Source organism: Mesorhizobium sp. M0761, assembly GCF_040320205.1.
Lineage (GTDB): Bacteria > Pseudomonadota > Alphaproteobacteria > Rhizobiales > Rhizobiaceae > Mesorhizobium.
The window spans coordinates 1-112,629 of record NZ_JAMYPF010000011.1 but is presented as its reverse complement, the minus strand read 5'-3'; the positions used below and the strand labels follow the sequence as shown (position 1 = coordinate 112,629).

The 112,629-nt window shown below is 61.8% G+C and carries 105 protein-coding genes and 4 pseudogenes; 66 read left to right on the top strand and 43 right to left on the bottom strand.

The features are described 5' to 3' along the window. The first annotated feature begins 333 nt into the window (after positions 1 to 333). A complete protein-coding gene (locus tag NKI32_RS19130) occupies positions 334 to 1,734 on the top strand; it encodes a phospholipase D family protein (protein WP_353003167.1) in 1,401 nt (466 codons plus the stop codon). Positions 1,735 to 1,824: 90 nt separating this feature from the next. Here NKI32_RS19130 and NKI32_RS19125 read toward each other — a convergent pair whose 3' ends face one another. Then, entirely contained in the window at positions 1,825 to 2,121 is a 297-nt protein-coding gene (locus NKI32_RS19125; protein ID WP_023752158.1) for a hypothetical protein, read from the bottom strand. 73 nt (positions 2,122 to 2,194) lie between these two features. Beyond that, positions 2,195 to 3,187: a YihY/virulence factor BrkB family protein gene (locus NKI32_RS19120; RefSeq protein WP_023752157.1), complete on the bottom strand. Its 993-nt coding sequence runs from the start codon at positions 3,185 to 3,187 to the stop codon at positions 2,195 to 2,197. A 194-nt stretch (positions 3,188 to 3,381) separates the two neighbouring features. Between NKI32_RS19120 and NKI32_RS19115 the strand changes: the two genes are divergently transcribed. From NKI32_RS19115 to ligD, 3 genes are all read left to right on the top strand, one after another. Continuing rightward, positions 3,382 to 3,606 (top strand): hypothetical protein, encoded by a 225-nt coding sequence (locus NKI32_RS19115; RefSeq protein ID WP_156933724.1) that lies wholly within the window; start codon positions 3,382 to 3,384, stop codon positions 3,604 to 3,606. Next, positions 3,603 to 3,896 (top strand): hypothetical protein, encoded by a 294-nt coding sequence (locus NKI32_RS19110; protein WP_023817832.1) that lies wholly within the window; start codon positions 3,603 to 3,605, stop codon positions 3,894 to 3,896. Before NKI32_RS19115 ends, NKI32_RS19110 begins: the two co-directional genes overlap by 4 nt. Positions 3,897 to 4,058: 162 nt before the next feature. Further along, entirely contained in the window at positions 4,059 to 6,701 is a 2,643-nt protein-coding gene (ligD, locus tag NKI32_RS19105) for a DNA ligase D (protein ID WP_353003164.1), read from the top strand. Here ligD and NKI32_RS19100 read toward each other — a convergent pair. Continuing rightward, a complete protein-coding gene (locus tag NKI32_RS19100; protein ID WP_023733190.1) occupies positions 6,681 to 7,565 on the bottom strand; it encodes an alpha/beta fold hydrolase in 885 nt (294 codons plus the stop codon). The two genes, ligD and NKI32_RS19100, sit on opposite strands and share 21 nt — an antisense overlap. A 181-nt stretch (positions 7,566 to 7,746) precedes the next feature. After that, complete coding sequence (locus NKI32_RS19095; protein WP_023729497.1) at positions 7,747 to 8,217, bottom strand: GFA family protein; 471 nt, start codon at positions 8,215 to 8,217, stop codon at positions 7,747 to 7,749. 192 nt (positions 8,218 to 8,409) lie between these two features. Here NKI32_RS19095 and NKI32_RS19090 point away from each other — a divergent pair, with 192 nt between their 5' ends. The 4 genes from NKI32_RS19090 to NKI32_RS19075 all read left to right on the top strand — a co-directional run bounded on the left by NKI32_RS19090 (position 8,410) and on the right by NKI32_RS19075 (position 11,427). Continuing rightward, positions 8,410 to 8,634, top strand: a complete 225-nt coding sequence (locus NKI32_RS19090) for a hypothetical protein (protein WP_023668054.1) — start codon at positions 8,410 to 8,412, stop codon at positions 8,632 to 8,634. Positions 8,635 to 8,918: 284 nt separating this feature from the next. Next, a complete protein-coding gene (locus tag NKI32_RS19085) occupies positions 8,919 to 10,412 on the top strand; it encodes an alpha,alpha-trehalose-phosphate synthase (UDP-forming) (RefSeq protein ID WP_023729496.1) in 1,494 nt (497 codons plus the stop codon). 247 nt (positions 10,413 to 10,659) lie between these two features. Further along, positions 10,660 to 10,824, top strand: a complete 165-nt coding sequence (locus tag NKI32_RS19080; protein WP_023729495.1) for a hypothetical protein — start codon at positions 10,660 to 10,662, stop codon at positions 10,822 to 10,824. Between the two features lie 339 nt (positions 10,825 to 11,163). Further along, positions 11,164 to 11,427: a hypothetical protein gene (locus tag NKI32_RS19075; protein WP_023681159.1), complete on the top strand. Its 264-nt coding sequence runs from the start codon at positions 11,164 to 11,166 to the stop codon at positions 11,425 to 11,427. A 225-nt stretch (positions 11,428 to 11,652) separates the two neighbouring features. On the opposite strand, the gene NKI32_RS19070 is transcribed toward NKI32_RS19075, so the two are convergent. Next, a complete protein-coding gene (locus tag NKI32_RS19070; RefSeq protein ID WP_031262058.1) occupies positions 11,653 to 11,943 on the bottom strand; it encodes a hypothetical protein in 291 nt (96 codons plus the stop codon). Positions 11,944 to 11,945: 2 nt separating this feature from the next. Next, positions 11,946 to 12,500: a response regulator gene (locus NKI32_RS19065; protein ID WP_050588792.1), complete on the bottom strand. Its 555-nt coding sequence runs from the start codon at positions 12,498 to 12,500 to the stop codon at positions 11,946 to 11,948. Positions 12,501 to 12,658: 158 nt separating this feature from the next. On the opposite strand from NKI32_RS19065, the gene NKI32_RS19060 reads away from it, so the two are divergent. After that, positions 12,659 to 15,772 (top strand): CheR family methyltransferase, encoded by a 3,114-nt coding sequence (locus NKI32_RS19060; RefSeq protein WP_352768116.1) that lies wholly within the window; start codon positions 12,659 to 12,661, stop codon positions 15,770 to 15,772. Next, on the top strand, positions 15,769 to 16,185 hold the full coding sequence (locus NKI32_RS19055) for a response regulator (RefSeq protein ID WP_023700039.1): 417 nt from the start codon (positions 15,769 to 15,771) through the stop codon (positions 16,183 to 16,185). The genes NKI32_RS19060 and NKI32_RS19055 overlap by 4 nt, the downstream gene beginning before the upstream one ends. A 177-nt stretch (positions 16,186 to 16,362) precedes the next feature. Here the strand turns inward: NKI32_RS19055 and NKI32_RS19050 are convergent, their stop codons facing one another. From NKI32_RS19050 to NKI32_RS19035, 4 genes and pseudogenes are all read right to left on the bottom strand, one after another. Further along, on the bottom strand, positions 16,363 to 16,611 hold the full coding sequence (locus NKI32_RS19050; RefSeq protein WP_023681163.1) for a hypothetical protein: 249 nt from the start codon (positions 16,609 to 16,611) through the stop codon (positions 16,363 to 16,365). Between the two features lie 90 nt (positions 16,612 to 16,701). Beyond that, positions 16,702 to 17,104, bottom strand: a pseudogene (locus NKI32_RS19045) (SDR family NAD(P)-dependent oxidoreductase); the annotation flags it as partial. 265 nt (positions 17,105 to 17,369) lie between these two features. Then, positions 17,370 to 17,671 (bottom strand): annotated as a pseudogene (locus tag NKI32_RS19040) (glutathione-dependent formaldehyde dehydrogenase); the annotation flags it as partial. A 37-nt stretch (positions 17,672 to 17,708) separates the two neighbouring features. Further along, positions 17,709 to 18,506, bottom strand: coding sequence for an SDR family NAD(P)-dependent oxidoreductase (locus NKI32_RS19035; protein ID WP_023696321.1), 798 nt, complete (start codon positions 18,504 to 18,506; stop codon positions 17,709 to 17,711). Positions 18,507 to 19,031: 525 nt separating this feature from the next. Here NKI32_RS19035 and NKI32_RS19030 point away from each other — a divergent pair. From NKI32_RS19030 to NKI32_RS19015, 4 genes are read left to right on the top strand one after another with little or no spacing between them, the layout of a single operon-like run. Then, the gene (locus NKI32_RS19030; RefSeq protein ID WP_352739049.1) at positions 19,032 to 19,493 is read left to right on the top strand and encodes a hypothetical protein; all 462 of its coding nucleotides are present in this window, start codon (positions 19,032 to 19,034) and stop codon (positions 19,491 to 19,493) included. Further along, a complete protein-coding gene (locus tag NKI32_RS19025) occupies positions 19,490 to 20,710 on the top strand; it encodes an NRAMP family divalent metal transporter (RefSeq protein WP_352739050.1) in 1,221 nt (406 codons plus the stop codon). The genes NKI32_RS19030 and NKI32_RS19025 overlap by 4 nt, the downstream gene beginning before the upstream one ends. Beyond that, entirely contained in the window at positions 20,707 to 21,069 is a 363-nt protein-coding gene (locus tag NKI32_RS19020; protein ID WP_352739052.1) for a hypothetical protein, read from the top strand. The genes NKI32_RS19025 and NKI32_RS19020 overlap by 4 nt, the downstream gene beginning before the upstream one ends. Positions 21,070 to 21,071: 2 nt before the next feature. Then, positions 21,072 to 21,404, top strand: coding sequence for a hypothetical protein (locus NKI32_RS19015; protein WP_023681169.1), 333 nt, complete (start codon positions 21,072 to 21,074; stop codon positions 21,402 to 21,404). 79 nt (positions 21,405 to 21,483) lie between these two features. Here the strand turns inward: NKI32_RS19015 and NKI32_RS19010 are convergent, their stop codons facing one another. Further along, a complete protein-coding gene (locus tag NKI32_RS19010) occupies positions 21,484 to 22,095 on the bottom strand; it encodes a GNAT family N-acetyltransferase (protein WP_352838873.1) in 612 nt (203 codons plus the stop codon). A gap of 165 nt (positions 22,096 to 22,260) precedes the next feature. Between NKI32_RS19010 and NKI32_RS19005 the strand changes: the two genes are divergently transcribed. From NKI32_RS19005 to NKI32_RS18980, 6 genes are all read left to right on the top strand, one after another. Next, positions 22,261 to 22,581, top strand: a complete 321-nt coding sequence (locus NKI32_RS19005) for a hypothetical protein (RefSeq protein ID WP_031195797.1) — start codon at positions 22,261 to 22,263, stop codon at positions 22,579 to 22,581. A 103-nt stretch (positions 22,582 to 22,684) separates the two neighbouring features. Next, positions 22,685 to 22,960, top strand: coding sequence for a hypothetical protein (locus tag NKI32_RS19000; protein WP_353003163.1), 276 nt, complete (start codon positions 22,685 to 22,687; stop codon positions 22,958 to 22,960). A gap of 255 nt (positions 22,961 to 23,215) precedes the next feature. Then, the gene (locus NKI32_RS18995) at positions 23,216 to 23,626 is read left to right on the top strand and encodes a DUF427 domain-containing protein (protein WP_023704637.1); all 411 of its coding nucleotides are present in this window, start codon (positions 23,216 to 23,218) and stop codon (positions 23,624 to 23,626) included. 40 nt (positions 23,627 to 23,666) lie between these two features. Next, positions 23,667 to 24,086: an HD domain-containing protein gene (locus tag NKI32_RS18990; RefSeq protein WP_023741810.1), complete on the top strand. Its 420-nt coding sequence runs from the start codon at positions 23,667 to 23,669 to the stop codon at positions 24,084 to 24,086. A 332-nt stretch (positions 24,087 to 24,418) separates the two neighbouring features. Beyond that, positions 24,419 to 24,925: a YciE/YciF ferroxidase family protein gene (locus tag NKI32_RS18985; RefSeq protein ID WP_023668075.1), complete on the top strand. Its 507-nt coding sequence runs from the start codon at positions 24,419 to 24,421 to the stop codon at positions 24,923 to 24,925. Between the two features lie 128 nt (positions 24,926 to 25,053). Continuing rightward, on the top strand, positions 25,054 to 26,100 hold the full coding sequence (locus tag NKI32_RS18980) for an ATP-dependent DNA ligase (RefSeq protein WP_023826403.1): 1,047 nt from the start codon (positions 25,054 to 25,056) through the stop codon (positions 26,098 to 26,100). Between the two features lie 654 nt (positions 26,101 to 26,754). Here the strand turns inward: NKI32_RS18980 and ku are convergent. Beyond that, the gene (ku, locus tag NKI32_RS18975) at positions 26,755 to 27,744 is read right to left on the bottom strand and encodes a non-homologous end joining protein Ku (RefSeq protein ID WP_502897966.1); all 990 of its coding nucleotides are present in this window, start codon (positions 27,742 to 27,744) and stop codon (positions 26,755 to 26,757) included. Between ku and NKI32_RS18970 the strand changes: the two genes are divergently transcribed. The 6 genes from NKI32_RS18970 (at position 27,737) to NKI32_RS18945 (ending at position 37,877) form a co-directional block, all read left to right on the top strand. After that, complete coding sequence (locus tag NKI32_RS18970; RefSeq protein ID WP_023700055.1) at positions 27,737 to 28,279, top strand: DUF6894 family protein; 543 nt, start codon at positions 27,737 to 27,739, stop codon at positions 28,277 to 28,279. The genes ku and NKI32_RS18970 overlap by 8 nt on opposite strands. Positions 28,280 to 28,302: 23 nt before the next feature. After that, the gene (locus tag NKI32_RS18965) at positions 28,303 to 28,923 is read left to right on the top strand and encodes a cysteine hydrolase family protein (RefSeq protein ID WP_023687850.1); all 621 of its coding nucleotides are present in this window, start codon (positions 28,303 to 28,305) and stop codon (positions 28,921 to 28,923) included. Between the two features lie 295 nt (positions 28,924 to 29,218). Beyond that, positions 29,219 to 29,494, top strand: coding sequence for a hypothetical protein (locus NKI32_RS18960; RefSeq protein WP_023725485.1), 276 nt, complete (start codon positions 29,219 to 29,221; stop codon positions 29,492 to 29,494). Continuing rightward, positions 29,495 to 29,896 (top strand): response regulator, encoded by a 402-nt coding sequence (locus tag NKI32_RS18955; protein WP_353003162.1) that lies wholly within the window; start codon positions 29,495 to 29,497, stop codon positions 29,894 to 29,896. Between the two features lie 183 nt (positions 29,897 to 30,079). Further along, a complete protein-coding gene (locus tag NKI32_RS18950; protein WP_353003219.1) occupies positions 30,080 to 35,791 on the top strand; it encodes a HAMP domain-containing protein in 5,712 nt (1,903 codons plus the stop codon). 10 nt (positions 35,792 to 35,801) lie between these two features. Continuing rightward, entirely contained in the window at positions 35,802 to 37,877 is a 2,076-nt protein-coding gene (locus NKI32_RS18945; RefSeq protein WP_353003161.1) for a PAS domain-containing hybrid sensor histidine kinase/response regulator, read from the top strand. 118 nt (positions 37,878 to 37,995) lie between these two features. Here the strand turns inward: NKI32_RS18945 and NKI32_RS18940 are convergent, their stop codons facing one another. The 7 genes from NKI32_RS18940 to NKI32_RS18910 all read right to left on the bottom strand — a co-directional run bounded on the left by NKI32_RS18940 (position 37,996) and on the right by NKI32_RS18910 (position 43,573). After that, positions 37,996 to 38,424: a GFA family protein gene (locus tag NKI32_RS18940; RefSeq protein WP_081731301.1), complete on the bottom strand. Its 429-nt coding sequence runs from the start codon at positions 38,422 to 38,424 to the stop codon at positions 37,996 to 37,998. Positions 38,425 to 38,566: 142 nt separating this feature from the next. Next, positions 38,567 to 38,884, bottom strand: coding sequence for a hypothetical protein (locus NKI32_RS18935; protein ID WP_023687854.1), 318 nt, complete (start codon positions 38,882 to 38,884; stop codon positions 38,567 to 38,569). Between the two features lie 269 nt (positions 38,885 to 39,153). Further along, positions 39,154 to 40,125 carry an SDR family oxidoreductase gene (locus NKI32_RS18930; RefSeq protein ID WP_023668089.1) on the bottom strand — a complete coding sequence of 324 codons (972 nt, stop codon included), beginning with the start codon at positions 40,123 to 40,125 and terminating at the stop codon, positions 39,154 to 39,156. A gap of 183 nt (positions 40,126 to 40,308) precedes the next feature. Continuing rightward, positions 40,309 to 40,515, bottom strand: a complete 207-nt coding sequence (locus NKI32_RS18925; protein ID WP_353003160.1) for a hypothetical protein — start codon at positions 40,513 to 40,515, stop codon at positions 40,309 to 40,311. A 14-nt stretch (positions 40,516 to 40,529) separates the two neighbouring features. Further along, on the bottom strand, positions 40,530 to 40,949 hold the full coding sequence (locus tag NKI32_RS18920) for a hypothetical protein (protein WP_353003159.1): 420 nt from the start codon (positions 40,947 to 40,949) through the stop codon (positions 40,530 to 40,532). 455 nt (positions 40,950 to 41,404) lie between these two features. Continuing rightward, positions 41,405 to 42,385, bottom strand: coding sequence for a cell division protein FtsZ (gene ftsZ, locus NKI32_RS18915; RefSeq protein ID WP_031246157.1), 981 nt, complete (start codon positions 42,383 to 42,385; stop codon positions 41,405 to 41,407). Positions 42,386 to 42,703: 318 nt separating this feature from the next. After that, complete coding sequence (locus tag NKI32_RS18910) at positions 42,704 to 43,573, bottom strand: LysR family transcriptional regulator (protein ID WP_023668092.1); 870 nt, start codon at positions 43,571 to 43,573, stop codon at positions 42,704 to 42,706. A gap of 231 nt (positions 43,574 to 43,804) precedes the next feature. Here NKI32_RS18910 and NKI32_RS18905 point away from each other — a divergent pair, with 231 nt between their 5' ends. Both NKI32_RS18905 and NKI32_RS18900 read left to right on the top strand, forming a co-directional pair. Continuing rightward, positions 43,805 to 43,960: a YjiS-like domain-containing protein gene (locus NKI32_RS18905; protein ID WP_023744508.1), complete on the top strand. Its 156-nt coding sequence runs from the start codon at positions 43,805 to 43,807 to the stop codon at positions 43,958 to 43,960. 141 nt (positions 43,961 to 44,101) lie between these two features. Beyond that, positions 44,102 to 45,238, top strand: coding sequence for a DUF930 domain-containing protein (locus NKI32_RS18900; protein WP_352985516.1), 1,137 nt, complete (start codon positions 44,102 to 44,104; stop codon positions 45,236 to 45,238). A gap of 83 nt (positions 45,239 to 45,321) precedes the next feature. On the opposite strand, the gene NKI32_RS18895 is transcribed toward NKI32_RS18900, so the two are convergent. The 6 genes from NKI32_RS18895 to NKI32_RS18870 form a co-directional block, all read right to left on the bottom strand. Next, positions 45,322 to 46,065 carry a ribonuclease activity regulator RraA gene (locus tag NKI32_RS18895; protein WP_353003158.1) on the bottom strand — a complete coding sequence of 248 codons (744 nt, stop codon included), beginning with the start codon at positions 46,063 to 46,065 and terminating at the stop codon, positions 45,322 to 45,324. 23 nt (positions 46,066 to 46,088) lie between these two features. Beyond that, entirely contained in the window at positions 46,089 to 47,252 is a 1,164-nt protein-coding gene (locus NKI32_RS18890; protein ID WP_023729481.1) for a mandelate racemase/muconate lactonizing enzyme family protein, read from the bottom strand. A gap of 31 nt (positions 47,253 to 47,283) precedes the next feature. Continuing rightward, positions 47,284 to 48,381 (bottom strand): ABC transporter ATP-binding protein, encoded by a 1,098-nt coding sequence (locus tag NKI32_RS18885; RefSeq protein WP_023729480.1) that lies wholly within the window; start codon positions 48,379 to 48,381, stop codon positions 47,284 to 47,286. Positions 48,382 to 48,505: 124 nt separating this feature from the next. Further along, positions 48,506 to 49,396, bottom strand: coding sequence for a carbohydrate ABC transporter permease (locus NKI32_RS18880; protein WP_023714612.1), 891 nt, complete (start codon positions 49,394 to 49,396; stop codon positions 48,506 to 48,508). After that, positions 49,393 to 50,352, bottom strand: coding sequence for a carbohydrate ABC transporter permease (locus tag NKI32_RS18875; RefSeq protein ID WP_023681191.1), 960 nt, complete (start codon positions 50,350 to 50,352; stop codon positions 49,393 to 49,395). Before NKI32_RS18875 ends, NKI32_RS18880 begins: the two co-directional genes overlap by 4 nt. An 81-nt stretch (positions 50,353 to 50,433) precedes the next feature. Beyond that, on the bottom strand, positions 50,434 to 51,912 hold the full coding sequence (locus NKI32_RS18870) for an ABC transporter substrate-binding protein (RefSeq protein WP_023712166.1): 1,479 nt from the start codon (positions 51,910 to 51,912) through the stop codon (positions 50,434 to 50,436). A gap of 205 nt (positions 51,913 to 52,117) precedes the next feature. Here NKI32_RS18870 and NKI32_RS18865 point away from each other — a divergent pair, with 205 nt between their 5' ends. The 5 genes and pseudogenes from NKI32_RS18865 to NKI32_RS18845 all read left to right on the top strand — a co-directional run bounded on the left by NKI32_RS18865 (position 52,118) and on the right by NKI32_RS18845 (position 57,049). Beyond that, complete coding sequence (locus NKI32_RS18865; protein WP_023817855.1) at positions 52,118 to 52,828, top strand: GntR family transcriptional regulator; 711 nt, start codon at positions 52,118 to 52,120, stop codon at positions 52,826 to 52,828. 54 nt (positions 52,829 to 52,882) lie between these two features. Continuing rightward, a complete protein-coding gene (locus NKI32_RS18860; protein ID WP_023729476.1) occupies positions 52,883 to 54,049 on the top strand; it encodes a mandelate racemase/muconate lactonizing enzyme family protein in 1,167 nt (388 codons plus the stop codon). A 56-nt stretch (positions 54,050 to 54,105) separates the two neighbouring features. Continuing rightward, a pseudogene (locus NKI32_RS18855) lies at positions 54,106 to 55,465 on the top strand (mandelate racemase/muconate lactonizing enzyme family protein). A 46-nt stretch (positions 55,466 to 55,511) separates the two neighbouring features. After that, positions 55,512 to 55,838 carry an NIPSNAP family protein gene (locus NKI32_RS18850; protein ID WP_023817857.1) on the top strand — a complete coding sequence of 109 codons (327 nt, stop codon included), beginning with the start codon at positions 55,512 to 55,514 and terminating at the stop codon, positions 55,836 to 55,838. A gap of 8 nt (positions 55,839 to 55,846) precedes the next feature. Further along, a complete protein-coding gene (locus NKI32_RS18845; protein WP_023817858.1) occupies positions 55,847 to 57,049 on the top strand; it encodes a mandelate racemase/muconate lactonizing enzyme family protein in 1,203 nt (400 codons plus the stop codon). A 74-nt stretch (positions 57,050 to 57,123) separates the two neighbouring features. On the opposite strand, the gene NKI32_RS18840 is transcribed toward NKI32_RS18845, so the two are convergent. Beyond that, positions 57,124 to 57,762, bottom strand: a complete 639-nt coding sequence (locus tag NKI32_RS18840) for a MarR family winged helix-turn-helix transcriptional regulator (protein ID WP_023744514.1) — start codon at positions 57,760 to 57,762, stop codon at positions 57,124 to 57,126. Between the two features lie 116 nt (positions 57,763 to 57,878). On the opposite strand from NKI32_RS18840, the gene NKI32_RS18835 reads away from it, so the two are divergent. From NKI32_RS18835 to NKI32_RS18825, 3 genes are all read left to right on the top strand, one after another. Beyond that, a complete protein-coding gene (locus tag NKI32_RS18835; RefSeq protein WP_353003157.1) occupies positions 57,879 to 58,223 on the top strand; it encodes an MFS transporter in 345 nt (114 codons plus the stop codon). Next, on the top strand, positions 58,211 to 59,407 hold the full coding sequence (locus NKI32_RS18830; protein ID WP_353003156.1) for an MFS transporter: 1,197 nt from the start codon (positions 58,211 to 58,213) through the stop codon (positions 59,405 to 59,407). Before NKI32_RS18835 ends, NKI32_RS18830 begins: the two co-directional genes overlap by 13 nt. A 69-nt stretch (positions 59,408 to 59,476) precedes the next feature. Beyond that, positions 59,477 to 60,313 carry an amidohydrolase family protein gene (locus tag NKI32_RS18825; RefSeq protein ID WP_353003155.1) on the top strand — a complete coding sequence of 279 codons (837 nt, stop codon included), beginning with the start codon at positions 59,477 to 59,479 and terminating at the stop codon, positions 60,311 to 60,313. A 49-nt stretch (positions 60,314 to 60,362) separates the two neighbouring features. Here NKI32_RS18825 and NKI32_RS18820 read toward each other — a convergent pair whose 3' ends face one another. Continuing rightward, on the bottom strand, positions 60,363 to 61,148 hold the full coding sequence (locus tag NKI32_RS18820) for an SDR family NAD(P)-dependent oxidoreductase (RefSeq protein WP_353003154.1): 786 nt from the start codon (positions 61,146 to 61,148) through the stop codon (positions 60,363 to 60,365). 83 nt (positions 61,149 to 61,231) lie between these two features. On the opposite strand from NKI32_RS18820, the gene uxuA reads away from it, so the two are divergent. The 5 genes from uxuA to NKI32_RS18795 all read left to right on the top strand — a co-directional run bounded on the left by uxuA (position 61,232) and on the right by NKI32_RS18795 (position 68,570). After that, positions 61,232 to 62,416 (top strand): mannonate dehydratase, encoded by a 1,185-nt coding sequence (uxuA, locus tag NKI32_RS18815; RefSeq protein ID WP_353003153.1) that lies wholly within the window; start codon positions 61,232 to 61,234, stop codon positions 62,414 to 62,416. 201 nt (positions 62,417 to 62,617) lie between these two features. Continuing rightward, positions 62,618 to 63,907 (top strand): D-arabinono-1,4-lactone oxidase, encoded by a 1,290-nt coding sequence (locus NKI32_RS18810; RefSeq protein WP_353003152.1) that lies wholly within the window; start codon positions 62,618 to 62,620, stop codon positions 63,905 to 63,907. Next, positions 63,904 to 65,076: an alanine racemase gene (locus tag NKI32_RS18805; protein ID WP_353003151.1), complete on the top strand. Its 1,173-nt coding sequence runs from the start codon at positions 63,904 to 63,906 to the stop codon at positions 65,074 to 65,076. Before NKI32_RS18810 ends, NKI32_RS18805 begins: the two co-directional genes overlap by 4 nt. Before the next feature lie 79 nt (positions 65,077 to 65,155). Beyond that, positions 65,156 to 66,868 (top strand): aldehyde dehydrogenase family protein, encoded by a 1,713-nt coding sequence (locus tag NKI32_RS18800; RefSeq protein WP_353003150.1) that lies wholly within the window; start codon positions 65,156 to 65,158, stop codon positions 66,866 to 66,868. A 49-nt stretch (positions 66,869 to 66,917) separates the two neighbouring features. Next, positions 66,918 to 68,570: an FAD-binding dehydrogenase gene (locus NKI32_RS18795; protein WP_353003149.1), complete on the top strand. Its 1,653-nt coding sequence runs from the start codon at positions 66,918 to 66,920 to the stop codon at positions 68,568 to 68,570. A gap of 239 nt (positions 68,571 to 68,809) precedes the next feature. Here NKI32_RS18795 and dgoD read toward each other — a convergent pair whose 3' ends face one another. Together dgoD and NKI32_RS18785 are read right to left on the bottom strand one after the other, a co-directional pair. After that, positions 68,810 to 69,958 carry a galactonate dehydratase gene (gene dgoD / locus NKI32_RS18790; protein ID WP_353003148.1) on the bottom strand — a complete coding sequence of 383 codons (1,149 nt, stop codon included), beginning with the start codon at positions 69,956 to 69,958 and terminating at the stop codon, positions 68,810 to 68,812. Between the two features lie 7 nt (positions 69,959 to 69,965). After that, a complete protein-coding gene (locus tag NKI32_RS18785; protein ID WP_245259915.1) occupies positions 69,966 to 70,655 on the bottom strand; it encodes a FadR/GntR family transcriptional regulator in 690 nt (229 codons plus the stop codon). A gap of 245 nt (positions 70,656 to 70,900) precedes the next feature. Here NKI32_RS18785 and NKI32_RS18780 point away from each other — a divergent pair, with 245 nt between their 5' ends. The 4 genes from NKI32_RS18780 to NKI32_RS18765 all read left to right on the top strand — a co-directional run bounded on the left by NKI32_RS18780 (position 70,901) and on the right by NKI32_RS18765 (position 75,239). After that, positions 70,901 to 71,890, top strand: a complete 990-nt coding sequence (locus NKI32_RS18780; RefSeq protein ID WP_023668118.1) for an arabinose ABC transporter substrate-binding protein — start codon at positions 70,901 to 70,903, stop codon at positions 71,888 to 71,890. Between the two features lie 70 nt (positions 71,891 to 71,960). Further along, a complete protein-coding gene (gene araG / locus NKI32_RS18775) occupies positions 71,961 to 73,472 on the top strand; it encodes an L-arabinose ABC transporter ATP-binding protein AraG (RefSeq protein ID WP_353003147.1) in 1,512 nt (503 codons plus the stop codon). An 11-nt stretch (positions 73,473 to 73,483) separates the two neighbouring features. Then, the gene (gene araH / locus NKI32_RS18770; RefSeq protein ID WP_023687901.1) at positions 73,484 to 74,434 is read left to right on the top strand and encodes an L-arabinose ABC transporter permease AraH; all 951 of its coding nucleotides are present in this window, start codon (positions 73,484 to 73,486) and stop codon (positions 74,432 to 74,434) included. A gap of 25 nt (positions 74,435 to 74,459) precedes the next feature. Beyond that, the gene (locus NKI32_RS18765; RefSeq protein WP_023815855.1) at positions 74,460 to 75,239 is read left to right on the top strand and encodes an SDR family oxidoreductase; all 780 of its coding nucleotides are present in this window, start codon (positions 74,460 to 74,462) and stop codon (positions 75,237 to 75,239) included. Between the two features lie 62 nt (positions 75,240 to 75,301). On the opposite strand, the gene NKI32_RS18760 is transcribed toward NKI32_RS18765, so the two are convergent. Continuing rightward, the gene (locus NKI32_RS18760; protein ID WP_027050697.1) at positions 75,302 to 76,249 is read right to left on the bottom strand and encodes a GlxA family transcriptional regulator; all 948 of its coding nucleotides are present in this window, start codon (positions 76,247 to 76,249) and stop codon (positions 75,302 to 75,304) included. Between the two features lie 88 nt (positions 76,250 to 76,337). Between NKI32_RS18760 and NKI32_RS18755 the strand changes: the two genes are divergently transcribed. The 7 genes from NKI32_RS18755 (at position 76,338) to NKI32_RS18725 (ending at position 83,471) form a co-directional block, all read left to right on the top strand. After that, the gene (locus tag NKI32_RS18755) at positions 76,338 to 77,045 is read left to right on the top strand and encodes a DJ-1/PfpI family protein (protein ID WP_023668123.1); all 708 of its coding nucleotides are present in this window, start codon (positions 76,338 to 76,340) and stop codon (positions 77,043 to 77,045) included. A gap of 121 nt (positions 77,046 to 77,166) precedes the next feature. After that, positions 77,167 to 77,901, top strand: a complete 735-nt coding sequence (locus tag NKI32_RS18750) for a FadR/GntR family transcriptional regulator (RefSeq protein ID WP_023668124.1) — start codon at positions 77,167 to 77,169, stop codon at positions 77,899 to 77,901. Further along, positions 77,898 to 79,094 (top strand): PLP-dependent transferase, encoded by a 1,197-nt coding sequence (locus NKI32_RS18745; RefSeq protein WP_353003146.1) that lies wholly within the window; start codon positions 77,898 to 77,900, stop codon positions 79,092 to 79,094. The genes NKI32_RS18750 and NKI32_RS18745 overlap by 4 nt, the downstream gene beginning before the upstream one ends. A gap of 26 nt (positions 79,095 to 79,120) precedes the next feature. Next, positions 79,121 to 80,398: an ABC transporter substrate-binding protein gene (locus tag NKI32_RS18740; protein WP_023815853.1), complete on the top strand. Its 1,278-nt coding sequence runs from the start codon at positions 79,121 to 79,123 to the stop codon at positions 80,396 to 80,398. Between the two features lie 230 nt (positions 80,399 to 80,628). Then, positions 80,629 to 81,552, top strand: coding sequence for a carbohydrate ABC transporter permease (locus NKI32_RS18735; protein ID WP_353003145.1), 924 nt, complete (start codon positions 80,629 to 80,631; stop codon positions 81,550 to 81,552). Then, entirely contained in the window at positions 81,552 to 82,400 is an 849-nt protein-coding gene (locus NKI32_RS18730) for a carbohydrate ABC transporter permease (protein ID WP_023741782.1), read from the top strand. Before NKI32_RS18735 ends, NKI32_RS18730 begins: the two co-directional genes overlap by 1 nt. Positions 82,401 to 82,403: 3 nt before the next feature. After that, complete coding sequence (locus NKI32_RS18725) at positions 82,404 to 83,471, top strand: ABC transporter ATP-binding protein (RefSeq protein ID WP_023691353.1); 1,068 nt, start codon at positions 82,404 to 82,406, stop codon at positions 83,469 to 83,471. 2 nt (positions 83,472 to 83,473) lie between these two features. Here the strand turns inward: NKI32_RS18725 and NKI32_RS18720 are convergent, their stop codons facing one another. Continuing rightward, the gene (locus NKI32_RS18720; protein ID WP_502897969.1) at positions 83,474 to 84,316 is read right to left on the bottom strand and encodes an AraC family ligand binding domain-containing protein; all 843 of its coding nucleotides are present in this window, start codon (positions 84,314 to 84,316) and stop codon (positions 83,474 to 83,476) included. 247 nt (positions 84,317 to 84,563) lie between these two features. Here NKI32_RS18720 and NKI32_RS18715 point away from each other — a divergent pair, with 247 nt between their 5' ends. The 6 genes from NKI32_RS18715 to NKI32_RS18690 all read left to right on the top strand — a co-directional run bounded on the left by NKI32_RS18715 (position 84,564) and on the right by NKI32_RS18690 (position 93,554). Further along, positions 84,564 to 86,030 carry an alpha-glucosidase/alpha-galactosidase gene (locus tag NKI32_RS18715; RefSeq protein ID WP_031197811.1) on the top strand — a complete coding sequence of 489 codons (1,467 nt, stop codon included), beginning with the start codon at positions 84,564 to 84,566 and terminating at the stop codon, positions 86,028 to 86,030. A 98-nt stretch (positions 86,031 to 86,128) separates the two neighbouring features. Next, complete coding sequence (locus NKI32_RS18710; protein ID WP_353003143.1) at positions 86,129 to 88,240, top strand: ABC transporter substrate-binding protein; 2,112 nt, start codon at positions 86,129 to 86,131, stop codon at positions 88,238 to 88,240. 99 nt (positions 88,241 to 88,339) lie between these two features. Continuing rightward, positions 88,340 to 89,347 carry an ABC transporter permease gene (locus tag NKI32_RS18705; protein WP_023668135.1) on the top strand — a complete coding sequence of 336 codons (1,008 nt, stop codon included), beginning with the start codon at positions 88,340 to 88,342 and terminating at the stop codon, positions 89,345 to 89,347. Next, positions 89,348 to 90,484, top strand: a complete 1,137-nt coding sequence (locus NKI32_RS18700) for an ABC transporter permease (protein WP_023687914.1) — start codon at positions 89,348 to 89,350, stop codon at positions 90,482 to 90,484. It begins immediately after the preceding gene. A gap of 10 nt (positions 90,485 to 90,494) precedes the next feature. Next, entirely contained in the window at positions 90,495 to 92,162 is a 1,668-nt protein-coding gene (locus NKI32_RS18695; protein WP_353003142.1) for an ABC transporter ATP-binding protein, read from the top strand. A 21-nt stretch (positions 92,163 to 92,183) separates the two neighbouring features. Beyond that, the gene (locus NKI32_RS18690) at positions 92,184 to 93,554 is read left to right on the top strand and encodes an alpha-glucosidase/alpha-galactosidase (protein ID WP_353003141.1); all 1,371 of its coding nucleotides are present in this window, start codon (positions 92,184 to 92,186) and stop codon (positions 93,552 to 93,554) included. 29 nt (positions 93,555 to 93,583) lie between these two features. On the opposite strand, the gene NKI32_RS18685 is transcribed toward NKI32_RS18690, so the two are convergent. Together NKI32_RS18685 and NKI32_RS18680 are read right to left on the bottom strand one after the other, a co-directional pair. Continuing rightward, a complete protein-coding gene (locus NKI32_RS18685; RefSeq protein ID WP_023824827.1) occupies positions 93,584 to 95,230 on the bottom strand; it encodes an acetolactate synthase large subunit in 1,647 nt (548 codons plus the stop codon). Between the two features lie 107 nt (positions 95,231 to 95,337). After that, on the bottom strand, positions 95,338 to 96,225 hold the full coding sequence (locus NKI32_RS18680; protein WP_023691348.1) for an AraC family transcriptional regulator: 888 nt from the start codon (positions 96,223 to 96,225) through the stop codon (positions 95,338 to 95,340). A 99-nt stretch (positions 96,226 to 96,324) separates the two neighbouring features. Here NKI32_RS18680 and NKI32_RS18675 point away from each other — a divergent pair, with 99 nt between their 5' ends. Together NKI32_RS18675 and msuE are read left to right on the top strand one after the other, a co-directional pair. Beyond that, complete coding sequence (locus NKI32_RS18675; protein WP_352444552.1) at positions 96,325 to 97,029, top strand: glutathione S-transferase family protein; 705 nt, start codon at positions 96,325 to 96,327, stop codon at positions 97,027 to 97,029. Positions 97,030 to 97,154: 125 nt separating this feature from the next. Next, on the top strand, positions 97,155 to 97,715 hold the full coding sequence (gene msuE / locus NKI32_RS18670; RefSeq protein WP_352444550.1) for an FMN reductase: 561 nt from the start codon (positions 97,155 to 97,157) through the stop codon (positions 97,713 to 97,715). 160 nt (positions 97,716 to 97,875) lie between these two features. Here msuE and NKI32_RS18665 read toward each other — a convergent pair whose 3' ends face one another. The 9 genes from NKI32_RS18665 to pcaQ form a co-directional block, all read right to left on the bottom strand. Then, positions 97,876 to 98,907, bottom strand: a complete 1,032-nt coding sequence (locus tag NKI32_RS18665) for a hydroxyacid dehydrogenase (protein WP_023733166.1) — start codon at positions 98,905 to 98,907, stop codon at positions 97,876 to 97,878. A gap of 253 nt (positions 98,908 to 99,160) precedes the next feature. Further along, positions 99,161 to 100,606: an aldehyde dehydrogenase gene (locus NKI32_RS18660; protein ID WP_023739491.1), complete on the bottom strand. Its 1,446-nt coding sequence runs from the start codon at positions 100,604 to 100,606 to the stop codon at positions 99,161 to 99,163. Positions 100,607 to 100,700: 94 nt separating this feature from the next. Next, the gene (locus tag NKI32_RS18655) at positions 100,701 to 101,486 is read right to left on the bottom strand and encodes a coniferyl-alcohol dehydrogenase (protein WP_023714837.1); all 786 of its coding nucleotides are present in this window, start codon (positions 101,484 to 101,486) and stop codon (positions 100,701 to 100,703) included. Positions 101,487 to 101,488: 2 nt separating this feature from the next. Continuing rightward, the gene (locus NKI32_RS18650; RefSeq protein WP_353003140.1) at positions 101,489 to 102,553 is read right to left on the bottom strand and encodes a branched-chain amino acid ABC transporter permease; all 1,065 of its coding nucleotides are present in this window, start codon (positions 102,551 to 102,553) and stop codon (positions 101,489 to 101,491) included. Continuing rightward, positions 102,550 to 103,446 (bottom strand): branched-chain amino acid ABC transporter permease, encoded by an 897-nt coding sequence (locus NKI32_RS18645; RefSeq protein ID WP_023725449.1) that lies wholly within the window; start codon positions 103,444 to 103,446, stop codon positions 102,550 to 102,552. The genes NKI32_RS18650 and NKI32_RS18645 overlap by 4 nt, the downstream gene beginning before the upstream one ends. Beyond that, the gene (locus tag NKI32_RS18640) at positions 103,443 to 104,171 is read right to left on the bottom strand and encodes an ABC transporter ATP-binding protein (protein ID WP_353003139.1); all 729 of its coding nucleotides are present in this window, start codon (positions 104,169 to 104,171) and stop codon (positions 103,443 to 103,445) included. The genes NKI32_RS18645 and NKI32_RS18640 overlap by 4 nt, the downstream gene beginning before the upstream one ends. Beyond that, complete coding sequence (locus NKI32_RS18635; protein WP_023668149.1) at positions 104,168 to 104,908, bottom strand: ABC transporter ATP-binding protein; 741 nt, start codon at positions 104,906 to 104,908, stop codon at positions 104,168 to 104,170. Before NKI32_RS18635 ends, NKI32_RS18640 begins: the two co-directional genes overlap by 4 nt. Positions 104,909 to 104,931: 23 nt before the next feature. Then, on the bottom strand, positions 104,932 to 106,230 hold the full coding sequence (locus NKI32_RS18630; RefSeq protein ID WP_023744538.1) for an ABC transporter substrate-binding protein: 1,299 nt from the start codon (positions 106,228 to 106,230) through the stop codon (positions 104,932 to 104,934). Between the two features lie 276 nt (positions 106,231 to 106,506). Then, complete coding sequence (gene pcaQ, locus NKI32_RS18625; protein ID WP_023685275.1) at positions 106,507 to 107,424, bottom strand: pca operon transcription factor PcaQ; 918 nt, start codon at positions 107,422 to 107,424, stop codon at positions 106,507 to 106,509. Positions 107,425 to 107,516: 92 nt separating this feature from the next. Here pcaQ and pcaD point away from each other — a divergent pair, with 92 nt between their 5' ends. Genes pcaD through pobA form a run of 6 tightly spaced genes read left to right on the top strand, consistent with a single transcriptional unit; the run spans position 107,517 to position 112,335 of the window. Further along, on the top strand, positions 107,517 to 108,326 hold the full coding sequence (gene pcaD / locus NKI32_RS18620; protein WP_353003138.1) for a 3-oxoadipate enol-lactonase: 810 nt from the start codon (positions 107,517 to 107,519) through the stop codon (positions 108,324 to 108,326). After that, positions 108,319 to 108,732: a 4-carboxymuconolactone decarboxylase gene (pcaC, locus tag NKI32_RS18615; RefSeq protein ID WP_023685273.1), complete on the top strand. Its 414-nt coding sequence runs from the start codon at positions 108,319 to 108,321 to the stop codon at positions 108,730 to 108,732. Before pcaD ends, pcaC begins: the two co-directional genes overlap by 8 nt. Continuing rightward, positions 108,722 to 109,477 (top strand): protocatechuate 3,4-dioxygenase subunit beta, encoded by a 756-nt coding sequence (gene pcaH / locus NKI32_RS18610; RefSeq protein WP_023685272.1) that lies wholly within the window; start codon positions 108,722 to 108,724, stop codon positions 109,475 to 109,477. Before pcaC ends, pcaH begins: the two co-directional genes overlap by 11 nt. Then, complete coding sequence (pcaG, locus tag NKI32_RS18605) at positions 109,477 to 110,091, top strand: protocatechuate 3,4-dioxygenase subunit alpha (protein ID WP_023685271.1); 615 nt, start codon at positions 109,477 to 109,479, stop codon at positions 110,089 to 110,091. Before pcaH ends, pcaG begins: the two co-directional genes overlap by 1 nt. Positions 110,092 to 110,110: 19 nt before the next feature. Next, positions 110,111 to 111,163 carry a 3-carboxy-cis,cis-muconate cycloisomerase gene (locus NKI32_RS18600; protein WP_353003137.1) on the top strand — a complete coding sequence of 351 codons (1,053 nt, stop codon included), beginning with the start codon at positions 110,111 to 110,113 and terminating at the stop codon, positions 111,161 to 111,163. Further along, positions 111,163 to 112,335 carry a 4-hydroxybenzoate 3-monooxygenase gene (gene pobA / locus NKI32_RS18595; protein ID WP_023685269.1) on the top strand — a complete coding sequence of 391 codons (1,173 nt, stop codon included), beginning with the start codon at positions 111,163 to 111,165 and terminating at the stop codon, positions 112,333 to 112,335. Before NKI32_RS18600 ends, pobA begins: the two co-directional genes overlap by 1 nt. Positions 112,336 to 112,348: 13 nt before the next feature. On the opposite strand, the pseudogene NKI32_RS18590 reads toward pobA, so the two are convergent. Next, positions 112,349 to 112,555, bottom strand: a pseudogene (locus NKI32_RS18590) (3-oxoadipyl-CoA thiolase); the annotation flags it as partial. Positions 112,556 to 112,629 lie beyond the last annotated feature (74 nt).

Here is a 112,629-nt window from a genome sequence, read left to right as displayed (position 1 = left end):
AAATTTAAAGGGTCGTGCGCTTCAGTGAGAACAACGACCACGTCATTCTCGTCGAAGAGCCGCGGCGGGGCGCACGCCATCGGGCTCTCGCCAACAGTTCACGGTGTGAGGGGCTGGGACTACAGGAGAAGCAAGTTCCGCGGCGGCAGCAGAGCAGTCGGGGCAACGCCTCTCAAGCCTCCTGACCGCTCTGCAGCCGCTTGATTGCTGGGCCCCGCTTGCATCCAGGAATTGGGTGATTGGACGCTGCGTATGCAACCAGAATACCTCAGAATGGTTCTAGCTATGATTTGAGCGGGATGGCGCGAGCGCCGTCCAAAGGTGGCAATTTTCATGGACGTATCGGTTTCGCGAACCGCAGACCACAACATCAAGGCCGGCAAGAGCGGCTTGCTGCTTGTCTCGGACAATTATGACGCTTTCGCCGTGCGCGTGCTGGCGGCAAGGAGCGCTGAGCGCAGCCTCGACCTGATGTATTACCTTTGGCATGATGACCACACCGGCCGCTTGCTGCTTCGCGAGGTTTTTCGAGCTGCTGAGCGCGGTGTTCGGGTGCGCATGCTCCTTGACGACGTCAATCCGCGTAAAAATGATGCGGCATATCTGGCGCTGAACAACCATCCAAACATCGAATTGAAGTTGTTCAATCCGAGCGGTATCAGGCGCGGCCGGATCATGCGTGGTGTGGAAGTGCTGTTGCGGCTCTTTGCATTGACACGACGGATGCACAACAAGGCTTGGATCGTTGACGACAAATTTGCCATTGTCGGCGGTCGGAATGTTGGCGATGCCTATTTCGATGCGGCAGAAACCAATTTCCGGGACCTCGATCTGCTGCTCCTGGGGCCTGCGGTACGGCAAACCGCGGCGATATTCGATGCCTTCTGGGCTTGCAATGAAGCCAAGCCAATCAAAACCTTGGGATCAGTGGCTGAGCATGAGCATGCCAAATGGCTTGAAGGAAACGATACCGGCCCCGATCCCAAATTCTTGAACGGCATCGGCAACCGGGGCTCGATCACGGAGTTTATTGCGGCCAGCAACGACGTTCATTGGGTGGATGGCGTGCGGGTCATTTCCGATCCGCCGGAGAAGGTTCGTGGTTGGAGACGTCGCAGCTGGCTTATGAAAGAGCTGCGTCCGATCATCCAATCCACGCGCGGGTGTCTGGAAATTGTGTCGCCCTATTTCATCCCCGGCAAAAGGGGCACAGCGATCTTGCTGGACCTTGTCGGCGCCGGTGTTGACGTTTCGGTTCTGACCAATTCCCTGGCCGCCACGGACGTCGCCGCAGTCCATGGCGCTTACGCAAATTATCGCAAGCGGCTGCTGAGGAATGGCGTCAATATTTTCGAGCTTCAGCCGTTCAACCGGCGCTCGGCAATCTCGGTGTTTGGCTCGAAGGGCGCCAGTCTGCATACGAAAGCTTTCACCGTCGACGACAATATCGGCTTCGTCGGTTCCTTCAATTTCGATCCACGGTCAGTGTCCTTGAACTCGGAAATGGGCGTGCTGTTTGAGGATCCGAAATTGGTCGCCGAGTTGCGGCATCGATTCCAATCGGAAATATCTCCGGAAACAAGCTATCGGCTCGAACTGAAACACAATGTCCTGCATTGGCATGGATGCGGCGAAGGCAAGATTCAGGACTATACGCATGAACCAGAAGCCGGATTTTTTCGCCGTATCCTGGCGGTCTTCGTCCGTCACCTCCCGATCGAATCTCAGCTCTAGCATCCGACGATGGCCGAGGACCTCGCGATCTCAGCAAATTGCCTGCCGGGGATCGCGTGAGCGAAACGTGAAACCCTGATCTACCACGGGTCAGCCAGACCGCATCACACCCGGTTCTTCGACAACCGCGTCGCCAGTCCCATGCTGTCCGGCGTCCGGATCACTCGGCAACACGTCGGAAAAATTGACTGTGGCGACCAGATATCCGGCTTCATCGTAGACCTTGATAGTCGATCCCGATTGCTTGGTTCCTGACCCAGGTTCCGCCGCCACCGCTACGCGCGCCATCTCTATTGCTCTTGGACTGGCCATCTCCGCACTCGCTAGCTCTTCCTGGAAAGCAGTAGTCTGGCCGGATACTGTCGTCTCAAAGCGAAATTTTGGCATGGGCAACCTCCTGTTCCTATGCAATTCCGGTGTCCGGGTTGCGTTCCAAAGAAACAGAATTGGTGGGAAGCAGCTAAGATCGCCGCGATGGCCAGACCCGTGTCGCCACGAAGGTCAGCAAACCCGTGATCACAATCCAGGCTTGCACCTCGCGTTGGATAGTTGGCCCAGGGTTCGATGTCTGTCGCGACGGGCTCTCTGCCTCCACTATCGGTTGAAGGTCGGACCGACTGCCGAGACGGACGGAATAGGCCCGCGTGAACTCGGCGCCGAGCAGGAAGATCTCAGACGAATAGTAAACCCAAAGCAGCACGACCAGCAGTGCACCCGCCGCGCCATAGGAGGATGCGATCGCGCTGGTTCCGATATACCAGCCAATCAGCGACTTGCCGATGGTGAAGAGCAAAGCGGTCACTGCCGCGCCAATTGCGACATCGCGCCAAGCGAGCGACCGGTCCGGCAGGATCTTGAAGATCGCGGCAAACAGAGCGGAAATCAGCACGAAGGATACAACGCCGTTTATCGACGCGAGAATGATCGTGCCGAACGGCAGATGGGCGTTGATGACAGCGCCAAGCGCGGAAATGGCGGCGCTTGCCGCCAACGACACAAGCAGTAGAAATCCCAACGCTGCAACCAGACCCAGGCTGGCCGCCCGCGCCCGCACCAATCGCGACACAGACATGGGTGGTGGGTCAATCTTCCAGATTGTGTTGAGCGAAAGCTGCATTTCGCCAAACACCCCGGAGGCTGTCACGAAGAGGGTGACGATGCCCACCAAGGTGGCAAGAGTGCCGGCGGTTCTGTGAGAAGCGCTTTCGATGGTGCTGCGCAGAAGGTCGCCGGTTTGCGATCCCATCACGCCTGCGATTTCGGCCGACAGAGCGAGTTGAGCTGCTTCATGCCCAAAGACAAGTCCAGCAATCGCAACAACGATCAACAAGATCGGGGCCAGGGACGTAACGGCATAGAACGCCATCGCCGCACCGTGGCTGAGGGCATTGTCGTTGATGAATCCGAGGATGCTCTCCTTGCCAAGAACCCAGGCTTCGCGTGCCACCCGCATGGGGAATTCCTTTTACCTCAACGAGCAACCTAGTGCTGTCGGCAACGAAAGCGAGACCTGCCGCCAGTGCGCGAGGCGCGATTGCCGAGACACGCCCGCTTGTCTCTGCACCAACGGCCAGAAATGTTCCATGCGGCGCCGGAACTCGCCGGGCTCGTAATGGTTATCGGTCATCCGATTGGAGTGATCAAAAAATGCCTGATAATGAAAACCATCGCGAGACCGGCGCAACGAAGTACCCGGCTAGAACAGGTCCTGATCCTTCGGATGCGTTCTCTCAGGATGCGGCCGGCAACAAGAAACCCAAGAGTGGGGTCGGTCTGACGCGGCCAGTCAATGAGGTGGATGACAAGACGCACCAATCCGATGGCCAGAACGCCCCGGCGAGGCCGGGCGGCGGAAACACGGTCAAGCCATGAACGTTGCCAATCTTCAGCTTGAAGGGTTGATGATGGCGGTCGCGTCAATCAACAATCTGCTCGTTCACAAAGGTCTGCTGTCAATTGACGAGATCGATACCGCCCTGCGAAAGGCAGAGGCGTCCATGACAAGTGACGAGCGGACCTACGAAGATATGTCACCGGCCAACCGTGACGCGATCTGCTTCCCGATCCGGCTTCTGCAGATCGCAAACAACGCGCAAGGCGAACTGGACATCCCACCATTTTCAGAGCTTGCAAAAATGGTTGGGCAAACCAAGGAACCTTAACGTCAGCGGTGACGACACCTGTAGTCTCCGTGAAGGCCTCATTTGACGCCGATGCCACTCTGAAGCGGAAAAGCAGCATCGGCGTCGTCTCGGCTATGAACCGAACCAAATCTCACCCACTGCGTTGAGTCCCGGCGTTGCGTCATTAGTCGGGGCACTTCCATGAAAACGGGCGAGCTTTCAACCTACCGGGCCAAAAGGGATTTCGCGAAGACGAAAGAGCCCAGCGGCGAAAGCTCGATTGCGGGTTCGAACCGACTCCGGTTCGTCATCCAAAAACACGCGGCCACGCGGCTGCACTATGATCTTCGCCTCGAGCTTGGCGGGGTCTTCAAATCATGGGCTGTGACCAAAGGTCCATCACTGGATCCTCACGACAAACGACTTGCCGTGGAGGTTGAGGATCACCCGCTGGAGTACGGCGACTTCGAAGGCACGATTCCCAAAGGACAATATGGTGGCGGCACGGTGCAGTTGTGGGATCGCGGATATTGGGAACCGGAAGGCGCCATGTCTCCCGAAAAGGCGTTGGAAAAAGGCGACCTGAAATTCACGCTGCAGGGCAAGCGCCTGCATGGAAGTTTCGTCCTAGTGCGCATGAAGCATGACCGCAATGGCGGGAAGCGGACCAACTGGCTGCTGATCAAACACCGCGACAAATACGCGACAGAGGGCAATGGCGATGCCGTGCTGGCTCAGGATCGATCCGTCGCCTCGGGTCGGAGCATGGAGAGGATTGCAGCGGGGAAGGGGGCAGGTCCGAAGCCGTTCATGATGAAAGGTTCATCGTTGGCCGATGCGGATGCCGTTTGGGACAGCAAGCGCGGCCATGCCGACAAGCGCGCCGCCAGGTCGGCAAAGCCTGCTCCGCGGCCGAAGCGAGCCGCTGGTGCCTCAGCGGCGAAGATGCCCGACTTCATCCCACCACAGCTTTGCGCGACGCTCTCCCGGCCGCCGGCCGGGACGAACTGGGTTCACGAAATCAAGTTTGACGGTTATCGCGTCCAGTTGCGCGTGGAAGACAAGGACATCGCGCTTAGGACCCGCAAGGGTCTTGACTGGACGGAGAAATTTGGCGCCATCGCAAAGGAGGCCTCCAGTCTTCCCAACGTCATCATCGACGGCGAGATCGTAGCGCTTGGCGAGAACGGCGCGCCCGATTTTGCCGCACTGCAGGCAGCGCTGTCGGAGCGCCGGACGAAGGACCTGATCTACTTTGCCTTTGACCTGCTCTTCGCAAATGGCGTCGATCTGCGAAAGATGCCTCTCTCACAACGGAAGGAACGTCTGAGCGAGATGCTCGGCGAAGTCGATCGCGGCGAGCAAAATCTCATCCGCTATGTCGAGCACTTCAGCAATGGCGGCGACGCGGTGCTGCGTTCTGCCTGTCGCCTGTCGCTTGAGGGGATTGTCTCCAAAAAGGCCGATGCGACCTATGTTTCGGGGAGGACCGACACCTGGGCAAAATCGAAATGCCGCGCCGGGCATGAGGTGGTCATCGGCGGCTGGTCGACGACCAACGGCAAATTCCGGTCATTGCTCGTCGGCGTCAATCGCGGTGAACATTTCGCCTATATCGGCCGTGTGGGGACCGGATTCAGCGAGGCAAAGGTCAAGCAGCTGATGCCCAGGCTGCAGGAGATGAAAGCCGCGACGTCGCCGTTTACCGGCGATGGCGCACCGAAAAGGAATTCAACCGTCTTCTGGACGAAGCCGGAATTGGTCGCGGAAATCGAGTTCGCCGGCTGGACCGGGGGTGGCAATATCAGGCAGGCCGCCTTCAAAGGCCTGCGTGAAGACAAGCCCGCAAAAGACGTCGAGGCCGAGCGTCCAGCCGATCCTCAAGAGACGCCGATTGCCGACCCTGCCAAGGTGACTGGCAAGACAGGAAAAAGCCCGGTTGTCATGGGCGTCATCATTTCCAAGCCGGACAAGCCGCTTTGGCCGAATGCCGGCGACGGTCAGCCCGTCGACAAGCTCGATCTTGCAGAATATTTCGAGACCGTTGGCCCCTGGATGATCAGACATATCAAAGGTCGTCCCTGTTCACTCGTGCGCGCGCCGGATGGCTACGCCGGCGAGCAGTTTTTCCAGCGCCACGCAATGCCAGGCACATCCAATCTGCTGGAACTGGTAAAAGTCTTCGGCGACCACAAACCGTATCTGCAAATCGACCGCGTCGAGGGTCTGGCCGCGATCGCCCAGATAGGCGGCCTTGAGCTTCACCCCTGGAATTGCCAGCCGGGTCATCCCGAAATACCTGGCCGACTTGTCTTCGACCTTGACCCCGGTCCGGAAGTCCCTTTTGCGAAGGTGGTCGCGGCAGCCAAGGAAATGCGCGATCGTCTCGAAGATCTGGGCTTGGTGAGCTTCTGCAAAACCACGGGCGGCAAAGGCTTGCATGTCGTGACGCCATTGGCGGCCGAACGCAGCAAGAAGACATGGGCCGAGGCCAAGGCCTTCGCAAAGGCCGTCTGCATCCAGATGGCGGCAGATAGCCCGGATCTCTACCTCGTCAACATGGCCAAGAAGCTGCGGACATCCCGGATTTTTCTCGACTATCTCAGGAATGATCGCATGGCGACAGCCGTCGCCCCTCTCTCCCCTCGCGCCAGGGAAGGCGCGACTGTATCCATGCCGCTGACCTGGAGTCAGGTGAAGGCGGATCTCGATCCGAAAAAATACACCGTTCGCACGGTCCCGGGCCACCTGAAAAAGACCGTCGCCTGGGCTGACTACGACGATGGCGAACGGTCGATCAGCAGTGCCATCAAACGGATTGGTTCAGCAAAGCTCGCCGCATGACGACGTCGGTTCGCGCAAGAACGCCATGACAGCTGCGGCTACCGCGTCGGCTGCTTCTTCGGCCATATGATGTCCGCTTTCGATCGGTTGGCCCTTCAGTTCGGTGGTCCAGGGTCGCCAAACATCGAGCACGTTGCCGTAGAGTGCCTCAAGGTCATCGCGGGCGGACCAAAGCGCCAAGGTCGGGCACGCGACCCGGCGACCAGCTTTCCTGTCGTCGGCATCGTGCAATTGGTCGATGGCCAGACCTGCCCGATAGTCTTCAAGCATGCCGTGAACAACATTCGGATCGTGGATTGCGTCCTTGTAGTCGACATAGGCCTCAGCCCCCATGGACTCGGCTGAGCCGCCATACCATGCGTCAGGATCGGCCATGATTGCGCGTTCGGGCTTGTCCGGCTGTGCGAAAAAGAACCAATGCCACCAGAGCTTCGCAAAGCGGGCGTCGCAGCGTTCGAGGGCTTCCAGGATAGGGACGCTGTCCATGACGATCAGATGGCTGATCGCCGGCGGGTGATCCATGGCTGTTCGGAACGCTGTGTAGCTGCCGCGGTCATGGCCTGCGATGGCAAACCGGCGAAAGCCGAGATGTCCCATGAGAGCAATGCAGTCCCTGGCCTTGGCACGCTTGGAGGATCCAGCATGGTCCACGGCGTCCGCCGGTACCGAGGACTGGCCAAAGCCCCTCAGATCGGGGCAGACAACTGTGTGGTCGGCGGCGAGAAGTGGGGCTACCCGGTGCCAGGTAACGTGCGTCCGAGGATGGCCATGCAGCAAAAGAAGCGGCGGGCCTGAACCTCCATACCTGACTCGCAGTGAGGACTCGGGCAGATCCACAGTCTCTAGCTTGAATCCTTCAAACATCCGCTTCTTTGTCGTCAGACTGTGAAAACAAGTCCCCCATGTCCATCTTCAACCCACGCCGGTGAAATTGGTTTCGGGCATTTGTCCGTTTGGAGATCTCTCTCATTCCAATGGTTCGGCCGCGTTCCGCCAGCCCTGGCGCTGGCTTGCAGGTACGACGCCCGAGATCCAGCCTCCTGCCTCACCGGTCTCTGGGATTGCCCAGGGCGGGGTCGCGCGCTCGGGTGTAGCCCTCGACGCGAGGCAAACCGTCATCCATCCTGATGAACGGCAGTCGCATTTCCCAATAGGCCTGGGCTTGGGGATGGAACTTCTCGGGCGCGTCCATGAATCCGATCGAGATGTAGAACTCGTTTGGCAAGCCTTCATCGGTGTACCCAATCGAGGTGCCACATTCCGAACAGAAGGAGCGCACGACGCCCCTGGTTTTCGAGAATGTTTTTGGTTTTGGGCCGAGCCAATGGACCTGATCTGGACGATAGCCAATCCAGATCGTCAGTGGGCTGCCGATCGCTCGTCGGCAGTCATCGTCGTGGTCGAAACAAATCCAAAAGGGATCGCCACTGAATTCAGCTGTGATGGCTCCGCAAAAGCAATGCCCTCGATCAATCCGGGCCGGTTTTCTGATCGTCGTTCGGGGTTTGTCGTCCATGGTAATCTTCCGGCCAGCATGGTGGCGTAACGCCGCAGACGGCAAGCAGTTCCTTTGGACGTCACAGAGCCGCAGATGCGCGCAACCGGCGGGCTGCTCGTCAATATCATTTGAGGCAGATCAGGCCTTAATTTGTTGGGAACATTTTTTCAGGTCCGCACTTTGTTCGCCGTCTGATCAAAGGAGGCGACCTTGAAAACACGACGCATCGACAGGGAAAAGATCGAGAGGGCGGATCGAGAAGCCAAGTTGCTGTTGGAAGCGGAGCGGCATGCCAGGGAAGCCAAGACGGCGCGGCTTAGAGAACAGCGACAGTTGTTGGAGGCATCGATAGCGCAGACCCCGCCCGCGCCCGTAGCCGCAAAGCAGCCGCCCCGCCAACGAAAGCCGACGCGCAAGGTAATCGAGGTGGACTGACGGTTTGGTCAGTTGGGGCTTTTGCCAAGGTGGGGAGTTGATATGAGGGGATCCGGCAGCATGAATACCAAAGCGGTAAGTCCGGCCGTCGCCAAAGCGGCTGCTCGGCGTGCTGGATCGGGGTCTCATCACCGGTGCGTCCGACGACGATCCTGCGAGAGCCGCTGAAAAAGGCGCCGAGCGGGCCGAGAATGTGATCCAGCGAGTCCGGCTGGACACTTACGTCGGGAACAATCGCACGCGCGGACCGTTCCCCAAGCGATCTTCACGCTCAGGATTTGCTCTTGTTGCAGCGACCGGATGAAATTTTCAACGAGGCCTCGCAAACGGTTGGTGATCCCCTTGAGCGCGACGCCTTAGGTGGGGAGGCTGAGCTAACTGGCGATCGCGCCATCCCGCGTCGTCTGGTTGTCGTCTCGAACAGGCTGGGGAACATTCGCGATCTGTCGCAAGCCGGCGGACTTGCTGTAGGCATCGGGGATGCGTTGGCCGAGCGTGGAGGCCTGTGGCTAGGAGCAAGCGCCGAGTATCAGGACTACGCCGCGAGCGACGAACCGCTGATCCGCTTGGAACGCGTGGGAAAGATCGAGACGGCTGCGCTTACCCTGCCCTATGAGGAGTATTCGCTCTATTACAATGGCTATGCCAACAGCACGCTGTGGCCGCTTTTTCATTACCGACTCGACCTGGTGAACCACCGGGCAGAGTTTCTACACGCCTACCGGCAGATCAATGCGCGGTTCGCGAAGGCGCTCGCAGGACTGCTGTCGGGCAACGACGACCTGGTGTGGGTTCACGACTACCACCTTATCCCCTTGGCCGCCCAGTTGCGGCGGCTGGGAGTCCGGAATCGGATCGGTTTCTTTCTTCACATACCGTTCCCGCCGCCCGACCTGTTTGTAGCCACGCCCGACCATGAAGAACTCATCGATGACCTGCTTCAATATGACGTCGTGGGGTTCCAGACCGAAACGGACGTGGGGAATTTCCGGCGCTCAGTGCAGGCGGCCAACTCCATTACTTTTGATATCAATGGTTCGGCTGAGATGAACGGCCGCACGGTGTTATCGAGGTGTTTTCCGATAGGCATCGACGTCGATTCAATCGCACGCATGGCCAATGAGGCGGCGGAGGATGTGCAGATCGATTCCATGCGCCGCCAGATTCTGGGCCTCAAGCAAATCATCGGCGTCGATCGGCTGGACTACTCCAAGGGTCTCCCCGGCCGCATGCAGGCTTTCGCTCGTCTTTTGGAAAGGCATCCGGAACACGAGCGAGCGGCAACCTATTTGCAGATTGCGTCGCCGACGCGGGAGGAGGTCAGCGCCTATGCCGACATCCGGGCCCAGCTTGAGGCAACCGCCGGCGCGGTCAACGGAAGATACGCGGATTTGGCTTGGACCCCGATCCGCTACATCCACCGTGCCGTATCACGCTCTCGGCTTGCTGGCCTGTTGCGCGCTAGCCAGGTCGGATTGGTCACGCCCCTGCGTGACGGAATGAACCTCGTCGCCAAGGAATACATAGCCGCGCAGGACGAAGCCGATCCCGGAGTGCTGGTATTGTCGCGCTTTGCAGGTGCGGCCGAAGAACTTGCCGAATCCTTGATCGTGAACCCGTATGCGGTCGACGAGGTTGCCGATGCGATCGCAAAAGCGCTCGCGATGCCGCTTGACGAAAGAATTGCAAGGCATAGTGCACTGCTCAAGCGCATCACGCGCAATGACGCAGCAGAATGGCGGCGGTCATTTCTCGCCACGCTCGCGGGCGAGAACTAGCGCCTGGCATCGATGCCTGAATCCGTCCGTGTGTCACGCGTTCCCACACGGTCATAGCCCGGCCATAACCCGGCTGGCCGGAGCAGTTCGAAAGGCCTTGAAGCTGATCATGTACCTTGTCAGCCCGCATCAGAAACTTTTCGCTCATTGACGGAAGCGCGATAGCCCGCCTCAATCGGTGGACTATCGAAGGCTCCAGGGAACACACCGCCGGTCCGGTCGTTTGGGCTCTGATAGGAGATCTGCGATGACGAGGAACCCCACGCGAAAGGACAGTGATCTCTCTGAACAAGAGGCAATCAAGTTGGCCGAAGCCACCGACGTGTCACCCGGGCAGGCCAAAGAGCTTGCAGCCGAGCACGGCAAAGACGGCGCCAAGAAGGAAGCAAGAAATTACAAGGCGGAGGGCTGACTATGGCGGCCAGTGGATCCGCAAACGACAGAGACGCACGAGCCACTCTCTACGCACAAGGCGTACTGGAAGCCGAGCGTAAAGCGCGGGAAGAGAAAACGGCGCGATTGCGCAAAGCCCGTTTGGCGCGCGAGGAGATCAATCCGCCTGCACCCGAGCGGAAACCGGCAGTGCCGAATGCGCCAAAGCGGGCCGCCAAACCAGGCAGCCGAAAAGGTGGAGAAGATTAGCTTCAGCTTCTTCGGCTGTGCCGGCGGCACGCGTCGGGGAAGGGCAGACCGTGCGGTCGATCTGCACGATAAATTTGTACCTCATCGAACGACACAAAGGAGTCCAGTGATGACGGAGCATGTGTCCCGGAAGGAAGAACAGCGTGGCACCCGAAATGTACTCGGGTGGGGCGTCGTCATTGCGGCTGTGATCTTCGTCGCCCTGCTAGCCTTCTTTGTGTTCATACCCCTTTCAGGCGGATCGTGGCAGACATCGCCAGTAAAGCGCACCCCGGAACAGAACCAAGGCGGCAATGCCCCCGCCGAGACATCACCCGCGCCCGGCGTTAAAAAGAACCCGCAAGAAAATACCGAGATGCCAGGGCAGCAGTGATCGACCTTGGGCTGCGACCCAAGTTGGCCCTGATCTTCCTGATCGTCTCATCGGCGTCATGATGGGATCAGGGCCTTCTGGGCGCAGGAACCGCTGAGCTATTGAGACTGGGGTTTCGCCCACATCGAGCGCAGAAAGATTACCGCAGCAGCATCGGTCTGGCGAACGAGGCGATGACGCCATCGTGGAACTCGAGGCACATCAAGATGCCTAGCTGCAGGCCGTTCAGTTGGGATTTTTCAGCTGCTTTGACAACAGCAGTTGCTGCTGCAGCTCAAGGGCGAGCTTCAACAGCCGTTCAGGTGTTTCCTCTTCCGCGATTTCGTCGAGCAGCGCTGCGAGTGCGTCGCCCTCAACAGGATCGCGGAATGAGTCAGGTTTGGTTTGCGGAGGTTTGGCCACGAGGATTTCTAGCAGGAATGCGGCCGTATTTGCAAGACGAAGCGAAGCGCTCTTGGGGACGGGTACCGTAGCGGGGGCGGTCGACAGGGCGGCCTGCGGCAAACTATCGGACAATCTTAATTCATGATGCCAGACCTGTCGTTGCGGAGCACCTCCTCCATGAGCGTGTTGAGCCATTCGCTCAAGGGAAGGTCATGCCGCGTCGACAACCGCTCCTCCAGCGCCGCCTTCAATGTCCGTTCGACGAGGCGATCGGCCGCCTGTGGGTCGCCCAGCAGCAGCCGCGCGGACAGCCTCAGTTTTGGAAGAGCGCGGAAAACATTGTCTTCACCAAGCGCTGTTGATTGCGCGGCGAGGATCCCGGCAACCGTCCTGAACCCGGCCGGCTTGGAGAGGTTTTGGGTGTATCGGAACCGCTCCGGCAGGGTGATCTGATCGTTTCCGGAGAAGAATACGAACGGGATGCCTCTGTCCGTCAGCTCGTCGGCGAGGGGAAAAACAGTCTCACCGTTGAGGTCGATGTCCAGCACCGCCCCATCCGCTGAATCGATATATCGTCGAGCCCGGCTGACTGACGACACCGGCCCCAAAACGGTCGCCCCACAATCGCTGAAATAAGAGGCAAGTTCGCTTGCCAGCAAGAATTCGTCCTCGACGAGCAGAATTCGCATGCCTAATAACATAGCAGCCCTCCGGGCTTTAAACGGCGGTCGCGTCCATCGGTTCCGTGGCGATCGGCGGTGCGGGATGGGAATTCGACCAGGAACGGTTTACACATTGGATCGAAATCAGCGCTGCCGCGTTGCATTTCACTGAAGCAGGACAATTGATGCAAAAGCTGCCGAGGTTCCCCATAGTCGGTATTGGCGCCTCTGCGGGCGGCATTGCCGCCATGGAGGGATTTTTTCGCGGGATGCCGTCTTCGAGCGGGATGGCGTTCGTGATCGTCACGCATCTTAGCCCCGAACGGGAAAGTCTGCTGCACGAAGTGATTGCGCTTTACACCGGAATTCCGGTTCGTGTCGCTGAAGATGGAATGGGTATCCATCCTGACACCGTCTACGTGATGCCGCACAACGCGATCCTCACCATCGAAAATTCCAGCCTAAAGCTGCGCCAACCGAATTCCGTGTCCAGGGAGCGCAAGCCCATCGATATCTTTTTCAGCGCGCTGGCCGAGGATCAGGGCGAATACGCCGTCGGCGTCGTCCTGTCGGGCGGCGATTCCGACGGTACGTTGGGCATCAAGGCAATCAAGGAGAATGGCGGCCTGACGCTGGCGCAACTCTCCGACGAGTCGGGTCCGAGCAATCCCGACATGCCGCGCAGCGCGATCAGTTCCGGTCTGATCGATATCGCCATCCCAGCCGATGAGATGGGTGCGAAACTCATGGAATTTGCCCACAGCTTTGAACTGCTCGACGAGCTTGAAGCTGACGATGGCAAGGCCAGTGCTTTGAAACTCCGCAAGGGCCAGGAGGAAATCTACGCGATCCTGCGCAGCCATTCGGGACATGATTTCTCGGGCTACAAGGCCAAGACGTTCTTGCGTCGCGTCAGGCGACGCATGCAAATAACGCAGAACACCGCGATCGATGCCTATATAGAGTTGCTTCGTTCAAATGCGGAGGAAGTGCGGTCGCTGTTTCGCGACCTGCTGATCAACGTGACAAATTTCTTCCGCGACACGGACGCTTTCAAGACCCTGGAAGAAACCGTCATCCCCAAACTTTTCGAAGGCAAGGACGCCAACGATACGATCCGCGTCTGGGTGCCCGGCTGCGCAACCGGCGAGGAAGTCTTCTCGATCGGAATGCTGATGCGCGAGCATATGGATACACTTTCGGCTGTGCCGCGCATCCAGATTTTCGCCACGGACATCGATGACGCGGCGTTGGGCATCGCACGTTCGGCGCGCTATCCGGAGTCATTGCTTGCGGGCGTTTCGCCTGAACGTCGCGAACGCTTCTTCAGCAATGACGGCACAAGTTTCATCTTGAGCAAGAGCGTACGTGATCTCTGCATCTTCTCGGCGCACAGCGTCATCCGTGATCCACCCTTCTCGCGCATGGACATGGTGTCGTGCCGGAACCTGCTGATCTATTTCGGCCCCGATGTGCAAAAGCAGGTTATTCCGACCTTCCACTATTCGCTGAAGCCCGGCGGCTATCTGTTCCTTGGCACCTCCGAGAGCATAAGCCAGCATGCCGATCTGTTTGCACCGGTCGACAAGAAACAACGGATATTCAAGGCACGAGAACATACGGCGCCGCCGCGGCTGCCGATCTTGTTGAATGCTGCGCCTGCAAGCAACTTTTCCAGCGCCAATGACACACATGCCCGCCGCGGCTTGTCTTATTCCCTAAGGCAAACCGTTGAAGCGCAGGTTCTCGAACGCTTCGCTCCGGCTCACGTCGTCGTCAATGGTGATGGAGATGTCGTCTATTACTCGGTCCGAACCGGCAAATATCTCGAGCCGCCGCAAGGGGTGCCGAGCAGACAATTGCTCACAATGGCACGCAGCGGCCTGCGTCTGGAATTGCGCGGCGCTTTGCGGGAAGCCGCCGAGGGCCGGCGCACGGTTGTGCGCGAAGCGATAGCCATTGAAGAAGATGAAGATCGTGTCCAATTCGTCACATTGACGATCGAGCCCTTGACTGATCGCGGCAGCGGCGAGCCGCTGTTTCTCGTCCTGTTCGAGCCGGTGGGCCAGCCGCAGCCGCGGCTGGAGGCTCTAAAGGTTCGACAGCCGGTGGCATCTGGGATTGCTGATTTCGAACGCGAGCTCCGCGATACGCGCGAGCGCCTGCAATCGACGATCGAAGAATATGAGACCGCGTTGGAGGAGTTGAAATCTTCCAATGAGGAACTCGTCTCGGTCAACGAAGAAGCCCAGTCCTCCAATGAGGAGCTCGAGGCCTCCAAGGAAGAAATGCAGTCCCTCAATGAGGAATTGAACACCATCAATGCCGAACTGGTTTCCAAGATCGAGGATCTCGATCGTGCCAACAGCGATCTGAAGAACCTGTTCGAGAGCACACAGATCGCGACTGTTTTTCTCGATACCAAGCTGGTTATCCGCAGCTTCACGCCGGCGGCGTCTTCGTTCTTCAACTTGCTGCCGACCGACATCGGAAGACCGCTGACCGATCTTGCCAGCCGGCTCGATTATCCGCACCTGCGCGACCATATTGCCCAGGTTTTCAGGGCCGGCGAGATGATCGAGCACCAGCTGCCGCGCGATAGCAACGGCATCCACTATCTCGTGCGGCTGATCCCCTACCGCGACAGCGCGCGGAAAATCCAGGGCGTGGTGGTGACCTTTGTCGATGTGACGACCATGGCTGAAGCCGAAGCCCACCAGCGGGTATTGATCTCGGAACTCAACCATCGGGTCAAGAACATGCTGGCTGTTACGGTCAGCATTGCCAGTCAGACCCTGAAAAATGCTCCCTCTTCGGAGGCTTTCGCCGAAGCGCTCATCGGTCGCCTGCGCGCCATGGCGCGGGCCTACGGAGTGCTCTCGCGCGAAAGCTGGAAAGAGGTCTCGGTCGAGGAAATCGTGCGGCAGGAAGTCGAGCCGTTCGGGCTGGAACGCATCAACACCACAGGCGAGGACATTCGGCTCAAGCCTCAGCAGGGCCTGTCGCTTGGCATGGTGATCCATGAACTTGCCACGAATGCTGGAAAATATGGCGCCTTGTCCGTGCCAAACGGCGTGGTGTCCGTGACTTGGTCGGCGTCGGATCACGGTTTTCAGCTCGAATGGTTAGAAAGCGGCGGTCCCGCTGTCAGTCCGCCTGAGAAGACGGGATTTGGTCTTTCGCTGGTGAAGGGCGAAATTGAGTATCGGCTTGGCGGAAATTTTGAAACATCTTTCGGTTCCGATGGTTTGAGCTTGCGGATTGAGTTTCCGTTTGATCATCGGGAGAGCGAAACGTGACTGCATCTCGTATCCTTGTAGTCGAAGATGAATGGCTGGTCGCGGAGGAGCACCGCGCAATCCTGGAAGAGGCCGGCTTCGCCATCGCCGGGCCAGTGCCGTCCGTTGCTCGCGCGAAAAAGCTGATCGAGAGTGAAGTCATATCTGCTGCGGTCCTGGACATTGGTCTCGGCGGCGAGACCAGCGCTGCCCTTGTCCCTCTTCTAGCGCAACGCGGAATTCCGTTTGTTTTCGTCAGTGGGTACACGGCATCCGACATCCCGCAAGATTTGCGTCATCACAAGATGCTGTCAAAACCCGTGTGGGCTGCCGCGCTGGTCGAGGCCGTGCGAAATATGCTCGGTGTTCAACCGACAGCTTTGGCAAGACACCAGGACAGCGGAACGGTGCCAACCCAACGAGAAGCCCGGTAACTGCACAAAGACACTGGTTTTTCATCAGATATGCGACGACATTCGGGTCCAGGCCCGAGACGACGTCGCCGGCAAGTGCCTGCGATCCGGCCGGCACGATTGGCATGCTCCCGGTCTGGCGTATTCCAGAGCTGGGCGAAACTTCGCGACCGCGCGACGATTGGTCAGGCGATGAGCCTAGCAAACAACGGGCAGTTCGCCCTCGGTTTGCTTCGCGTCGAATAGGACGCCAAGGCCGTAAGTGACGGCGCCAGCGGCAATCATCTCTGCCAACGCTGCGTTTGACACCGGGCAATGCGGCATGACCGCCTTGATCGCGAGTTCGGCATTCGCGATCGACACGAAATCGTGCCGTCGCTTACGGGTCTCCAGATATTGTTCGATCAACATCTGCAGTCGCCTTCTTTCTATTTCATCGCCAGCCATTGGTTCCTCCTGTAGACAGTCTGAAAGCCCACCACGCCTAAGGAGCGGTGGCCTTGGCGGCCCTTTTTGAGGACCGTGGACTCTAGTGAGGCGGGCAGCGTTGCTGACCAGGATGTCGAGACCGCCGAGGGGCGTTGCTGCTTCATCGGCCAGCTTTCTGCAAAAGGCCTCATTGCGGATATCGCCGGCAAGCCTTTTGACCTGCCGCTTTTATTAGGTCCACCAGTTCGTCGGCGTCTTCCTGTTCTTCGGGGAGGTAGCCGAAAGCAACGTCCGCACGCTCGCGCGCGAATGCAATCGCCGCCGCACGACCAATACCGGAATCGCCGCCGGTTATCAGCGCTTTGCGGCCGGCAAGCCTGCCTGATCCTTTGTAGGTCGTTTCGCCGTGGTCCGGGCGCGGCACCATCTTGCTGGCCAAACCCGGCCACTTCTGTTCCTGTGGCTTGAAAGACGGCTGGTGATATTGCGTCACCGGATTCTGTTTGAGCATCGGGCTCGCAGGGCCTGCTTTAGCAGGCACTGTTCCCGTATCGGCTGACGCCGTGGAAGCATAAGCGGCGAGAATTCCTCCCGCCATGCTTCCGACGACAAGTCTACGCGCTGCGTCTGGTACATTGTCATGCTGGTCATGGTTCATCATGGGCTCGCTTTGACGGCAGGTGACCATTACGGAAGTGGCACCTAACCGGCCGTCGACGCGAATGTTCCCTTGTGATTGCAGTGAGGTGTGGGTCGCCTTGCCCGTCTCGGCCGTGAGGCCGCATCACCACTTTGACACAACCTCCTGATTGTCGCGAAACGTCTTGTAGAGATCCGGCCCTGCTTTCAGATCGGTCCGGTGGGTAATCACAAGGAGCGGTCGATTGCGCCGTTCTGGACCATGGCCAATAAAGGTTCCAGGTAGCGTTGCGTATGCGTCTGGCCCATCCGGAAAGCCGGTCCCTTATTCATCGCCGCCAAACGGGATGTGATCGACCAGACCAACATAGACGCCGGGAACCGAGATGGTGCCGCCCCTGCGGCAGCGATAGATTGCCTCGCGCAGCACATGCGGCCTTGGGAATGCCAGCCCTTTTGATGACGCGAATATTGGCTCAGTCGCTGGACGCCGACCCCGGCTCGGCCATCCTACGGTGCTGTTCGGCCAAGGTGCCTGCCGGCGTGACATGCGCGGCGGCGACCTGCAGCTTGTTTTTCCAACCGCTGACGACCTGTTCATCACCGGCCATCATCGCCTCGTAACCCGTCTTGGCGACATCGGCCGGATTGTCCTTTTCATCGGAGCCGACCTTGGTATCCATCATTTCAGCGCGCTCGAAGAATCGCGTCTGCGTGGGGCCAGGCATCAGCACGGTGACCGTCACGCCGCTATCTTTCAGCTCATGGCGGAGCGCGATCGAGAAGGAATCGATGAACGCCTTCGTGCCGTTGTAGACGGCCTGGAATGTGCCGGGCATGAAGCCGGCGATCGATCCGGTGAACAGGATGCGCCCGCGACCTCGCCGGGCCATCTTGGCTCCGAGCTCATGCGCCAGATAGACCGTTCCAGTGACATTGGTGTCGATGATCCGGCGGACTTTTCGCCAGTCCTGGTCGACGAAGCCGTTGCCGAGCCCGCGTCCCGCATTGAGAAACAACAGGTCGATATCGCGATCGCCGATCTGGGAGATCAACCGATCGGCGCCCTCGACGGTCGCCAGATCGGCCTCAATGGCTTCGACCGTTACATTGTGGGTCTCAAGTGCCTCTGCCGCCTGCCGGATAGCCGGCTCGTCGGCGGCGATGATCAGGTCGTAACCGTCTTTAGCGCACAGCTTTGCGAGTTCCCTTCCGATGCCACTCGAGGCGCCGGTCACCACAGCGAGTTTGGCGTCCGTCATCATATCCTCCATCTTCGTGCCATCGGAACCACGAGCGGGCACAATTGTTCCGCGGCGTTTGGGCTGGATTGATCGTGCGCTGTCATCACGGTCAGGCGACGGTCGTCATCGCGGTCGTTGCGCGCGTTCATGGATGGGCCGTTGCGACAAAAACCGTTCTACGCCATGAGAACTCGCCATGGCCTACCTTCAAAAGGCCCACCAACGCCTGGATTGAGTACTCAGAACGGCGATGAGCCTAATCAGTTGAAGTTGGAACAAGTGGCCCGGCTGGAAGTTCGAACCGTGCAGCGTTGTTGCCCTCCCATGTTGATGCTGCGCGATCGGGTCATCCCCTCAGCCCGATCTGCCCGCGCTTCTCCGCGCCAAAGAGAAGCGCGGGCCCGCCCTCTTTCACGGCTGTCCGGGATGGAGCGTTTTGTTACGTGGGACTAGCCGACCTCACAGGCTCGTCGTCGGTTTCGTTTGACGAGCTCTCCGAGCGCTCTAGATCATTGATGCCGGACGCAGTTGGTTCGGGCCGGGGAGGAAATCCGCGTGGCGCATCCAACGCGCGCTGTACCCCATAACGACCGTCATTTTCCGGTTGGCTGCCTGTGCTTGCTTCTGATTCTAGCCGGGTTGGCCGGATGCTCGTCTTCCAATCAGGTGGCGCAGCAATCACGAACAGCGGCCTCCGCGGCACAGACCGTATCGATGGTGCTGGATGCCTGGGTGGAGGGAGCGGCACCGTCCGCCTATGCCACGGCCGCACTGCACTCGGTCGGAAAAACGCTGGCCGATGTCGAGGCGCAAATTCGATCGGCCGAGACCGCTGAACCAGCCGGGCGAGCAGGACTGACGGCAGCAGTCAACAGTTTGTCGGTGGCGGTGGCGCATGCCGAGGCGGGATTGCGGGTGAACAATCGCACTGAGGTGGAAAGCGCACAACAGGATCTTCGGGCGGGCATGCGCTCGCTCGCCGCCGCTTACACCAGCGCTTTCGGACCAAAGCCGTGAAGAAACTTCTGGAAATATCGCTTGGCGTCGTCACCAGTGTCGGAGGTTTCCTCGAAGTCGGGTCGATGGCTACGGCGGCGCAGGCGGGTGCCGCCTTCGGATTCCAGCTGATCTGGGCCATAGTTCTCGGCACCATATGCATCATCTTTTTGGTTGAAATGGCCGGTCGGTTCGCCGCGATGAGCCATCACACGATCTCAGAGGGCATTCGTGAAAGATTTGGGTTCAACGTCTTCCTATGGACGTTGCTCGTCGTCCTTCTCGTCAATTTCATGGTGCTGTCCGCTGAGATCGGCGGTGTGGCCATCGCACTCGAACTTGCCACCGGCATAGGCTTCCAGTGGTGGGCACTGCCGGTGGCGTTGCTGGCATGGTTGCTGCTGTGGAAAGGCACGTTTGGCTTTATCGAGAAAGGCGTTTCGGTCCTCGGCCTCGTGACGCTGTGCTTCGTGGTTGGTGCGGTGATGTTAAAGCCCGACTGGACAGCGGTCGCTGGCAGCGCCGTGCCTTCGCTGCCGGCTCACGATGCCATCAATTACTGGTTCATGGCGGCCAGCATTCTCGGCGCGTCGATATCGCCTTATCTTTTCATGTTCTATTCCTCGGGAGCTATCGAGGACAAATGGGATGAAAGCCACCTTGGGGCCAATCGTGCCATCGCCGGGCTGGGCATGACCTTTGGTGGGACCATTTCGATCGGCGTGTTGATCGTCGCTGCTCTCGTTCTCGCGACGCGCGGCATCGACCAGGTGGACGACTATCACCAACTGCCGTTGATGCTGATCCCTATATTCGGCTTCTGGGGGTTCGTTCTATTCGTTGCCTCGCTCGCCATTGCCTGTTTCGGCGCCGCACTCGAAGTCGGGTTGCAACAGGCATATCTGGTGGGACAGGGCTTTGGCTGGACGTGGGGTGAGGATCGCAAGCCGCGCGATGATCCGGGCTTCAGTGCCGTCTATACGGCATCATTGTTTTTGGCCGCCATTCCGATCATGCTTGGCCTAGACCCACTGAGGCTGACCATCTTTTCCATGGCGGTAACGGCGGCGAGCCTTCCGCTGACGGTAGTTCCATTTCTCTTCCTGCTGAATGACGAACGCTATGTCGGCGAACGTCGCAACGGCATCATTTCGAACGCCGCCGTTGTCTTCATTATCGCGCTTGCCTTCGTGCTCGCCGTGGTGACGATTCCGCTGCAGATATTCGGAGGCACATGATGGAATTGATGCGTGATCTCCTGGACAAGCAGGTGTTCGACCGCCGGCGGGTCAAGATCGGCAAGGTCGACGGAGTGGTGGCCGAGTTGCGGCGGGGCAAACCACCAAGGATTGTCGCGATAGAACTCGGCTCCATCACTTTGGCGCGCCGCCTTGGCGCGCGGCCCGGGGAATGGATGGCGCAACTGGCGAAGAGGGTGGGTGGCAAACGCCACGCCGAGCCACACAGGATTGCGTGGAAAAAGGTGCAGGACAACGGGCTCGACATCGAATGTGACATCGAGGTGGGCGAGACGTCGATTTTCGCCTGGCAGGACTGGTTGCGCGATCATGTCATCGGGCGCATCCCAGGAGCGTGATGATGAGGACAGTCAACCTCGAACATCTTGCCGGGCGACGCGTGCTCTCGCAGCGTGGAAAGAGCATCGGTCACATCGAAGAGATTCTCGCCGAACAGCGTGGCGACGAGCTCGTCGTTACTGAATTCCACGTTGGCATCTACGCCGCGTTCGAGCGTCTGTCGGCTTCGACCATCGGCATCGCGATGCTCGACCTGTTTCGGCTGCGCCGTCGCGACGGCCTGTACCGCATTCCCTGGGATAAACTCGATATCTCCGATCCGGCGCGACCGCGGCTGCTATGCCCGATGACCGAGCTTCCCGGATGGAAAGGGCAAAAGGACCTTCGGGAGTAGATGGCTACGGCTGGGAGGGCTAAGGCGCCGGCGTTTTGCCGGCGAACAGCCGTTCGTGCAGATGGCGCCTCCGCAAAGATTACTGCAGGTTCTTGCGAAGGAAGATGCGGGCGTGTCCTGGAATAACGAATTCGACTTTGCCGAATTCCTCAAACCCATGAAGCCGGTAAAATTGAGGCGCCTGGAAACTGCTCGTCTCGACGACGGCTCTCTTACATCCACGCCTAACGGCTTCCTCCTCAATCGCCATAAGAAGCTGTGATCCATAGGATCGGCCACGCAATTTTTCAGGCAAGAAGAACATGTCGAGAAACAGGAGCCCCAGTTCCGTTCTGCCCCAAATTCCACCCCAGATCTTTCCCGAGGGGTCGGTAAGCTCCGCGCCGATCACTGCCCGGTCATCGATTCCGGTTTGTTCGATGTTGTGTCGATAGAGCGCAGCGGCCGCCTGCGTTCGTGCATCCCCGTTGTGAGCCAGAGCGATTGTAAATCCTTCGGATCGAGCCGGCATGCGTTCTGCTCCTGCGTCGGAATGGTCTTGAGATTCAACCGTCAGATTAACATCAAGGCGGCCGGTTCGCTCGCAGCTCTGATCGCCGCTTCTGTTGTAACCGTCTTGCCCACATTCCGCATCGCGATCCGCGTCGGATGCATGCAGCCGCGCCCAACATATCGCTTTGGTGTTGAACAAAGCCCATCCTGCCCTTGTCAGGTCTCATCACAATTCGTGCGCCGTCAAGAGTGTCCACCTCGACGAAGGCTGCTGCGGATCACAATCCATTACGCCGGGAACAATGAGAAAAACCTGTCGTTGGGAAAGCGATCGCAATTCGGCGATTCAAACACGGAGACTCCAATGTTGAAGAAAATTCTAGCCGCGTCGGTGCTAACTATTGCCTTGGCCGGTTCCGCCTTGGCGCAGACAAATGGAACGGGTGCTGGCGGCACGGCTGGCACGGGTAATGGAACTGGCACTGGAACTGTTGGCAGCGGCGGCGCCGCTGGCAATGGCACTGGCAGCGGGAATGCGGCCGTGCCAACCGATCCGAATTCCACAAACTCGACTACAAAATCGAACGGCATGACCGACCGTTGCAAGGACGCCGCAGGCAATGACATCGATAACAACACTGCAAGTGGCGCAACGACCTCGACCGTGCAAAATTGCAACAAGTAGCCGATGGACCTAGCGGCTTCGGCCGCCCGAAGGCCCGCCATCAAGACAATGGCGGGCCTTCGAACACGTGCCTCGCATGCTGCCTGGATACATAGGAGCACATGTGTCCAAAGAGAACCGGCGGGCCAAACTCGATCGCTTAGCAGCCTCCATTCCGAAGCACGAATTCGAATTCCTAATGAAGATTGCAAAGCTAAGCCGTCATGACTTACTTGGCCTGATCGCTAAACACGATGGCGGCAGGGACAAGGTCTATAGCGACCTTGCGGCCCACTTGGCCGCAACTGAGGCCGCCCCGGAGCCCGGACATGAGGCGGCAGCTGACGACGGCCAAACAGCTGGAGCATCTCCTGCCAGGAACTCGCCCGCCGGCAAGTAGCGGCGAAGATCATTTCGGTGCCAGCCCTGACGCTCCACGGAAGCGACCACCGTGTCGTCTTCCAAAGTCTTCGAATGGGTTGGACGAGCATTTCACCGCGCCTTACCGACGAGTACTGCTGGATACGGCAACCGATAGGCGCTTTAAGGCCGGCTGCCATTCAGCTTCATCGGACATGCCGGAACCTGAAGCGCCGCCGCGCATTTCGTCTCCAAGCATGACCGATCTTGCGGTAATCGCCAGGGAGAAATCCAAATGCAAACTTCAGGCGCAACTTCACAGCAAAACCTTGGCCGATTGGCCATAGAACCGTTTTCCGGCACGGTGACGGTGCGGTTTTCCGACGCCATCGTCGCAGCTACGGAGCGGGCGAAGGTCCTGCGTGAAGACGGGCACGAGCCCGTTTTCTATATCCCCTTCGAGGACATCTATTTCGATCTTTTCGAAAAGACCGACACCACCACCCGGTGCCCGCTCAAAGGCACCGCAAGCTACTGGCGTGTCCACGCCGTCGGCAGTTCTTCCGATGATTTCATGTGGGCCTACGAAACGCCCGATGCGGCTGCTCTGGCTATTGCAGGTCACGGCGCTTTCGATCCGGAAAAGGCCCGTATCGATGTCGACCCTGCCGAGGACAAGCGACACACGCCACATATCGTCGAATAGGTTTCATCAGGCAGAGTCAATCACGGTAACGACAGGCGCGATGAGCAGTTTCTACCAGGCGGCAAAGATTGCGGAGGAGGTTCACGCGTCGCAGCGCGATAAGACCGGGCGGCCCTACATCGAGCATTGCCGCCGTGTCGTCGACGCTGTCGAGACAATCGATCAGAAGACTGTTGCCTACCTTCATGACGTTCTGGAGAAAGGCGAGGGCTGGACCCGCGCCAAGCTCGAAGAAGCAGGCTTCGAACCGACAATTACCGCGGCGGTCGATGCCATGTCGCGCAGGCCGGATGAGGAGTATTTCGCCTTTGTCCGGCGGGCTGCGTCGAACCCAGTGGCGCTCCCCGTAAAACGCGCCGATCTGGAGGACAACATCTGGCAGTCGAGGCAGGTCGGAGCGTCGGCGGCCAAATATGAAGAGGGCCTTCGCATACTTGACCAGGAGTTCTCCCGACAATAGTGCGCGCCCGGCGCTGGCATTGCATCTGCCGAGGCAGCCATCGCCTGCGAGAGCTTGCGGCGCACAGCACGTTTCGGCTCTCCTGGCCGTCAGTTTTTCCGCGCCGGCGTGCGCCTGAGGGTCCTCGCCTGGACCATGGAACGTGTGTTCGGGTCAAAGCTCCTCCGGAGATGGACCGCAGCGTCTCGAAAAGGAGTAACGGCCCGGCTCGGAATCAGGAACTCCTCCGGCACCGGTGCGTTGACCAGCAAGCCGGGACGAGTTCCCGGCCTCCGCGGGTGGCGGGCGAGCCGCCGCCGGACCCGAACTTCTGCACAATGAAAGGTAAGGCCATGGGCTTCTTTTCGAAGGACATCAAGACACTCGACGATCTCTTCGTGCACACGCTGCGCGACATCTATTACGCCGAAAAGCAGATCGAGAAAGCGCTGCCGAAGATGATCGGCAAGGCAACCGATCCGCAATTGAAGGCCGGATTCGAAAAACACCTTGAGCAGACCAAAGGCCATATCGAGCGCGTCGAACAGGTGTTCGAATTGCATGGCGTCAAGGCCAAGGAGGTCAACTGCCCGGCGATAGACGGCATTCTCGAAGAAGCCGACGATGTGAGCGGCGACGTCGACGACAAGGAGGTCCTAGACGCGGCACTGATAGCGTCGGCGCAGGCGGTCGAACATTATGAGATGACCAGATATGGCACGCTCATCGCCTGGGCCAAGCAGCTTGGCCGCAGCGACTGCGCCAACGTGTTGGCCAAGAACCTGAAAGAAGAGCAGGCGACCGATCGCAAGCTCACCGAAATGGCGGAAAGCAAGATCAACATGCAGGCTGCCGAGTAGACCGTCCCAGGTCATGATGAGATCTGGTTGAAATCTCATCATGACCTAACCCTGTTGAAGCATGATTTTTCCAAAACCGGCACCAGTGCTGCGTTGAGTCGATCTCCATCGTTGTCCACGGAACTTTCATGACGGGCGAATCTGCCATCTCTCGCGATCTGCCGACGAGTGTAAAATCGTCTTTCGGCGTGGCGTTGAGCACGGCGCCGATGGAAGCAAAGGCTGCCGACACGTTGCCGGCCGATGCTGGCCGGTGGCAATACGAACCCAAATGGGACGGGTTCCGCTGCCTGGCCTTTAAAGCCGGCGCGGCCGTGGAGTTGCGTGCAAAATCCGGCAAGCCGTTAGGGCGGTATTTCCCGGAAGTCGTCGCGATGTTGCATGAACTGAAAACAAAAGAGTTCGTGGTCGATGGTGAGATCGTCATCGAAATTGCAGGCTCTCTTTCTTTCGACGCCTTGCAGATGCGGCTGCATCCGGCGGAAAGCAGGATCCGGAAACTGTCGGTCGCGACGCCGGCAAAGCTGATCCTCTTTGACATGTTGGCGACCTCCGAGGGCGCCTTGATGCAGCAGCCGCTCTCGGTTCGGCGCGCTGCACTCGAACTGTTCGTGAAGTCGGCCGGGCGAAAGGATCTCGAACTGTCTCGGGCAACGCGTGATTTGGCGGCGGCAGGCAGATGGCTTGGCCAATCCGGACAAGGTTCGACCGACGGGGTCGTTGCCAAGCTTCTCGATGATGAATATCGGCCCGGCGAGCGCGCCATGGTCAAAGTCAAGCGCCTGCGCACGGCCGATTGTGTCGTCGGAGGGTTCCGCTACCTGGCGAATTCGCGTGAAGTCGGCTCCCTGTTGCTTGGCCTGTACAATGACCAGGGGCAACTCGACCATGTCGGGTTCACTTCGACGATCGCCCGGGAGGACAGGGCCAAGCTTACGCGACAACTTGAAGCTTTGCGATCGGCTCCTGGCTTTACGGGAAAAGCGCCGGGCGGTCCCAGTCGGTGGAGCACGGAAAGAAGCGGACAATGGGAGCCATTGCGGCCCGAACTGGTGGCGGAGGTGCGGTTCGATCATGTCACCGGCGATCGTTTCCGTCATGGCACCAAATTTCTGCGATGGCGTCCTGACAAAAGCCCGAAGCAATGCACGTTCGAACAGATACTTGGAAAATGAGGCTTGGCGAGGCGTCGATAGGTCCACACCATCGAGACCAAATCCGTCAAGCATTCGGCGCAGCCAAATCCAGTCGCATTTCACTGGCGATCTTGAACCCGGCGGCGAGATAAACGCCTTTGCAGGAGGATGCCGGACCAAACCCGTTGTTCAGTCTGTCACCACGCCTCGCTTTGGCGGATCACGGTTCTCGTCCGGATTAGGAACTGGCACTTCGTCGGGAAGAAGATCCGGCTCAGGCTCGCGTATGTCCGGCGTCCACGTCGGCGCATCCACTGGCGGCTCTTCGGTTGGCTCTGGTTTGGGGGGCACATCTATTCTCCGGGTTTCGCTTGGGCGTGGGGTTCGGCCCGCCACCGGTCGCGCGTCGCCGCGTCTGGAGGCGAAAGGGTCTTTTCACACCCCATGTATTTTTACCGATGGCCAGCGGTCCTGGGGCTTGTCGGCGCCCGATCAGAGTCCTGCGTTCCGGCTCCTTTGAGCGCAATGTTGGCATCCGCTGCCTCTGGCTCTTTGAGGACTGCCCTGTCGACGTTCTTGATCTCGGCCATAAGGCATCGTCCTTGGTGGCCAACGGGCAACCGCGAGAATTGTTCCGAGCTATTAAGGGCGGCTGGAGCTGCTGTGCGGACCTTCTGGCTGGGCAGTTATCAACTATGCTGTCTTGCGTTTCGGTGAGGCTCTCTTTGTGGATCTCGCCAGCCCTTCCTGTTTGAGGCTCTTCTTCAGCACCTCAGCGAGGTTGATGACATTCTCCTGTGGCCTTGGTGCGGGCTTCGGCAGCTTCTTGCCTTTGCGCTTTGCATCGATCATGGCGATCAGCGCGTCTTCATAGGTGTCTTCAAATTTCGAGGGATCGAAGGTCGTCACTTTTTTGTCAATAAGCATGCCGGCGATTTCGAGCAGATCGGGGTCGTATTTCTGCTTGGCCAATCCATCGAACACAGTGCTTTCCGAAACCATTTCGTTGTGGTTGCGAAGCTCGGTCATCACCATCCCCTTGCCATAGGGCTGAATCAGCACTTCGCGGCCGCGCTGGTAGAGCACCACGCAGGATCGAGCGGCCACGCCCTTGTTCTTCATGGCATCGCGGATCACTCCGTATGCTTCGATTGCGGCGCCGTCGGCCGGGATCAGATAGTAGGGCTTCTCGAGATAGCGCGTATCGATATCGTCAATCGATACGAATTCGCCGACTTCGAGCGTGTGCTTCGACGTCAGCTTCAACGCCTTTATGTCGTCAGGTTCGATCTGGAGAAATTCGTCCTTTTCGATCTCGAAACCCTTCACCTGATCCGCTGCATCCACCAGCTTTCCGGTCTCCTCGTCGGCGTAGACGCTCCTGACCGGCAGACCGTCCTTGCGGTTCAAAATCTTGAAATGGATCTTGGATGCTTCGCTGGTTGCGCCGACAATCTTCACGCCGCAAGTAACCGAACCAACCTTCAAGAAGCCCTTCCAGGCAGCACGTGGCGCGGCCATTTTGCGCTTATCCCGTTTCCAGCTAGGGCAACGCGTTTCCGTTCGAATTGTTCCTGCGGCGGGGGCTCGGTGCACCGTGAATGTCCGGTGGGGAAGTCCTGTCAGTCTCGACAGCCGGGCCGACGCCCTGCATCCGCAGGAACCGAACCGCACCATGAACATTGTCAGACACAGGCAGGAGAGTGTCATGCAAGTCGTTCGGACCGAAGTGGTGAATGCCAGGGCGCCAGACGGGCAGTCGGTTCGCCGGGTGATATTTTGCGGCGAGGGCGGCGACTGCGTTACGGTGGACATGGCAAACGTCGGGATACAAGCTGAAGATGACGTGCTTGCCCGCGCAAAGGCAATCCTGGTCCAGACAGCGACCTTTGATCTCGCAGCCAATGAATATGACGCGAGCAGCAACGGCAATTTCGACCAGGTCGAGATAACCTCTGCAAGCGACGGCGCCGGCGACGTATATGTCTTTGAGTATCGCGATGGCGAAACCAGCCGACGCATACCGCCGTCGAGGATGGCGAGCCTTGAGGCGGCCCGGTCCGAAGCTATCCGCTGCGCAATCGATCTTCTCGCCGACCTGCAGCCTGGCACGGACGCTCTGTCCGGCTGGCTTGTGAGGGTATCCAACGAAAACGGTGAATTGCTTTACACTGTTGATGTGGCTGAGGCCGATGCAGCGCGGCAGGCAGGCCAGTAACCCAAACCCGACGGAATCCACCAGTGGCCGCCCAAGGATTGATTCACGGACCAATAGGCGACGATGGCCTGCATCTGTGCGTCGACATGCAGCGCCTGTTTGCGCCGGGTGGACCTTGGCCCGTGCCGTGGGCTGAAAAGGTGGTCCCGGCGATCGAAGAACTGGTCGCCAGACATGCCAGCCGTACCCTGTTCACGCGCTTCATTCCTGCCGCCCGCCCGGGCGAGGCGCCGGGAATGTGGGCAAACTACTATCGTCGGTGGGCGGAGGTAACCCTTTCCAACATCGATCCGCGCCTGATCGAGCTGATGCCTCAACTTGCACGATTTGTACCGCCGGCGACGGTGGTCGACAAACACGTCTATTCGCCCTGGACCGAGGGGCGGCTCGACGCGCTGCTGAGTGGCTCCGGCGTGCGTGCGCTCGTGATCACCGGTGGCGAAACCGACGTTTGCGTTCTCGCGACCGTGCTTGGCGCCATCGATCGTGGCTTTCGCGTCATTCTCGTCACCGATGCCATCTGCAGCTCTGCCGACCAGACCCATGACGCACTGATGGAAGTCTACCATTCCCGCTTCAGTGAGCAGATTGAGGCGGCCAGCATGGCGGAGGTGTTGGAGTGTTGGCCACAACTCACTCGCTGATCTGGGGGCTTCAAGTGAAAGGGCCGACAATCGTCATTCTGGTCGGGTGGACTGTTTCAGTTGGCGGACGGCACTACAGTGAACCGGAAAACGTATAAGAACGGCACGATTGCCTGATCTGGTCGCTCGCGTGAATCAGTGTCTGGAAGCGTACAAAGCCTTGCAGAGCTATCGACAGCGCGGCCAACCGTCATAGAATGAACAGGATACAGCGCCGAAGACTCGATGCCGGCATCTAGCAATCGTTGCGAGACATCCGGCGCCTCTGCCGTCGGCCTTCCGCAGGGAGGATGATGTGCTGAAAACCGAAGTCATTGACCTTGAAACCTATAGCGCAGTCTACGCGGTGATCTCTGGCTATCGCGCTGACGACATTATCTCGACGGCGTTTGCGGTCGATGAAATCCGCGCAAGGTTTCCTGAGTGTCGCTGCGACGACGAGGAATTGGTCGGGCTTATGGTCCACGCCATGTCCGGCAAGAAAATTGCCGTGAGCTTCGACCACCGGGTGGAACCGGTCAGGCGGCGTGCTGCGCTGCCGATCGCTTCGGAGAGCAAAGGACTGCGATAATTGGACCACCATAGGTCCGTTGCAATTTTGGAAGACGAGGCGTTTATCGCGCTCGAACTTGAAGACATGTTGCGCGACGCGGGGTTCGACATCGCTGGGGTCTTTTCGTCCTGCGCCGACGCGCTGGAATGGTTCAGGGGCAGTTCTCCCGACATTGTTGTCATGGATATCGGCCTGGCGGATGGGGATTGCGTACGAATAGCTACGTTGCTTGACGGCCGAAACATCCCCTTTGTCGTCCATTCGGCAAACTACGCCAATTCGGGTTTTCACGATCCGATTTTCCTTCAAGGGACATGGGTCGCAAAGCCTGCCTCGCCTTCCGAGTTGCGCAACGCAATTCATGCCTCTCTGGCAATGGCAAACGGCTATGACGTGTCGTGGTCGGCTGAAGCAGGATAAATCCACAACCGCATCATGAAAATCCGGCGTTCAAACCAAGGCGCAACCGTCGGCCTGGAATTCACGGCACGATGGAACAAAATTGAAGATGCCGCGTTTGGGGTCTTGCGGCGCGATCCATCATTGGCCGCGGGGGCAACTTTATCCGTATAAATCCATAGGGCTGGGAGTGGCGCTGTGACCGTGCAGGCATCCAAGAAGCAATTGGACCGTCGAAGCATCCTGAATTCTCTGAAAGCCTTCCGGCGCGGCGATTTCTCCGTCCGCATCGACAATGTTTATGAAGGCCTCGATTCCGAGATAGCTGAGACTTTCAATGAGATCGCTGACCTCAACGACCAAGTGACGCGCGAGTTCGAGCGCTTGAGCCGGGTCGTCGGCAAGGAAGGGCGGATAGGCGAGCGCGGCCGGGTTCGCAATGCCACCGGCAGTTGGGAATCCAGTGTCCGTTCAGTCAATGATCTCATAGAAGACATGGTTCAGCCAACGGCTGAGGTTGCGCGCGTTATCGGCGCCGTCGCCAAGGGCGACCTGTCGCAGACCATGATGGTCGAAATTGATGGCCGACCGCTGCGTGGCGAATTCCTGCGCATCGGCAAGATCGTCAACACCATGGTCGGCCAGTTGGCCTCCTTCGCCTCCGAGGTGACGCGCGTGGCGCGCGAGGTCGGTACGGAAGGCAAGCTCGGCGGCCAGGCCCGGGTCAAGGGCGTCGCCGGCACGTGGAAAGATCTGACCGACAACGTCAACGCGATGGCCACGAACCTGACCGGGCAAGTGCGCAACATCGCGGAGGTTACGACCGCGGTTGCGTCGGGCGACCTGTCGAAGAAGATCACAGTCGATGTCAAGGGCGAAATCCTAGAACTGAAGAACACCATCAACACGATGGTGGACCAGCTCAATTCCTTCGCTTCGGAAGTCACGCGCGTGGCGCGCGAGGTCGGCACTGAAGGCAAGCTTGGCGGCCAGGCGCGCGTTGAGGGTGTTGGTGGTACGTGGAAGGATCTGACCGACAATGTGAATTCCATGGCCGAGAACCTGACTGGCCAGGTGCGCAACATCGCCGAAGTGACGACCGCGGTGGCTTTGGGCGACCTGTCGAAGAAAATTACGGTGGACGTGAAGGGCGAGATTCTCGAGCTGAAATCCACGATAAACACGATGGTGGACCAGCTGAATTCATTCGCGGGCGAGGTCACGCGCGTGGCACGCGAGGTTGGCACCGAAGGCAAGCTTGGCGGCCAGGCGCAGGTGCGCGGCGTCGCCGGCACCTGGAAGGACCTCACCGACAACGTCAACTCGATGGCCGAGAACCTGACCGGTCAGGTGCGCAATATCGCCGAGGTGACCACGGCGGTCGCGTCGGGCGATCTGTCCAAGAAGATCACGGTCGCCGTGCAAGGCGAAATCCTGGAACTCAAGGACACCATCAACACGATGGTCGACCAACTGAACTCCTTTGCCTCGGAAGTGACGCGCGTGGCACGCGAGGTCGGCACCGAAGGCAAGCTGGGCGGCCAGGCAGAGGTGAGGGGCGTCGGCGGCACATGGAAGGATTTGACCGACAACGTCAATCTCATGGCCGCCAACCTGACTGGCCAGGTTCGAAACATCGCAGAAGTCACCACCGCCGTGGCGCGCGGCGACCTGTCGAAGAAGATCACCGTCGACGTCAAAGGCGAGATCCTGGAGCTCAAGGACACCGTCAACACGATGGTCGACCAACTGAACTCCTTCGCCTCTGAGGTCACGCGTGTGGCCCGCGAAGTGGGATCGGAAGGCAAGCTTGGTGGCCAGGCGCATGTCGAAGGCGTCGGTGGCACCTGGAAGGATCTGACCGACAACGTCAACGCCATGGCCGGCAATTTGACGGTGCAATTGCGCGACGTGTCGAAGGTGGCAACGGCCATTGCGACCGGCGACTTGACCCAGAAGATCACCGTCGACGCGCTGGGCGAGATCTTGCAGATCAAGGACGTCATCAACACGATGGTCGACCAGCTCAATTCCTTCGCTTCGGAAGTGACGCGTGTGGCGCGCGAGGTCGGCTCCGACGGCAAGCTTGGCGGCCAGGCGCAGGTGCGGGGCATAGGCGGCACGTGGAAGGATCTGACCGAAAACGTCAACGCCATGGCAGCCAACCTGACCGGCCAGGTGCGCAACATCGCCGAGGTGACCACCGCCGTGGCGCTCGGGGACCTTTCGAAGAAGATCACCGTCGATGTCCGCGGCGAGATCCTGGAGCTGAAGGACACCATCAACACAATGGTGGACCAGCTTAATTCCTTCGCTTCGGAAGTCACGCGCGTGGCACGCGAGGTCGGCACGGAAGGCAAGTTGGGAGGCCAGGCGCAGGTGCGCGGCGTTGCCGGCACGTGGAAGGATCTCACAGACAATGTGAACTCGATGGCAGAGAATCTGACCGGCCAGGTGCGCAACATCGCCGAAGTCACGACCGCCGTGGCGCGCGGCGACCTGTCGAAGAAGATCACCGTCGATGTGAAGGGCGAAATCCTGGAGCTCAAGTCGACCATCAACACCATGGTGGACCAGTTGAACTCCTTCGCCGGCGAGGTCACCCGAGTCGCGCGTGAGGTTGGCACCGAGGGCAAGCTTGGTGGCCAGGCGCGCGTCGAAGGTGTTGCCGGTACCTGGAAGGACCTGACCGACAACGTCAACCTGATGGCGACGAACTTGACCAATCAGGTGCGCGGCATCGCCGATGTCGTGACGGCGGTCGCGCAAGGCAATCTCAGGCGCAAACTGACGGTCGACGCGAAGGGAGAGATCGCCCTGCTGGCCGACACCATCAACGGCATGATCGAGACGCTTGCCACCTTTGCCGACCAGGTGACCAACGTCGCCCGTGAGGTGGGCATCGAGGGTAAGCTCGGTGGTCAGGCGCGTGTGCCAGGTGCCGCCGGCCTCTGGCGCGACCTGACCGACAATGTCAATCAACTCGCTGCCAATCTGACCACCCAGGTGCGTGCCATCGCCGAGGTTTCGACGGCGGTGACCAAGGGCGATCTTACCCGTTCGATCAGCGTCGAAGCGTCCGGCGAGGTCGCCGCGCTAAAAGACAACATCAACGAAATGATCCGCAATCTGAAGGATCAGACGCTGAAGAATGCCGAGCAGGACTGGTTGAAGACCAATCTCGCCCGGTTTTCGCGCATGCTGCAAGGCGAGCGCGATCTTGCCACCGTCTCGCGGCTCATCATGTCCGAACTCGCTCCTCTGGTGAACGCCCAGTATGGGGTGTTCTACGTCACCAATCGCGACGAGGAGGAATCCTATCTTGAGCTGGCGGCTTCCTATGGCGCCGAGAGCAAAGCTGCCATCAAGCAGCGGCTTGATCTGCGAGAGGGCCTGGTTGGGCAAAGTGCCGCCGACAAGCGCGCCATCATGCTGGACAATGTGCCGCCAGAATTCCTTCGGGTCACATCTGGTCTTGGCAGCGCCTCGCCAGCCAATGTCATCATCCTGCCTGCCCTGTTCGAGGATGAAGTCAAAGCCGTCATCGAGCTCGCCTCGTTCGGCGAGTTTCGTGACACACACCAGTCGTTCCTCAACCAGCTCATGGAATCCGTCGGCATCGTTCTCAACACCATCGCTGCGACGATGCGCACGGAGGGCCTGCTCAAGCAGTCGCAACTGCTGACGTCGGAATTGCAAGCGCGTCAAACCGAGCTGACAAAAAAGCAGGAAGAGCTGCATGCGACGAACGAGGAACTGCAGGAAAAGGCGCAGCTGCTCGAGAACGAAAAGAAGCAGGTCGAAAACAAGAATCTCGAAATCGAGATGGCGCGACGCGCGCTGGAGGAGAAAGCCGAGCAACTGGCACTCACGTCGAAATACAAGTCCGAGTTCCTGGCCAATATGAGCCACGAACTGCGCACGCCGCTCAATTCGCTGCTCATTTTGTCAAACCTGCTGGCGACCAACCAGCACGGCAACCTCAACGAAAAACAGGTAGAGTTCGCCCGCACCATCAATTCGGCAGGAACCGATCTTCTCAGCCTCATCAACGATATCCTCGATCTGTCGAAGATCGAGTCGGGCACTGTTTCCATCGACATCAACGATATGCCGGTGACGCATCTTCGCCAGCACATGGAACGAACTTTTCGTCAGCTGGCAGCCGACAAGGGACTTGGCTTCACCATCAAGGTCGATCCGGCGCTTCCCGACACGGTCCGCACAGATGAGAAACGCTTGCAGCAGATTGTCCTCAACCTGCTTTCCAACGCATTCAAATTCACCTCGGAAGGCGAGGTCAGCCTGAACTTCCGGGTTGAAAAGGCCGGCCGCCGCAATGGCGCGACGCAGCCGGTGAAGGCTCTCGCGATCGCCGTCACCGACACCGGCATTGGCATTCCAGAAGACAAACAGAAGCTGATTTTCGAGGCCTTCCAGCAGGCCGACGGCACCACCAGCCGCAAGTATGGCGGCACCGGCCTTGGGCTCTCGATCAGCCGCGAGATCGCTCGCTTGCTTGGCGGCGAATTGCGGGTCGAAAGCACGCCGGGCAAGGGGTCGACATTTACCCTCATCATCCCGTTCGACGGCCCCCGCGTGACGACAGTACAGTCGACCCTGGCTCCGGCGGCGGAGGCGGTTGCTGCGACAGCTCTGCTCAGCAGTCCGGCCTCGGCAGAGCTGATCGACGACCGCGATTCAATCCTACCCACCGATCGGATCGTGTTGATCGTCGAGGACGACCCGACCTTTGGCGGGTTGCTGCTCGGCCTCGCCCGGTCGGCCGGGCTGAAAGGCGTTCTGTCGAATGCAGGTTCCGGCACGCTGGCATTGGCCCGCAAGCTCGTTCCCGACGCAATCACGCTTGATCTCGGGCTTTCGGATATCGATGGCTGGGTGCTTTTCGATCTGCTGCGGCATGACCAGAAGACGAGGGGAATTCCCATCCATGTCATCTCGGGTGCCGAAGACATCGACAGTCTCGCACGCAAGGGGGCGTCCAGCATTTCCACCAAGCCCGTTTCCTCGGACGAGCTGATGAAGGTGTTTCAGGATATCCACTCGAAGAAGCTCCGCGTTCAGCGCCGCGTTCTGGTCGTGGACCCTGACCCGGAGCGGCGTCTGGCGCTGGTCGAGGCAATCCGCGACGGCGTAACGTCGGTCACCGCGATCGGTCGAGTTGCGGCAAATGCAGAAGACGTTGGCCTCGCCTCCTATGATGCCGTCGTGCTCGGCTTTGGACGCTCCGCCAAGGACAACGCAAAGGCGCTGGACGAGATCACCGGCCACTTCGGCGAAGCCTTGCCGCAGCTGCTGTTCTTTACGCCTCACCCGGACGCGCTTGAACAGGTACTGGCGTTGAACCCGGCCTTGGCGGAAGCACCGCGGGCGGAGAACTTCGCTCAATTGGCGCTGCATATTTCGGCAACGCTGCCGGGAGAAGGTCGCCAAGAGGCCTGGGCAGGAACTGAACACAACGGCAAGTCCGATCTCGCCGGGGCGAAAGTTCTCATCGTCGACGACGACATTCGCAATATCTATTCGCTCACCAGTGTTCTGGAGACCTATGACATACAGGTTCTGCATGCCGAGCGGGGCCGTGATGGCATGGCGCTTCTTGAACAGGCGCCCGATGTCGACGTGGCATTGATCGATATCATGATGCCGGAGATGGACGGCTACGAGACGATGCGGCGGATTCGCGGCACACCGGCGATTGCTCATATCCCGCTGATTTCCGTCACCGCAAAGGCGATGAAGGGGGATCGGCAAAAATGTCTGGATGCCGGGGCTTCCGACTACATCGCCAAACCCGTCGACCTGGATCTCCTGCTGGCGCTGCTTCGTGTCTGGATCGGGCGTGCCCGATCCCGTGTCGAGAGCCCGGAAAAACTTCTCCTGGCAGCGAACTGACGGCCGTTCGATGCAAAAGCTGGCAAGAAACAGGGTAAGGAAACTTGAGGTGGCAGCTCTTGCCGAAGGGCCGGCAAGAGCCCGCATCCTGGCGGTGGACGACGATGAGCGCAATCTGCTGGCGATCAGCGAAGTGCTCGCGACTATCGGAGAGGTCATCTGCGCCCAATCGGGCGAAGAGGCTCTGCGCTTTCTGCTGAAAGAGGAGTTCGCCGTCATTCTCCTGGATGTCCTCATGCCAGGGTTGGACGGGTATGAAACGGCCGCACTTATCCGCCAGCGCGAGCAATCCAAGCGCACCCCAATCATCTTCTTGACCGCCATCAACAAGGAGGATGCGCATATGCTGCGCGGCTATGATGCCGGCGCGGTCGACTATGTGTTCAAGCCATTTGATCCGATCATGCTGCGTTCGAAAGTCGCGGTTTTCGTCGAACTCCACGAGAAGACGCTCGAGATCCAGCGCAAGGCGGAGGTCGAGCAGGGACTATTGGCGCAGGCGTTGCAGGCGCACAAGGACAAGCTTCAGGCCGAACGCGCGCTGCGCAGCGCCGAGCAACGGCAGGATGCCATCCTGAATTCGTTGCCGGTCTGCTTTCATGCTCGGGCAGCCGAGCCGCCCTTCGCGGCGCGCTTTGTTACCGAGGGCGTCGAGCGCTTGACCGGCTTTGCGCCTGAATACCTGACATCGGATCCGGAGTTCGGTCTCAGCCGCGTTCATCCCGACGACCTGCCGCGATTGAAGCAAGCGCTGCTGGCGGCCAAAACCACTGGCTCCTATACGTGCGAGTTCCGCTGGCATTGCGCCAATGGCGAGTATCGCATCTTTCTCGACCAGGGCGTGATGTCGGACGGCTCAGATGGCCGTGAACCGGAAATCATCGGCACATTGCTTGACATCACCGAGCGGCGCGGTCTTGAGGATCAGCTGCTTCAATCCCAGCGCATCGACGCTATCGGCAAGCTAACCGGCGGCCTGGCGCATGATTTCAACAACCTGCTCGCCGCAATTCTCAGTGGGTTAGGGCTGCTTGAACGCCGGGCTACGTTGGATGATCAGGCGCAACAGGTACTCGACCTGACGCGGCGTTCTGCAAGACAAGGCGCTGACCTTGTCGCGCGAATGCTGGCATTCTCGCGGCGCCAGACCCTGAAGCCGGAAGCGGTGCGCCTTGCTGCGCTGGGCGACACGATGAACGGATTGGTGGCGCCCGTGCTGGGGGGGTTGATCCGTTTCGACTGGCAGATCGATGACACGATCTGGCCGGTGCATGTCGATGCAGGCCAACTTGAATTGGCCTTGATGAATCTGGTTTTCAACGCGCGTGACGCCATGCCCTCTGGCGGGACAATAACCGTGCATGCGCAGAATCGATCGATCGGGACGCCAACAGAGGATATTCCGCCGGGCGACTATGTCATGATCGCCGTCAAGGACACCGGATCCGGCATACCACCCGATCTTGTCGCCAAGGTCGTCGAACCGTTCTTCACCACCAAGCCGGTCGGTAAGGGAACGGGCCTCGGTCTCAGCACGGTCTACGGCTTCATGAAGCAGTCAGGTGGGACACTTCGCATAGAAAGCGTCGTCAACCGCGGAACTACCATGCAACTCTGGCTGCCACGTTCGACCGAACAGCCGGTGGATCCTGCGGTGGAACCCGACATTGAACGAGCGTTCGCCGATGCCGGAATGGAGCACCCATCAATCCTCCTGATCGACGACAGCCATGTTTTGCGGCAATTGACCGCCGAGTCCCTTCGCCAGCGCGGTTTCGAGGTGACCTGCGCGGGAGGAGGGGCGGAGGCGCTGGCCATGATGGAGCGCACTCCCGACAAGTTCGACGTCATTATCACCGACTTCGCCATGCCACTCGTATCCGGCGTCGACGTAATCCGCTTCGCGCGCAATTTGCGCTCGGACTGGCCAGCGGTCATGATCACGGGCTATGCCGATGCCCGGGAGATTGCCGATCGGCCAGCCGACGTGCCCTTGCTCGGCAAGCCCTTCCGCGACGAGGATCTGTTCGAAGCGATTTTCTTCGCGATAGAGAATACGGCCCCCCAAAGGATCAAAACCGGCTAGCGCTTAGGGATTGTCGACGGTCTGGCGACGTCGGCAGGCCGGGCAGATCGAGACCGCACTTTCGGGGCACGGCGACAAGGGCCGCATTCCTGATCGGCAATCTGGGTCGTTCGCGGCGCTACCAGCGCTCCTCGGTGTCGCGGTCCGGTAGGTCTATTCCGCAGCACACCCAACCAAGGCGCTGCGCTGAACCGTAGTTGTACCGAGGCACCAGGTGAGCCGGATCATCGAAGGTACCGACGTGCAGCGCGATCTCGGTTGGCGACGCGTCGTAGCAAAGGCTGAGCGGCGACCCGCATTCTGGGCAGAAGCCTCTTTGCGCGATCGGCGAAGACCTTCGATATGTTGGCGTTCCGGAATTCCAGCTCAGGCTTTGGCAGGGCATCCAGGCAAGAACTGCAAACGCGCTGCCGGTCGCTCGTCTGCACATATCGCAGTGGCAGTAGTGAACCCTCGGTTCGATCCCGGCGCTGAATCGGATCCTGCCACAGAGACATCCGCCCTTGATGGCCAAGGAGCCGGGTAGGCGCTTGCCAACCTCACGCATCAAGATCGATCAAGGCGGCGCCGAACGCTCCGATCGCAGTCAAAGAGGCACTGCCGATGTTCTTGTCGGCGATGCTCTTGTCGGTTGCGAAGGCGGTCAGCGAGCTTGGGTTTCATGGCGTTCCGAACCTGTTGCGGGGCAGTTAATGGGCATGGTGCTCGGCATTCCGCTTGCGTGTTGCCGCTGCCTTCTTTGCCGATTCCGATCGGCTTGCGGCTGACCGTGAAGCCGATGCCTTGCCGCCGCTTTTCCCACCCTTGTGGGCCGCGGGGTGTCCGGTGTGTTTACCACGACCCGAGCCGCCTTCTTTCTTGCCGCCGCCATCGTCCTTGTTGACGGTCGCCCATGCCCGGCGCTCAGATTCCTTCTCGGAAACACCGCGCTTCTCATAGCCTGCGGCAATGTGGTCGGCTTTGCGTTCCTGTTTGTCGCTGTATTTCGATTTGTCGCCTCGTGGCATGGTCGTTCTCCTGGCTCAATGATGTTTGAACGGTATGCCGGCGGGAGAGTTCCAAGCGGAAATTCAGAAAATTGAAAACGCGAGCGAGGATTTCGACCAACACGGAGCGTTATTGCTCCGGAGCCGTGGCGGGTGCCGTGTAGCGGCGGCGCACGGCACCGATCACGCGTTTCTTGAAGCGATCGAGCGCGGCAAGCGTCTCCCTGGAGACGACGTCTCCGCGTGCCGTCTACTCGGTAGCCCAATGCAACGAAATACGTTCCGCGACCTCAGTAGCCACCGACCACCGGCAGGATCTCTCCCGTGATGTAACTCGAGCAATGCGACGAGGCGAGGAACACGTAAGCCGGGGCAAGTTCTTCCGGTTGCGCTGGCCGTTTCATCGGCGTATCCGCGCCGAATTTCGAGACGTCGTCGGCTTCCTTGTCCGAAGGGTTGAGCGGCGTCCACACCGGACCTGGCGCGACCGCGTTTACCCGGATGCCCTTGCCGACCAGATTGCCCGAAAGCGCTCGCGTGAAGGCATGAATGCCGCCCTTGGTCATCGAATAGTCAACCAGTTGCTTGGAACCGTCGATGCCGGTCACCGAACCGGTATTGATGATCGCGGAGCCCGGCTCCATGTGCGGCACGCTCTCCTGCGCCATATGAAAATAGCCGTAAAGATTGGTCTTCAGCGTCGTGTCGAAATGTTCCTCGGTCAGGTCGTTGAAGTCACTGGAATGGATTTGGAAAGCGGCGTTGTTGACCAGCACGTCGATCCTGCCGAATTTTTCGACCGTCAGCGCCACGGCGTTGCGGCAATGCTCGCGTTCACTGACATCGGCTTTTATCAGTATGCAACGCCGGCCTTCCTTTTCGACGGCGTTTTTGGTCGCTTCGGCGTCCCTGTCTTCACTCAAGTATACGATCGCAATGTCGGCGCCCTCGCGGGCGAACAAGACTGCCACCGAACGGCCGATGCCGGAATCGCCACCCGTGATAAGCGCTACCTTGTCATCGAGTTTTTTCGATCCGAGGTAGTAAGGCGCATCGTAGAGCGGAGCGGGCTCGATCGCCCATTCATGCCCCGGTTTGGGTTGATGCTGCTCGGGAAAAGGTGGCTCGGGATATTTGCGGGCGCCGGCTTGCATCGCTTGTTGCATTTTGCCAATGCTCTTCGTCTCGTCTTTGGCGTCGATACCACGCTGGATATGGCGTTGCTTGGCGGCTTCGGCTGAAGTCTGCGACTTAGTCTGCATGGCTTTCTCCTGTGCTCGGAGAACGAACAACGCATGCCGGGCAAAAAAGTTTGCGCAAATATCTCGATCCCGAAAGGGCTCGCCATTGCGAACAGCCTGCGAGGGGCGTGGAGCATTGGTCGTCAATAAGATCGGAATTGCCATGCCGGTGCCGTTCACACAAACACCACATTCATTACCCGCTCAAAGCACGCTCTTTTCAGAGCCATAGGGTTTGGCAATGCGGACCATGCCTTTCGTCCGAAGGCGCTGGTATAAATAGAAAATCGTCATCAAGCCGATTGCTGCTCCAGCACCAAGACACAGCGCGAGCAATAGTTCTGCACCGACACCAAACGCAAGCAGAGTAACGCCCGCCGCAGCGACGATGGCATTTATGAATGCGATCATAGTAGCTGCAGTGGTCAGGTACGCCAGGAGAGGCCCAGTACGAAGAGAAGGTTCGGCGTCATTTTCGGCCAGCGACCGAATTCCTTGGAAAACTGGAAGGCAGCCTCGTCGCCCAAAGTTCGATAGTAGGCTCTGATCCGGGCAATGCCGATATGGGCCTGCATGTTCTCAGCGGCGATGTCGACCAACCTCAAGACGGTAAAGGCACCCAGTAAAAAGACCGATGGCAGCACAACCGCGACAAACGGCAGGAAGAACTCGGAGGACTGCGTAACAAAGCCCGTTGCCACCAGAGCGCTCGACAGAGCCATAATGTAGATGGTCGTCCGCGACGCCATTTCACTTATGGACGTGCTGATCGCTGTCTGCTGCACGAAATGCTCTGTCGTCAGGGCCGCGAGAAACGAAGCATCGGGTGTCGGCGTGTCAGCCATGGAGTATGCTCCTGTCGGGTCGACCTGAGTTTTTCTTCGATATAGCGCTTGCGAGGCTGGCCGCCACTGGACGCTCCCGACGTCTGACCCATGCCGGTTTTATTGTGCCATATCCAGCGAGCCCGCATCACCGATCAGAAAGGGCCGATCATGTGGTCAGCAGACGCTGGCCATATCGCAGGCGAAATGTCTGCCGCGGTCAATCTGTATGGCCTCCTGTTGGGGATCCGGGTCGAAGCGCATTCGCGGCGCGGTTGCAGTTGGGAGCGGTTCCGCGGCGGCGCTGATGCGAGTTCGCGCATTCGTGGCAGCGGCCTCGAAACAAATTCGGTCTCTAGGCCGGCAACGCGAATTCACCGGCAAGTTCAATGGTGCGGGCTTGCGGGCCGACTTTTCGGTGGCGAAGCCCATGACCACGGTCCACCAGACTCATAAATCAGCAGCCCGGATCCTGCCTACTGCGGTATCTCCAGGCCCTGCCGCAATCCTGTCGCGACGACTGAGACCCTGAATTTTCCGGCGAGTGCCCGGTCGAATATGGCGCCGACGATGATGTCGGCCTCGGCGTCGACCTCCTCGCGGATGCGGGTGGCGGCCTCATCGACTTCGAACAGCGTCATGTCCATGCCGCCCGAGATCGAGACCAGGACGCCCTTGGCGCCGATCATCGAGGCTTCGTCGAGAAGCGGGTTTGCTATCGCCGCTTCGGCGGCCTTCCTGGCGCGGTCCTCGCCCGTGGCTTCCCCGGTACCCATCATTGCGCGACCCATGTCGCGCATCACCGACTTCACGTCGGCGAAGTCGAGATTGATCAGCCCCTCCTTGACGATGAGATCGGTTATGCAGCCGACGCCGGAATAAAGGACGCGATCAGCCATGGCGAAGGCGTCCGCGAAAGTCGTCTTTGCGTCGGCGATCCTGAAGAGGTTCTGGTTCGGAATAACGATCACGGTATCGGCGCATTCGCGAAGCTGCTCGATGCCCTCTTCGGCGGCTTGCATGCGGCGCTTCCCTTCGAAGGTGAACGGCTTGGTGACGACGGCCACGGTCAGGATGCCGGCTGCCCGTGCAGCGTTCGCTATGACGGGCGCGGCACCGGTTCCAGTTCCGCCTCCCATGCCGGCGGTCACGAAGCACATATGGGTTCCCGCAAGGTGGTCCCTGATCTCGTCGATCGATTCCTCGGCTGCCGCGCGGCCGACCGCGGGCAGCGACCCGGCGCCCAGGCCTTCCGTGACATGGGCGCCCAGCTGGATCAGCCGCGATGCTTTCGACATGGTCAGTGCCTGGGCATCGGTGTTGGCGACGATGAACTCCGCACCCTGCAGATTTTCGGCAATCATGTTGTTGACCGCGTTGCCGCCGCCACCGCCCACACCGATAACGGTTATCTTCGGCCGCATTTCCGAGATGACGGGCCTTGCCGCGGTGCTCATCGTCTTGTCTCCTTGGAATTGATCGACAAAAAAGTTCCCGGAACGCGCCGCTTGAACACGCCAGGTGCAAGAATCAGGTTCTATCGCCTTGGCACAGGGAATCAGAGGGTGAACTTTGCGGCAAGACAAGATGTGGGACTTGTACCATATACGCCTGAACGAGCCGACCTTTTGGACGAGTCTCCAGCCAATTTCCGGGATTGGCCCGGCTTCTGGCCAGCCAAAATCCACAATCCGGGATCCAACCCCTTCAAGCTTCACGCGCCCGCCTCACGCGCCAGAACCTTGAGAATCTGGCGGCCGATCGACGCCTGACGCTTAGCGGATCGGCATCTTGCCGCGAAACAACGGCTGATGGGCCCGCATCAGAGCGGCAATCCGGTCGGCAATCTTTCGTACCGGCGGGGAGTGGCGTTCCTCATGGTGGGTGACGATCCACTGGTCGGTTTCGAGTTCTGGGATAGGATGAGCGACGCGAACCAGCCGCGGATCGCTGTCACCGACGAAGCACGGAAAGATCGAAAGGCCGGCGCCTGCGGCCACCAATTCGCGCACTGAATGGGTGTTGTTGCCGCGCACGGCGATGCGATCGCCGTGATGGGCTTGCAGCCAGCGCGCCGAGGCAATGTTTGCCCCTTCGCCGGTGACGCCGACGAACAACCCGGCGGCGATGCCGTTGATCAGGTGGCGTCCGGAATAGATGGCATACGCGACCTTGCCGCTCTGACGGCCGGCCAGCCACTGTTCGGTCGGGCGCTCGCTGCGGATGCCGATATCGGCGGCGCGGCGACCGATGTCGACCCGGTCGGTGGTGGTGACGAGTTCCACCCTGATGCCGTCATCGACGGTCCAGATTTCGCCGATATGGGTGGAAACGAAGGCCGAGGTCCATGGCCCGGCCGAGACGCGGACAATGCGGTCGGGCAGGTTTCCCTCGCGCCAGCGGGTTAGCGACTGCATTGCTGCTTCGACGTCTTCGGCGCGCCGCAGCAGTTCTTCACCGACCGGGGTTAGTCGGTAGCCGGTCTGCTGACGTACGAACAGCGCTTCGCCGATCTGCTTTTCGAGCGCGGTGACGCGTCGTCCGAGTGTGGCTGCGCTGAGGCGCGTGGTTGCCGTCGCCGCGCTCAGGCCACCCAGCCGCGCAACGTCGAGAAACAACCTCAGATCGTCCCAGCCAATATCCATTTTGCAGAAATGAAAAACTCCTTGCGACCGTGGCTGTAGCGCGAAGCGGACATCATGCGCAAGTATGCAGCCATTGGAGGCGTTGGATAATCCTGCCCTGGCAGGAAAATGACAGGCACGCCTCGGTGGCCAGGAAGTCAGCCCAATCCGTTCGATCGTGCATACGCTTTGCGCGATTGCTTTGCGTTTTCGACCAAGAGCGTGGGTATCCCGCTCGCCAAGGAGACGATCATGTTGCATGAACTTCGACACCGTTTCGCCCGCTGGCTTGCCTATCGCCAGACGCTTGCGAACTTGAGGCGGCTTCCAGACAGCATATTGGCGGATGCGGGCCTTTCTCGCGAAGAGCTCCGCGAGCGTGCCCGCGACGCCAGCCTGCGTCGCTGAGATTGGTGGCGGGCATGCAGAGAATGGAGCCGGCGGCGAGAAGCAATCAGGCGTCGTCTCCTCACTGCTGAGCTGCGGCTGAATGCGCCAATACGGTTGCCACGCTTGATGCCGCCGCAGTTTCGCTCCACATCGTGAGGGATGAAGACCGAGAAATCCGAGCGGCGTCGGACCTTGCTGTGGGCCTTGCCCGCATCGCTGGTCCTGCATGCGCTCATCACCGCGTTCCTGGTCTATGGCCTGCCCGTTCCTGCCCAGCAGCCGCAGGAGGAGGAACCGGTCAATGTCGCACTCGTCCCGCCACCCGAACCGCCGAAGCCTGAGCCCCCGCCGCCTCCAAAGCCTGAAGCGCAAAAGCAACCGGAACCGAAAGTAGAAAAGCCTGTAGCGGAAAAGCCGCCGGCGCTCGAGGTGCTGAAACCTGTATTCCAGTTCGGCGACAAGGATACCGGCCCCAGGAAATCCCTGGATGGAGCCAGCGCGCAGGATAATTCGCCGACACCGGTCAAGGACAAGGATACGAAGCCGCCAGGTGAGCCGAAGGACGTCGAGAGCAAACCCGCCACGTCGCCAGACTCCGGGGAGCCGGCGGGTACGACCAAGACCGAGGAGAAGCCGGCAACCGCAGCCTCCGAGCCGACCCAGGAGAAGCAGGCAACCGAGGACGCGAGCGAGCAGGGAGCAGACAAACAAGAGCCGCAAGATGCTGACAAGCAGGCAGCCGCGACGCCGTTGGCCACCCCCGGCGATGATGGTGAGATCGAGCTTCCTGCATCGGCCCAGGCGCCGAAGGCCAGGCCCGAAAACGCGCCGAAGCGCAGCCCTGCAAAGGTCTCGAAGCCTGGAGGCGGAGGCGCCAGGAAGCCTAGCTCCACGGAGGTGGCCTCAGCCGGGGCTTACTCGGGCCTTCCGGGCGTCCGCGAGCTCTTCTCGCACGGCGCTACCGGCAATGCATTCGGCACCACCGCGACCGACGGCATGTCTCGCGGTGAGCGCGTTGCCACACTTTGCGCCAACGTGTTGGCCGAGGAGCTGAAGGGCGCCGAGTTTTCTCCCGAGTGGCTACCAATGAGACCGCTGAAGTCGGGCAATATTGTTATAGATCCGGATGCGGCCTTTCGCGCAACGATCGGATGGTACCATGTGAGCTTCCGGTGTGAGGTCGACACCGACGCGACGCGAGTGTTGTCCTTCGACTCTCGTGTCGGGTCTGCCGCCTCGCCAGCCGAAAGCGCTCAGCTTGAACAGGAACTTCGCCGGCAGCATTCGGGGGGATAGCCTGCGCGTTATCATGCCCACGCGCTGGGCGACTGGTTTATGTAGCACCAAGGCGCTGTGATTGGGTGCCGCGTGGTTGCATCTCAATCCGCCGGGCGGTTGGCCTTGCGCCACTCCTCATATTCGCCGCGGGCATCGTCATGCAGCGGATAGTAGCGCTGCAGCGGTGCGCCCTGCATCAGCTTCTCTCGCGAGAACTCTTCCCAATCGTGATGCTTCCGGGATTCTTCGATCACCTTTGCGGCCATTGCGACGGGAAGCACTACCACCCCGTCGTCGTCTGCGATGATAATGTCGCCAGGGATCACTGTGACACCGCCGCAGGCGATCGGAACGTTGACGGCGTTCGGATAGATGCTGGTTTGCACATGGTAGTTGGGCGTCCAGCCGCGCAGCCATAGCGGCAGATCGAGCTTTTCGACATTCGGCCGGTCGCGCATGCATCCATCGATGACGATGCCCGCGCCGCCTCTGCCCTTGAAGTAGGTCGACATCATATCGCCGAAGACGCCCGAGCTCATGTCACCGCGCGCGTCGACGACGACCACATCGCCTTCCTGCGCGTGGTAGAGCACGTGCCGGTGCAGTTGCGTTTCCGGGTCGGCGTATTCTCCCTCGCTGAAGAGGTCCGGCCGCTGCGGCAGGAACTGCAGCGTCAGCGCCGGCCCGACGATCGACTTCCCATGGTTCTGCGCCACCGGACCGACCATGTGCGGATTGCGGAAACCCATGTGGCCTAGCGTGCCGGCAACCGTCGCGGCGCCGGTTTCCCTCAGGGCGTCAATGAGGTCTTTGGGCGGTCGCGTGATGTCAGGGGTATGCGTCATTGTGGACTCCGGATAAAAGGGGACTACCAGTTCGTAACAGACCCGTCGCGGCGCCTGAGGTGAGGCGCTTCCCAGAAACGAAAAGCCTCCGCCTGGACCGCCGCTTCGTTGACCTCGACGCCGAGGCCCGGCAGGTCGCTGACCGGATAGTCGGGACCGTCGAGCCGTGGCTGCACGGGGAAGAAGTCGGAATTGTCGAAGCCCAGCTTCGTCTCGGGTTCCCTGGTCTCGAGCCACGCGAAGTTGGGTACGGCGGCGGCGAGATGCAGGGTCGCGGCCGTGCACACCGGACCAAGCGGATTGTGCGGCATCAGGTCGACATAGTGCGCCTCGCTCCAGCCGGCGACTTTCATCGCCTCGGTGAGCCCGCCGACATTGCAGACATCGAGACGGTTGAACTGATGGATGCCGCGCTCGATGTAGGGCAGGAACTGCCACTTGCTGGCAAATTCCTCGCCGATGGCAAAGGGAATGTCGGTCATCCTGCGCAGGGATTCGTAGGCTTCAGGTGTCTCGTCTCGTATCGGCTCCTCGAGGAAATCCAGCACGCCGCGGCCGAGTTTGTTGCAGAAGCTCGCCGCCTCTGCCACCGACAGCCGATGATGATAGTCGATGCCGAGAACGACGTCGTCGCCAAGCGCCTCGCGCGCCTTGTTCAGCATGCTCGCGGTAGCGCCGATCGACTCGCGGGGTTCGAAGATGTCCCTGCTGCTTTGCCCTGCGGGGAAGAAGCGGATCGCCTGCCACCCCCGTGCGCGCAGCTCCCGGGCTCGTTCGATGGCGACGTCGCCCTCGGCCTCGTCTCCGGTCGAGGCGAAGGTGGGGATGCGGTCGCGCTGCTTGCCGCCCAGCAGTTCGTAGACAGGCACCCCCAGCGCCTTGCCCTTGATGTCGTGCAGGGCGACGTCGATGGCGGAAATCGCCGCCTGCAGAACGCGCCCGCCTTCGAAGTACTGGCTGCGATATGTCTCCTGCCAGATCCGCCCGATCTGCATCGGGTCGCGGCCGATGAGAAACTCGCGATAATGCTCGACCGCGCCGGCAACGGCCTTTTCGCGCCCGCTCAAGCCGCTCTCGCCCCAGCCGAAGACGCCTTGGTCGGTCTCGATCTTGACGAGCATCTGATTGCGCGTTCCAACCCACACAGGATAGGGTTTGATCGCGGTGATCTTGAGCTTTTCAGCCATCCCCAACGTTCCCAATGAACCCCGTCTTGTCTCAGCCGGCCTTGAGGGCCAGTTCAGTTTCGCCATCGAACAAATGCAGCCGCTCCTGGTCGAACTCGAGCCAGATCTGCTCGTCAGGTGCGACCGCGATGTTGGGGGACACGCTGATGTTGACGATGGCGCCTGACAGCAACGCCTGCACAAAGGTGACGTCTCCGGTCGGCTCCACTGTATAGGCCTTGGCCGGGACGCTGCCTGGCACCGCGCTCTTGTGCAGCCTGATGGTCGAGTGACGTGCGCCGAGCACGACTTTCCTCGACGTTGCCCCCGCAACCTTCCGGGCGTTGAGCGGCGAGAGCTCAAGGCTCCAGCCCTCCGCGCCGGTCAACGCAGTGTTGCCGTTTGCTGTCGATGCCTCCAGTGGAACAAGGCTCATCGCCGGGCTGCCGATGAAGCTGGCGACGAACATGTTCACCGGATGGGCAAAGACCTGCGCCGGAGAATCGTATTGCAACAGGTAGCCGCCGTTCATCACCGCCATCTTGTCGGCCATGGTCACGGCTTCGAGCTGGTCGTGCGTGACATAGATGATGGTCGCCTTGAGGTCCTGGTGGAAGCGCTTGATCTCCGAGCGCATCTGGACGCGCAGTTTGGCGTCGAGGTTGGAGAGCGGCTCGTCCATGAGGAAAACGGCAGGGTCGCGGACGAGGGCGCGCCCCAAGGCGACACGTTGCTGCTGCCCGCCTGAAAGTTCGCGCGGCTTGCGCTCGAGCAGGTGCGTCATGTCGAGCACGCGCGCCGCTTCCTTGACCTTCCTGTCGATCTCGTCCCTGGGCAGCTTGCGCATCTGCAGCGGGAACGCCAGGTTCTTGTAGACCGATTTCTGCGGGTAGAGCGCGTAGTTCTGGAACACCATCGCGATGTCCCGGTCCTTGGGGTCGAGGTCGTTGACCACGCGGTCGCCGATGACGATGTCGCCCGATGTGACCGGGATCAATCCCGCGACAAGATTGAGCGTGGTTGTCTTGCCGCAGCCCGAAGGGCCGACGAGCGCAACGAACTCGCCGTCATTGACCGTCAGCGAAACGTCGTTGACAGCTTTGAAGCCGCCATAGGTCTTGACGAGATCTCTCAGGACCACGTGGGCCATCGGCAACTCCCTACGGCATGATGCCGAAAAGTGTGAAGCGGTTTTCGGACGACATCATGCTCTATCTCTTTGATTTAGAGGCGGATTCAGATTTGAGGTCGAACAGACCTGAAATCATCCGGCTCTAGTGTTTGACCGCGCCTTCTGTAAGGGCGCGTACGAAGTATCGTTGCAGGAGGAGGAACAGCACCACGACGGGCACGCTCATCATGAAGCTGGCCGCCATCAGGCCCGGAAAGTCCGTCGTATTCTCCGAGAAGAAACGCTGTATGCCGACCGGCAGGGTCAACTGCTCGTTCTTGGAAAGGAAGGTGTAGGCATAGATGTACTCGTTCCAGGCGCCAATGAAGGAATAGATAGCTGTGGCGATGATTCCGGGCGTCGAGAGAGGCATCACGATCAGGATGAAGGCCTGGAACCGGGTCGCCCCATCGATCCGCGCCGCCTGCTCGAGCTGCACCGGAATGTTGTCGTAAAAGCCCTTGAGCAGCCAGATCGCCAGCGGCAGACCGAAGGTGAGATAGGTGAGAATGAGCGAGCCATGCGTGTTCACCAGCCCGATCGCGCGCATCAGGATGAAGAGCGGCACGAGAAAGATCACCGCCGGGAACATGTTGCGCAAAAGCACGGTGAAGAACAGGAAGTTTCGACCGGGGAAACGAAAGCGCGAAAACGCGTACGCCGCAGGAACGGCCACGATCACCGAAAGGATTGTGGTGACCGTGGACACGTAGAGGCTGTTCCAGAAAAAACGCAGGAAGTCCTGGCCGACGCTGTTTTGCGGATCCAGCAGCTTTTGGTAGCTGGCCAGGGTAGGCTCTTCCGGCCACCATTGCGGCGGGAACTGCATCGCCGCGAAGCCGGACTTGATCGAGGTGATCAGCATCCAGATCATCGGCAACGCGGTGTAAAGCAGCATGAACACGAGGAAGATGCGCCCGGCCCAACGCCATCCGTCGATGCGCATGCGGCGCCGGGCCGGACGTCGAGGGACTGTCTCGACGATCGTGCTCATGCGCTCCCCTCTTTGCGCTCGTTGCCGGCCAGCGCACGGACGTAGAAGTAGCCCAGCACCATCAGCATGAGGAACAGGAGTACCGAATAGGCCGATGCGACGCCCCATCGCTGCCGGCCGAAAGCGAGCTCATAAATGTGGGTGATCCAGATGTGCGAAGCGTTCGACGGCCCGCCACCGGTCATGATCCACGGGATGATGAAGGAATTGAAATTGGCCACTGCGAGCAGCAGGATCGTCACCGTGGAGACGTTGCGCAGATGCGGGAAGGTGACGTGCCAGAAACGCTGCCATGCATTGGCCCCGTCGACTTCCGCGGCGCGCAGCAACTGGTCGGGGACCGTCTGCAAACCGGCCATCATCATGATCATGGCAAACGGAAACTCGCGCCAGATGTTGACGACGATCAAGGAGGGCAGCACCGTGCTGACGTTGTCGATGAAGTTCGGCGGCCGGTCAGCCAATCCGAGGCCGACCAGCACCGCGCCGATGATGCCGAAGTCCGAATGGTAAATCCACTTCCAGATATAGGAGGCGGCAACCGCGCTGATGACCCAGGGAATGATCAGGATAGCGCGCAGGACACCCCGGCCGATAAACTCGCGGTGGAGGGCCAGCGCAGCGGCAAATCCCAAGGCAAAGGCAACGAAGGTGGATGCAATCGTCCAGATCAGGGTGTTCAAGGTGACTTTCCAGAACACCTGACTGGTGAGGATGGCCGTGTAGTTGTCCAATCCGATAAAGGTCTTGTCGCGGAGCTGCAGGCCAGGCGGCGTTTTAAAGAACGACAGCTCGACCGTGTAGTAGATCGGATAGGCGATGACGATGAGCATCACGGCGATCGCTGGAAGCACGTAAGCGTAGTCGGCGCGATGCTCCCAAATATTCCGCAGCACCCCGGAGCTACCGGGTTGCAATCTTCGGCGAGCCTCGGCCTTGCCGGTCACGATCGTCACGATGGCGTGCCCTTGTTGTTCGGAGCAAACCGGCTGCACGCACTATCGGCGCAGCCGGTCGGATCGCAGGTCAGGCCCGGACTAGAGTCCGTCCATCAGGTTCTTCACCTTCTCGGCCGCGTCGTCCGCTGCCTGGTCGACGGTCATCGCTCCGGTCAGGGCGTTCTGCAGCATGTCCGGGACGATGATATTCATGATCTCGGGGGATTGCGGCAGCGCCGGGAACGGAATGCCGTATGGCAACATCGAGGTGGTGACATCGAGGAACTTGATGTTGTCCAGACGTTCCTTCATCCATTTGGTCTTGAAGCCGTTGAGGTTGCCCGGGTTCGAGCCGGCATACGCCATCTTCAGCGACCATTCAGGGCTCGTCCACATGCAGATGATGGCCTTTGCAGCCGGCTCGTCCACCTTGCCGCCCTCGACATATTCGGGCTTCAGGATGTGAATGTTCGAGCCGCCAAACACGACGGCGCGCTTGCCGTCGGGGCCGGTCGGGATCAGGCCGTAGCGCATGTTGTCGATGACGGTCTGCGCCTTCTCCTTGTCGGCGCCCGTTGCCTTCTTCTGCAGGTCGAGCATGACGTTATAGTCGGACGGGTGCGAGACCATCATGCCGAGTTGGCCGGCGACGAACAGGGGCTGGTTATCGGCCTGCTGGTTGGTGAGGGCCGAAACCGGAACCGACTTGTCGCGAACATACATGTCGTAGGAGGCTTGCAACGCCGCCTTGCTCTGCGGGCTATTGAGCTCGACCTCCTTATAGGTCGGGTTCGCGGAGGCTTCGTCGAAGACACCGCCGCCATAGGCCCATAGTTGCGGCATGAAGCGGTACGGCGTGTTGCCGGCGTTCTTTCGCGCCACGAGGCCGTAGCCGGCAATGCCGAGCTTGTCATGGATCTGCTTGGAATATTTGACGACGTCGTCCCAGGTCGCCGGAGCCTTGTCCGGATCGAGGCCCGCACGCTTGAAGATGTCGGCGTTCCAGATGAACGCCATCGTCTCATTGTTGGTGGGAATGCCGTAGGTCACGCCATCCCAGGTTACCGCCTTCATGGCGCCGGGCCAGAAATCCTCCGTGGGATAGCCCACATCTTCCGGCTTGAGCGGCTGCAGATAACCCTTCGAGGCGAACTCGGTTCCGCCCAGGATTTGCAGGCGGACCGCCATCGGCGCCGCATTGCCGAGCAGCGCCGTGCGGAATTTGTCGAGAAGGTCGTTGTAGGTGAGGGCCTGATCCTCGAGCTGGATGTTCGGATAGGTCTTGCGGAAGGTTTCGAAGAAATCCTTGTAGTACTGGCGCAGGAGATCGGGGTCGCCCTCGAACACACCCTGATACCAGAACGTCAGTCGCCCCTTGTAGTCGAGCGGAGTGACCTTGCCGCAATCGGCGGCCGTGTCGAAATCCTGTGTGCCGGCGATGGAGCGCACATATTCCGGCGACCACTTGCTCAAATCGACCGGCGGCGAACCCAGCGCCGATCCCGACATGAGCGACGCCATCAAAGCAGTGGCGACAGTGCCGCGCAGGACGGCACCGCCGAGTGTAATCCTCGTCATAGTATCCTCCCAGATTCTCCCATGCCGCTGTGCGCCAAGGGGCTCGTCCGACCGTGCGGGATGCGTCCTTCTGCTCAATGTATCCCTTCGATCATCTGGTACGTTTTCAGATCGTGGATTGCCTGTCAACGCACCCGATCGTACATTGTTTGCAAAACGCGTGTATGATATCGAGCATGCGATGTACTAATCGGGGGAGCCGGCTTTGGCCGAAACAAGTGATTTCAAAGCAGAGCCACCCGTGGGGATTGATCCCATCGGGGCGTCCAGCGAGGGCGCCTCGCTTTATGAGCTGATCCGGGAAGACATCATCGAGGGACGGCTCGCCGCCAACGAACGGCTTGTGGTCACCGATCTCGCCCGGCGTCACGGCACCTCGACCAACCCCGTACGCGAGGCGCTGCAGCTGTTGCGAGGGGAGGGCTTCGTCACCTTTGTCGCCAACCGTGGCGCGCGCGTCCGGCCCATAGACCAGGATTTTGTCCGGGATATCTACGAGATCGGAGTCCTGATCGAGCCGGCCCTGACGCGATGGTTCGTGAACATGGCGACCGGCGAGGACATCGCCGAACTCGAACGCATCCAGGCTCTGATCGAAGAGAACAACTTCACCGACACATTGCGGCACAGTGAACTGGATACCGCCTTCCACACCGTAATGTACCAGCGCCACTACAACCGCCATGCCGCCGAGCTTTGGTGGAAGCATCGCGAAGTGCTGCGAGCCGTGAGCCGCCGTTTCAATTTCACGCTCGCGCGGCGGGCCGCCATCATGCGTGAACACCGCGAGCTCATCGCGCATATCAAATCCGGAAATGCCGACGAGGCGGCCGAACTCATTGCCCGCCATGTCGAGGGTTCCGGCCGGCACGTTCTCGAACAGATGCGTGCGCGCAACGCCGCTCGGGCCGGATAGAACTTCCAGCCCAGAAAATCATTGGTCCGGCCATCAGACAGAGGTAGTTGAGAGATGAAAATCACGAGCGTTCGGCCGTGGCTGATCAAGTCCGATGCTTCCTATTGGGGAGAGTTCCTGTTCGTCGAGGTGACGACCGACGAAGGGGTGAGTGGCTGGGGGGAAATCACCACCACCACAAGGCTCGCCAACCGCGCGCTGTGCACGATCCTGCGGCAGATCGGTGTTGCCGTCACAGGTGAGGATCCGGCGCGCATCGAGCATCTCTGGCACAAGATTTTCCGCAGCTTCACCTATATGGGCAGCCGCGGCGCCGCGGTCGAATGCGTGAGTGCTATCGACATAGCGCTCTGGGACATTCGCGGCAAAGTTCTCGGCAAGCCGATCTACGAGCTGCTGGGCGGACCGGTACGCGATGAAATCGCGCTCTATACCCACCCCAACCAGGCCAAGTTTACCAGCAAGGAGGCTGTGGTCCGCGAAATTCGAGACATCGTCGAATCCGGACACACCGGGCTGAAGTTCGATCCTTTCCCCCACCAGGGCCGCACCGCCGATGGCTTGGCGCGCGAACAGCGGGACGGCTACCTCGATGGCAGCATGACCCGCAAGGACGAGCGCGAGGCTGCCGAACTGACGGCTTTGATCCGTGAAACGGCGGGGCCCGATGTCGACATTCTCATCGACGCGCATGGCCGCTTCGACGTCCCCACCGCCATTCGCCTCTGCCGAAGCCTCGAGGAAGCCGGCCAGATCGACTGGTTCGAGGAGCCATGCCCGCCCGAAAGCCTCAATGCCCTCAAGCAAGTGCGTGAGAAGGTCAGTGCCGCCATCTCGTGGGGCGAGCGCGGCCACACCAAATGGGATTTCGTGCCGGTGCTCGAGAACAGGCTTGCGGACTACATCATGCCGGACGTTACCTGGACCGGCGGCATTACCGAACTGAAGAAGATTTCCGCCCTGTGCGAAGCCTACTACATCCCGGTCTCGCCCCATGACGCCGCGGGACCGATCAATGTGGTTGCGGGAGCGCAGGTGATGATGACGGTTCCCAACTTCTACAAGCTCGAAACGTCGGAGTGGAACCTGGACAAATATAATCACCTCATCGACGAGCCACTCGATGTCTCGAACGGCAGCCTCAAGCTGGCGTCGAAGCCGGGTCTCGGTGTCGAGATGAACCGAGACTACCTGCAGGCCCACGAGATAGAGCTTGGCTAGCAACGCTTATGCAGGCCGGGGGTGCGGGGCGCCACCAATCAGAACGAGGATAAGCCATGGCAAAGACGGGTAGCGCCGGCGAGGCGCTCAATCGGGTAAATACGAACTCCAGGCCGAGCGACCTGCGCATCACCGACCTGCGCGTTGCCGAGATCGTCGGCGCGCCGTTCACCTCCGCGCTGGTCAAGATCTACACCAACCAGGGCATTGTCGGCCTGGGCGAAGTGCGCGACGGCGCCAGCGCGACCTATGCGCTGATGCTGAAGAGCCGGTTGCTGGGCGAGAACCCTTGCGACGTCGACCGGCTGTTCCGCCGCATCAAACAATTTGGCGGCCATGGACGGCAAGGTGGCGGAGTCTCGGCAGTCGAGATCGCGCTTTGGGACCTCGCCGGCAAGGCGTACGGCGTGCCGATCTACCAGATGCTGGGAGGACGGTTTCGCGACAAGGTGCGTGTCTATTGCGACACCGACGCGGACAAGCCCAGCGGCACCGAGACCGGAAAGCGGCTCAAGGCGCGGATGGATCTCGGTTTCACCTTCCTCAAGATGGATCTCGGGCTGGCGCAGATCTCCCACATTCCCGGCGCGGTGGTGGCGCCAGCCGGCGTGCTCGACGGTTTCCGCAGCCATCCCGCTCGCGGCCCGGCACGCACGCTGGACGAGCGCCGGGCGCGTAATGCCGCCTATGACGCGCAAAACGTGCCGCATCCCTTCACCGGCCTCCACTTCACCGAAAAGGGCATCGACCTGCTCGACCAATATATCCACGAGGTCCGCGAGGTGATCGGCTACGAGGTTCCGCTCGCCATCGACCATGTCGGCCACATCCTCGCTGCAGGACGGCATCCGTCTGGCCCGGCGGATCGAGAAATACGCACCGGCCTGGCTCGAGGACGTGATCCCCTGGCAGTACACCGAGCAGTATCGGCAGTTGCAGCAGGCGACCTCGGTGCCGATCTGCACGGGTGAGGACATCTACCTCAAGGAAGGCTTCGAGCCGCTGCTCAACGCCGGCATCTCGGTCATCCATCCGGATCTGCTGACCACCGGCGGCATTCTCGAGACCAAGAAGATCGGCGACGCGGCGCAGGAGCATGGCGTCGCCATGGCCATTCACATGGCGGAAAGCCCGATCGCGGCAATGGCCGCCGCGCATGTCGCGGTGGCGACGGAAAACTTCATGGCGCTCGAATATCACAGCGTCGAAGTCGACTGGTGGGACGATATCGTCACCGGCCTGCCCAAGCCGCTGGTCAAGGACGGCTTCATCACCGTGCCCGACAAGCCTGGTCTGGGCATCGACGCCATCGTCGACGAAGTGATCAGCCAGCACCTGCAGCCCGGCGTCACCGGCATCTGGCAACCGACCGATCACTGGGACGACGAATACTCCTGGGACCGCACCTGGAGCTGACTCTACACTTCTCTCCTCGGAGGGAGAGTGAACAGAAGGATGGACCATGATCTACGAACTTCGCATTTACGACTGCGTGCCGGGCCGGCTGCCGACGCTGCTCAAGCGTTTCAACGACCATACCTTGGCGCTGTGGGATAGACACGGCATCCGCCATGCCGGGTTCTTCACCACGGTGGTCGGCGAAAACAGCAATCGACTGACCTATTTCGTCGCCTGGGAATCCCTTGCCGAGCGCGAAGTGAGATGGAAGGCCTTCACCACCGATCCGGCATGGCTCGAGGCCCGCGACGAGTCCGAGCGCGATGGCCCGATCCTGGCCAATATTTCCAGCCAGTTTCTCGCGCCAACCGCCTTCTCGTCGGTGAAATAGAGGACATCATGAAGATCACCGATCTCAGGTGCGCCGTCATCGGCAGGCACCCCATCGTGCGCATCGTCACCGACGAAGGCCTCCATGGCCTCGGCGAGGTCGAGTACACCAAGCCTTATCTGAAACCCTGGGTGCTGCATTTCCGCGACGCGCTGATCGGCGAGGACCCGACGGATGTCGAACGCGTGATGCTGAAGATCCGGCAGCGCGGCTCGTTCAAGCCCTACGGCGCCGCCGTCAGCGCCATAGAGCATGCGCTGTGGGACATCGCCGGCAAGGCCGCCGGCGTCCCGGTCTACAAGCTGCTCGGCGGCAAGGTGCGCGACAAGGTGCGGGTCTACAACGGCTCCATCCGCAAGAAGCGCACCGGCGACAGGCCGGAGGATTACGCGGCCGACGTCAAATGGATGATGGAGCGGCCGGAAGCTTTCTTCATGGTCAAGCAAGGCATCAGCTTTCATTCCAACATGAAGACCAGCGTCCCCGGCTTCCACTACGGCGTGCGTCAGCCGCCGACCTATCACGGCGCGATGGACCAGGGGCAGATCAGCGAGCGCGGCATGGCGCATATGATCGACTGCGTCATCGCCATGAAGGAGGTGCTTGGCGACAAGGTCTCGCTGGCGCTGGATTGCGGCCCCGGCTGGTTCCTGCCCGACGCCATCCGCTTCGCGCGGGCCGTGGAAAAGTACAATCTGATGTGGCTGGAGGATATGCTGACCGGAGACTATGTGCCATGGGTCAATCCACAGGCCTACCGTGAACTCACGACATCGACGTCCACCCCGATCCATACGGGCGAACAGATTTATCTGCGCCATAATTTCAAGGAACTGATCGAAACACAGGCGGTGCGCGTCATCGGCCCGGATCCCGCCGACATCGGCGGTATCGCCGAGCTCAAATGGGTGGCCGAGCATGCCTATATGCACTCGATCATGATGGCGCCGCACGGCACGGCGAACGGTCTGCTGGGCCTCGGCGCGCTGATCAATGTCTGCGCCACGCTGCCGGCCAACTACATCGCCTTCGAATATCCCAGCGCCTCCGACCCCTGGTGGGAGGACATCGTCGTCGGCCTGCCCAAGGGGCAGATCGTCAGGGATAGCATGGTGGACCTGCTCGAAGCTCCGGGACTGGGCCTCGACATCGACGCCAAGGCGGCGAAGAAGTATCTCGCGGCAGAGGACGCCGGTTTCTTCGACCGATAACGATCCGACGCGACCTGAGCGTCAAGGGCTATCGAACGGCTCGCACACATGGGTGAGCGTCCACGCCGTGCCGCCTATTTCGTTTCGGGCAGCATCTCGTCCATCAACTGCTTGACGGCCTCGGCGGATCTTTTCATCCCGGCTTCGTCCATGGCCCAACCGGCGAAGCGTTCCAGCAAGGTGGCGAACCTTACTAGGTCCTGCTCATCCCACTGTGCCAGCGATCCGGCGAAAATCCGCCATTTGGTCTGGCGCACCGCCGCCACGAGGCGCTCACCCTTGGCGGTGAGTTTGAGGCAGATGCGGCGGGCATCGCGTTGCGATGCGACACGGCAGGCATAGCCGCGTTCGACGAGGTCGGCCGCGATGCGGCTGGCGCGCGACGGATCGATCTCGAGGCGCTCGGCGATGACGCCAACCGTCACCTCATCCTGCTGGGTAGCGCTGAAAACCGGATTGTTCGCGATGGCGCTGATCGCATCGAGATGGCTCACTTCCAGCGAAGGGTCTACGCGCGCCAGGATCATGCGGCCGAAGTCGCGGCGCTGGATCGAGCGGCGCACCTTGCTCATTACCGCATCGATGGCGGCCACGGCCTCGGCCGCCGGTTCGGACAGGCCGCTGCCGCGCGCCAGACCGGCGAGGTCCCGATCGCCGCGCGTCTGGAACAGGGATGGAAATCGGTCCGGACTGCTGGATGCGTTGCTGCTCATCCATAGCGCGTTAGCAAGAATATATGCTGATGTCAATTATATGCTGAGCGCACATATCTGGTTGACACCTCTCGGCTGTGGGCACATAAATCGCGCCCCAAGTTACGGAGACACCGATGACTGTCGAGCAGACGCTGCCGGACACAGCGCCCGTGGAGGCCCAAGTCAGGCCCGACCTTACGACCTTGATCGTCTATTTCGGCGCGCTGATCGCCATGTTCATGGCCACCATCGACATGCAGATCGTCGTCACCGCCTTGCCCACGATCGCGGGCGAACTCGGCAATCTGCATCTGTTCGGCTGGGTCGGTGCCGCCTACCTGCTCTCGACCGCCGCGGTCTCGCCATTCTACGGCAAGCTTGGCGACATGTATGGCCGCAAGAATGTCGTGCTGACGGCGATCGGACTGTTCCTGCTGGGCTCGCTGTCTGCGGCATGGCATGGTCGATGGAGAGCTTGATCGCCGCGCGCGTGCTGCAGGGTATCGGCGGGGGTGGGTTGATGGTTTCGGCCTTCGCCATGATCGGCGAACTGTTTTCGCCGCGCGACCGCGCCAAATATCAGGGCTACAGTTCGGCGGTGTTCGCGCTGTCGTCGGTGCTCGGCCCGCTGGCCGGCGGCTACATCACCAGCCTGTTCGGCTGGCGTTGGGTGTTCCTGGTCAATTTGCCGATAGGGATCATCGTGCTGGCGGTGCTGGCCTTCGCCATGCGCAGCCGGTTCAACGAAAAGCGGCACCGCATCGACTATCTCGGCGGCGTGCTGCTCGCCACCGGCACGACGGCGATCGTCTATTGGGGCTATCATGTGCTCGACCCCAGCGGGCCGGACCTGCTCACCTTCGTATTGCCACTCCTCGCGCTGGTCGCCATCACCTTGTTCATCATGGTGGAGCGCCGGGCCGAAGAGCCGATCGTGCCGTTGCGGCTGTTCGGCAATTCGACGGTCAGCATCGTCTCGGGCGTGTCGCTGGTCGCCGGAACGGTGACGCTGGGCATGTTCTTCTATTTCGCCCTCTACATGCAGACGCTGACGGGTCTCAGCCCGGCCGAAGTCGGCTTCCTGTTCCTGCCGGCGTCGCTGACATCGATGGTCATCTCGATCGTCGCCGGGCGGGTAATTGCCGCAACCGGACGCTACAAATGGATGCCGGTGGTCGCCATGGGTATCGGCGGGTTTCTGATGCTGGGCTTTGTCCTCACCAACCAGCACACGCCGATCTGGGTGCTGGCAACGATGATGGCTGTGTTCGGCATCAGCATGGGCCTGCAGTTCCAGGTGCTGATCGTGGCGATCCAGGCGGCGGCACCGCTGCAGGATATCGGCGCGGTGACCTCGCTGATCACCCAGGCGCGGACGCTCGGTGCATCGCTGGGTCTGGCGCTGAACGGCGCGGTGATGATCTGGGCGCTGAACCGGCAGACGTCAGAGCTTCCCACTGAGGCCGCCGTATTGCTGCCGCAGGGCCTGAATGGATTGACCCCGCACCTCGCATCGAGCCTGCCGGACGCGATCCGTGAGGTGGTGCTCGACCACTACTCCAGTGGCTTCAACGTGATGTTCATCTGGGTGGCGGCGCTCTATTTCGTCGCCATGGGGCTGACGCTGCTGCTCGAGGACAAAGAGATCCCGAAGCGGGCCTGAGCCAAAGCTTGTGTCATGCGCTGGGTTTAGGCATTTGGCGATGATCTGAAATCACCGAGGAGGACAGCCATGATCATCGACACTCATCTGCACCTGATCGACCTGTCGGCGCTGCGCTATCCCTGGCTCAGCCGCGAGCCGGCGCTCAACCGCGATTTCCCGCACGCAGAATATGCGATCCAGGCCCGCCGCGCCGGTATCGAGGCCGCGCTGCATATGGAGGTCGACGTCGATGAAGCCGACATCCAGGCCGAGACCAGCCATGTGAAGGCGCAGTCGCTGGAGAAGGGCAGTCTGTTGCGCGGGGCGATCGCCTCCTGCCGCCCGGAGGAGGCCGGCTTCGCCGCCTATCTCGGGCGCCAGCAAGCCGACCCTTTCGTCAAGGGGTTCCGCCGCGTGCTGCATGTCATGCCGGACGAGCTTTCGGACAGCGCGCTGTTTCGCGAAAACATCAAGCGGCTTGCCGGCACCGGCCTGACCTTCGACCTCGTCGTCCTGCCGCATCAGATTCCAAGGGCGGTTGCGCTCGCCGATCTGGCGCCGGATGTGCAGTTCGTGCTCGACCATTGCGGCGTGCCCGACATCAAGGCCAGTGCGGAACATCCGTGGCGCGAGCATATGACCGAGATCGCGCGGCGTCCCAATGTTATCGGCAAGATCTCCGGTGTCGTCGCCTTTGCCGATGCCGGCTCATGGACCGTCGAGACCTTGCGCCCCTATGTCGAGCACACGATCGGCATTTTCGGCTGGGACCGCGTCGTGTGGGGCAGCGACTGGCCGGTGTGCACGCTTGGCGGTGGCCTTGCCACCTGGGTGGCGGCGACACACGCGCTGATCGCGGGCGCCAGCCCTGAGGAGAGGACGAAATTGCTGTCGGGCAATGCCAAGCGGATGTGGAAGCTGTAGCGCGGTCGGACACCGATTGCCTGCAAGCGCGCAGAACGCCATCATAGCGCTACTTCACGCCAATACCTGCCGTCAGGCCGCCATCGATCCTGTAGTCCGCGCCGGTGCAGAAGCCGGCCTTCGACGAGCACAGGAAGGCGATGAGTTCCGCCACTTCCTCCGGTTCGCCGATACGGCCGAGCGGATGCGCCGCGCCGAAGCGCTTGTAGGCCTCTTCGACATCGGCATCGCTGCCGCCGTCACCGCGCGCAGCCTTCTCCAGGATCGGCGTGCGGATCGAGCCCGGGCTGACCGAATTGACGCGGATGCCTGATGCCGCGTAGTCGAGCGCCAGCGAGCGCGTCAGCGTGTGGATGGCCCCTTTGGTCGTGGCATAGGCGGCAACGTTCTGCTGGCAGGCAAAGCCCTGCACCGAGGCGACATTGACGATGGCGCCGCCGCCGCGCTTGATCATTTCGGGGATGCCGAAATGCGCGGTCAGGTAGATCGAGCCGACATTGACCGTCATCGTTCGGTTCCAGGTTTCCCAGTCGGTGGTCGTCGCCGTGCCATAGGGATGGACGGCGGCTGAATTGACGATGACATCCAGGCCGCCGAACTTCGCGACGCCAGCCGCGACCGCGTCGCGCACCTGATCGGAAACGGCGACGTCGGTGTCGATGACCAGCGCTGCTGCTCCAGTGCTTTCCAGTTGCGCTTTCAATGACGCGTTGGCGGCGCGGTCGATGCCGCAGGCGATGATTGCGGCGCCACTGGCTGCAAGGCGTGTGGCGGTTGCCAGGCCGATTCCGGTCGTCCCGGTCACCAGGGCGACCTTGCCGTCGAAATCCATCATTTCTAAAAACTCCTCCATTTTCTATCGACTCCCATCGGGGTCCAACAATAAGTTGCCAACCTCTCGCAGAAGGAAAGCCGAAAATGGAACAATGCTGGCGCTGGTATGGGCCCGATGATCCGGTGACGCTCGATCATGTCAAGCAGGCGGGCGCCACCGGCGTGGTCTCGGCGCTCCACCATATCTATGACGGCCGGGCGTGGCCTGAGGCCGAAGTGCTGGAGCGCAAGCGCATTATCCAGGAAGCAGGACTGACCTGGTCGGTCGTCGAGAGCATTCCGGTCCACAATTCCTTCAAGATCGGCGCGCAGGAACGCGAGCGCTATGCCGGCTATTACCGCGATTCGATCCGCGCGCTGGCCAAGGCCGGCATCGCCACGATCTGCTACAATTTCATGCCGGTGGTGGACTGGACCCGCACCGATCTAGCCTACCGTCTCCCGACGACAGGCTACGCCCTGCGTTTTGATGCCGTTGATTTCGCCGCCTACGATCTGTTCGTGCTGAAGCGCAAGAACGGTGCTGACAGCTATACGCCGGCGCGTATTGCGCAAGCGGAAGCGCGGCTGAAGGAATTGTCGCCAGAGAAGATGGACCAGATCGAGCGCAATCTGATTGCCGGCCTGCCGGCTACAGAGCGCAAGTATGACCGCGACAGTTTTCGCCAGGCGCTTGCGGACTATGACGGAATCGGGCCGAAGGAGTTGCGCGGCAACCTCGCGTGGTTCCTGCGCGAGATCATTCCGGTGGCGGAAGAGGAGGGGGTGCGCATGTGTATCCACCCCGACGATCCGCCGTTTTCGCTCTACGGCCTGCCGCGCGTCGTTTCGACCGCCGAGGATGCGCGTTTCATTCTCAATGCCGTCGACAGCCAGGCCAATGGGCTGACGTTCTGCACCGGGTCCTACGGCACGCGCGCCGACAACGACATCGTCGCCATGGTCAAGGAATTCGCCGACCGCATCCACTTCGCCCATTTGCGCAACATCACCATCGAGGATGACGGCTCGTTCTACGAGGCCGAGCATCTCGAAGGCGGCACCGACATGGCGCATGTCATCCTGGCGCTGATGCAGGAGGAGGCGCGCCGCCGCAAGGAGGGCCGCGCCGACTGGCAAATCCCGATGCGGCCGGACCATGGCCACCTGCTCGCCGACGATATCGGCAAGACAAGGATCAATCCCGGCTACTCGCTGATCGGCCGCCTGAAGGGCTTGGCCGAATTGCGCGGCATCATGCGGGCCGTGGAAACGTTTGGGCTGGCTTGAAGGGGCAACGACTGCGTTCAATGCCGACGCCGGCTCAGCGTGCGTCGCTGTAGATAATGCGGCCGGCGCGGACGCAAGACACCTCCGATTGCCAGGTTGACAGAAAGCTGACAATGTATCATATCCGGAAAAGCTGACTATGTATCATATTATCTAGCGCTAGGAGAAAGACCGGCAAAGCCGGCGCCCCAGGGAGGCATCGTGGGAGAGGCTATCAGCCAGTGGAGCAATTGGTCGGGCTATGTCACGGCCACGCCGCAGGCTTTTGCCGAACCGCAGAGTCTCGATGAGCTGAGTGGTGCCATTCGCAACTCGCCGGGACCAGTTCGATTTGCCGGCACGGGCCATTCCTTTACGCCGCTGGTCAAGAATGACGGCACCATCCTGTCGCTCGACCGCTTCGAGGGCCTGAGGTCGCACGATCCCGAAAAACTGACGGCGCGGGTCGGCGCCGGCACCAAGATCGGCGCGCTGGCAAAGCTGTTGCACGGCGTCGGCCAGGCGCTGCCGAACATGGGCGACATCGACAAGCAGGCGTTCGGCGGGGCGCTGGGCACCGCCACCCACGGCTCGGGCATCACGCTCGGCGCTTACCATACCCAGCTCGAGGCGATGCAGATCGTCGACGGGCGTGGCGCCGTGAAAGAGTTCGACCGTGCCAAGAGCCCCGACATGATCGAAGCCATGGGCGCTTCGCTCGGCGCTTTCGGCGCCGTCACCGAAGTGACGATCCGCAACGTGGCGAGTTACCGGATGCGGCACCGCCGCTGGACGGCGCCGATCGCCGATGTGCTTGCGCAATTCGAAAGCACCATGACGGCGCATCGTTCGGCCGAGTTCTACTATGTGCCGTTTTCCGGCCAGGCGCTGCTGATTGCCAGCGACATCACCGAGGCGCCGGCGACGGTGCGTCCGCCGACGGAAGACGACGATGCGGTGACGACGCTGAGAAAACTGCGCGACTATCTCAGCTGGCTCCCTTGGCTGCGCCGCCGTCTCATCGGCTCGGCCTTCGCCAAGGTGCCGGCCGAGGATTATGTCGAGGAGTGGCTGAAGGTCTTCACCTCCGAGCGCAACGTCAAGTTCAACGAGATGGAATACCACCTGCCGTTCGAGGAAGGGGCGGCCGCACTCAGCGAAATCATTGCGCTGCTCGAGACGCGGTTTCCAGAGGTCTATTTTCCGATGGAGGTGCGCGTCGTCGCGCCCGACAATGTCTGGCTCAGCCCCTTCTACAAGCGCCCAACCTGTTCCATCGCCATCCATCACGGCGTCGAGCGCGATCCGATGGCGTTCTTCAACGCCGCCGAGCCGATCTTCAGGAAGCGCGGCGGCCGCCCGCATTGGGGCAAGATGCACAGCCTGACATCAAGGGAATTGAGCGCGCTCTATCCGCGCTGGAACGATGCGATGGCGGTCCGCCGCGAGATGGACCCGGACAACCGCTTCGTGTCGCCCTATATTGCCAGGCTGCTCGGCGTCGCGGCATGAGCCTGACCGACACCTATTTCGCGGAAATGTCGGGCGCGCTCAGGGCAGCCGGGATCTTTCAGCCTTGCCTGGTGCTCGATCTCGACCGGCTCGATCACAACATCGCTGCGATCAAGGCGAAGTTCGCCACGGGCCTCGATCTGCGCCTCGTCGACAAGTCGCTGCCATGCCTGCCGCTGATCGACTATATCCGCGCGGCGTTTGCGACCGACAGGCTGATGACCTTTCATCTGCCGATCAGCGCCGAGATGCTGAAAATGTTTCCCCAAGTCGATCTCCTGTTGGGCAAGCCGATGCCGGTTGCCGGCGCCAGGCACGCGCTGACCAATGGCGTACTCGCCGGGCTCGGCGAAGCTACGTCGCGCATCGTCTGGCTGATCGATACCGAGGAGCGGCTGGCCGCCTATGGCTCGCTTGCCGCCGAGCTCGACCGCGAGCTGCGCGTCTGCTTCGAGGTCGATGTCGGCCTTCATCGCGGCGGTATCAGCGATCCCGACTCACTGGCCCGGGCAGTTTCCGCGTTGGCGAATTACCCGCGGCTGAAATGCGAAGGCGTCATGGCCTACGAGGCGCATATCGGCCATATCCCCAAACTGCTGGGAGGACCGGCCAAGGCGCGCGTCAAGGCGATCAGCCTGTTTCGCCAGTATGTCGCTTGCCTTGCCGCCGACCAGCGCAAGATCCTCAATCTTGGCGGCAGCAGCACCGCATTGCTCTATGACAGCTGGGTCGGCGCCAATGAATTGTCCATCGGATCGGCTTTTATGCTGCCGACCGATTTCGATGTGCCGAGCCTCAGCCAATTGTGGCCTGCCGCATTCATCGCGACGCCGATCCTGAAAGTGGTCGATGTCCAGGCGCCGGGCCTCGACCAGCGCTCCTGGCTGCTGCAGAAGCTCGGGCTGTTGCCGCGGCGCGGCTGTTTTCTCTATGGCGGAAAATGGATGGCGAAGCCCGTCCATCCCGTGGGGATGAAGACCGACAAGACGTTCGGCTTTTCGACCAATCAGCAATTCATGGCGCTGCCCGACAACGTCAATGTCGGGCCTGACGACTACGCCTTCCTGCGTCCGACGCAGAGCGAATTCGTGCTACAGCAGTTCGGTTCGATCCAGGTCTATTCCGGCGGGAAATTCGTCGAGCAATGGGCCGCACTGCCGTTTTCGTAGAGCAATTCCAGGAAAAGTGTGAAGCGGTTTTCCCACAGGAATTGCGTCAAACAAAGAGATCGAAGTGGAGGAGGATAGGATGGTTGCCAAGGCAGTCAAAACCCAGCCCGTGCAGCCTGAATGGGCAGCCGAACTCGACCTCGCGCTCACCGATCTCGACGCCAGGAAGGACGACTGGGCGCAGACCTCGAATGGCGAGCGGATCGCCTTGCTGCGGCAGGTCAAGGATCACATCCGCGAGGTCGCCGAGGCGTGGGTCAAAACCGCGACGCGCAAGAAGGGCATCCCGACCGGCTCGCCGCTGGAAGGTGAGGAATGGCTGGCTGGCCCGGCGGCGCTGATGGATGGCTGCAACCAGTTCATCCACACGCTGAGCCTGATGGAGGGCAAGAAGTTCCTCGACAGACTGCCGGTCCGCACCTTGCCCAGCGGACAGGTGGCGGTGACGGTGGTTCCGAATTCGCTCTGGGACAAGGTGTTGTTCACCGGGCTGAAGGCCGAGATCTGGATGCAGCCCGGCGTGACCAAGGCGAACCTGGCCGCAAACACCGCATCGGCCTATGACGCGCCGCGCACCAGCCGCAAGGGCAAGATCGGCCTCGTGCTCGGCGCCGGCAATGTCGCCTCGATCGCGCCGCTCGACTGCCTGCACAAGCTTTTGGTCGAGCACCAGGTGGTTCTGCTCAAGATGAACCCGGTCAACGACTATCTGATCGATTTCCTGCGGCCGGCGCTGCGGCCGCTGATCGAATTCGGTGCGCTGCGCATCGTGCGCGGCGGCGCCGATGTCGGCGCGTATCTGTGCAACCACGATCTCGTCGACGACATCCACATCACCGGTGCCGCCGCTTCGCATGACGCGATCGTCTGGGGGCCTGGCGAGGAGGGCCGCAAGAACAAGGCGGCGGGCACGCCGCGCAACAGCCGGCGTATCACCTCGGAGCTTGGCGGCGTGGCGCCGACCATCGTGGTGCCCGGCCCATGGTCGAATGCTGACATCGCCTACCATGCCGAACTGATCGCCACACAGAAGCTCAACAATTCCGGTTTCAACTGTATCGCCTGCCAAATGCTCGTGTTGCCCGAAGGCTGGGACAAATCCGACGCGCTTCTGGCGGCCCTCGAAAAGGTGATGCAGAAAGCCCCGTCGCGCCCGGCCTATTATCCCGGCGCGACCGAGCGCCTCGCCGCCTTCGAGGCGCATGCCGACAGCGTACAGAAATTCGAGCGGCCCGGCGGGCCGGCCTGCGTGGTGGTGCCGTTCCGGCCGGGCACGGATACCTATCTCGAAAATACCGAGGTGTTCGCGCCGGCGCTCAGCGTCATGCGGCTGCCGGCGGGCAATGCGGAATCCTATCTGCGCGCCGCTGTCGCCTACGCCAATGAAAAGCTGCACGGCACGCTTGCCGCCAACATCCTCATCCATCCCAGGACGATCGCCGAGATCGGCCGGCAGCGCTTCGAGGAAATCATTGCAGAACTGCGCTATGGCGGCATCGGCATCAATTCCTGGAGCGGCGTTCTGTTCGCGCTGCTGCGCCCGACCTGGGGTGCTTTCCCTGGCCACACGCTCGACGACGTGCAGAGCGGCATCGGCGTCGTCCACAACACCTATTTGTTCGACAGACCGGAACGCAGCGTGCTCGAAGCGCCGTTCCGCATCATGCCGAAGCCGGCCTGGTTCCTGACCCACAAAAGGGCACACATGGTCGGCCGCCTGATCACCGAGTTCAACTACCAGCCGAGCCTCCTGAAGCTGCCGCGCATCATCTGGAACGCGCTGCGCGGCTAGCAACGAGCATCCGATCTCGAAAACAAAAGCCGGCACAGGAGCTACGACAATGGCTGACGCGGACGCAATCATCGTTGGCGGCGGGCTGGCCGGCCTGGCCGCAGCCGCGGAACTCGGCGATGCCGGAAAGCGCGTGATCATCGTCGAGCAAGAGGGTGGCGGTTTTCTCGGCGGCCAGGCATTCTGGTCGCTCGGCGGCCTGTTTTTGGTCAACACGCCCGAACAGCGCCGCCTGCGCATCAAGGACAGCCGCGACCTCGCCTGGCAGGATTGGCTGGGTTCTGCCCAGTTCGACCGGCCCGAGGACCATTGGCCAAGGAAAGTGGCGGAAGCCTATGTCGATTTCGCCGCCGGCGAGATGCGGCCGTGGCTCTACGCCATGGGCATGCGCTGGTGGCCGGTGGTCGGCTGGGCCGAGCGCGGCGGCGCGCTGGCCAATGGCCACGGCAATTCAGTGCCGCGCTTCCACCTGACATGGGGCACTGGGCCGGGCGTGGTCGCGCCGTTCGAAAGGCGCGTGCGCGAGCACGTCGCCAAAGGGCTGATCACTTTGAAATTCCGTCATCAGGTCAGCCGGCTGATCAAGACCAACGGCGCGGTCACCGGCGTCGCGGGCGAAATCCTGGAGGCATCCGATGTCGAGCGCGGCAAGCAGTCGAGCCGCACGGCCGTCGGCGATTTCGACCTTTCGGCCGGTGTCGTGATCGTCACCTCCGGCGGCATCGGCGGCAATCATGAGTTGGTTCGCAAGGTCTGGCCGGTCCGGCGGCTGGGGCCAGCGCCGAAGCGTATGGTTGCCGGCGTGCCGCACCATGTCGACGGCCGCATGGTGGCGATCACCCAGGACGCCGGCGGGGCCGTCATCAACGCCGACCGCATGTGGCACTATGTCGAGGGGATCAAGAACTGGAATCCGATCTGGCCGAACCACGGCATCCGCATCCTGTCGGCGCCGTCGCCGCTATGGTTCGATGCTCTGGGACAACGCATGGAGGCGCCGTTCTTCCCGAGCTTCGATTCGCTCGGCACCTTGAAGCGTATCCTGTCGACGGGACACGATTATTCCTGGTTCGTGCTGAGCAAGACGATCGCTTCGAAGGAGTTCGTGCTGTCGGGTTCGGAGCAAAACCTAGACTTTACGGCCAAGGATTGGCGGGCCGTGCTGAAGAACCGGCGCGGCGGCAAGGCACCACCATCGGTGGCAGCGTTCCTGGAAAAGGGCGAGGACTTCGTCGTCCGCGACAACCTGGCCGACTTGATCGCCGGCATGAACGCGCTGTCAGGCGACAATCTGCTCGACTACGACCGGCTCAAGGCGCAGATCGTGGCGCGCGATCGCGAGGTCGACCATGCCTATACCAAGGATGCGCAGGTCACAGCCGTCCGCGGCGCCCGCAGCTACGTTGGCGACAAGATCTTCCGGGTGACCAAGCCGCACAAGATACTCGATCCCAGGCACGGGCCGCTGATCGCGGTGCGCCTCAACATCCTGACGCGCAAAACGCTTGGCGGCCTGCACACCAATCTCAATTCGCAGGTTCTCGACGGCAATGGCGAACCCATTGCCGGGCTCTATGCGGCAGGCGAGGTGGCCGGCGGCGGTGGCGGCGGCTATCACGGCTACAATGCGCTGGAAGGGACATTTCTCGGCAGCTGCATCTTCTCCGGCAGGAACGCAGGCCGGCACGCCGCGGGCAGGTGACGCGGCTGGCGGGCCAAGAAAAGGTCGATGAGAACAGGACATCCGCCATGTTCCATGGATAGCGACTGCTTTCGATCGCTTGCGGCAACCCAGGCGGTCAGCGAGTTGCGGCTTGCCGGCGCCGACGGTTCCCATGCGCTGGTGCTCGGCGCTGCGGCCCATCAGAGGCCTGCGTTACGCTGGCGCCACCGCGAAATCGAACCCGAGGTCCTGAAGGCCTGGCCGCAAGGTCGGCCGAGCTACCACTCGGCGAAGGAGCCGTCCTTGTGACGCCAGACCGGGTTGCGCCAGCGGTGGCCTTCCTTGGCGCGTTCCTTGACGTAGTCCTCGTCGATTTCGACGCCGAGGCCGGGACCATCGGGGATTGCGACATAGCCATCCTCGTAGCGGAAGACGTCCTTGTTGGCGGCATAGTCGAGCAAATCGTTTGCGGCGTTGTAGTGGATGCCGAGGCTCTGTTCCTGGATGAAGCAGTTGTAGCTGACGGCATCGAGCTGCAGGCAGGCGGCGAGCGCGATCGGGCCGAGCGGGCAGTGGGGCGCCACCGCAATGTCATAGGCCTCGGCCATCGCTGCGATCTTGCGGCATTCGGTGATGCCGCCGGCATGCGACAGGTCCGGCTGGATGATGTCGACGGCGCCTTGTTCGAACACCGATTTGAAATCCCAGCGGCTGTAGAGCCTCTCGCCGAGTGCGATCGGCGTCGAGCCGAGGGCGGCGATCTCCTTCAGCGCCTCGCGATTTTCGCTCAGCACCGGCTCCTCGATGAACATCAGCCGGTAGGGTTCCAACTCCTTGACCAGCATGCGCGCCATCGGCCGGTGGACGCGGCCGTGGAAATCGACGGCGATGCCAATGTTGGACCCAACGGCCTCGCGCACCATGGCGACTCGTTCGACAGCCGCATCTATTCTGTCATGGCTGTCGACGATCTGCAGTTCCTCGGTGCCATTCATCTTCAGCGCCTGAAAACCGCGCGCCACCAGTTCCCTGGCGCCATCAGCCACTTCCGCCGGCCGGTCGCCGCCGATCCAGGAATAGACCTTGATGCTGTCGCGCAGCTTGCCGCCGAGCAGTTCGTGCACAGGCACGCCGAGCGCCTTGCCCTTGATGTCCCACAGCGCCTGGTCGATGCCGGCAATGGCGCTCATCAGGATCGGCCCGCCGCGGTAGAAGCCGCCGCGATGCATCACCGTCCAATGGTCCTCGATCAGGCGCGGGTCCTTGCCGATCAGATAATCGCCAAGTTCCTTGACCGCTGCCTCGACCGTCAGCGCACGGCCTTCGACCACAGGCTCGCCCCAGCCGGTAACGCCGGCATCAGTCTCGATCTTCAGGAACAGCCAGCGCGGCGGGACGATGTAGGTGGTGAGCGAGATGATTTTCATGCTGGTCTCAGTTGTTCTTGAGTTTCTTGGCGCTGACCAGGTCGCGCGCCGCAAGGTCGAGGATCCGGCCTGCCGCCGCACGCGCCGCCGCGGCATCGCGCATGCGCAGCGCCTCGACCACCTCACGGTGCGCCGCCACCGCTTCCATGCGCCGGGCGAGCGAAATGGTCGCCGTTGCTTCGAGCGAGAATTTCAGCCCGGTGTCGATCAGATTGCCGATCTGGCGGAAGATCGGGTTGTGGCTCGCGGCATAGACGATCTGGTGGAAGGTGATGTCCGAGCGCGAGAAGGCGGCGAGATCCTCGCCGGCATTGGCCATGCCGCGCCAGGCGGCTTCGAGATCGGCGATCTCCTGCAGCGTCGCACGAGTCGCCGCCAGTTCAGCTACCAGAGGTTCGATGGCGCGGCGCGTTTCGAGGATGGCGTCGAACAATTTGTCGTCCAGCGCATGCGGCGCGTGCCAGGCCAGCACCTGCGGGTCGATGATGTTCCAGTTGTCCTGTTCACATACAACCGTGCCGATGCGCGGTCGCGACAGCACCAGCCCCTTGGCGGCCAGCACCTTCAGCGCCTCGCGGATGACGGTGCGGCTGACGCCATATTCGACGCCGAGTTCGTTTTCGGTCGGCAGGGACGAGCCGGCGGGATAGCGTCCGGAAAAGATGTCTGAGGCAAGCGCCTTGGTCACATCGGGCATGACGCGCGGGCGGCGGGTGTCGCCTGATGCCTTCTTCGAAGTTTCGGTCACCTCAGCCCTCCTCCAAGGCGGCGAAACCACTGATCTCGCGTCCCCGGCCTTACCGGATGCGGATGATTTGCGCCAGCGATCCCTGGTCAGAGCATGTAGCTCAATTATCATACCAGATCAATTGACGAGTATGATAAAAAGAATTAGAGACTCTGCATCCGGGCTGAGCGCCCGGCCATCGCTGGGAGGTAATCATGCGACTTCTGAAGACCGCGCTCGTCGCGGGCGCCCTTGCCGTGCTGTCCGTCACGACCATCGCAGCATATGCTCAGGACACCAAGATAGGTTTTATCGTCAAACAGCCCGAGGAGCCGTGGTTCCAGGACGAATGGAAGTTCGCCGACCAGGCCGCCAAGGAGAAGGGTTTTACCCTGGTCAAGATCGGCGCCGAGGACGGTGAGAAGCTGATGTCGGCGATCGACAATCTCGGCGCGCAGGGCGCGCAAGGCTTCATCGTCTGCACACCTGATGTGAAACTCGGCCCCGGCATCGTCGCCAAGGCCGCCGCAAACAATCTCAAGCTGATGACCGTTGACGACCGTCTGGTCGGCGCAGACGGCAAGGCGCTGGAAGACGTGCCGCATATGGGCATTTCGGCGACCAAGATCGGCGAGGCCGTCGGCCAGGCGATCGTCGACGAAATGAAGGCGCGCGGCTGGAAGGCCGACGAGGTCGGCGCCATCCGCGTCTCCTATGATCAGTTGCCGACCGCCGTCGACCGGGTCGAAGGCGCCATTTCGGTGCTGAAGGCCAACGGCTTCAAGGCCGAAAACATCTTTGACGCGCCGCAGGCCAAGACCGATACCGAGGCTGCGCTCAATGCGGCGACGGTGGTACTCAACGCCCATGCCGACATCAAGAAGTGGGTCTCCTTCGGCCTCAACGACGAAGCCGTGCTCGGCGCCGTGCGCGCTTCCGAAAGCGTCGGCATCCCGGCCGAAAACGTGATCGGCGTCGGCATTGGCGGCGCGGATTCGGCGATCAACGAGTTCAAGAAGCCGACCGCCACCGGCTTCGTCGGCACGGTGATCATCTCGCCGAAGCGTCACGGCTACGAGACTGCGCTCAACATGTATGACTGGGTCGCCAACAACAAGGAACCCGAGAAGCTCATCCTGACCGCCGGTGCGCTGGCCAAGCGCGACGACTACCAGACGGTCCGCAAGGGTCTCGGCATCGAATAATCCTCCCTGTACAAACAGGCGGCGGCTCACAGTCGCCGCCTGTTTGGCATGGCAAAAGGATAGGCGCCCCATGTCCTTTCTCGACTTCTCGGAAATCACCAAGACCTATCCGGGCGTCAAGGCGCTGTCGGACGTCTCGTTCGGCGTCGACAAGGGCGCCGTGCACGGCCTGATGGGCGAGAACGGCGCCGGCAAATCCACGCTGATCAAGATCCTGTCCGGCGACCAGCATGCCGATGACGGCGAGATCCTCATCGACGGCAAGATGCAAGCCTATGCAACGACGCGAGATGCCTTCGACAATGGCGTCATCGTCATCCACCAGGAACTGCAGCTGGTTCCTGAGCTCACTGTTGCCGAAAACCTCAGCCTCGGCCGCTTCCCCGCCAACGCCGGCATCATCGCCCGTGCCAGGATGCTAGACGGTGTTGGCGCCAAGCTGAAATCAGCCGGCATCGACATCGATATCAGCCGCAAGGTCAAGACGCTGTCGATCGGCGAGCGCCAGATGGTCGAGATCGCCAAGGCGATCATGCTCGACGCGCGCGTCATCGCTCTGGACGAGCCGACCTCGTCATTGTCGTCGCGCGAAAGCGAAATCCTGTTTGCGCTGATCGACCGCCTGCGCGGCGAGGGCAAGGTCATCATCTATGTCTCGCACCGGCTGGACGAAGTGTTCCGCCTCTGCGACAGCCTGACCGTGCTGCGCGACGGCAAGCTCGCGGCGCACCATGCGTCGCTGAAAAACGTCACACGCGACCAGGTCGTCGCCGAAATGGTCGGCCGCGAAATCTCCGATATCTGGGGGTTTCGCCCACGCCCGGCCGGCGATGTCCGGCTGAAGGTCGACGCTGTTTCCGGAGTAAAACTGACGACGCCTGCCAGCTTCGAGGCAAGGGCCGGCGAGATCGTCGGCTTCTTCGGCCTGATCGGCGCGGGGCGCTCGGAACTGATGCGGCTGGTCTTCGGCGCCGACCGGCGCTCAGGCGGCACCATCAGCGTCGACGGCAAGGTCGTTCATGCCACCGATCCCCATGACGCGATCCGCGCCGGCATCGTTTTGTGCTCGGAAGACCGCAAGCATGACGGCATCATCCAGGGCCGCTCGATCGAGGAGAACATCAACATCTCGTCGCGGCGTCATCACACGCGCTTCGGGATCCTGAACCGCGCCAGCGAGATCGCCACCGCCGAGACCTTCATCAAGAAGCTCAAGGTGCGCACGCCGTCGCGCAAGCAGGACATCATCAACCTCTCCGGTGGCAACCAGCAGAAGGTCATTCTCGGCCGCTGGCTGTCGGAGCAGGGCGTGCGCGTGCTTATCGTCGACGAGCCGACACGCGGTATCGATGTTGGCGCCAAAGCGGAAATCTACGAGTTGCTCTACCAGCTTGCCGAAGACGGCATGGCGATCGTCGTCGTCTCGTCCGAACTGCCGGAAGCGATGGGCATTTGCGACCGCATCCTGGTGATGTGCGGCGGGCGCATCAGCGCCGAACTCGCCCGCGACCAGTTCGCCGAAAAAGCGATCCTGGCCGCTGCTCTTCCCGATCAGAAAACCCCCGACGCGATCGCATCCTGAGGATCTTTACCATGACCGATCAGTTGAAGAAGATCCTGCTCGGCGAACAGGGCCTCGTCGTCATCTTCATCGTCGCCTTCGTGCTGGTGTCGCTGCTGGTGCCGAACTTCCTCACCGACCGCAACATGCTCGGCCTGCTGCAGTCGGTGGTCACCGTCGGCATTGTCGCCTGTACGATGATGTTCTGCCTTGCCGCGCGTGACTTCGACCTCTCGGTCGGCTCCATCGTCGCCTTTGCCGGCATGGTCGCGGTAATGGCGTCGAACTATACCGGTTCGATCCTGCTCGGGCTTCTCGCGGCAATCGCCTGCGGCGCCTTCGTCGGCTTCATCAATGGCGTCGTCATCGCCAAATTCCGCATCAACGCGCTGATCACGACGCTTGCCACCATGCAGATCGTGCGCGGCCTTGCGCTGATCGCATCCGATGGCCGCGCCGTCGGCATCAACAGCCCGGATTTCTACCAACTGGCGCTGTCGAAGCTGTTCGGCATTCCGACGCCGGTCTGGGTCCTGGCCGTGCTGTTCTGCATCTTCGGTTTTGTCCTCAATCGTACCGTGTTCGGCAAGAACACGCTGGCCATCGGCGGTAACCCGGAGGCTTCGCGCCTGGCCGGCGTCAATGTCGACTGGACGCGCATCTGGATCTTTGCGCTGCAAGGCGTGGTTTGCGGCATCGCCGGCATCCTTTTGGCCTCGCGCATCACGTCGGGCCAGCCCAATGCGGCGGTGGGGCTTGAACTCTCGGTCATCTCGGCCTGCGTGCTCGGCGGCGTCTCGCTTGCCGGCGGCCGCGCCACCATGTCGGGCGTCATCGTCGGCGTGCTGATCATGGGCATCGCCGAAAACGCCATGAACCTGCTCAACATCCCAGCCTTCTACCAATACATTGTGCGCGGCGTGATCCTGCTGCTTGCCGTTTTGCTCGACAATCTGCGTTCGTCGGCACTGGGCCGGCGCTGATCCGTCTTCCAGTGGAGTGACAGCCATGGCTGAGCGCCTGTCCGGCAAACGCATCTTCCTCACCGGCGCCGCGCAAGGCATCGGGCTCGCCATCGCCGAGGCCTGCCTGGCCGAAGGGGCAAAACTGTTCCTGGTCGATCGCGACGGCGCGCTGCTGGACAAAACGGTCGCCGGCCTTGCCGCACCGCAGGGCCATGTCGGACATACCGCAGCCGACATCAGCGACGGGGCCGCGATTGCCGCTGCCGTCAGCCGGGCGACCGACGCGATCGGGCCGATCAACGCGCTGATCAACAATGCGGGGATGAATGTGTTCTCGACGCCGCTCGAGGCGACCGAGGAGGAGTGGAATCGCAATTTCGACGTCAACGTCAAGGGCGCCTGGAATTGCAGCAAGGCGGTGCTGCCAGGAATGATCGCAAATGGCGGTGGCGCGATCCTCAACATCGCCTCGACGCACAGCTTCACCATCATCCCTCATACCTTCCCTTATCCCGTGGCCAAGCACGCGCTGCTTGGGCTGACCAAATCGCTGGCGCTGGAATATGCCGGGCAGGGCGTGCGCGTGAACGCGCTGGCGCCCGGTTATGTCGAGACGCAGAAGGCGACCGACTATTGGAACAGTTTTGCCGATTCGGTTGCGGCGCGCGCCAGGACGCTGGCGCTGCATCCCGGCGGCCGCATCGCCTCGGCGCGCGAGATCGCGCTGGCCGCTGTGTTCATGATTTCTGAGGAGTGCCCGTTCATGAACGCGGCGACCCTCGTCGTCGATGGCGGGCTCAGCCAGCTACAGCATCCCGCCTGAACGCTGGAGAGGCTCTATTTCTACGGCGTCGACCGCCGGCTTAATGGCGCAAGCCGTCGCGATCAGAAACGCTCGCGATAGGCGCGCGGATTGGTGCCCAGCACGCGCAAAAAACCGCGCCGCATGGTTTCTTCCGAGCCGAAACCGCAGCGGCGGGCCGTCTGGTTGACGGGCTGGCCCCGCTCCAGCATCCGTCGCGCCGCCTCGATCCGGATCTCCTCGATCGCGCGGGCGGGTGTCCGGCCCGTGGCCTCGCGATAGCGCCGCGAGAAGCTGCGCGGGCTCATATTGGCGTGGTCGGCCAACTGCGTGAGCGACAGGTCGCCGGCCAGATTTTCGAGGATCCAGCCATGCAGCCGGTCGAAGCGCCCGTCGCCTTGCTGCAGCTTGAGGGTTTGGCTGAACTGCGCCTGGCCACCGGGACGTTTCAGGAAGACCACCAATTCGCGCGCCACGGCAAGCGCCGTGTGCCGGCCAAGGTCGGCCTCGACAAGGGAGAGGGCGAGATCGATCCCCGCCGTTACGCCGGCGGATGTCCAGACATTGCCGTCGCGGATGAAGATCGGATCGGGTTCGAGGCGGACTGCGGGAAAGCGCCGGGCGAACTCCGCGCAGCGTCCCCAATGGGTCACCGCGCGGCGGCCGTCGAGCAGGCCAGCCGTCGCCAGCAGCATGGCGCCGCTGCAGACGGAAGCGGTTCGCGTGGCATCGCGCGAGCGGCTGGCAATCCATTCGACCAGCTGGGCATCGTCGCAGGCCGCGTTGACGCCCCATCCGCCGGGGACAAGCAGCGTGTCGATCTCACCTCCGTGGGTTGGCAGCGCCGTGGCCTCCAGCACCAGACCGGCCGAGGTCCTTATCCGGGGCGAGGCGGCGACGACCACGACCTCGTAGGGGGCCGGCTCGCCCGCCTGCCGCTTGAAGTCGTTGGCGCTGGCAAAGACCTGGAGCGGTCCGCTGACGTCGAGGAGCTGGATGTCGGGATAGGCAAGCACTTCGATACGGCGCATCGGGTTTTGGCCTGAAACGAGGGGTGAATGGCAATCGTGCCAAGCCATGATGCCTTAGATTGCCCGAAGTCAACCCACGGAGATTTCCATGCCCCTTCGTTTCGGCATCCTCGTATTCCCCGACGTCCAACAACTCGACCTCACCGGCCCATACGAAGTCCTGGCATCGGCCAAGGATGCCGAGGTGGAACTGATCTGGAAGGATCGCAACCCGGTGATGTCGTCGACGCACCTCTCCCTCACCCCGACGGCGACCTTTGACGATTGCCGGCCCCTCGACGTGCTGTGCATTCCTGGCGGGGGCGGGGTCAACGCGCTGCTGGAGGACCAGACAGTCCTCGATTTCGTGTGGGAGCGCGCGGGGCAGGTGCGCTACATCACCTCCGTTTGCAGCGGTGCCCTGGTGCTTGGGGCGGCCGGACTGCTGAGGGGCAAGCGCGCGACCACGCACTGGTATGCGCATGATTTCCTTGAGGAGTTCGGAGCGATCCCGGTCGACGAGCGTATCGTCGAAGACGGCAAGCTCATCACCGCCGGCGGCGTCACTTCGGGGATCGACTTCGGCCTGGCGCTGGTTGCGAGGCTGCTTGGACAGGAGGAGGCCGAGATCGTGCAGCTCTCGCTCGAATACGCCCCGGCTCCTCCCTTTCGGTCCGGCACGCCCGCCGAGGCGTCGCCTGCGGTGCTGGCGCAGGCAAAAAAGCGCCTCTCTGGTTCGAGGCGGGTTCGCGAGGCAATCTTCGCTCGCTGGCGCGAGGCTCGCGCCGCCGCTGCGCCGGCGCGCATCCACGGCTGAAGCAGCAAGGCCGAAGGTGCATCCCCTGGCCCTTCGGCCTTGCTGCGTTTCCACTGTTGACAGGTCCCTTCGTCTGTGCAGAAATTGGTTGGACCATTGAACCACTTCGGTAATAGCCCCGGTGACCGAATTCAGCCTTCCGCCGATCCAGACGACGGCCCGCGACGACGCGGTGCTGAAGGCGTTGGCCGGCTTCGTCATGCGCGAGAAGCTGGAACCCGGTGAGAGGCTGCCGACCGAACGCATCCTCGCTGAGCGTCTGAAGGTCAGCCGCAACACGGTGCGCGAGGCGCTGACGCGCTGGGAAGGGCTTGGCCTGGTCGAGCGCCGGCAGGGCTCGGGCACCTATCTCAAGGCCGCCGTCTCGCTTGACATGCTGCACATGCCGCTGACGCTTGCCGGCGGCAATGATTTCACCGGCCTGATGCGCACGCTGGAAATCCGCCGCGCGCTGGAAGCGGAAGCCGCCGCCCTTTGCGCCATTCGTGCCGACAAGGACGACCTCGCCGAGATCGAGCGCAAGCTCGACATCATGGAGGAAGAGTTTCTCAGCCGCGCCGGCATGTCGTCGGAAGAGGACTGGGAATTCCATCAGGCGATCTACCGCGCCTGCGGCAATCCGCTGTTCGAGCAGATTATCGCCGCCATGCACGAACTGTTCCACCGCTTCTGGGAACATCCGCTCGGCGTGCGCGATTTCGGCCACGCAAGCTTTCCCTACCACCGCACCATGTTCGACTGCATCGCCGCGCACGATCCGGAAGGCGCCCGGGCCGAAGCGCTGAAGCTGATCGCCACGGTCGAGGACGATTTGAAGCGCGGCGCCGCCAACCTCAAACTTTCGGTCCGCACATGAACGAGCACAGCTTCGACCCAGGCATTTCCGGCAGCGACTATCTCGCCGAGGCGGCGACGCTTCTGGCGCATGACGACCCGTTCCCCGGCAATGCGGTGGTGCCGCCGATCTACCAGACCTCGCTGTTCACCTTCGCCAGCTATGCCGACATGGCCGACACCTTTGCCGGGCGCAGGAAACAGCCGATCTATTCGCGCGGCGACAATCCGACGGTGATGGAATTCGAGTCGCGCGTCGCAGCGCTTGAAGGTGCTGAAGCCGCACGTGGTTTTTCGAGCGGCATGGCTGCGATCAGCGCGACGTTGCTGGCTTTCGTCGGCGCAGGCGAACGCATCCTTGCGGTGCGCAATTGCTATGGCGACGCCTACCGACTGTTCGAGCGGCTGTTTCCGCGCCTGCATATCAAGGTCGACTATGTCGACGGCTCTGATCCGGATGCGGTGGCGGCGGCACTTCCCGGTGCGAAATTGCTCTATCTGGAAAGCCCGACCTCGATGATGTTCGAGCTGCAGGATCTCGAGCATCTGACGCGGCTGGCGAAAGAGCAGGGCATCGTCACCACAATCGACAATTCCTGGGCGACGCCGGTGTTCCAGAAGCCGATCCTGCACGGCGTCGATCTGGTGCTGCACTCGGCCTCGAAATATCTCGGCGGCCACAGCGATACCGTCGCCGGTGTGGTGGCGGGCTCGGCCGCCCATATCAAGCACATCAACGACCAGACCTACTCGCAGCTTGGCGCAAAGCTGTCGCCCTTCGAGGGCTGGCTGCTGTTGCGCGGCCTGCGCACGCTGCCGCTGAGACTGCCGCATCACATGAAGAGCGGGCTCATCATCGCCGAGCGCTTGAAGGCGCATGACAAGGTCGAGCGGGTCAATCATCCCGCCTATTCCAATCATCCCGGCAAGAAGACACTTGCCGGCTATGCCGGGCTGTTCTCCTTCGAGGTGACGGAGGACGTCGACATTCCCGCTTTCGTCGATGCGCTCAAATTCTTCCGCATCGGCGTCAGCTGGGGCGGGCATGAAAGCCTGGTCGTGCCGGCAAAGGCCTCGCTCGAGCAGACGCCGGGTCTCAATTCGATGGCGCGCTTCGGCGTCAGCCCCCGAACCATCCGCCTCAATGTCGGATTGGAAAGCGTCGAGGACCTTTGGGCCGACATCGGCCAGGCCTTCGACAAAGCAAAAAAATGACTGGGTTCAAAATGGGAGTTCTGAACATGAAAAGACTGAGCATCATGCTTGCCACCGCTGCCGGCCTGGCGATCTCCGCCAGCAGCGCGCTGGCCGATACCACGCTCAAGCTGGTCGAGGTCATCACCAGCCCGCAGCGCACCGAATTCCTGAAGAAGCAGATCGCCGAGTTCGAGGCCGCCAATGCCGGCGTCAAGGTCGAGGTGGTCTCGCTGCCCTGGGGTCAGGCCTTCGAGAAATTCCTGACCATGGTGCAGGCGGGCGATACGCCCGACATCGTCGAGATGCCGGAGCGCTGGATGGGCCTCTACGCCACCAACGGCCAGCTCGAGGATCTCGGGCCGTTCATGGCCAAGTGGGACGACGCCAAGACACTCGGCGATCGGGCCAAGCAGTTCGGCTCGACCGTCAACAATACCCAATTCATGATCCCATACGGCTACTATGTGAATGCGCTGTTCTGGAACAAGAAGCTGTTCAAGGAAGCCGGTCTCGACGGCCCGCCGGCGACGCTCGACGACTTCATCGCCGACTCCAAGAAGATCTCGGCCATTCCGGGCAAGTATGGCTATTGCCTGCGCGGCGGCCCCGGCGCCTTCAACGGCATGCACATGTTCATGAACATCGCCGCCGGCAAGGGCGGCTACTTCAACGAGGACGGCACCTCGACCATCAACGAGGAGGGCTCGGTCAAGGGCCTGCAGATGCTGGCCGACATGTACAAGGACGGGCTGGCGCCCAAGGATGCGGTGAGCTGGGGCTTCAACGAAACCGTCACCGGCTTCTATTCCGGCACCTGCGCGATGCTCAACCAGGATCCGGATGCGCTGATCGGCATTGCCGACAAAATGAGCGCCGACGATTTTGCCGTGGCGCCGCTGCCGGTCGGACCGAGCGGCAAATCCTACCCGACGCTGGGCTATGCCGGCTGGGCGATGTTTGCCAACTCGCAGCACAAGGACGATGCCTGGAAGCTGATGGCGACGCTGTTGTCCCCCAAGGACAATCTGGAATGGGCCAAGGAAGTCGGCGTCGTGCCGATCCACAATGGCGCCGACCAGGATGCCCACTTCAAGACCGAGCAGTTCAAGGGCTGGTTCACCGAACTCAGCGACACTTCCAAATATGAAATGGTGACGCCGCCGACACATCTGGAGAACCTCGGCAATTTCGTCGACCAGGTGGCGATCAAGAATTTCCAGGAAGTGCTGCTCGGCCAGAAGTCGGCCAAGGACGTCGCCGATCAATGGGCCGCGTTCCTGACCAAGGAGCAGCAGGACTGGCTGGCCAAGAACAAGAAGTAGTTCTTCTTCCTTCTCCCGTTTACGGGGAGAAGGTGGCCCGAATGCATGTCGCCCAAAAGTGCGTAGCGGTTTTGGGACAACGACATGCACAGACAGGCCCGGATGAGGGGCAGCGCGAGCACCCCAAGGCTGGCGCCGCCCCTCATCTGCCTGCCGGCATCTTCTCCCCGTGAACGGGGAGAAGGGTGCTGTTGCCGCTGTCGGCACCCACCCATGACTGTTGAGCGCTAATGACCTATGCCGTGTCCGAAATACGATCCGCAGGCCGGCCGCGAAAGAAGCGGCTGACGCATGCGGCCATCGAGCCCTGGCTTTATCTCAGCCCGGCGATCGTTCTGCTGGTCGTGGTGCTGCTGGTGCCGCTGATCATCGGCATCAGCTATTCGTTCCGGAAGTTCTCCGCCTTCAAATCCGAATATGTCGGTCTAGGCCAGTACCAGGCGATGCTGACCGACCAGGTGCTGGGGCAGGCGCTGGTCAACACGCTCTGGTGGACCGTCGCCAGCCTGTTCTTCCAGTTCTTCCTCGGCCTGGGTCTGGCGTTGCTGCTCGACAAACCGTTTGTCGGGCGCAAGTTCGTGCAGGCGGTGGTGTTCCTGCCCTGGGCGGTGCCATCCTTCCTGTCGGGCCTGACCTGGGCATGGCTGTTCAACCCGATCATCGGCCCGCTGCCGCACTGGCTGTTTGCGCTCGGGCTGAAGGCCGAGCCGACCAATGTGCTGTCCGATCCGGCCACCGCCATGTGGGGGCCGATCATCGCCAACATCTGGTTCGGCATTCCGTTCTTCGCCATCACGCTGCTGGCGGCGCTGAAGTCGATCCCGTCGGAACTGCATGAGGCGGCCGCAATCGACGGCGCTTCGCCTTGGCAGCGCTTCACCAAGGTGACGCTGCCGTTCCTGGCGCCGACCATCGTCATCACCGTCATGCTGCGTACGATCTGGATCGCCACCTTCGCCGATCTGATCTTTGTCATGACCGAGGGCGGGCCGGCAGGCTCGACCAGCACGGTGCCGGTCTACATCTATGTCAGTGCCTTCAAGTCGCTGGACAAGGGCTATGCCTCCGCGGTGGCGGTGCTGCTCTTGGTCTTGCTCATCGCCTATGCGATCGCGCTGATCGCCATCCGCCGCTTGCTGGTGAGGCACGTCTGATGATCGCCGGACGCTCCACCTCCTCGCGCATCTTCAGCGGCATCGGCCTCTACACGGCGATTGCCGCCTATATGATCTTTGCGCTGTTTCCGATCTTCTGGACGCTGAAGATCTCGGTGACGCCGGAGCGGCTGCTCTATTCCGAGGGCATCACGCTGTGGCCGTCGCAGACCACCTTCCGCAACTTCATCACTGTACTTGAAGCCTCGGATTTCCCCCGCTACTTCCTCAACAGCGTCATCGTATCGGTGTCGACGGCGGCGCTCGTCACGGTCATCGCCACGCTCGCCGGTTACGCCATGTCGCGCTTCACCTTTCGCGGCAAGGCGACACTGGCGATCATGCTTTTGCTGACGCAAACCTTCCCGCTGGTGATGGTCATTCCGCCGATCTACCGTGTCATGGGCGAGCTTGGCCTGACCAACAGCCTGGTTGGGCTGATCATCATCTACACCGCCTTCAACACCGCCTTCGCCACCTTCCTGATGCAGTCCTTCTTCGACGGCATTCCGAAGGATCTGGAGGAGGCGGCGATGATCGACGGCTGCACTCGCGCCCAGGCGATGCGCAAGGTGATCGTGCCGCTGACCTTGCCCGGCATGGGCGCGACGCTCGGCTTTGTCTTCACCGCCGCCTGGAGCGAATTGCTGTTTGCGCTGATGCTGATCTCCAGCGATGACCAGAAGACGTTTGCCGTCGGCCTGCTCACCTATATCGGCAAGTTCGCCGTCGACTGGGGGCAGATGATGGCGGCGTCGATCCTGGCGCTGATCCCGGTCTGCATCTTCTTCGCCTTCCTGCAACGCTATCTCGTCACCGGCCTCACCGCCGGCGCGGTCAAAGGATAATCGATGGCTTCCGTCACGCTGCAAAACGTCGAGAAGGACTACGGTTCGCTGCGCATCCTGCACGGCGTCGACCTCGAGATCGCCGATGGCGAGTTCGTCGTGCTGGTCGGCCCGTCCGGCTGTGGCAAGTCGACCCTTTTGCGCATGATTGCCGGGCTGGAGGAGGTGTCGGGCGGCGAGATCCACATCGGCGATCGGCTGGTCAACGATGTCGCGCCGAAGGACCGCGATATTGCCATGGTGTTCCAGTCCTACGCGCTCTATCCGCACATGGATGTGTCGTCGAATATGGGCTTCAGCCTGCTGTTGAAGAAGGCGGAGAAGACGAGGATCGACGGCAGGGTAGGGGCGGCAGCAAAGCGGCTCGGCCTCGACAGTTTCCTCGGACGTCTGCCCAGGCAACTGTCCGGCGGCCAACGCCAGCGCGTCGCCATGGGCCGGGCCATCGTGCGTGATCCCAAAGTGTTCCTGTTCGACGAACCGCTCAGCAATCTCGACGCCAAATTGCGCGTGCATATGCGCGCCGAGATCAAGGCGCTGCACCAGCAGCTCAAGACCACATCAGTCTATGTCACCCACGACCAGATCGAAGCCATGACTATGGCCGACCGCATCGTCGTCATGCATGACGGTTACGTCCAGCAGGTCGGCCATCCGCTCGAACTCTACGATCGGCCGATCAACACCTTCGTCGCCGGCTTCATCGGCTCGCCCGGCATGAACTTTTTTCCGGCGACAGTGGCCAAGGGCGGCAAGGTGGACGCGGTGCTGGCCGACGGCCAGAAGCTGAGATTGCCTGATGGCTTGCCATTGAAGGATGGCGATGTGCTCACCGTCGGGCTACGGCCGGAGCACATCCAGCTTGCCGACGATGGTCCGCTCAGGGCAGAGGTCGAGGTGGTCGAGCCGCTCGGCCTGTCGACGCAGTTCTATGTCCGGCTCGCCAACCAGCTGGTTTGTGTCTTCGTCATGGGACGCAGCACTATCCGGCCTGGCGATAAGGTGCGGCTGTCTGCCGATCCGGCGGCGCTGCATCTGTTCGATCCCGCAAGCGGCAACCGCATCGGGTAATCCTATCGAAGGCTGCCCAGGCTGGCATACATGCCGGTGGTGCGGAACTGCGTCGGGTTGATGCCGTAGAGCCGGCGGAAGACTTTCGAGAAATAGTTGGCGTCCTCGAAGCCGCACAGGATGGCGACCTCCTTGACCGGCAGGAAATCGGCTTTGGTTAGCAGCTTCGCCGCCCGCTGCAGCCGCTGGTGCAGCACGAACTCGGCCGGCGGAACGCCTTCGCTCTCGGCGAAGCAGCGCGAGAAATGGGCGCGGCTGAGGCCGCTGATCTGGACGAGCTCGGCCACGGGCAAGGGCTTGTCGAGATTGGCGTTGATATGATCTATGACCGGCTGCATGACGCTCTGTTTCTCAGTGAAGGCGTGCGAGCCGAAGACATCGTCGTAAAGCGCCATCGCCGCCTCATAGGCGATTGCCGAAGCAGCGCCAGGCGAAGCGCCGCCCTTGATCAGGCGCAGGCTGCAATCGGCGAGACGATCAATCGTCTCCGGCTGCAGCCGAAACACCGGGCCGGAGACGCTGAGTATGGATTTGTGGACGCGCAGCGCCTCCTCGCCATTCATCGAGATCCAGAAATATTCCCAGCGGTCGCCCTTCTCCAGCCAGTAGCGATGGTTGTGCGGCACCAGCACCAGCAGCGTGTCGTTGGCCTGCAGGCGGTAGTTGCGGTTCTCGTAGCGCAACTGGCCGGTGCCGCTGATCGTGTGCTGCAGCACGGTGAACGGCGTCTGGCCGCGCTTGCGCCCATCCCAGTCATAGGTCACGCCCTCGCGTACTTCATAGCCGGTGCTGGTCGGCATGGCATGCAGGCGCTGGCGGCCGCGCGGCAGCGAGATGGTGCGCATCAACTGTCCGTTGGCGATCAGATCATGCAGCACAAAATTACCCTCGAAAGCATAATCGTTCTCTGGCCGCGCCCTGGAATAACGGCATAATCCAAATCCTGAGAACGCGAAAGACCCGCGGTCGAGGAGCGGGCGGGGAGGAGAACGAGCCGGAATTCCGGCTCGAATGGCATGCGCGCCAAGGCGGGCCGCCATTCCCTTTCCTGTTGCTCCTTACCCGGCATTCGAATGGATCGAGGTGAAGGTGATGAGTTTCAAAATCGCTATTATCGGCGCGGGCAGCGTCGGCTTCACCAAGAAGCTGTTCACCGACATTTTGTGCATCCCGGAATTCAGCGACATCGAATTCGCGCTGACCGATCTCAGCGAACACAATCTGCAAATGATCAAGGCGATCCTCGACCGCATCGTCGAGGCCAACAAGCTGCCGACCAGGGTGACGGCGACGACCGACCGCCGCAAGGCGCTGGAAGGCGCGCGCTACGTCATCAGCTGCGTGCGGGTGGGCGGGCTCGAAGCCTATGCCGACGATATCCGCATTCCCTTGAAATACGGCATCGACCAGTGCGTCGGTGACACGATTTGCGCCGGGGGCATCCTCTACGGCCAGCGCAACATCCCGGTCATCCTCGACTTCTGCAAGGACATATTGGAGGTCGCCGAGCCAGGCGCCAAATTCCTCAACTATGCCAACCCGATGGCGATGAACACCTGGGCGGCGATCGAATATGGCAAGGTCGATACGGTCGGCCTCTGCCACGGTGTCCAGCACGGCGCCGAACAGATCGCCGAAGTGCTCGGCGCCAAGTCGCACAGCGAACTCGATTATGTCTGCTCCGGTATCAACCACCAGACCTGGTTCATCGATTTGCGGCTCAACGGCCGCAAGATCGGCAAGGACGAACTGGTGGCTGCCTTCGAGGCGCATCCGGTCTATTCGCAGCAGGAAAAGCTGCGCATCGACGTGCTGAAGCGCTTCGGCGTCTACTCCACCGAAAGCAACGGTCATCTCTCCGAATATCTGCCCTGGTATCGCAAGCGGCCGGACGAAATCACCCGCTGGATCGACATGTCCGACTGGATCCATGGCGAGACCGGCGGCTATCTTCGCTACTCCACGGAAACCCGCAACTGGTTCGAGACGGAATATCCGCAATTCCTCGAAGCGGCGTCGAAGCCGCTCGACGTATCGAAGCGCTCGAACGAGCATGCCAGCCATATTCTCGAAGCGCTGGAGACGAACCGCGTCTATCGCGGCCACTTCAACGTCAAGAACACCGGTATCATCACCAATCTGCCGCAGGACGCGATCATCGAATCACCCGGTTTCGTCGATCGCTTCGGCATCAACATGGCGTCAGGCATCACGCTGCCGGAAGCCTGCGCGGCCACCTGCATGGCTTCGATCAACGTTCAGCGCATGTCGGTGCATGCGGCTGTTACGGGCGACATTGACCTGCTCAAGCTCGCGGTGCTGCACGATCCGCTGGTGGGTGCGGTGTCGACGCCGGAAGAGGTCTGGCAGATGGTCGACGAGATGGTCGTCGCCCAGGCGCGTTGGCTGCCGCAATACGCCGATGCCGTGCCGGCCGCCAAGGAGCGGCTTTCGAAATCGATGGTGAAAACCCGCGACTGGGCGGGTGCGGCGCGGCGCAAAGTGCGCTCGATCGAGGAACTGCGCGCCGAAAAAACGGCCCTGAAACAGGCCGGCTGAGAATGCTGGCAGGCGGACAGCGGGAGGCCGGTTCGCCAATCAGCCATCATGAATAGATGCGGGCAGCAGCAGACGTCGAAACATCTGGGAGGAACACAATGAGGAACTTTCGTGGAATTGGAATTCTCGCCGGGCGAAGAATGGGCATTCTCGCCGGGCTGGCGCTGAGCGTCTCGGCATTGGCGCTTGGCAGTGCATACGCGTCCGAGCCGACCACGCCGCCGGCGCCGGCGGCGTTTCCCGCCGAGGGCAAGATCAAATACGTCGCCCGCGATTCCATCCTGGAGTTCAAGGCGCTGCCCGAATATCACGAGCCCGAGTGGGTCACCGAGAAATACGTCAAGACTGGCAAGCTGCCGCCGGTCAAGGATCGCCTGCCGAAGGAGCCGCTGGTGTTCAAGACCGGCAACATGCCGGACGGCATCGGCGTTTATGGCGACACCATGCGCCACGTCATTGGCGGCCGGCCGGAAGGCTGGAATTATGGCGCCGGCCAGACCCAAGGATGGGGCGGCATCGACATCGGCCTTTCGGAATGCCTGACGCGCACCGCGCCTTTGTTCCAGGTCGAGGCCAAGGACACCGAGCCGCTGCCCAACCTCGCCAGGAGCTGGGACTGGTCGAAGGATGGCCACACGCTGACCATGCACCTGGTCGAAGGCGCCAAATGGTCTGACGGCGTTGCCTTCAATGCCGACGATGTCATGTTCTACTGGGACGATGAGGTCGTCGACCCCAATATCTCGCCGTTGAACGGCGCCACAGCGGAAACCTTCGGTGTCGGCACGACGCTGAAGAAGGTCGACGATTACACCGTCGAGTGGACCTTCAAGGACGCTTTCCCCAAACAGTATCTCTACGCCATGGCCTACGGCACCTTCTGCCCCGGCCCAGCGCATATCCTCAAGCCGCAGCATCCGAAGTACTCGAAGAATACCTACGAGCAGTTCAAGAACGCGTTCCCGCCGGAATATATGAACATTCCGGTGATGGGCGCCTGGGTGCCGGTGGAGTATAGGCCCGACGACATCATCGTCTTGCGCCGCAATCCCTACTACTGGAAGGTCGACGAGAAGGGCAACCAGCTGCCCTATCTCAACGAACTGCACTACAAGCTGTCGACCTGGGCCGACCGCGACGTGCAGGCGGTGGCAGGGGCCGCCGACTTCTCCAACCTCGAGCAGCCGGAGAATTTCGTCGCTTCGCTGAAGCGAGCGGCGGACAAGGACGCGCCGGCCCGGCTCGCCTTTGGCCCGCGCCTGATCGGCTACAATCTGCGCATGAACTTTTCCGCCAATGGCTGGGGCAATCCCGACGAACGCGGCCAGGCGATCCGCGAGCTCAATCGCAATGAGGACTTCCGCAAGGGCATCACCATGGCGCTCGACCGCAAAGCGCTCGGCGACTCGCTGGTCAAGGGGCCGTTCACCGCCATCTACCCCGGTGGCTTTTCCTCGGGCACCAGCTTCTATGACCGCAACTCGACCGTCTACTATCCCTTCGACATCGAGGGCGCCAAGGCGGAACTGGCCAAGGCTGGTCTCAAGGATACGGATGGCGACGGCTTCGTGAACTTCCCGGCCGGGACCGCCGGCGGCAAGAATGTCGAGATCGTGATGCTGGTCAACAATGACTACGGCACTGACAAGAGCCTCGCCGAAGGCGTCGTCGGCCAGATGGAAAAGCTTGGCATCAGGGTCGTGCTCAACGGCCTCAACGGCACCCAGCGTGATGCCTCGCAATATTCCGGCCGCTTCGACTGGCTGATCAGGCGCAACGAGCAGGAGCTGACTTCCGTCGTGCAGAATACCGTGCAACTCGCGCCCGTCGGACCCAAGACCAGCTGGGATCACCGCGCGCCCGAAAGCGGCGTGGTCGACCTGATGCCGTTCGAAAAGGAGCTTGTCGACATCGTCAACAAGTTCGTCTCCTCGTCAGACAATGACGAGCGCGCCAGCCTGATGAAGACGTTCCAGAAGATCTCGACGGAGCATGTCTACAATATCGGACTGACCGAATATCCCGGCGCCCTGATCATCAACAAGCGCTTCTCCAACATCCCGCAGGGAACGCCGATCTTCATGTTCAACTGGGCCGAGGATTCGATCGTGCGCGAACGCGTCTTCGTCGCCGCCGACAAGCAGCAGAAATACGAACTCTTTCCCGACCAGCTTCCCGGCAAGCCCGGCGACAAGGGTCCGACGAACTGAGTTTCCTCCCCTGGCTGACGCCCGGCCGCGCTGCGCGCGCGGCCGGGACGGAGTAAGGTCAGCGGCAACAGATTAGATCCAAGGAGGAGAAACGGTCCGATGCTGCGATTCCTGGCCATGCGCATAGCATCGGCGGTGCCGGTCATGGTCATCCTGAGCCTGGTCACCTTTGCCATCATCCAGGCGCCGCCGGGCGACTATGCCGACTATATCCGTTCGCAGCTCATCAACCAGGGCGGGGCGTCTTTTGCCGAAGCCGACGCGCAGGCGCAGGCCTATCGGGTCGAGCACGGCCTCGATAAACCGCTGCCCGTCCAGTACCTGAACTGGGTCGCCGGCATCATCACCCGCGGCGATTTCGGCTACAGCCTCTATTACAACAAGCCGGTCGCCGCCGTGGTCGGCGAGCGGCTGCCGCGCACGCTGCTGCTGGCATTGGTCTGCCATCTGCTGGCCTCGGTGCTCGGCATCACCTTCGGCATCTGGGCGGCGACCAGGCAATACACGTGGATCGACTCGGTGCTGTCGGCCATCTCCTTCCTCGGCATGACGGTGCCGCGCTTCCTGATGGCGCTGATCATCGTCTATCTCCTGGTCTTCCAGTTCAACGTGTCGGAGATCGGCAGCTTCTTCTCGCCGCAATATGGCGGCGCGCCGTGGTCGTGGGCGAAATTCGCCGACCTCGTCAAGCATGTCTGGCCGGTGGTGGCGATCGCCACCTTCGGCGGGCTCGCCTACAATATGCGCGTCATGCGCGGCAATCTGCTCGATACGCTGAACGCGCAATATGTCGAGACGGCCAAGGCCAAGGGCCTGACCGGCAGCGCCGTCGTCATGCGCCATGCCGTGCCCAACGCGCTGCACCCGCTCATCATGTATCAGGGCGTGGTGCTGCCCTACATGCTGACCGGCGAGATCGAGACGGCGATCATCTTTGCGCTGCCGACGGTCGGGCCGGCCATTGTCGGCTCGATGGCGGTCGGCGACGTCTATGTCACGGCGACCTTCATGATGGTGCTGTCGGCAACGCTGATCGTCGGCAACATCATCGCCGACATGCTGCTCGCGCTGCTCGATCCGCGCGTGCGCCAGTTCAGGGAGAGCTAGATGCTGGCGCGCGACCCATCCCCGCCGCCGCCACCGGCTGAAGCAACCGCGATTGCGACCCCGCGCGGCAATGAGAGCTATATGGCGCTGGTCTGGCGCCGGCTGAGGCGCTCCTGGACCGGCATGGCCGGGCTGATCCTGGTGGTGCTTCTGGTGCTGATGGCGCTGTTTGCCGATTTCTTCGCGCCGATGGACCCCAAGGTGACCGATGTCGCTTTCGCCCCGCCGCAAGTGATGAGTTTTCACGACAGAGACGGGAATTTCGTGCTCCAGCCGCGGGTCTATGCGCTGGCGGATTCTGCTGACCTCGACCCGGTCACCTTCCAGCCGGTCGTCGGGCCGGATTACGAGCATCCGCGCCTGCTCGGCTTCTTCGTCAAGGGCGCCGACTACCGGCTGCTTGGACTGATCCCCGCCAACCGGCATTTCTTCGCTTCGGCCGACGGCCAGCCGGTGCATTTTCTCGGCACCGACAAATTCGGCCGGGATGTGTTGTCGCGCGCCATCCAGGGCTCGCGCGTCTCGCTGATGATAGCGCTGACGGTGGTGTTCATCATCACCGTCATCGGCACCACGGTCGGCATGGTCTCGGGCTATTTCGGCGGCCGCTTCGACGTCTGGATGCAGCGCTTTGTCGAGCTGGTGCTCGCCTTCCCGCAATTGCCGCTCTATCTTGCGCTGACGACGCTGATCCCGGTGACCGCGCCGACCAACGTCTTCCTCGCCTTCGTCATCATCGTCATGTCGGCGCTGGGCTGGGCGCAGATGTCGCGCGAGGTGCGCGGCAAGACGCTGGCGCTGGCGCGGATCGACTATGTGCGCGCCGCCATGGCGGTCGGCGCCACCGACATGCGCATCATCATGCAGCACATTTTCCCCAATGTGATGAGCCACGTCATCGTCGCCGTGACGATCGCGATCCCGACGGTGGTGCTGCTCGAAGCCTTTCTCGGCTTCCTCGGCTTCGCGGTTAAACCGCCGCTGATCTCATGGGGGCTGATGCTGCAGGACACGGCTACCTATTCGGTCATCGGCACCTATCCGTGGATCCTGTCGCCGGTCGGCTTCGTGCTGATCACCGTCTTTGCCTTCAACGCGCTGGGCGACGGCCTGCGCGATGCCGTCGATCCCTATTGAGGTGGCTGGGATGACCGTAGCGCTCGCAGCCACCTTCGCACCAGCCGTCCGGTTCGACCATGCCGGCCGCCACGACCAACCCATCATCGATGCCCGCAACATCGAGGTCGCCTTCAAGGTCGAGCACGGCGTCGTCGACGCGGTGAAGGATGTCTCGTTCCAGCTCTATCGCGGGGAGACGATCGCCATCGTCGGCGAGTCCGGTTCCGGCAAGTCGGTGACGGCGCGCGCTGTCATGGGGCTCTTGTCAAAGCGGGCCACCGTGTCGCCGAAATCCACCATTGACTATTGCGGGCAGGACATACTGAAATTCCCCGAGAGCGCCCGGCGCAAGTTGCGCGGCAATCGCATCTCGATGATCTTCCAGGAGCCGATGAGCTCGCTCAACCCGATCTATACGGTCGGCAGTCAGATCGTCGAGGCGATCAGGGTGCATCGAAAGGTCAGCCGCAAGCAAGCCTGGGCGCGGGCGCTCGAGCTTTTGCGGCATGTCCAGATCCCCGAGCCGGAAGCGCGCATCAAGCAGTATCCGCACCAGATGTCGGGCGGGCAGCGCCAGCGCGTGATGATCGCCATGGCGCTCGCCAACGACCCCGATGTGCTGATCGCCGACGAGCCGACGACGGCGCTCGACGTCACGGTGCAGGCGCAGATCCTCAATTTGATCCGCAATCTGCAAAAAGAACTCAGGATGGCGGTCATCCTGATCACCCACGACCTCACCGTGGTGCGGAAATTCTCGGACTATGTCTATGTCATGCAGCATGGCGAGATGTGCGAGCACAACGTCACCGAGCGGCTGTTCGCCGACCCGCAGCATGCCTATACCAAGCGGCTGCTCGCGTCCGAGCCGCACGGCAAGCCGCAGCCGCTGCCGGAAAACAGCGGCACCATCCTCGAGGCCCGCGATATGCGCGTCTGCTTCATGCTGCGCCATGGCAGCTTCCTGAAGCCGGACTGGCGCGAGCTGGTCGCCGTCGACGATCTCGGCCTGAAGCTTTGCCGCCACGAGACACTGGGGCTGGTCGGCGAATCCGGCTCCGGCAAGACCACGTTCGGTCTCGCCTTGCTCAAGCTCACCGAGGCCAAGCGCGGCGAGGTCAGCTTCGACGGCCAGCCGATCCACGGCCTGTCGCGCGCCGAGATGCGGCCGCTGCGCTCGCGCATGCAGGTCGTTTTTCAGGATCCGTTCTCGTCGCTCAACCCGCGTATGACGATCGGCCAGATCATCGAGGAAGGGCTGGTCGTCAACAGGATCGGCGCGACACGGCGCGAGCGGGTCGATCGGGTTCGCGACGCCCTGGTCAGCGCCGGCATGCCCGGCGATATCCTGTCGCGGTTCCCGCACGAATTTTCCGGCGGCCAGCGGCAGCGCATCGCCATTGCCCGAGCCATCGCGCTGGAGCCCGAATTCATCCTGCTCGATGAACCGACATCGGCGCTCGACCTTTCGGTGCAGGCGCAGATCATCGACCTGTTGCGCAAGCTGCAGGACGAACGCGGCCTTAGCTATCTCTTCATTTCGCACGACCTCAAGGTGGTGCGCGCGCTCTGCCATCGCGTCATCGTCATGCAGAACGGCAAGATCGTCGAACAGGGACCCGTCGACGAGGTCCTCACCCATCCCAAGACCGCCTACACCGAACGGCTCGTCAGGGCCGCCTTCGACGTGGCGTAGCAAAGTGCCGGAGGCTTAATAGTGGCAAGACATCCCAGGATCACCTTCATTGGCGCGGGTTCGACCGTGTTCATGAAGAACATTGTCGGCGACGTGATGCAGCGGCCATCGCTGTCAGGCGCGACGATCGCGCTGATGGACATTAATCCGCAGCGGCTGGAAGAGAGCGCCATCGTTGTCAACAAGCTGATCGCGACTCTGGGCGTGAAGGCGAAGGCTGAGACCTATTCCGACCAGCGCAGGGCGCTCGCCGGCGCCGACTTCGTCGTCGTCGCCTTCCAGATCGGCGGCTTTGAGCCCTGCACCGTCACCGATTTCGAGGTGCCGAAGAAATACGGCCTGCGCCAGACCATTGCCGACACGCTCGGCGTCGGCGGCATCATGCGCGGCCTCCGGACCGTGCCGCATCTGTGGAAGATCTGCGAGGACATGCTGGCCGTCTGCCCCGACGCGATCATGCTGCAATACGTCAACCCGATGGCGATCAACACCTGGGCGATTTCAGAGAAATTTCCTGACATCAAACAGGTCGGCCTCTGCCATTCGGTGCAAGGCACAGCGATGGAACTGGCGCACGATCTCGACATTCCCTACGACGAGATACGCTACCGCTCGGCCGGCATCAACCACATGGCCTTCTACCTGAAGTTCGAGCACCGGCAGCCGGATGGCTCTTACCGCAACCTCTATCCGGACCTCGTCCGCGCCTATCGCGAGGGCAGGGCACCGAAGCCGGGCTGGAACCCGCGGTGCCCCAACAAGGTGCGCTACGAGATGCTCACGCGGCTCGGCTATTTCGTCACCGAAAGCTCCGAGCATTTCGCCGAATACACGCCCTATTTCATCAAGGAAGGCCGCCCCGACCTGATCGACAAGTTCGGCATTCCGCTCGACGAATATCCCAAGCGCTGCATCGAACAGATCGAGCGCTGGAAGGGCCAGGCCGAGGCCTATCGCTCGGCCGACCGCATCGAAGTCGAGCAATCGAAGGAATACGCGTCCTCGATCATGAACTCGGTGTGGACCGGGGAGCCTTCGGTGATCTACGGCAATGTCCGCAACAATGGCTGCATCACCTCGCTGCCGGACAATTGCGCCGCCGAGGTGCCGTGTCTGGTGGACGCCTCCGGCATCCAGCCGACCTATATTGGCGAGCTGCCGCCGCAACTCACCGCGTTGATACGCACCAACATCAATGTGCAGGAACTGACGGTGCAGGCGTTGATGACCGAAAACCGCGAGCACATCTACCACGCGGCGATGATGGACCCGCATACGGCGGCCGAACTCGATCTCGACCAGATCTGGGCGCTGGTCGATGAGTTGCTGGCGACACATGGCGACTGGCTGCCGACCTGGGCGCGTGGGAGCGCCAAGGTCCGGGCCGCCTGAGCGCTGCTGCGGCGGTATCTACTCCACCGTCAGGCCTCCGGTGGCGCCGGCAACCGGTGGCGCAGTTCCTCGACCAGCACGCGCTCGTTCTCCGAATAGTCGATCGGAACGACGACGAGATGGACGCCACCGCCGGCAAAAGCCTGTTCAAGCGTCGATTGTATTTCTGAGACGGCGCCGACCCTGGTTCCCTTGGCGCCATAGGCCTCGGCATATCTGACGAAATCGGGATTGCCGAAGGTCATGCCGAAATCGGGGAACCGGTCGACCGCCTGCTTCCAGCGGATCATGCCGAAAGCATTGTCCTCGATGATCAGCACGACGAGGTTGAGCTTCAGCCTGACGGCGGTTTCCAGTTCCTGGCTGTTCATCATGAAGCCGCCATCGCCGCAGATCGCCATGACGCGGCGTGCGGGATAGAGCATCGCGGCCGTCATCGCCGAGGGCAGGCCGGCGCCCATCGTGGCCAGGGCGTTGTCGAGCAGCAAAGTGTTGGCGACGCGCGTGCGGTAATTGCGCGCGAACCAGATCTTGTACATGCCGTTGTCGAGCGCCAGGATGCCATCGGCCGGCATCACCGCGCGCACGTCATGAACCAGACGCTGCGGCGTGAAACGGTCTTCGGTGGCGCGGGCGGCAATGCGGGTCAAAATGCCTTCGCGCAATGGCAGCAACGCTTGCGCGTTGGGGATCTTGCCCTCGATCCGGTCGGCAAGCAGCCTGAGCGAAGCGCCGATGTCACCGATCACTTCGGTCTGCGGGAAATAGACCTGCTCGACATTGGCTGGCTGGTAACCGACATGGATCACCTTCGGTCCCTTGTCGCCCATAATGAAGGGCGGCTTCTCGATCGTGTCGTGGCCGATGGTGATGATGAGGTCGGCCTGTTCTATCGCCTCATGCACATAGTCGCGCTCCGACAGCGCCGCTGTGCCCATGTAGAGTTCGGTGCCGCCGGGCACCGTGCCCTTGCCCATCTGGGTGGTGAAATAGGGAATGCCGGTTCTGATGACGAACTGGGCGAGGTCGGAGGTCGAGCGCGGCCGCGACGCGGCGGCGCCCAGCATCGCCAGCGGCCGCTGCGCCTTGATGATCATCTCAGCGGCACGGTCGAGCGCCAGCGGGCTGGCCAGCGGAAGCTCGACCGGATGCGGCGGGATCAGCGCGACATCGTCGCACTCCTCGGCCGCGATGTCTTCGGGCAGTTCCAGATGCACCGGCCCCGGACGCTCCTCCTCGGCAATCCGAAACGCTTCGCGCACCACGGCGGGAATGGTCTTCGCCGAGATGATCTGACGTGACAGCTTGGTCAACGGCTTCATCGCGGCGACGATGTCGACGATCTGGAAGCGGGCCTGGCGCGACGAGCGGATGCCCTTCTGCCCGGTGATCATGATCATCGGCATGGCGCCGAGCAGCGCATAGGCGGCACCCGTCGTCAGGTTCAGGGCGCCGGGTCCCAGCGTGGTGATGCACACACCTGGCTTGCCGGTGAGCCTGCCATGGGTGGCGGCCATGAACGCCGCCGCCTGCTCATGACGGGTGAGGATGAGCTGGATCGAGGATTTGCGGATGGATTCGACGACGTCCAGGTTTTCTTCGCCGGGAATGCCGAAGATGCGATCGACGCCCTCATTCTCGAGGGCGGCAACAAGCAGGTCAGAACCTTTGGGCACGAAGCATCTCCTGGGCAAAGCGGCGGCGAACCGCGTCGGGATATGATCAGACATAGTGCTGGCAAAGTCCTACCGCGAGGCGCGGCCGCCGCCAATATCGCTCTGCCTTACAGATCCTTCCGTTTCCTGAATTGGCCGGGCGAGACGCCGGCGTGGCGCCTGAAGGCGGTGGAGAAGGCGGCTTCCGAGCTGTAGCCGACCGCCTCGGCGACTTGGCCCAGGCTCTTGCCCTCGTGCAGCAGCCGGCTGGCCTGCCGCATGCGGCAGCCGAAGAGATAGGCCATGGGCGCTTCGCCGACGAGATCGCGAAAGCGGGCGGCAAAGGTTGCCCTGGAGAGCCCGACCGCGCGTGCCAGGGTCTCGATCGTCCAGTCGTGGCCATAGGCTTCATGCAGGGTCGCGAGCGCTCTGGCGATCGCGGGGTCCTGCAATCCCCTCAGCCAACCTGGATTGTCCATGCTTTCCAGACCGGAGCGCAAGGCGCGCGTGACGATGGCCCCAGACAGGCGAGCCATTACTACGTCGCTGCCGGGACCTTCGTCGGTCGCTTCCACCAGCAAGGCCTCGACATAGCCACGCAGCCATTTGGGCAGACGGCCATTCGATCCCCGGATGTGAACGATGCGCGGCAGGCCGGCAAGTGCCGGATGGTCGGCGTCGCGAAAGGCGAAGGCGCCGCACAGGATGACGGTCTTTTCGCCTTCGCCGCCGCTGCGAATACGCCCGGCTGCGGTTTGGGTCGCCAGTTCGGCGGCGGGGACGTTCGCGCTTTTGAGCGCGCCGGGCGACCGCAGCACATGCGGATCGGCGCGCGGTGCAATGATCAGGTCGCCGGCATCGAGAGGCTCGACATCTTCCTCACCGAACACCGCCTCGCATCGCCCCTTGATGACGACGTGAATGCCGCGAAGTCCAGCCTGGCTGAACGAGATCGCCCAGGGCGCGGCCAGTTCGAGGCGCCGGTACCCGGCGGCTGCGAAGTGCAATTCGCGCATGAGGGTAGCCAGGAGATCCACGCTTCGCTCCAGAAACAGACGATCGATAAATCAATCCAGACGCTGTCGAATAGCGCGCCGGCCTTACTGGACCTAGCTATGCCCGACAGGCCGCTTGCCGGCGATAACGAAACTCAGGAGTTATTCATGCCGCCAATCGAGCTTTTTGTCGCGCAGCTTTGTCCCTATGCGCACCGTGTCAGGCTCGCCCTTGCCGAGAAAGGCCTGCAGGCGACGGAAATCGAAATCGATCTGCGCAACAAGCCGGCGTGGTTCCTGAAACTCACGCCGACGGGAAAGGTGCCGCTGCTGCGCCATCAGGGGCAATATGTCAGGGAGTCGGCGATCATCTGCGAATATCTCGATGATGCATTCCCCGAACGGCCGATTTTCCCCAGGGATGCTCATGCCCGCGCTGAGGCGCGCATCTGGATCAGCTTCGCCGACACGCAGCTTTACGCCAGGACGGCAACCATGATGCACAGTTCCGACGCTATGGTTCATGAGCGGATCAAGGCCCAGCTTGGCGACGCCCTGCGCTTTGTGGAACAGCATGCCTTTGCGAGGCGAGGGGCGGACGAACGGTTTTTGCTGGGCTCGGAATTCAGCGCCGCCGACGTCGCCTTCTATCCCTGGTTCGAACAGCTGTGCGTGCTTGAGAAATATCTGGGCTTTGCCATGCCGACCGAATGCGAGCGCCTGCTGCGGTGGCAGGAAACGGTTGCCGCCAGGGAGGCGGTGCGGACCTGCGCAAGGTCGCCCGGCTTCTACCTGGAATCCTATGGCCGGCTTCTCGCGGCCTGAGACGAGCGGGCAAACGGAAAAAAATTCCTCACTATGGTGCTGCAAGGTCAGTCATTTGCTTCTTGCGGCAGGCGCAAGCCTGTAAATATGCGGCATCAAGCAGGTCCGCGAGAGGTGAGAGAAACATGCCCAATCCAACCGTCGTCGGGTTTTCCGGCAATTTCACCCGGCCGTCCAAGACGCGCGGCTTCGTCGACCAGGTCGTCAGGGACATTGCGCGCCAGCATGGATTGTCGGCGAGTACCTACGACATCGAAGACCTCGGCCCCTCACTTGGCGCTGCCAAATGGGCGCGCGATCTCGACGGTCAGGCGCGGGCAATCTTCGACAGCGTCGTCAATGCCGATGTGCTGGTGGTGGGGTCGCCGACCTACAAGGGCAGCTACACCGGCCTGTTCAAGCACTTCTTCGATCTGTTCGATCCCGCTTCCTTGCGCGGTAAGCCGGTGGTGCTGCTTGCCACCGGCGGTAACGATCGCCACGCGTTGATCGTCGAGCACCAGTTGCGGCCGCTGTTCGGCTTCTTCGAGGCGCTGACGCTGCCGACAGGGGTCTATGCCACGGACAAGGATTTTTCCGATGGCGTGCTGCGGGCAGAACCCATCCTGAAGCGCGTCGAGCAGGTCGTCGGCGAGGTCGGGCTGGTGCTGGCCAATCGCTCAGCTGCCGGCGTCGCGGCCGGATAGCACGCAGATTTTTACGTGATCCGCAAATCAATACCCCGCCGGCCAGGCCTGGCGGGGTATCGCCGTGCAAAGGTTCCCGCGCTTGCGGTCATCCTGAGCGACGATGACAACGCGGCTTGGCTAACTCCGAAATCCATTTCAGACGGATTTATCGCGATAACTAGTTCCTGTCCGCCGGCTTCGAACGCATCCTTGACACGGTCTCGCGCTCGGCGCGCTTGGAGCGCAGCGGCGGCAGGCCGCGGTCGATCAGGTCCATGTCTTCCAGAACCATGTCGCCCATGCGCTTGAAGGCGATGTCGAGCGCGCCGGCGCGGTGGGCGGAGCGCAGGAAGCCGGGGATCGCACGGACCGGATGGTCCGCCGCCAGCGGCTCTTCGGGGAAGACATCGCTGGCGGCAAGGATGTGACCACTCTTCACCGCCGCCATCAAGGCCGGAAAATCGACGACGCCGGCGCGGCTGAGCAGGATGAAGGCGGCGCCCTTGCGCATGCTGGCAAAAGCATCGGTGCCGAGAAAACCCTGGTTCTCCGAGGTCACCGAAGCGACGACGAAGACGAAGTCACTGGTCGACAGCACCTCGTCGAGCGAGGCCGGTTCGACGCCATTGTCGATCAGGATCGATGGCGGCAGCCAGGGATCGAAGACCTTGGTGCGGGTACGAAAGCCCGACAGCAGCCGGTTCAGCGCACGGCCCAGATCGCCGAAGCCGATGATGCCGACATCGGCGCCGGACAGAAGCCGCGCCGTCAAATTGCCATCGCCGCCCCACAGCTCCTCGCCTTTGCGGAAAGCGAGGTCGGCATCGACAATATTTCGGGCAAGGTTGAGCGCCATGGCGAGGCCAAGCTCGGCCACCGGCTCGGCGAAGACGAGGCCGGTGGTGACGACATGGATGCCGCGCGCAAACAGCGTCTCATAGGGCATGTTGTTGATGAGGTTGGTCTCGACATTGAAGACGCAACGCAGCGCCTGCATCTGGTCCAAAGTCTCGGGCGAGATCGGCGGCTGGCCGATAATATAGCGGGCTTCGGCCAGCACGTCGGCGGGCAAGTTCGCCACGCCCTCGGCCGTCGTCTCGACGACGCGGTAATGCGCCTTGAGGCGCGCCAGCTGCGGTGGGGTGAAGATCAGGTCGAGCGTGCGTGGTTCCGGCGCGCTGATGACCAGCGGCAAGGCCTTGTTTGGCATGACGATTCCTCCCCGGCGCGATCCGCATCGCGTATTTTGCTTTGCACTTGTGGTAGTCCCAAAACCACTTGCCGCTTTCCGGCGGCATGTGCTTGAGGGGTAAAATACCCACCATCAAACGATTTACAACTCCGGGAGGGGCCGCCGATCGCGCGGCTCGAGCCTTGCCGGGTTTTGATGCGGGAATCCGTTGGCTCGCCAGGCAACGGCCCTGAGGGCTCCTTTCCTTCTCCCCCTGTGAGAGAAGGTGCAGTCAAAACGGATAGTGCTGCCCCGGATCCTCGATCGTCAGCCAGCGCAGGTCGGTGAACTCGGCGATCGAGGCCTTGCCGCCGAAGCGGCCGTAGCCTGAACCCTTGACGCCGCCGAACGGCATTTGCGCCTCGTCGCCGACGGTCGGGCCGTTGATGTGGCAGATACCGGCTTCGATGCGCGCGGCAACCGCCATGGCACGGCGGATGTCGCGGCTGAACACGGCCGAGGACAGGCCGTATTCGGTATCGTTGGCGACACATACCGCTTCGTCCTCGCCCTTGACGCGGATCACCGGCTTGACCGGGCCGAAGGATTCTTCCGAATAGACGCGCATCGCCGGCGTCACGTGGTCGAGCAATGTCGCCTCGACCACGGTTCCGGTGCGCTTGCCGCCGGCCACAAGCCTGGCGCCCTTGGCGACGGCGTCGGCAACCAGTTCTTCCATCTTGTCGGCGGCCTGGCTGCTGATCAGCGAACCGAGCACGACATGGCCGCGCGGGTCACCGGCAGGCAGCTGCGCCGCGCGGGCGGCGAGCTTGGCGACGAACTCGTCGGCGACCTTTTCATCGACGACCAGACGCTCGGTCGACATGCAGATCTGGCCCTGATGCATGTAGGCGCCGAAGGTCGCCGCATTGACCGCCGCATCGATGTCGGCATCGTCGAGCACGACCAGCGGCGCCTTGCCGCCGAGTTCGAGCAGCGCCGGCTTCAAGTGACGGCCGGCGAGTTCGGCAATGATTCTGCCGACCTTGGTCGAGCCGGTGAAGTTGACACGCCTGACTGCAGGGTGCGCGACCAGTGCCTCGACGATTGCCGCTGCGTCCTTGGGGTCATTGGTGACGACATTGATGACGCCCTTGGGCAGGCCGGCCTCGACCAGCACCTGGCCGATCAGCCGGTGTGTGCCTGGGCACATTTCCGAAGCTTTCAGCACAACCGTGTTGCCGCAGGCGATCGGCATGGCGATGGCACGGGTTCCGAGGATGACCGGTGCATTCCACGGCGCGATGCCGAGGCAGACGCCGGCCGGCTGGCGGATCGCCATGGCCAGCGTGCCGGGCTTGTCGGAGGGAATGACCTCGCCCGAAATCTGCGTCGTCATGGCGGCTGCCTCGCGCAGCATTTTGGCGGCGAGCATGACGTTGAAGCCGGCCCAGGGGCCGGTGGCGCCGGTTTCTTCCATCATCAATCTGGTGAATTCGCCGACCTTGGAGTCCATGACATCGGCCGCCTTGGACAGAAAAGCGCGGCGCTCGCCCGGTCCGGTCTTCGACCAGCTCTTGAAGGCGAGGGCCGCGGCTTCCACCGCGGCATTGGCGTCGGCGATGCTGGCTGCGGCAGCGCGGGTGGCCAGCTTGCCGGTGAACGGGTCCATGCGCTCGTAAGAGGCGGAGCCTGACGCATCCCTTTTGTCGCCGTCGATCAGAAGTCCGATGTCCATTGTTCTCTCCCTCGCTCGCCGTCGAGCGTCTTTTCTATCTATTATCGACCACGATCTGATCCGAACACCGGCTCCCACTTTTCGGGATCATGGTCTAGAAGCCGAGCACCTCGGCATTGATCGATGCTTCAAGCCCACCGTCAACCGGCACATTGGCGCCGTTGACCCAGCGTGCGCCGTCCGAGCACAGGAACAGCACGACAGGCGCGATGTCGCCCGAGGTTCCGGCGCGCCCGACCCTGGCGATGTCGCTGTCCACGCGGGCGTCACCCAGCACATTGCGGAACTGTTTGAGGATCGGCGTCTCGACCGGGCCGGGGCTCACTGCATTGACGCGGATGCCGCGGCTCCTGAACAGGTCCTGATGTGCGGCGCGCTGCGTCCACAACAGCAGCAGCTCCTTGGAAACGGGATAGCCTTCCTCGTTCTTCACCTGATGGTCGGCGATCATCTTCGCCACATCGGGAAAGCCTTCGATGCCGACCATCGATGCCGCGCGGTTGAGATTGGCGCGCCAGCCATAGCCGGCGATCGAGGCGACGTTGACCACGGTGCCGCCTTCACGAAGTCTTGGTGCGAGGCCTTCCGAGAGCGCGCGCAGGCCGTAGAAGTTGACGGCCAGTGTCGACACCGCACCGGTGTTGCCGGGGAGGCCGGCGACATTGCAGAGCGCATCGATGCGCTGCGGCAGGCGCCCGAGGAGATCGTCGACGCCGGCCTTGGATGAGATGTCAGCCTTGACGAAACTGCCGGCCGATGCTGCCGGTTCACGCATATCGACGCCGATCACGTCAGCGCCCAGTTGGCCGGCAAGTTCGGCCGTGCGAGCGCCGATACCAGAGGCGACACCGGTGATGAGGATGGTCTTGCCGAACAGCATGGTCACGCCTTTTCACTATGCGTTGCGGCCTGTTGCGGCGAAGGCGTCGCGTCACTATCGCCGGCGTTTGCCGGCAGCCTGACCCGGTAGCCGACCGGTAGCAGGCGCAGGCCAAAGCGCTCCTCCAGCGTTCCCCACACGCCGCGCGGCAGGAACAGCGAGAACAGCACCGCCGTGGCGCCGAGGCCGATCAGATACCAGACGCCGGTGCCGCCGAACCAGGTCTCGATGAGGAAGAACAGCAGCGCACCCAGAATGGCGCCCTCGAAGGTGCCGATGCCGCCGACCAGCACCATGAAGATCATGTAGGCGGTCCACTGGACGTTGAAGTAGGTTTTCGGCTGGAAGGTGATCGACGTGGCCAACCACAGCGCGCCGGCCATGCCGATGCCGAAGGCGGCGAGCACGAAGAGCAGCCGCTTGGTTCCGGTGACGCGCACGCCGACCGATGCCGCGGCCTCCTCATTGTCCCTGATGGCGCGGATGGCCGCACCCGTGCTGCCGCGCAGCAGGCTAAACAGGGTGGCGAGCAGCGCCGTCATCGCGGCCAGCGCCAGCCAGTAGATCGTCGCCCGCCTGGAACCGGCGTCATAGACGTTGAGCGAGATCAGCGACGTCCCGGTCTCGCCTTGCACCAGCCGGTCGAGATTGACCAGGAGATGGGTGAGCGCCGCGATCACCCACATGCCGATGGCGAACTCGCCGTTCCTGAGCCGCAGCATGAACAGCGACATCGGCCAGGAGATCGCGCCGACAATGATCCCGGAGACGAACAGCGAAGCGAACGGGTTGAGGCCGGCATCGGCCAGGCGGATGGTGAAATAGGCGCCGAGGCCGAAGAACACTTGCTGTCCCACCGAAACCAGCCCGCCGAAGCCGGCCAGCGCGTTCCACATCGCTGCCAGGATCACATAGATGAACAAGGCGGTCACGCGGTCGACGGCGCCGGCCGACAGGAAATGCGGCGCGACGCCAAGTAGCGCGATGATGACGACGACCGCAATCGCCGAGATGCGCGAGGCGGAGGTGCCGCGCTCGATAGCGGGGGCGTTTAAAACCGCGCTCATGATGCTTTCCTCGCGGGCAGGCGCAGCAGGCCGCGCAGGCCGAGGCCGGAGGTGGAGAGCCGGATGAACAGCACGATCAGGAAGGCGACATGGCCGCCGATCAGAAAACCTTGCGGATGGATCTGCGCGCCGAGCGTCTGGGCGAGCGCCAGAACGATGCCGCCGACCAGCGTGCCCCATAGCGAACCGGCGCCGCCGATCACGGCCGCCTCGAAAGCGAACAGCAATTGAGGTGCGCCGGTATAGGGATCGAAGGTGGCGCGCATGCCGAGGAAGGCACCGGCAAGACCGACCGTGACCATGGCGATGGCGGCCGCGAGGGCGTTGGCGCGGCGCGCATCGACGCCGACGAGACCGGCCGTGTCGGGATCTTCCGACGTGGCGCGGATCGAGCGGCCAAGCCTGGTGCGGGTGAGGAACAGCTGCAGTCCGCCAAGCAATATGACGGCGGCGGCGAACATGATCACGGCAAGCTTGCCGACATAGATGCTGCCCGGCCATTCCCAGGAATCGTAGGAGAGGCTGCCGATATAGGGCGCCAGCGAACGTGTGTCGGCGCCGAACTGCTCGAACAGCGCATTGTCGATGACGATGGCGAGGCCGAACGTGGTCAGGATCGGCAGGAGCGCGCCGCCGCGGGCGCTGCGCTCGAGTAGGAAGCGTTGCAGCGCCCAGCCGATGGCCGCCATCAGCGGCAGCACGATGAGCAGGCCGACGAAGGGCGAGATATGGAATTGCGAGGCGAGCCACCACAGCGCATAGGCGGAAAACACGGCCAGGCTTCCATGTGCGAGGTTGATGATGCGCATCACCGAAAACATGAAGGAGAGGCCGCAGGCGATCAGCGCGTAGTAGCCGCCGAGCAGGATGCCCTGGACGATCTGGTTGCTCATGCCGGCACACTCCCGGCGCTTTTTCTGTGCAGACCGAAATAGGCTTTCGTCACTTCATCGCGGGACATGCCCTTGCTCGGGCCTTCCAGCGCGACGAGTCCTTCGAGCATGCAGATGACCTTGTCCGAGACCGAGAGCGCGCGATTGAGGTCCTGTTCGACCAGGATGATCGTCGTGCCGGAGCTGATCAGGCCTTGCAGCGAAGCGTATACGCGATGGACCACCAGCGGCGACAGGCCGAGCGAGACCTCGTCGAGCAGCAGCAGTTCGGGATTGCTCATCAAAGCGCGGCCGATGGCGGTGGCCTGCTGCTCGCCACCGGAGAGATGCCCGGTCTTGGCATGGCGGCGCGGCTTCAGATTGGGGAACGTGTCGAGCACTCGTTCCACGCTCCAGTCGCCGGGACGGCCGGCGGTCTTGCCAAGCAGGAGGTTCTCCTCGACCGTCATCTGCACGAACAGTTTTCGCCCTTCCGGCACCAGCGCGACGCCCATGCCGACGCGCTTGTGCGAGGGAACGCCGGTGATATCGGCACGATTCAGCAGCACGCGGCCGGCCGTCGGCTCATGGGCGCCGGCGATCGCCCGCAGCAGCGTCGTCTTGCCGGCGCCGTTGGCGCCGACCAGCGCCAGCGTTTCGCCGCGCTCGATCGTAAAGCTCACACCGCGCACCGCCTGCAACAGGCCATGGCGGACGACCAGATTCTCGATTGCGAGCAGGCTCATTTCGGGCCTCCGCCGAGATAGGCGCGCACGACTTCCGGGTCGGCCATCACCGCTTGCGGCTCGCCATCGGCGATGATCTTGCCGGCGTCCATACAGATCAGCCGCTCTGCCACCTGCAGCAGGATGTGGACGATGTGCTCGATCCAGACGATGCCGATCTTGCGGCGGCGCAATTCCTTGATGGTATCGACAAGTTCGCTCGCCTCGCCATCGGTCAGTCCGCCGCCGATCTCGTCGAGCAGAAGCAGCGTAGGCCTTGCCGCGAGCGCGCGGGCAAGTTCCAGCCGCTTGCGGTCGAGCAGGCCGAGCGTTTCGGCGCGCCGGTTGGCCACGCCCATCATGCCGCACAGTTTCAGCGCCTCCAGCGCCTCTTCATAGGCCTCGTCGCGGGCGAGACCGGCGCCATGCGACGCGGCAACAAAAACGTTCTCGAACGTGGTCATGCCGCTGAACGGCTTGGGCACCTGGTGCGTGCGCACCAGGCCGAGACGACAGCGCGCTGTAGCCGGCATCGCGGTCACATCGCCACCCTTGAAGGCGACCGTGCCGGCGCTCGGCGGGAAGGCGCCTGACAAGATGCTGAGCAGCGTCGTCTTGCCGGCGCCGTTGGGGCCGACGATGCCGACGGCCTCATCGGCATTCATGGCGAAGTCGACATCGTCGAGCACCACCAGCGCGCCGAAGCGTTTCTGGATGCCGGCAGCGCGGAGGATCGCGGCGTTTGCTGAACCGTTCACGATGCGATCCCCGTAACCGACCGTCAGCTGTTATACGGCTGGAGCTTGGCCTCGACCGGAACCTTCGGGTCGGTGGCGTTCTCGGTCACGACGTAGTCGAGCGGGAATTTGCCGCCTTCCTTGGCCGCCACCCATTGCGTGCCGATGATCGGGCCGGGAGAGACATTGGCGACCGGGCCGCTGGTGAAGTCGACCTTGCCGATCATGGTCTCGGTGTTGAGCGTGCTCAGCGCCTGGGCGACGGCCGCCTTGTCCTTGGCGTCGGTGCTTGCCTTCAGCGCCTCGAAGCCGGCGTCGAGCAGCGACATCGAGGCGCCGAGCTGCTGCGTCCACTGCTTGCCGCTGGCGGCCTCATAACCGTCGGCCAGTTCGATCCCCGAAACGCCGGTCAGCGGCGACTTGTAGGGAAAGGCCTTGTGCCAGTAAGCGGCGCTCGAAATCTTGTTGCCGAGATCGCCGAGCGCCTCGATGTCGGACGGGAACAATCCGGTCTTGGCGACCTGGCAGATCTTGATCTGCTTGATCAGGCCTTGCTGTGCAGCCTGACGCCAGAAGGCGGCGAAGTCCGGCGGGATCGGGAAGGAGTTGAAGATCTCGACGCCTTCCTGCTTGAACAGCGCGATCTGCGAGGAATAGTCGGTGGTGCCGGTCTCGTAGGCGCCGGGATCGACGATGGTGAAACCCTGCTTTGCCAGCAACGGCGCCAGATGGGTGCGGATGGCATTGCCGTCTGCGTCGTTGGGGTACATGACGCCGACCTTCTTGTTGGTCTCGATCAGGTTCCATTGCGAGATGTAGGTCCGGAAGAACTCGTCGACGCCGAAGCCGAAATGATAGGTCCATTTGAACGGCGAGGGTTCGCCGGGCTTGGCGCCGCGGCCGAAATACCAGGCCTCCCACGGCATGACGGTGGAGAGGCAAGGCACGCCGGCGGCTTCGCAGGCGTCGGCGACCGGGTTGATCACCTCCGGCGTCGACACCGCCAGCATCAGGTCGACGGCTTGGTTGTTGATGAGGTCCTTGGCGAGCTGGCCGGCGCGCGACGGGTCGGATTGCGTGTCCTGGTCGATGATCTCGACACTGTATTTCTTGCCGCCGATGTCGAGGCCGTTGGCGAGCGCCTTGCGGGCGAGATCGAGCACATAGCCGTCGGTCTGGCCGAAGCCGGCGAGCGGCCCGGTGCGCGGGCTGACAAAGCCGACCTTCAGCGTGTCGGCGGCCTGCGCGAAGGCCTGGCCGCGGCTGAGCGCAAGTGCCGCGCCGCCGGCGAGCGATGTGGCGATGAACTGGCGCCGCGAGACGCCGGATTTGCTTGAGGTCATGCTGGTATTCCTCCCTTTCCTGACGGCACCTGGAGGTCACCGCCGGCCTGCTCAAAATCGATGCCGCCCGTTCTTAAGATCGGAGATCGCCCCGGCAGGCCTTGAGGCGGCAGCGGAACGCCGCCAATGCCGATAACGGCACGATTTCGATCCTCCCATGGTCACAGTGCCCTAGGTGTTTGGTTTGGTAAAATGATATTTTGCGGTGTTTCGTTAACCAACAGGTTATGGAAATACGGCTGAAGGCCCGCTCTGCGCCAGATTGGCGAAAGGTGCTCAGGCGTTCTGGCTGGCCGCCTCGCGAATGGTCTGCAGCAGGATGGTGAAGGCCGGCGAAGGCGCAGTGTCGGTCCGCATCGTCAGGCCGACCGGCCCTTTGGTTTCCTCGGTGTTGACGGGCAAGGCGACGAAGGCGCCGCTGGAGAGTTCGTTGGCGACGACGCCTGTCGATATGATCCAGACCGCGTTGCTTTGGCGCAGGAAGGCACGGCCGAAGGAATCCGAGACGGTCTCGATCTCGGTCGCAGGCGCCGTCATGCCGTTGGTGATGAACAGGCGGTCGACGAACGGGCGGATGACCGATTCCCGCGTCGGCATCAGCACCGGAAATTCATCGAGCCGGGCGAAGATGTCCTGGCCCGGCTGCAGCAGCGGATGGCCGGCCCTCACCACGAACAGCACCGGTTCGGAATAGAGATGCTCGAAGAAGAAGCCGGTCATGTTTTCCGGCGCCGCAAGCCGGCCGACGACGAGATCGAGCGCACCGACGCGCAACTGTTCCAGCAGGACCGCGTTCTCGCCGGTGACGATCTTGATCGCAGCACCGGTATTTTCACTCAGGAACAGGCTTATGGCGCGTGGCATCACCTTGGCCGACACTGTCGGGAGCGCGCCGATGCGGATCGGATGCCGGTTGATGGCGCCGTCCTGGCGGACGGAATCGACGCCGCGCTTCAGTGCCGTGATCGCCGTGCCGGCATGGCCGAGAAAGATTTCGCCAAGCCGTGTCACCCTGATGCCGCGGCCGTCGCGTTCGACGACAGCGATGCCAAGCGCCTCCTCCAATTCGCGCAACGTCTTGGTCACGGCCGGTGGGCTGACATGGAGAAAGTCGGCCGCCCTCGCCACGCTGCCTTGCCGCGCTACCTCAAGGAATGCCTGCAGGTGACGGAACCTTATGCGGCTTTCGGACATGTTCTCATAACCTAGCAGTTAATGAAACGGCGTAAAATATCATTTTACCAAACCAAATGCCTTGTGCAATGTGAACACGGAGGATCGAAATCGTGCCATTCGTCAACATTGGCGGCATCACGCTGCACCATCGCCATATCAAGGCGAAGGGAAATGCGCGGCCGATCGTGTTCATCAATTCGCTGGGCACCGACTTCCGCGTCTGGGACGAGGTGTTGCCCGAACTGGGTGGCGAAATGCCTGTGTTGGTCTACGACAAGCGCGGCCATGGCCTGTCCGACATTGGTGGCGTCAGCTCGATCGACGAGCATGTCGATGATCTGTCGGGCCTGATCGATCATTTCGAACTGAACAATGCGGTGCTGTGCGGCCTGTCGGTGGGCGGCCTGATTGCGCAAGGGTTTTATGCCCGGCGCCCCGAAATCGTCGACGGCCTCATCCTGTGCGACACCGCCCACAAGATCGGCACGGCCGACAGCTGGAACACCCGCATCGAAACGGTCGAAAGCAAAGGTATCCAGGCCATCGCCGATGCCGTGCTCAAAATGTGGTTTACGCCTGCCTTCCACGCGGACCGTGTCGCCGAGCTCGACGGCTACTGGAACATGATGACCCGGCAAGCCGTCGCCGGCTATGTCGGCACCTGCGCCGCGGTGCGCGATGCCGATTTCACCGAGGCCGCGCAGGGGATCGCGGTACCCACGCTTTGCGTCGTTGGCGACCAGGACGGCTCGACGCCGCCGGATCTCGTCCGCTGGCTGGCCGATCTGATCCCAGGCGCACATTTCGAAATCATTCGTGACGCCGCGCACATCCCTTGCGTCGAACAGCCCAAGGCGCTGACCACCCTGATCCGCGATTTCGTCGCGGCGCTTCCCCTGAGAAAGCAGACCCATGGATGAACTGCCCAAAAACGAAACCAGATATCAGACCGGGCTGACCGTCAGGCGCTCGGTGCTCGGCGACCCGCATGTTGATCGCAGCGAGGATGCCGTCACCGATTTCGACCGGCCGTTCCAGGAGCTGATCACCGAGGCAGCCTGGGGCACTGTGTGGGCGCGTCCGGGCTTCAGCAGGCGCGAACGCTCGATCGTGACGCTGGCACTGCTGGCCGCCCTTGGCCATGATGAAGAGGTCGCCATGCATGTGCGCGCCACCGCCAACACCGGTGCGTCGCGCGACGATATCTGCGAAGCGTTCCTGCATGTCGCGATCTATGCCGGCGTGCCGGCCGCCAACCGCGCCTTCAGGATCGCCAAGGAGGTGTTTTCGGAAATGGACGGAAGCAGGGCTGGCCATGCCAGCTGATGCCGGCTCGAACCGCAGGCCCGAGAGCGGAGCCTTCTTCCAGCGCGACCGTGGCTGGCATCCGCCGGCGCTGACGCCCGACTACAAGACGTCGGTGTTGCGCTCGCCGCAAAAGGCGCTGCTGGCCTTCGACAACACGGCGTCCGAAATCACCGGTCCGGTGTTCGGCCACGCCATGCTCGGCGAACTCGACAATGACCTGATCCACAACTTCGCCAAGCCCGGCGAGAGCGCAATCGGCGAGCGTATCATCGTCTATGGCCGCGTGCTCGACGAGCGCGGCCAGGGCGTCTCCGGCGCGCTGCTCGAATTCTGGCAGGCCAATTCAGGCGGCCGTTACCGCCACAAGAAGGACGGCTATCTCGCGCCGCTCGATCCGAATTTCGGCGGCTGCGGCCGCACCATCACCGATGCCGATGGCGGCTATGCCTTTCGCACGGTGAAGCCCGGTCCCTATCCCTGGCCGAACGGGCCCAATGACTGGCGGCCATCGCACATCCATTTCTCGGTGTTCGGCCACGGCTTCGCACAGCGGCTGATCACGCAGATGTATTTCGAGGGCGACCCGCTGATCTGGCGGTGCCCGATCGTGCGCGGTATCCGTGACAAGGCGGCCGTTGAGACGCTGGTCGCGGCGCTCGACATGCAGGCGACGATCCCGTTCGACGCGCGCGCCTACAAGTTCGACATCGTGCTGCGCGGGCGCCGCGCCGCGCTGTTCGAAAACCGGCCGGAGGGCAATTGATGGCGCAATCGCTGACCCGGCTGAAGGAGAGCCCGTCGCAGACCGCCGGGCCCTACGTGCATATCGGGCTGACGCCGAATTTCGGTGGTATCGGCGGCGTCTACCCGACAGACCTGGGCGCGACGATGCTCAACGACAAGACCAAGGGCGAGCGCATCGGTTTGCGCATCCGCGTGCTCGACGGCACCGGCACGCCGCTCAGGGATGCCTTGATCGAAATCTGGCAAGCGGATGCCAATGGCTTCTACAATTCGCCGGCCGAATTGCGCGGCGATGCCGATCCGGATTTTCAGGGCTGGGGCCGTCAGCCGACCGACATGGAAACCGGCCTGTGCAGTTTTCAGACGATCAAGCCGGGACGCGTGCCGTATGGCGACGGCCGGCTGATGGCGCCGCATATCAGCCTGTGGATCGTCGCCCGCGGCATCAATATCGGCCTCCACACGCGGCTCTATTTCTCCGACGAGGCCAAGGCCAATGCCGAGGATCCGATCCTGGCCCGCATCGAGCACAAGGTGCGAGTGCCGACGCTGATCGCCGAGCGGCAAGGCGACAACTATATTTTCGACGTCCATCTCCAAGGGGAGAAGGAAACGGTCTTCTTCGACAGCTGACGGTCAGGAAACCAATGACATGACCGTATCGCCCTTCGACCATCCGCTGCTCTCCGGCCTGCTCGGCGACGAGGAGGCGGCTCGGCATTTTTCGGTGGATGCGGAAATCGCCGCCATGCTCGATTTCGAGCGCGCGCTGGCGCAAGCGGAAGCCGAAAGCGGGACTATCGGCACGGATGCCGCCGCGGCGATTGTACCTGTCCTGTTGTCATACAAGCCGGACACCGCGCGGCTGCGGGCCGGTGTGGCGAAGGATGGCGTGATCGTGCCCGAACTGGTGCGCCAGTTGAAGGCAGCGGTCGGGGCGCCGCACGACGCCGGCGTGCATTTCGGCGCAACCAGCCAGGACGTCATCGACACTGGCCTGGTGCTTCGGCTGCGCCGGCTCATTGAACATGTCGACCTGCTGCTGACTGAAAACATTCTGCGGCTGGTGGGGCTGGAAGAACGTTTTGGCAGCCGTGCATTGACAGCGATGACGCGCATGCAGCCGGCGATCCCAATTCAGGCGTCGGACCGCGTGGCGGTGTGGCGCACGCCGCTGCAACGGCATCAGCAGAGACTGTCGGAGCAATCCAAGCGTCTGCTCGTGGTGCAGTTTGGCGGCGCCGCCGGCACGCTGGAGAAGCTGGGCGACAAAGGACCTGCCGTGCGCGCGGCCCTTGCCGCAAAGCTCGGCCTTGGCGACGCGCCGCAATGGCACAGCCAGCGGGACGCGCTGGCCGAATTCGCCGGGCTGCTATCGCTCATCACCGGCAGCCTCGGCAAGTTCGGCCAGGACATTGCGCTGATGGCTCAAGATAGAACCGACATCAAGCTGTCCGGCGGCGGCGGCTCGTCGGCCATGCCGCACAAGCAGAACCCGGTGAAGGCGGAAGTGCTGGTGACGCTGGCGCGCTTCAACGCCACCCAGCTTTCCGGCATGCATCAGGCGCTGGTGCATGAGCAGGAGCGCTCCGGTGCTGCCTGGACGCTGGAATGGCTGCTCTTGCCGCAGATGGCGGTTGCGACCGCGGCTGCGCTACGGCTCGCCGCCGAACTCGCCGGACAGATCGAAAGCCTGGGACACTGATGCGCACCCGGATTGTCATTGTCGGCTCCGGACCGTCCGGGCTGCTGCTTGGCCAGCTTCTCGGCACCATTGGCGTCGAGACGGTGATCCTCGAACGTTCGAGCCGGGAGCATGTGCTTGGCCGGGTGCGGGCAGGGGTGCTCGAACAAGGCACCGTCGAGTTGCTCGAAGAGGCGGGCGCAGCTGCAAGGCTGCATGCCGAGGGCCTGCTGCATGCCGGCATCTCGCTTGCCTTCGGCGGCGGCCTGCACCGGCTCGACCTCACGGCACTGACTGGGGGAAAGCATGTCACCGTCTATGGCCAGACCGAAGTGACGCACGATCTGATGGACAAGCGCGAGGCGGCCGGGCTGACCACCGTCTATGAGGCGGCCAACGTCGCGCTGCATGGTTTCGATGGCGAAGCGCCTTACGTCACCTATAGCAAGGACGGCGTCGGCCATCGCATCGACTGCGACTTCATCGCCGGCTGCGATGGCTATCACGGCGTCAGCCGCAAATCGGTGCCTGAGCGGGCGCTGAAAACCTTCGAGCGGACCTATCCCTTCGGCTGGCTCGGCGTGCTGGCCGAAGTGCCGCCGGCCGATCACGAACTGGTCTACGCCAACCATGAGCGGGGCTTTGCGCTGTGCTCGATGCGCTCGACGCATCGCAGCCGCTACTATGTGCAGGTTCCGGTTGATGAGAGCGTCGAGGCCTGGAGCGACGACCGCTTCTGGGATGAGTTGCGCCGTCGCCTGCCCGAGCAGACTGCCGCCGCCGTTGTTACCGGGCCGTCCTTCGAAAAGTCGATCGCGCCGCTGCGCTCCTTCGTTGCCGAGCCGATGCGCTTCGGCCGGCTGTTCCTGGTCGGCGACGCCGCCCATATCGTGCCCCCGACCGGCGCCAAGGGGCTCAACCTCGCTGCCAGCGACGTGCGCTATCTCTTTGCCGGACTTCGCGAATTCTATCTGGACAAATCGCAGGCCGGGCTTGACGCCTATTCAGCCAAAGCGCTGGCTCGGGTGTGGAAGGCGGTGCGCTTCTCCTGGTGGATGACGACGATGCTGCACCGCTTTCCCGATACGGGCGAGTTCGGCCAGCGCATCCAGGAAGCCGAGCTCGACTATCTCGTGCATTCGCAGGCGGCGTCGACCGCGCTGGCGGAGAACTATGTCGGTTTGCCCTATTAAGGGCAGTGCGATCTCAAACCCGTTCGAGCGCCACTGCGATGCCCTGGCCGACGCCGATGCACATGGTGGCGAGCGCATAGCGGGCGCCGCGCTCGCGAAGCTCCAGCGCAGCCGTGCCTGCAATGCGCGCGCCCGACATGCCCAAGGGATGACCAAGCGCGATGGCGCCGCCATTGGGGTTGACGTGCTCCGCAAACACGGCGATTGCGAGTTGGCGGAGCCCGGGGCATGCATGGGGGGCCAAGGGATCGATTAGTTAGATTACAAAGAAATTGTGAGGTTTAAAGGCTGTAT

What these genes read in the sequence shown, in the direction of transcription:
- NKI32_RS19130 (WP_353003167.1), top strand. Translation starts at nt 334, where the DNA reads ATGGACGTATCGGTTTCGCGAACCGCAGACCACAACATCAAGGCCGGC.
- NKI32_RS19125 (WP_023752158.1), bottom strand. Translation starts at nt 2,121, where the DNA reads ATGCCAAAATTTCGCTTTGAGACGACAGTATCCGGCCAGACTACTGCT.
- NKI32_RS19120 (WP_023752157.1), bottom strand. Translation starts at nt 3,187, where the DNA reads ATGCGGGTGGCACGCGAAGCCTGGGTTCTTGGCAAGGAGAGCATCCTC.
- NKI32_RS19115 (WP_156933724.1), top strand. Translation starts at nt 3,382, where the DNA reads ATGCCTGATAATGAAAACCATCGCGAGACCGGCGCAACGAAGTACCCG.
- NKI32_RS19110 (WP_023817832.1), top strand. Translation starts at nt 3,603, where the DNA reads ATGAACGTTGCCAATCTTCAGCTTGAAGGGTTGATGATGGCGGTCGCG.
- ligD (WP_353003164.1), top strand. Translation starts at nt 4,059, where the DNA reads ATGAAAACGGGCGAGCTTTCAACCTACCGGGCCAAAAGGGATTTCGCG.
- NKI32_RS19100 (WP_023733190.1), bottom strand. Translation starts at nt 7,565, where the DNA reads ATGTTTGAAGGATTCAAGCTAGAGACTGTGGATCTGCCCGAGTCCTCA.
- NKI32_RS19095 (WP_023729497.1), bottom strand. Translation starts at nt 8,217, where the DNA reads ATGGACGACAAACCCCGAACGACGATCAGAAAACCGGCCCGGATTGAT.
- NKI32_RS19080 (WP_023729495.1), top strand. Translation starts at nt 10,660, where the DNA reads ATGACGAGGAACCCCACGCGAAAGGACAGTGATCTCTCTGAACAAGAG.
- NKI32_RS19075 (WP_023681159.1), top strand. Translation starts at nt 11,164, where the DNA reads ATGACGGAGCATGTGTCCCGGAAGGAAGAACAGCGTGGCACCCGAAAT.
- NKI32_RS19065 (WP_050588792.1), bottom strand. Translation starts at nt 12,500, where the DNA reads ATGCGAATTCTGCTCGTCGAGGACGAATTCTTGCTGGCAAGCGAACTT.
- NKI32_RS19060 (WP_352768116.1), top strand. Translation starts at nt 12,659, where the DNA reads ATGCAAAAGCTGCCGAGGTTCCCCATAGTCGGTATTGGCGCCTCTGCG.
- NKI32_RS19050 (WP_023681163.1), bottom strand. Translation starts at nt 16,611, where the DNA reads ATGGCTGGCGATGAAATAGAAAGAAGGCGACTGCAGATGTTGATCGAA.
- NKI32_RS19035 (WP_023696321.1), bottom strand. Translation starts at nt 18,506, where the DNA reads ATGGAGGATATGATGACGGACGCCAAACTCGCTGTGGTGACCGGCGCC.
- NKI32_RS19020 (WP_352739052.1), top strand. Translation starts at nt 20,707, where the DNA reads ATGATGGAATTGATGCGTGATCTCCTGGACAAGCAGGTGTTCGACCGC.
- NKI32_RS19015 (WP_023681169.1), top strand. Translation starts at nt 21,072, where the DNA reads ATGAGGACAGTCAACCTCGAACATCTTGCCGGGCGACGCGTGCTCTCG.
- NKI32_RS19005 (WP_031195797.1), top strand. Translation starts at nt 22,261, where the DNA reads ATGTTGAAGAAAATTCTAGCCGCGTCGGTGCTAACTATTGCCTTGGCC.
- NKI32_RS18995 (WP_023704637.1), top strand. Translation starts at nt 23,216, where the DNA reads ATGCAAACTTCAGGCGCAACTTCACAGCAAAACCTTGGCCGATTGGCC.
- NKI32_RS18990 (WP_023741810.1), top strand. Translation starts at nt 23,667, where the DNA reads ATGAGCAGTTTCTACCAGGCGGCAAAGATTGCGGAGGAGGTTCACGCG.
- NKI32_RS18985 (WP_023668075.1), top strand. Translation starts at nt 24,419, where the DNA reads ATGGGCTTCTTTTCGAAGGACATCAAGACACTCGACGATCTCTTCGTG.
- NKI32_RS18980 (WP_023826403.1), top strand. Translation starts at nt 25,054, where the DNA reads ATGACGGGCGAATCTGCCATCTCTCGCGATCTGCCGACGAGTGTAAAA.
- NKI32_RS18970 (WP_023700055.1), top strand. Translation starts at nt 27,737, where the DNA reads ATGAACATTGTCAGACACAGGCAGGAGAGTGTCATGCAAGTCGTTCGG.
- ku (WP_502897966.1), bottom strand. Translation starts at nt 27,744, where the DNA reads ATGTTCATGGTGCGGTTCGGTTCCTGCGGATGCAGGGCGTCGGCCCGG.
- NKI32_RS18945 (WP_353003161.1), top strand. Translation starts at nt 35,802, where the DNA reads ATGCAAAAGCTGGCAAGAAACAGGGTAAGGAAACTTGAGGTGGCAGCT.
- NKI32_RS18940 (WP_081731301.1), bottom strand. Translation starts at nt 38,424, where the DNA reads ATGCGTGAGGTTGGCAAGCGCCTACCCGGCTCCTTGGCCATCAAGGGC.
- NKI32_RS18935 (WP_023687854.1), bottom strand. Translation starts at nt 38,884, where the DNA reads ATGCCACGAGGCGACAAATCGAAATACAGCGACAAACAGGAACGCAAA.
- NKI32_RS18930 (WP_023668089.1), bottom strand. Translation starts at nt 40,125, where the DNA reads ATGCAGACTAAGTCGCAGACTTCAGCCGAAGCCGCCAAGCAACGCCAT.
- NKI32_RS18925 (WP_353003160.1), bottom strand. Translation starts at nt 40,515, where the DNA reads ATGATCGCATTCATAAATGCCATCGTCGCTGCGGCGGGCGTTACTCTG.
- NKI32_RS18920 (WP_353003159.1), bottom strand. Translation starts at nt 40,949, where the DNA reads ATGGCTGACACGCCGACACCCGATGCTTCGTTTCTCGCGGCCCTGACG.
- ftsZ (WP_031246157.1), bottom strand. Translation starts at nt 42,385, where the DNA reads ATGAGCACCGCGGCAAGGCCCGTCATCTCGGAAATGCGGCCGAAGATA.
- NKI32_RS18910 (WP_023668092.1), bottom strand. Translation starts at nt 43,573, where the DNA reads ATGGATATTGGCTGGGACGATCTGAGGTTGTTTCTCGACGTTGCGCGG.
- NKI32_RS18905 (WP_023744508.1), top strand. Translation starts at nt 43,805, where the DNA reads ATGTTGCATGAACTTCGACACCGTTTCGCCCGCTGGCTTGCCTATCGC.
- NKI32_RS18900 (WP_352985516.1), top strand. Translation starts at nt 44,102, where the DNA reads ATGAAGACCGAGAAATCCGAGCGGCGTCGGACCTTGCTGTGGGCCTTG.
- NKI32_RS18895 (WP_353003158.1), bottom strand. Translation starts at nt 46,065, where the DNA reads ATGACGCATACCCCTGACATCACGCGACCGCCCAAAGACCTCATTGAC.
- NKI32_RS18890 (WP_023729481.1), bottom strand. Translation starts at nt 47,252, where the DNA reads ATGGCTGAAAAGCTCAAGATCACCGCGATCAAACCCTATCCTGTGTGG.
- NKI32_RS18885 (WP_023729480.1), bottom strand. Translation starts at nt 48,381, where the DNA reads ATGGCCCACGTGGTCCTGAGAGATCTCGTCAAGACCTATGGCGGCTTC.
- NKI32_RS18880 (WP_023714612.1), bottom strand. Translation starts at nt 49,396, where the DNA reads ATGAGCACGATCGTCGAGACAGTCCCTCGACGTCCGGCCCGGCGCCGC.
- NKI32_RS18870 (WP_023712166.1), bottom strand. Translation starts at nt 51,912, where the DNA reads ATGACGAGGATTACACTCGGCGGTGCCGTCCTGCGCGGCACTGTCGCC.
- NKI32_RS18860 (WP_023729476.1), top strand. Translation starts at nt 52,883, where the DNA reads ATGAAAATCACGAGCGTTCGGCCGTGGCTGATCAAGTCCGATGCTTCC.
- NKI32_RS18850 (WP_023817857.1), top strand. Translation starts at nt 55,512, where the DNA reads ATGATCTACGAACTTCGCATTTACGACTGCGTGCCGGGCCGGCTGCCG.
- NKI32_RS18845 (WP_023817858.1), top strand. Translation starts at nt 55,847, where the DNA reads ATGAAGATCACCGATCTCAGGTGCGCCGTCATCGGCAGGCACCCCATC.
- NKI32_RS18840 (WP_023744514.1), bottom strand. Translation starts at nt 57,762, where the DNA reads ATGAGCAGCAACGCATCCAGCAGTCCGGACCGATTTCCATCCCTGTTC.
- NKI32_RS18835 (WP_353003157.1), top strand. Translation starts at nt 57,879, where the DNA reads ATGACTGTCGAGCAGACGCTGCCGGACACAGCGCCCGTGGAGGCCCAA.
- NKI32_RS18830 (WP_353003156.1), top strand. Translation starts at nt 58,211, where the DNA reads ATGGAGAGCTTGATCGCCGCGCGCGTGCTGCAGGGTATCGGCGGGGGT.
- NKI32_RS18825 (WP_353003155.1), top strand. Translation starts at nt 59,477, where the DNA reads ATGATCATCGACACTCATCTGCACCTGATCGACCTGTCGGCGCTGCGC.
- NKI32_RS18820 (WP_353003154.1), bottom strand. Translation starts at nt 61,148, where the DNA reads ATGATGGATTTCGACGGCAAGGTCGCCCTGGTGACCGGGACGACCGGA.
- uxuA (WP_353003153.1), top strand. Translation starts at nt 61,232, where the DNA reads ATGGAACAATGCTGGCGCTGGTATGGGCCCGATGATCCGGTGACGCTC.
- NKI32_RS18805 (WP_353003151.1), top strand. Translation starts at nt 63,904, where the DNA reads ATGAGCCTGACCGACACCTATTTCGCGGAAATGTCGGGCGCGCTCAGG.
- NKI32_RS18800 (WP_353003150.1), top strand. Translation starts at nt 65,156, where the DNA reads ATGGTTGCCAAGGCAGTCAAAACCCAGCCCGTGCAGCCTGAATGGGCA.
- NKI32_RS18795 (WP_353003149.1), top strand. Translation starts at nt 66,918, where the DNA reads ATGGCTGACGCGGACGCAATCATCGTTGGCGGCGGGCTGGCCGGCCTG.
- dgoD (WP_353003148.1), bottom strand. Translation starts at nt 69,958, where the DNA reads ATGAAAATCATCTCGCTCACCACCTACATCGTCCCGCCGCGCTGGCTG.
- NKI32_RS18785 (WP_245259915.1), bottom strand. Translation starts at nt 70,655, where the DNA reads ATGCCCGATGTGACCAAGGCGCTTGCCTCAGACATCTTTTCCGGACGC.
- NKI32_RS18780 (WP_023668118.1), top strand. Translation starts at nt 70,901, where the DNA reads ATGCGACTTCTGAAGACCGCGCTCGTCGCGGGCGCCCTTGCCGTGCTG.
- araG (WP_353003147.1), top strand. Translation starts at nt 71,961, where the DNA reads ATGTCCTTTCTCGACTTCTCGGAAATCACCAAGACCTATCCGGGCGTC.
- araH (WP_023687901.1), top strand. Translation starts at nt 73,484, where the DNA reads ATGACCGATCAGTTGAAGAAGATCCTGCTCGGCGAACAGGGCCTCGTC.
- NKI32_RS18765 (WP_023815855.1), top strand. Translation starts at nt 74,460, where the DNA reads ATGGCTGAGCGCCTGTCCGGCAAACGCATCTTCCTCACCGGCGCCGCG.
- NKI32_RS18760 (WP_027050697.1), bottom strand. Translation starts at nt 76,249, where the DNA reads ATGCGCCGTATCGAAGTGCTTGCCTATCCCGACATCCAGCTCCTCGAC.
- NKI32_RS18755 (WP_023668123.1), top strand. Translation starts at nt 76,338, where the DNA reads ATGCCCCTTCGTTTCGGCATCCTCGTATTCCCCGACGTCCAACAACTC.
- NKI32_RS18745 (WP_353003146.1), top strand. Translation starts at nt 77,898, where the DNA reads ATGAACGAGCACAGCTTCGACCCAGGCATTTCCGGCAGCGACTATCTC.
- NKI32_RS18740 (WP_023815853.1), top strand. Translation starts at nt 79,121, where the DNA reads ATGAAAAGACTGAGCATCATGCTTGCCACCGCTGCCGGCCTGGCGATC.
- NKI32_RS18735 (WP_353003145.1), top strand. Translation starts at nt 80,629, where the DNA reads ATGACCTATGCCGTGTCCGAAATACGATCCGCAGGCCGGCCGCGAAAG.
- NKI32_RS18730 (WP_023741782.1), top strand. Translation starts at nt 81,552, where the DNA reads ATGATCGCCGGACGCTCCACCTCCTCGCGCATCTTCAGCGGCATCGGC.
- NKI32_RS18725 (WP_023691353.1), top strand. Translation starts at nt 82,404, where the DNA reads ATGGCTTCCGTCACGCTGCAAAACGTCGAGAAGGACTACGGTTCGCTG.
- NKI32_RS18720 (WP_502897969.1), bottom strand. Translation starts at nt 84,316, where the DNA reads ATGCGCACCATCTCGCTGCCGCGCGGCCGCCAGCGCCTGCATGCCATG.
- NKI32_RS18715 (WP_031197811.1), top strand. Translation starts at nt 84,564, where the DNA reads ATGAGTTTCAAAATCGCTATTATCGGCGCGGGCAGCGTCGGCTTCACC.
- NKI32_RS18710 (WP_353003143.1), top strand. Translation starts at nt 86,129, where the DNA reads ATGAGGAACTTTCGTGGAATTGGAATTCTCGCCGGGCGAAGAATGGGC.
- NKI32_RS18705 (WP_023668135.1), top strand. Translation starts at nt 88,340, where the DNA reads ATGCTGCGATTCCTGGCCATGCGCATAGCATCGGCGGTGCCGGTCATG.
- NKI32_RS18700 (WP_023687914.1), top strand. Translation starts at nt 89,348, where the DNA reads ATGCTGGCGCGCGACCCATCCCCGCCGCCGCCACCGGCTGAAGCAACC.
- NKI32_RS18695 (WP_353003142.1), top strand. Translation starts at nt 90,495, where the DNA reads ATGACCGTAGCGCTCGCAGCCACCTTCGCACCAGCCGTCCGGTTCGAC.
- NKI32_RS18680 (WP_023691348.1), bottom strand. Translation starts at nt 96,225, where the DNA reads ATGCGCGAATTGCACTTCGCAGCCGCCGGGTACCGGCGCCTCGAACTG.
- NKI32_RS18675 (WP_352444552.1), top strand. Translation starts at nt 96,325, where the DNA reads ATGCCCGACAGGCCGCTTGCCGGCGATAACGAAACTCAGGAGTTATTC.
- msuE (WP_352444550.1), top strand. Translation starts at nt 97,155, where the DNA reads ATGCCCAATCCAACCGTCGTCGGGTTTTCCGGCAATTTCACCCGGCCG.
- NKI32_RS18665 (WP_023733166.1), bottom strand. Translation starts at nt 98,907, where the DNA reads ATGCCAAACAAGGCCTTGCCGCTGGTCATCAGCGCGCCGGAACCACGC.
- NKI32_RS18660 (WP_023739491.1), bottom strand. Translation starts at nt 100,606, where the DNA reads ATGGACATCGGACTTCTGATCGACGGCGACAAAAGGGATGCGTCAGGC.
- NKI32_RS18655 (WP_023714837.1), bottom strand. Translation starts at nt 101,486, where the DNA reads ATGCTGTTCGGCAAGACCATCCTCATCACCGGTGTCGCCTCTGGTATC.
- NKI32_RS18650 (WP_353003140.1), bottom strand. Translation starts at nt 102,553, where the DNA reads ATGAGCGCGGTTTTAAACGCCCCCGCTATCGAGCGCGGCACCTCCGCC.
- NKI32_RS18645 (WP_023725449.1), bottom strand. Translation starts at nt 103,446, where the DNA reads ATGAGCAACCAGATCGTCCAGGGCATCCTGCTCGGCGGCTACTACGCG.
- NKI32_RS18640 (WP_353003139.1), bottom strand. Translation starts at nt 104,171, where the DNA reads ATGAGCCTGCTCGCAATCGAGAATCTGGTCGTCCGCCATGGCCTGTTG.
- NKI32_RS18630 (WP_023744538.1), bottom strand. Translation starts at nt 106,230, where the DNA reads ATGACCTCAAGCAAATCCGGCGTCTCGCGGCGCCAGTTCATCGCCACA.
- pcaQ (WP_023685275.1), bottom strand. Translation starts at nt 107,424, where the DNA reads ATGTCCGAAAGCCGCATAAGGTTCCGTCACCTGCAGGCATTCCTTGAG.
- pcaC (WP_023685273.1), top strand. Translation starts at nt 108,319, where the DNA reads ATGGATGAACTGCCCAAAAACGAAACCAGATATCAGACCGGGCTGACC.
- pcaH (WP_023685272.1), top strand. Translation starts at nt 108,722, where the DNA reads ATGCCAGCTGATGCCGGCTCGAACCGCAGGCCCGAGAGCGGAGCCTTC.
- pcaG (WP_023685271.1), top strand. Translation starts at nt 109,477, where the DNA reads ATGGCGCAATCGCTGACCCGGCTGAAGGAGAGCCCGTCGCAGACCGCC.
- NKI32_RS18600 (WP_353003137.1), top strand. Translation starts at nt 110,111, where the DNA reads ATGACCGTATCGCCCTTCGACCATCCGCTGCTCTCCGGCCTGCTCGGC.
- pobA (WP_023685269.1), top strand. Translation starts at nt 111,163, where the DNA reads ATGCGCACCCGGATTGTCATTGTCGGCTCCGGACCGTCCGGGCTGCTG.